This is a genomic window from Terrabacter sp. Ter38 (assembly GCF_024519435.1).
Lineage (GTDB): Bacteria > Actinomycetota > Actinomycetes > Actinomycetales > Dermatophilaceae > Terrabacter.
This window is the reverse complement of sequence record NZ_JALJRZ010000007.1, coordinates 173,015-258,878: the sequence shown is the minus strand read 5'-3', so window position 1 is coordinate 258,878 and position 85,864 is coordinate 173,015. Positions and strand designations below refer to the sequence as shown.

79 protein-coding genes (1 of these 79 only partly in view) are annotated in these 85,864 nt (G+C 70.4%); 35 read left to right on the top strand and 44 right to left on the bottom strand.

Going from position 1 to position 85,864, the window contains the following annotated elements:
* Positions 1–270 precede the first annotated feature (270 nt).
* Positions 271–2,883: an adenylate/guanylate cyclase domain-containing protein gene (locus NR112_RS15940; protein WP_256795284.1), complete on the top strand. Its 2,613-nt coding sequence runs from the start codon at positions 271–273 to the stop codon at positions 2,881–2,883.
* Positions 2,884–2,905: 22 nt separating this feature from the next.
* Positions 2,906–3,247, top strand: coding sequence for a hypothetical protein (locus NR112_RS15935; RefSeq protein ID WP_256795283.1), 342 nt, complete (start codon positions 2,906–2,908; stop codon positions 3,245–3,247).
* A gap of 168 nt (positions 3,248–3,415) precedes the next feature.
* On the opposite strand, the gene NR112_RS15930 is transcribed toward NR112_RS15935, so the two are convergent.
* The 5 genes from NR112_RS15930 to NR112_RS15910 all read right to left on the bottom strand — a co-directional run bounded on the left by NR112_RS15930 (position 3,416) and on the right by NR112_RS15910 (position 8,368).
* Positions 3,416–4,942 carry a PepSY domain-containing protein gene (locus tag NR112_RS15930; protein ID WP_256795282.1) on the bottom strand — a complete coding sequence of 509 codons (1,527 nt, stop codon included), beginning with the start codon at positions 4,940–4,942 and terminating at the stop codon, positions 3,416–3,418.
* A 165-nt stretch (positions 4,943–5,107) separates the two neighbouring features.
* Positions 5,108–5,863: a hypothetical protein gene (locus NR112_RS15925; RefSeq protein ID WP_256795281.1), complete on the bottom strand. Its 756-nt coding sequence runs from the start codon at positions 5,861–5,863 to the stop codon at positions 5,108–5,110.
* Between the two features lie 110 nt (positions 5,864–5,973).
* Positions 5,974–7,326, bottom strand: a complete 1,353-nt coding sequence (locus tag NR112_RS15920; protein ID WP_256795280.1) for a hypothetical protein — start codon at positions 7,324–7,326, stop codon at positions 5,974–5,976.
* A gap of 4 nt (positions 7,327–7,330) precedes the next feature.
* Positions 7,331–7,600: a hypothetical protein gene (locus NR112_RS15915; protein WP_256795279.1), complete on the bottom strand. Its 270-nt coding sequence runs from the start codon at positions 7,598–7,600 to the stop codon at positions 7,331–7,333.
* 291 nt (positions 7,601–7,891) lie between these two features.
* Positions 7,892–8,368 (bottom strand): hypothetical protein, encoded by a 477-nt coding sequence (locus NR112_RS15910; protein WP_256795278.1) that lies wholly within the window; start codon positions 8,366–8,368, stop codon positions 7,892–7,894.
* A 375-nt stretch (positions 8,369–8,743) separates the two neighbouring features.
* On the opposite strand from NR112_RS15910, the gene NR112_RS15905 reads away from it, so the two are divergent.
* The 3 genes from NR112_RS15905 (at position 8,744) to NR112_RS15895 (ending at position 13,226) form a co-directional block, all read left to right on the top strand.
* Positions 8,744–9,253, top strand: a complete 510-nt coding sequence (locus NR112_RS15905) for a DinB family protein (protein WP_256795277.1) — start codon at positions 8,744–8,746, stop codon at positions 9,251–9,253.
* A 193-nt stretch (positions 9,254–9,446) separates the two neighbouring features.
* Positions 9,447–9,845, top strand: coding sequence for a glyoxalase/bleomycin resistance/extradiol dioxygenase family protein (locus tag NR112_RS15900; protein WP_256795276.1), 399 nt, complete (start codon positions 9,447–9,449; stop codon positions 9,843–9,845).
* A 303-nt stretch (positions 9,846–10,148) separates the two neighbouring features.
* The gene (locus NR112_RS15895) at positions 10,149–13,226 is read left to right on the top strand and encodes a hypothetical protein (RefSeq protein WP_256795275.1); all 3,078 of its coding nucleotides are present in this window, start codon (positions 10,149–10,151) and stop codon (positions 13,224–13,226) included.
* 1,002 nt (positions 13,227–14,228) lie between these two features.
* On the opposite strand, the gene NR112_RS15890 is transcribed toward NR112_RS15895, so the two are convergent.
* Positions 14,229–15,488 (bottom strand): IS256 family transposase, encoded by a 1,260-nt coding sequence (locus NR112_RS15890; RefSeq protein WP_256795274.1) that lies wholly within the window; start codon positions 15,486–15,488, stop codon positions 14,229–14,231.
* A gap of 253 nt (positions 15,489–15,741) precedes the next feature.
* On the opposite strand from NR112_RS15890, the gene NR112_RS15885 reads away from it, so the two are divergent.
* On the top strand, positions 15,742–16,431 hold the full coding sequence (locus NR112_RS15885) for a phosphatase PAP2 family protein (protein ID WP_256795273.1): 690 nt from the start codon (positions 15,742–15,744) through the stop codon (positions 16,429–16,431).
* A 91-nt stretch (positions 16,432–16,522) separates the two neighbouring features.
* Here the strand turns inward: NR112_RS15885 and pepN are convergent, their stop codons facing one another.
* From pepN to NR112_RS15850, 7 genes are all read right to left on the bottom strand, one after another.
* Positions 16,523–18,994 carry an aminopeptidase N gene (gene pepN, locus NR112_RS15880; protein WP_256795272.1) on the bottom strand — a complete coding sequence of 824 codons (2,472 nt, stop codon included), beginning with the start codon at positions 18,992–18,994 and terminating at the stop codon, positions 16,523–16,525.
* Positions 18,995–19,483: 489 nt separating this feature from the next.
* Positions 19,484–20,458, bottom strand: a complete 975-nt coding sequence (locus NR112_RS15875; RefSeq protein WP_256795271.1) for an aldo/keto reductase — start codon at positions 20,456–20,458, stop codon at positions 19,484–19,486.
* Positions 20,459–20,623: 165 nt separating this feature from the next.
* Positions 20,624–21,301 (bottom strand): alpha/beta hydrolase-fold protein, encoded by a 678-nt coding sequence (locus NR112_RS15870; RefSeq protein ID WP_256795270.1) that lies wholly within the window; start codon positions 21,299–21,301, stop codon positions 20,624–20,626.
* A gap of 329 nt (positions 21,302–21,630) precedes the next feature.
* On the bottom strand, positions 21,631–21,987 hold the full coding sequence (locus NR112_RS15865) for a YciI family protein (protein WP_256795269.1): 357 nt from the start codon (positions 21,985–21,987) through the stop codon (positions 21,631–21,633).
* Positions 21,988–22,634: 647 nt separating this feature from the next.
* The gene (locus NR112_RS15860) at positions 22,635–22,898 is read right to left on the bottom strand and encodes a hypothetical protein (RefSeq protein WP_256795268.1); all 264 of its coding nucleotides are present in this window, start codon (positions 22,896–22,898) and stop codon (positions 22,635–22,637) included.
* Between the two features lie 42 nt (positions 22,899–22,940).
* A complete protein-coding gene (locus tag NR112_RS15855; protein ID WP_256795267.1) occupies positions 22,941–23,858 on the bottom strand; it encodes a formylglycine-generating enzyme family protein in 918 nt (305 codons plus the stop codon).
* Positions 23,859–23,904: 46 nt separating this feature from the next.
* On the bottom strand, positions 23,905–26,271 hold the full coding sequence (locus tag NR112_RS15850) for an arylsulfatase (RefSeq protein WP_256795266.1): 2,367 nt from the start codon (positions 26,269–26,271) through the stop codon (positions 23,905–23,907).
* Positions 26,272–26,818: 547 nt separating this feature from the next.
* Between NR112_RS15850 and NR112_RS15845 the strand changes: the two genes are divergently transcribed.
* Positions 26,819–27,274 (top strand): DUF6325 family protein, encoded by a 456-nt coding sequence (locus NR112_RS15845; protein ID WP_256795265.1) that lies wholly within the window; start codon positions 26,819–26,821, stop codon positions 27,272–27,274.
* Between the two features lie 703 nt (positions 27,275–27,977).
* Here NR112_RS15845 and NR112_RS15840 read toward each other — a convergent pair.
* On the bottom strand, positions 27,978–28,310 hold the full coding sequence (locus NR112_RS15840; RefSeq protein ID WP_256795264.1) for a tautomerase family protein: 333 nt from the start codon (positions 28,308–28,310) through the stop codon (positions 27,978–27,980).
* Positions 28,311–28,509: 199 nt separating this feature from the next.
* Between NR112_RS15840 and pyrE the strand changes: the two genes are divergently transcribed.
* Positions 28,510–29,043 (top strand): orotate phosphoribosyltransferase, encoded by a 534-nt coding sequence (gene pyrE, locus NR112_RS15835; protein ID WP_256795263.1) that lies wholly within the window; start codon positions 28,510–28,512, stop codon positions 29,041–29,043.
* Between the two features lie 648 nt (positions 29,044–29,691).
* On the opposite strand, the gene NR112_RS15830 is transcribed toward pyrE, so the two are convergent.
* Both NR112_RS15830 and NR112_RS15825 read right to left on the bottom strand, forming a co-directional pair.
* Positions 29,692–30,618 (bottom strand): serine/threonine-protein kinase, encoded by a 927-nt coding sequence (locus NR112_RS15830; RefSeq protein WP_256795262.1) that lies wholly within the window; start codon positions 30,616–30,618, stop codon positions 29,692–29,694.
* On the bottom strand, positions 30,615–30,779 hold the full coding sequence (locus tag NR112_RS15825) for a hypothetical protein (RefSeq protein WP_256795261.1): 165 nt from the start codon (positions 30,777–30,779) through the stop codon (positions 30,615–30,617). Before NR112_RS15825 ends, NR112_RS15830 begins: the two co-directional genes overlap by 4 nt.
* A gap of 110 nt (positions 30,780–30,889) precedes the next feature.
* On the opposite strand from NR112_RS15825, the gene NR112_RS15820 reads away from it, so the two are divergent.
* A complete protein-coding gene (locus NR112_RS15820) occupies positions 30,890–31,138 on the top strand; it encodes a hypothetical protein (RefSeq protein WP_256795260.1) in 249 nt (82 codons plus the stop codon).
* Between the two features lie 119 nt (positions 31,139–31,257).
* Here NR112_RS15820 and NR112_RS15815 read toward each other — a convergent pair whose 3' ends face one another.
* Positions 31,258–32,343, bottom strand: a complete 1,086-nt coding sequence (locus tag NR112_RS15815; RefSeq protein WP_256795259.1) for an alpha/beta fold hydrolase — start codon at positions 32,341–32,343, stop codon at positions 31,258–31,260.
* A gap of 230 nt (positions 32,344–32,573) precedes the next feature.
* On the opposite strand from NR112_RS15815, the gene NR112_RS15810 reads away from it, so the two are divergent.
* The 5 genes from NR112_RS15810 to NR112_RS15790 all read left to right on the top strand — a co-directional run bounded on the left by NR112_RS15810 (position 32,574) and on the right by NR112_RS15790 (position 36,690).
* Positions 32,574–33,377, top strand: a complete 804-nt coding sequence (locus NR112_RS15810; RefSeq protein WP_256795258.1) for a maleylpyruvate isomerase family mycothiol-dependent enzyme — start codon at positions 32,574–32,576, stop codon at positions 33,375–33,377.
* A gap of 687 nt (positions 33,378–34,064) precedes the next feature.
* Positions 34,065–34,586: a GAF and ANTAR domain-containing protein gene (locus tag NR112_RS15805; RefSeq protein WP_256795257.1), complete on the top strand. Its 522-nt coding sequence runs from the start codon at positions 34,065–34,067 to the stop codon at positions 34,584–34,586.
* A 266-nt stretch (positions 34,587–34,852) separates the two neighbouring features.
* Positions 34,853–35,653, top strand: coding sequence for an SURF1 family protein (locus tag NR112_RS15800; protein WP_256795256.1), 801 nt, complete (start codon positions 34,853–34,855; stop codon positions 35,651–35,653).
* Between the two features lie 82 nt (positions 35,654–35,735).
* Positions 35,736–36,101: a VOC family protein gene (locus NR112_RS15795; RefSeq protein ID WP_256795255.1), complete on the top strand. Its 366-nt coding sequence runs from the start codon at positions 35,736–35,738 to the stop codon at positions 36,099–36,101.
* Between the two features lie 19 nt (positions 36,102–36,120).
* Positions 36,121–36,690: a hypothetical protein gene (locus NR112_RS15790; RefSeq protein WP_256795254.1), complete on the top strand. Its 570-nt coding sequence runs from the start codon at positions 36,121–36,123 to the stop codon at positions 36,688–36,690.
* Between the two features lie 14 nt (positions 36,691–36,704).
* Here NR112_RS15790 and NR112_RS15785 read toward each other — a convergent pair whose 3' ends face one another.
* The 7 genes from NR112_RS15785 to NR112_RS15755 form a co-directional block, all read right to left on the bottom strand.
* A complete protein-coding gene (locus tag NR112_RS15785) occupies positions 36,705–38,627 on the bottom strand; it encodes an ABC transporter ATP-binding protein (protein ID WP_256795297.1) in 1,923 nt (640 codons plus the stop codon).
* A gap of 96 nt (positions 38,628–38,723) precedes the next feature.
* The gene (locus NR112_RS15780; RefSeq protein ID WP_256795253.1) at positions 38,724–39,497 is read right to left on the bottom strand and encodes an enoyl-CoA hydratase/isomerase family protein; all 774 of its coding nucleotides are present in this window, start codon (positions 39,495–39,497) and stop codon (positions 38,724–38,726) included.
* A 40-nt stretch (positions 39,498–39,537) separates the two neighbouring features.
* Positions 39,538–39,750 carry a hypothetical protein gene (locus NR112_RS15775; protein WP_256795252.1) on the bottom strand — a complete coding sequence of 71 codons (213 nt, stop codon included), beginning with the start codon at positions 39,748–39,750 and terminating at the stop codon, positions 39,538–39,540.
* An 89-nt stretch (positions 39,751–39,839) separates the two neighbouring features.
* Positions 39,840–40,553: a hypothetical protein gene (locus NR112_RS15770; RefSeq protein WP_256795251.1), complete on the bottom strand. Its 714-nt coding sequence runs from the start codon at positions 40,551–40,553 to the stop codon at positions 39,840–39,842.
* Between the two features lie 45 nt (positions 40,554–40,598).
* Positions 40,599–42,197, bottom strand: coding sequence for an ABC-F family ATP-binding cassette domain-containing protein (locus tag NR112_RS15765; protein WP_256795250.1), 1,599 nt, complete (start codon positions 42,195–42,197; stop codon positions 40,599–40,601).
* A gap of 346 nt (positions 42,198–42,543) precedes the next feature.
* Positions 42,544–43,650, bottom strand: coding sequence for a MerR family transcriptional regulator (locus tag NR112_RS15760; RefSeq protein WP_256795249.1), 1,107 nt, complete (start codon positions 43,648–43,650; stop codon positions 42,544–42,546).
* 42 nt (positions 43,651–43,692) lie between these two features.
* Positions 43,693–45,180: an MFS transporter gene (locus tag NR112_RS15755; protein ID WP_256795248.1), complete on the bottom strand. Its 1,488-nt coding sequence runs from the start codon at positions 45,178–45,180 to the stop codon at positions 43,693–43,695.
* A 57-nt stretch (positions 45,181–45,237) separates the two neighbouring features.
* Between NR112_RS15755 and NR112_RS15750 the strand changes: the two genes are divergently transcribed.
* The 4 genes from NR112_RS15750 (at position 45,238) to NR112_RS15735 (ending at position 50,753) form a co-directional block, all read left to right on the top strand.
* The gene (locus NR112_RS15750; RefSeq protein ID WP_256795247.1) at positions 45,238–45,753 is read left to right on the top strand and encodes a helix-turn-helix domain-containing protein; all 516 of its coding nucleotides are present in this window, start codon (positions 45,238–45,240) and stop codon (positions 45,751–45,753) included.
* Between the two features lie 45 nt (positions 45,754–45,798).
* Positions 45,799–48,492 (top strand): glucosidase, encoded by a 2,694-nt coding sequence (locus NR112_RS15745; protein ID WP_256795246.1) that lies wholly within the window; start codon positions 45,799–45,801, stop codon positions 48,490–48,492.
* 119 nt (positions 48,493–48,611) lie between these two features.
* Positions 48,612–49,730 (top strand): peptidoglycan bridge formation glycyltransferase FemA/FemB family protein, encoded by a 1,119-nt coding sequence (locus tag NR112_RS15740; RefSeq protein ID WP_256795245.1) that lies wholly within the window; start codon positions 48,612–48,614, stop codon positions 49,728–49,730.
* Between the two features lie 6 nt (positions 49,731–49,736).
* Entirely contained in the window at positions 49,737–50,753 is a 1,017-nt protein-coding gene (locus NR112_RS15735) for an alanine racemase (protein ID WP_256795244.1), read from the top strand.
* 63 nt (positions 50,754–50,816) lie between these two features.
* Here the strand turns inward: NR112_RS15735 and map are convergent, their stop codons facing one another.
* A complete protein-coding gene (gene map / locus NR112_RS15730; RefSeq protein WP_256795243.1) occupies positions 50,817–51,599 on the bottom strand; it encodes a type I methionyl aminopeptidase in 783 nt (260 codons plus the stop codon).
* A 75-nt stretch (positions 51,600–51,674) separates the two neighbouring features.
* Between map and NR112_RS15725 the strand changes: the two genes are divergently transcribed.
* Together NR112_RS15725 and NR112_RS15720 are read left to right on the top strand one after the other, a co-directional pair.
* Positions 51,675–51,977: a helix-turn-helix domain-containing protein gene (locus NR112_RS15725; RefSeq protein WP_256795242.1), complete on the top strand. Its 303-nt coding sequence runs from the start codon at positions 51,675–51,677 to the stop codon at positions 51,975–51,977.
* 34 nt (positions 51,978–52,011) lie between these two features.
* Positions 52,012–52,365: a VOC family protein gene (locus NR112_RS15720; RefSeq protein ID WP_256795241.1), complete on the top strand. Its 354-nt coding sequence runs from the start codon at positions 52,012–52,014 to the stop codon at positions 52,363–52,365.
* Positions 52,366–52,384: 19 nt separating this feature from the next.
* Here the strand turns inward: NR112_RS15720 and NR112_RS15715 are convergent, their stop codons facing one another.
* Positions 52,385–53,143: a DinB family protein gene (locus tag NR112_RS15715; protein WP_256795240.1), complete on the bottom strand. Its 759-nt coding sequence runs from the start codon at positions 53,141–53,143 to the stop codon at positions 52,385–52,387.
* A 149-nt stretch (positions 53,144–53,292) separates the two neighbouring features.
* Between NR112_RS15715 and NR112_RS15710 the strand changes: the two genes are divergently transcribed.
* Positions 53,293–54,276 carry a YafY family protein gene (locus tag NR112_RS15710; protein WP_256795239.1) on the top strand — a complete coding sequence of 328 codons (984 nt, stop codon included), beginning with the start codon at positions 53,293–53,295 and terminating at the stop codon, positions 54,274–54,276.
* Between the two features lie 130 nt (positions 54,277–54,406).
* Positions 54,407–55,363, top strand: coding sequence for a neutral zinc metallopeptidase (locus NR112_RS15705; RefSeq protein ID WP_256795238.1), 957 nt, complete (start codon positions 54,407–54,409; stop codon positions 55,361–55,363).
* Here the strand turns inward: NR112_RS15705 and NR112_RS15700 are convergent.
* The 10 genes from NR112_RS15700 to NR112_RS15655 are packed head-to-tail and all read right to left on the bottom strand — an operon-like array spanning position 55,356 to position 64,082.
* Positions 55,356–55,982, bottom strand: coding sequence for an acVLRF1 family peptidyl-tRNA hydrolase (locus tag NR112_RS15700; protein WP_256795237.1), 627 nt, complete (start codon positions 55,980–55,982; stop codon positions 55,356–55,358). The two genes, NR112_RS15705 and NR112_RS15700, sit on opposite strands and share 8 nt — an antisense overlap.
* Before the next feature lie 19 nt (positions 55,983–56,001).
* Entirely contained in the window at positions 56,002–56,328 is a 327-nt protein-coding gene (locus tag NR112_RS15695; RefSeq protein WP_020144129.1) for a metal-sulfur cluster assembly factor, read from the bottom strand.
* Positions 56,325–56,807 (bottom strand): Fe-S cluster assembly sulfur transfer protein SufU, encoded by a 483-nt coding sequence (gene sufU / locus NR112_RS15690; RefSeq protein WP_256795236.1) that lies wholly within the window; start codon positions 56,805–56,807, stop codon positions 56,325–56,327. Before sufU ends, NR112_RS15695 begins: the two co-directional genes overlap by 4 nt.
* Positions 56,807–58,111: an aminotransferase class V-fold PLP-dependent enzyme gene (locus NR112_RS15685; RefSeq protein WP_256795235.1), complete on the bottom strand. Its 1,305-nt coding sequence runs from the start codon at positions 58,109–58,111 to the stop codon at positions 56,807–56,809. The genes sufU and NR112_RS15685 overlap by 1 nt, the downstream gene beginning before the upstream one ends.
* A 5-nt stretch (positions 58,112–58,116) precedes the next feature.
* Positions 58,117–58,893 (bottom strand): Fe-S cluster assembly ATPase SufC, encoded by a 777-nt coding sequence (gene sufC / locus NR112_RS15680; protein WP_256795234.1) that lies wholly within the window; start codon positions 58,891–58,893, stop codon positions 58,117–58,119.
* Between the two features lie 3 nt (positions 58,894–58,896).
* Entirely contained in the window at positions 58,897–60,180 is a 1,284-nt protein-coding gene (sufD, locus tag NR112_RS15675) for a Fe-S cluster assembly protein SufD (RefSeq protein WP_256795296.1), read from the bottom strand.
* A gap of 8 nt (positions 60,181–60,188) precedes the next feature.
* Positions 60,189–61,610 (bottom strand): Fe-S cluster assembly protein SufB, encoded by a 1,422-nt coding sequence (gene sufB / locus NR112_RS15670; protein ID WP_020144124.1) that lies wholly within the window; start codon positions 61,608–61,610, stop codon positions 60,189–60,191.
* On the bottom strand, positions 61,607–62,431 hold the full coding sequence (locus NR112_RS15665) for a helix-turn-helix transcriptional regulator (protein WP_374512580.1): 825 nt from the start codon (positions 62,429–62,431) through the stop codon (positions 61,607–61,609). The genes sufB and NR112_RS15665 overlap by 4 nt, the downstream gene beginning before the upstream one ends.
* A 44-nt stretch (positions 62,432–62,475) precedes the next feature.
* On the bottom strand, positions 62,476–63,420 hold the full coding sequence (locus NR112_RS15660) for a phosphatidylcholine/phosphatidylserine synthase (RefSeq protein WP_256795233.1): 945 nt from the start codon (positions 63,418–63,420) through the stop codon (positions 62,476–62,478).
* Positions 63,417–64,082 carry a phosphatidylserine decarboxylase gene (locus tag NR112_RS15655; RefSeq protein ID WP_256795232.1) on the bottom strand — a complete coding sequence of 222 codons (666 nt, stop codon included), beginning with the start codon at positions 64,080–64,082 and terminating at the stop codon, positions 63,417–63,419. Before NR112_RS15655 ends, NR112_RS15660 begins: the two co-directional genes overlap by 4 nt.
* A 139-nt stretch (positions 64,083–64,221) precedes the next feature.
* Between NR112_RS15655 and NR112_RS15650 the strand changes: the two genes are divergently transcribed.
* The 7 genes from NR112_RS15650 to NR112_RS15620 all read left to right on the top strand — a co-directional run bounded on the left by NR112_RS15650 (position 64,222) and on the right by NR112_RS15620 (position 70,187).
* The gene (locus NR112_RS15650) at positions 64,222–64,932 is read left to right on the top strand and encodes an ABC transporter ATP-binding protein (RefSeq protein ID WP_256795231.1); all 711 of its coding nucleotides are present in this window, start codon (positions 64,222–64,224) and stop codon (positions 64,930–64,932) included.
* Positions 64,929–65,708, top strand: a complete 780-nt coding sequence (locus NR112_RS15645; protein WP_256795230.1) for an ABC transporter permease — start codon at positions 64,929–64,931, stop codon at positions 65,706–65,708. Before NR112_RS15650 ends, NR112_RS15645 begins: the two co-directional genes overlap by 4 nt.
* 77 nt (positions 65,709–65,785) lie before the next feature.
* Positions 65,786–66,268, top strand: coding sequence for a DUF2231 domain-containing protein (locus NR112_RS15640; RefSeq protein ID WP_256795229.1), 483 nt, complete (start codon positions 65,786–65,788; stop codon positions 66,266–66,268).
* 143 nt (positions 66,269–66,411) lie between these two features.
* Positions 66,412–67,341: a COX15/CtaA family protein gene (locus NR112_RS15635; RefSeq protein WP_256795294.1), complete on the top strand. Its 930-nt coding sequence runs from the start codon at positions 66,412–66,414 to the stop codon at positions 67,339–67,341.
* A gap of 75 nt (positions 67,342–67,416) precedes the next feature.
* The gene (locus NR112_RS22995; protein WP_256795228.1) at positions 67,417–68,127 is read left to right on the top strand and encodes a response regulator transcription factor; all 711 of its coding nucleotides are present in this window, start codon (positions 67,417–67,419) and stop codon (positions 68,125–68,127) included.
* On the top strand, positions 68,124–69,164 hold the full coding sequence (locus NR112_RS15625) for a HAMP domain-containing sensor histidine kinase (protein WP_256795227.1): 1,041 nt from the start codon (positions 68,124–68,126) through the stop codon (positions 69,162–69,164). The genes NR112_RS22995 and NR112_RS15625 overlap by 4 nt, the downstream gene beginning before the upstream one ends.
* A gap of 9 nt (positions 69,165–69,173) precedes the next feature.
* On the top strand, positions 69,174–70,187 hold the full coding sequence (locus NR112_RS15620) for an NUDIX hydrolase (RefSeq protein ID WP_256795226.1): 1,014 nt from the start codon (positions 69,174–69,176) through the stop codon (positions 70,185–70,187).
* 40 nt (positions 70,188–70,227) lie between these two features.
* Here NR112_RS15620 and NR112_RS15615 read toward each other — a convergent pair whose 3' ends face one another.
* Positions 70,228–71,202, bottom strand: coding sequence for a heme o synthase (locus NR112_RS15615; RefSeq protein ID WP_374512575.1), 975 nt, complete (start codon positions 71,200–71,202; stop codon positions 70,228–70,230).
* A 189-nt stretch (positions 71,203–71,391) separates the two neighbouring features.
* Here NR112_RS15615 and tkt point away from each other — a divergent pair, with 189 nt between their 5' ends.
* From tkt to pgl, 6 genes are read left to right on the top strand one after another with little or no spacing between them, the layout of a single operon-like run.
* The gene (gene tkt / locus NR112_RS15610) at positions 71,392–73,755 is read left to right on the top strand and encodes a transketolase (protein ID WP_256795225.1); all 2,364 of its coding nucleotides are present in this window, start codon (positions 71,392–71,394) and stop codon (positions 73,753–73,755) included.
* A gap of 5 nt (positions 73,756–73,760) precedes the next feature.
* Positions 73,761–74,873: a transaldolase gene (gene tal / locus NR112_RS15605; protein WP_256795224.1), complete on the top strand. Its 1,113-nt coding sequence runs from the start codon at positions 73,761–73,763 to the stop codon at positions 74,871–74,873.
* Complete coding sequence (locus NR112_RS15600; RefSeq protein ID WP_256795223.1) at positions 74,870–76,510, top strand: glucose-6-phosphate isomerase; 1,641 nt, start codon at positions 74,870–74,872, stop codon at positions 76,508–76,510. The genes tal and NR112_RS15600 overlap by 4 nt, the downstream gene beginning before the upstream one ends.
* Positions 76,507–78,048, top strand: a complete 1,542-nt coding sequence (gene zwf, locus NR112_RS15595) for a glucose-6-phosphate dehydrogenase (protein ID WP_256795222.1) — start codon at positions 76,507–76,509, stop codon at positions 78,046–78,048. Before NR112_RS15600 ends, zwf begins: the two co-directional genes overlap by 4 nt.
* Complete coding sequence (gene opcA, locus NR112_RS15590) at positions 78,045–79,484, top strand: glucose-6-phosphate dehydrogenase assembly protein OpcA (protein WP_256795221.1); 1,440 nt, start codon at positions 78,045–78,047, stop codon at positions 79,482–79,484. Before zwf ends, opcA begins: the two co-directional genes overlap by 4 nt.
* Entirely contained in the window at positions 79,481–80,215 is a 735-nt protein-coding gene (pgl, locus tag NR112_RS15585) for a 6-phosphogluconolactonase (protein ID WP_256795220.1), read from the top strand. Before opcA ends, pgl begins: the two co-directional genes overlap by 4 nt.
* Positions 80,216–80,323: 108 nt before the next feature.
* Here pgl and NR112_RS15580 read toward each other — a convergent pair whose 3' ends face one another.
* The 7 genes from NR112_RS15580 to yvcK form a co-directional block, all read right to left on the bottom strand.
* Entirely contained in the window at positions 80,324–80,674 is a 351-nt protein-coding gene (locus tag NR112_RS15580; protein ID WP_081633871.1) for an RNA polymerase-binding protein RbpA, read from the bottom strand.
* Between the two features lie 12 nt (positions 80,675–80,686).
* A complete protein-coding gene (gene secG / locus NR112_RS15575; protein ID WP_020144105.1) occupies positions 80,687–80,932 on the bottom strand; it encodes a preprotein translocase subunit SecG in 246 nt (81 codons plus the stop codon).
* Positions 80,933–81,079: 147 nt separating this feature from the next.
* Entirely contained in the window at positions 81,080–81,892 is an 813-nt protein-coding gene (tpiA, locus tag NR112_RS15570; protein WP_256795219.1) for a triose-phosphate isomerase, read from the bottom strand.
* Positions 81,892–83,100 (bottom strand): phosphoglycerate kinase, encoded by a 1,209-nt coding sequence (pgk, locus tag NR112_RS15565; protein WP_256795218.1) that lies wholly within the window; start codon positions 83,098–83,100, stop codon positions 81,892–81,894. Before pgk ends, tpiA begins: the two co-directional genes overlap by 1 nt.
* A gap of 106 nt (positions 83,101–83,206) precedes the next feature.
* The gene (gene gap / locus NR112_RS15560) at positions 83,207–84,211 is read right to left on the bottom strand and encodes a type I glyceraldehyde-3-phosphate dehydrogenase (RefSeq protein ID WP_256795217.1); all 1,005 of its coding nucleotides are present in this window, start codon (positions 84,209–84,211) and stop codon (positions 83,207–83,209) included.
* A gap of 201 nt (positions 84,212–84,412) precedes the next feature.
* Complete coding sequence (whiA, locus tag NR112_RS15555; protein WP_028785583.1) at positions 84,413–85,393, bottom strand: DNA-binding protein WhiA; 981 nt, start codon at positions 85,391–85,393, stop codon at positions 84,413–84,415.
* 78 nt (positions 85,394–85,471) lie between these two features.
* On the bottom strand, positions 85,472–85,864 hold the final stretch of the coding sequence (gene yvcK / locus NR112_RS15550) for a uridine diphosphate-N-acetylglucosamine-binding protein YvcK (RefSeq protein ID WP_256795216.1). 594 nt of this gene lie beyond the right edge of the window; the window shows 393 of its 987 coding nt (coding positions 595–987); its start codon lies off the right edge, out of view — the gene reads right to left on this strand; its stop codon occupies positions 85,472–85,474.

Sequence of the window (85,864 nt, the reverse complement as noted above, 5' to 3'; positions counted from 1 at the left end):
CATGTGGACGAGCATACTCCGTTGCATCCCAAGATGGGATTCACGCTCATGCCGCCGAGCGGTCGTGGCTCGGACCCGCCACGCATCACCGATGCGGCCATCCTTGACCGTGACCGAGGAGCGGATGGGTGGGCTCCGCGTTGGCTCCTGCCACCTCGACGTATGGGAGGTCGGCTGCCATCGACCACCAACCCGTCGAAGGAGGGTCTATGTCGACCGACCGGTTCATTGGCGCTTCAATGGGTCATGAGGACGATCCCTTCGGGGACGGTGACGCTGCTGTTCTCGGACATCGAAGGCTCGACCGTGCTGTTGGGCCGACTGGGTCCCGCCTATGCCGACGCCTTAGGCGCGCACCGTCGCATCCTGCGCTCGGCGTGGGCCGTGCACCGGGGAACCGAGCTGGGCACCGAGGGAGACAGCTTCTTCGTCGCGTTCGAGGCGGCCGCTGACGCGGTGTCAGCCGCTGTCCGGGCTCAACGCGAACTGACGAGGTTCTCGTGGCCGGAGGGTGAGCGGGTCCGGGTTCGGATGGGCATTCACACCGGGGCGCCGACGGCATACGACGGCGGCTACGTCGGGATGGACGTGCACCGGTGCGCACGGATGGCCGGGGCCGCCCACGGGGGCCAGATCGTCATCTCGGATGCCACGGCCGAACACCTCGGCAGCCGGTTGGCCCACGATGTCAGGCTGCTCGACCTCGGGTTGCACCAGCTGAAGGACCTGCCCGAGCTGGAACGCCTGCACCAGGTGGTCGTGGACGGCTTGCCAGCCCAGTTCCCGCCGTTGAAGTCCCTTGGTGCGGTCTCTCGTCTACCCAGTTCTGCGATGCCGTTGGTCGGGCGTGAGGACGACCTGGCGCAGTTGGCGGCCCTGATGGGGCTCGACGCTGCTCGGTTGGTGACCTTGACCGGTACCGGGGGGTCGGGCAAGACCCGACTCGCCCTTGAGCTGGCCCGTCGGTGCGTCGACGACTTCCCCGACGGGGTCCATTTCATCCCGTTGGCGGAGGCCCGTAGCGCTGAGCAGATGTGGGACTCCATCGCCGAGGGCTTGGGAACCGCGCCGGGCCGCGCGGCGGTGCTCGGACGCCTGGGTACCCTTCGGCTCCTCATGGTGCTCGATAACCTCGAGCAGCTGGATGAAGCGGACGTGGTGGTCGCCCAGCTTCTCCGCGGCGCTCGAAGGGTGACGCTGGTGGTGACCTCACGCCAGCCGCTGCACCTTGCTGAGGAGCATGAGTACCCCGTGTCGCCGCTCGCCCTTCCGCGGGACGACACTCTGGCCGCGGCGCAGGCTTCGCCGGCGGTGCAGTTGTTCGTCCAGCAGGGCCGGCACGTGCGGCCTGACTTCGAGCTCCGTGCGGACAACGCCGCCGACGTGATGACGCTGTGCCGCGAACTGGACGGACTGCCGCTGGCAATCGAGATCGCCAGTGCGCGAGTCAAGGTGCTCACGCCGCGCGCGCTCGTGGCCCGACTGAACACTCGACTGGACATGTCTACGAAGAAGCACGACGTCACTGTCCGACAACGCACCATGCGCAACACCATCGCCTGGTCCTACAACCTGCTACCACCCGGGCCCCAGACAGCGTTCGTACGTCTCGGGGTCTTCGACTCCGGGGCCGACCTGCTCGCCGTCGCCGCCGTCCTGGACGACGGATCCCACCCAGCAGGCGCCGACCCGCTCGAGGTGATCACCCTCCTGGTCGATGCCAGCCTCCCCGCCATCACCGAGAACCACGACGGCGAACCGCGCGTCGAGCTGCTCGAGACCGTCCGCGCCTTCGCCCTGGACCGGCTCGCCTCCACCGGCGCCCTCGACAGGGTCCGTGCACAGCACGCACGGCACTACCTGCGCGTGGTCGAGACGGTCGGGCCCGAGCTCCGCGGAGACCGGTTCTGGCAGGCCCGCGAGCAGCTCGACGCAGAACAGGGCAACGTCCGCACCGCGCTGCGCTGGTGCCTCGAAACCGACGGCGAAGCCGGCACCGACATCCTGGTGGACCGCTTCGAGCTGGCCGTGAGGTTGTGTTCGGGTCTGTGTGACTACTGGACCGATGGCTCGAAGTACGTCGAGGCCCGCGGGTGGCTCGAAGCGGTGATCGCCCGCGCGGGAACCTCGAGCACCATTGAGCTGGCTCGGTGCCTTTCCTTCCTCGCCGGCGCCCTGGCACCCATCGGCGAGGCGGTGCAGGCTAGGCGGCGCGGCCTAGAGGCCGTCTCGATGCTCCGTGACCTCGGCGACACGGGGTATGAGCTGTCCGAGGCACTACGGGTCTCTGCCGTTGCGACACACTACGTCGGCGACCCGGGTGCGGCCCGTCTCCTGTTGGAGGAGGCCCTCGAGGTCGGCCGGGGTTCGACCGACGGCGGGCCCTACCATCGCAGTCTGGACAACCTCGCCAACCTCGAAAGCACTGAGGGCAACTACCACCGGTCTCTTGAACTGCACGACGAGGCAATCGCACTCGCTCAGGCCGCCGACCATTTCGAAGCCGCCCGCGTCTGGCAGCACAACAGGTCCGTTGTGCTCAGACTGGTCGGCCGAGTCGATGAGGCACGCGACGAGATGCTCGGGCTGATCCCGGCGGCGCTCCGACACCCGAGCACGTGGAACCTCATCACCATGGCCGAGGACTTCGGCGCGATCCTCGCTGACCTGGGGCAGCATCACGACGCAGTACGGCTGCTGGGTGCGGTCGACGCTCTGCGCGAGCGCAGCGGATACCCGCGATCTCGTCTACAGGAGGGCGAGATCCATGACGCCTATGCAGCATCCGAGGCGTTTCTGTCGCCACGGGACTGGCACGACACGTACCAATCGGGTCGCGACTCGAGCGTGAACGTCCTTCTTGCGGCACAAGTCACCGACTGAGTGGCCGGACACCCTTCGTGCCGTGCTCCAAGCGCCCGATATCGCCGTAGACAGCAACGTACAAGTCGCGGTGCCCTCGCCCGCGCTCCAGCATGATGAGCACGTGGACTTCTCCCATGCCCCGGTCGCGGCGAAGGCGTATGTCACCTGGGTCGGTGACGGCGAGCGATGGAGCGCTCACGTCGAACGCAGCGAAGACGACCCAACCGGTGAGTCCAGCGAGCACGACACTGCTGCCGACGCTGTAGCCAGGGCACGCGAACGCTCGGACTGGGTGCTGGTCGTCACTGAGCCGCTGCTTTGGGCTGGGGCACAAGAGAAGTGGCCATCCGAGGTCCACCAGATCTGGCGACAGGGAACCTGATGACGAGGGTCGGCAGGCAATCGCGAAGAGATGTAGCCGGGCTGGCCGGCGCACTCTCATGCCGCCCTGCGAGCGATCGTGCCGAGGTGCGCGCGTGCTGAGGTGCGCGCGTGCTGAGTTGCCGACGGATCGCGGACTGGTCGATCCTGCGCCAGCGGGGACCCTGATCTACGTGGACTGGCCGGCGCCTGTGGAGCCGGTGATCGTGGTGAGGCGTTGGCTGCGGCGGATGACGAGGTGGTCGACGAGAAGGACCAGCAGCAGGGATGCGCCGAAGACCGGAAGGATGATCCCCAAGGCGATGATCACGGCGGCCAGTAGCGGGTTGGCCTTGATCGGCATGCGGCCCCGTGGCGCCCCGATCTGGCTGGCTCCGCGGGGACGCCGACGCCACCACATGAGCGGGCCGGTGATGCAGGAGCTGATGATGCCCAGACAGAACGTGGTCGTCAACCACATGTTGAGGGTGCTGAAGCGTCGGCCCTCGTGGACCGCGATCCCTTGGGAGACGACCTTGGCGAGCAGCGAGTACTGGTCATAGCCGTAGGTCGAGACGACCTGGCCGCCGAACTGGTCGACGTGGATGGTCTTCTCGCGTGCGGGGTCGTTGAACGCGTAGCCGATCACCGAGTACACGCCGGCTTCGTCGGCTGGCAGTGCGATGGTGAAGGGGTGGGAAAGGCCTGCACGGTCAGCAAGTTCGACCGCGGTGTCGACGTTGGCGGTGCTCTGCTGGTCAGCGTTCGCGGCGGGTGGGGTCGAGGAGGGCACGCCGCTCTTCTCCTGCGCCCATGGGATGGCGTGGTGGCTGTGAGGTAGCGACTCATCCAGGGTCGAGGTGGGGTTCGACAGGGCGCCCGGGTCCTCGCCCCAGAGCGAGGTGCCGTTGGTCGTGGCGAGCTTCTGGACCTGCTCGCCCCAGATTCCGGTCCACGGGAGGCCTGACACGACGAGCAGGAGTATGCCGCCGCCGATGACCGCGCCGACGCGGGCGTGGGTGGTGCGCAGCTTTGCGTGCGGTGTTCCGGTGGTGCGCTGCCGACGTCGGGCCCGAAGGCCCTTGAAGTAGAGGTAGTAGCCGGTGATCGCCATGACGATGGCCCAGCACGCGCCGAGCTCCATGATGGTGTCGCCGACGCGGCCGGCCATCAGGTCGGCGTGGACCCGCACGGCGGTGCCGCTGATCGTGCTGTCCGGGTCCAGGGCGCCGAGCACCTTGACGTTATAGGGATCCACGAACACGTCGAGACTCTGCCCGGTGGCGGTCTCGAGGGAGAACCGCGTCGAGGTGTCGGGGCTGTCGGGTTCGGTCATCGAGACGATGGTGGCGTCGGGGTAGGCGGTGGTGACCTGTTCGAGCTGCGTCTCGTAGGGCTGGATGAGCTGTCCCTGCGTGTGGTCGACTCGCATCAGATCGGAGTGCACGAACGGCTCGATCTGGAACCGGAACAGGTAGATGAGCCCGGTGGTTGCGAGCACGAACATGACCGGCACGACGACTGCAGCGGCATAGAAGTGCCATCGCCAGAACGCGCGGAACAGCCCACTCGTGGGTCTGCCACCCGGCCGCTCCGAACGCGCCTGCTTCGGGGAGCGTGGGGGTGTTGTCGCGGCGGTGGGGTCGGGTTCGGCGAGTGCGGTGGGGGTGTGGGGTTCGCTGAGTGGGGGTCGGGATGGGTCGTCGACAACAGACATGACTGAACTCCTGGGATGAGGAAGCTGAAGGTGTGGCGACGCCGTGGCGACCGGTGTGGTCGACGTGGGCGCTGTACCGCCGTGGCAGCGCGATTTGCGCAAGGAGAGCCGAGTGGCGCATGGCGTCGCACTCGGTCGAGGCCGCAGCGGGTGCGGCGGAGTCGGCTATCTCAGGAGGGTGAGGGGCGGGCCCCGGCGGGCCGGGCAGACGCCGGCCCAGACATCTCGCGCCAGGCGCGGGGAGGGCATGGCCATGACGGTCCGGGCCGACGTTGCGGCGCGAACGGCGGATGCTCCTCCGAAGACAGCCACGCCCCGCGTCAGGTGCCGCCGTAGGTAGGCGAGGGGGCCGGTCAGCACAAGGTCAAGGAGCCTTCGAGTGACCTGCCACGAGCGCTCGGTGGAGGTGAACGCCCACGCCAACAGCGTTGCGACACCCAGATGAGCCAGCAGCATGCCGACCGACGGCACCAGGGCGGCCAGACTCGAGTCCATGCCAGGCGAGCTGACGTCGCCCATGCCGCCACCGGCCGTGACGCCTGCGCCCGGGCCGGACACGAAGCCCGCTGCCTTCTCGGACGCCCCACGCGAGGCATGCCGGACCTGATGGTGGCCCTGGCTGGCGCCGAGCTGCCGCAGCGGAGCCGCGGGGGCAGTGCGTGTCCATGAGGCCACGACGTTGGCGGCGTGAGTGATGACCTGCAGCCCGGCGAGCACGACCGCAGCGGATGGCACGGTCTTGGCACGGTGCGCGACCGGTAACGCCAGCAGGGTCAGAAGGACGACGGTCAGGACCAGTGAAGGTCCGGTTGGGGTGTGTCCGCCCGCCGCCGCATGGGCCATGGTCGAGCTCATGGCAGCCGTGCCCGACAGCACCAGTGCACGCGCCGGGCGCGCGATCGGCTGCGGGTCCCGGCTCATGACCGCCAAGGGTAGCGGTGCCCGGATGGGCGCCCGGGCGCACATGGGCGCCGCGACCCGGCTGGTGGGGCCCCTGGCGCCGGTCGCGGTGGCGGTGGCGCCGGTCGACGTCAGCTGGAGAACAGGAGCAGCAGCCCACCGCAGGTGTAGAGCACCATCAGGGCGAGCATGGGCAGCTGACCGAGCAGCGCACCGCGACGGTCGAAGCGCGAGACGGCTCGCTCGTGAGCGTGGACGATGCCCACCACGTGGCCCAGCACGATCGCAGCAGCCTGCAGCGTGGCCACCAGGGTGGGCGCGATGAGGGCACTTCCGGGCGTCAGGTGTCGGGTGCCGAGGTAGTCGCCGCCCGTGCCGAGTGGGTCGGTCAGCAGCGTGAGGGTGTACTGCCCGGCGTAGACGCCTAGGGACCAGTAGTGCGCGACGGCATACCCGGCGGCGATCGGCACCAGCGACGGCGCGAACACGGCCGCCATGCCTCGTGCGTCGGTGCCGGACAGCACCGCACCGGCCCAACCCGCCAGCGAGACGGTGGCGATCACGAACGCGATCATGGCGACCAGGCCGGCGGTCTGGGTCAGCACCGGCACCGGTGATGCCTGGGAGAAACCGAACCAGGCCGGGTTGGCCGAGAACCCGTCATAGGCGGTGCTGCCCAGCATGACGGCGACGGCACCCAGAAGGCCGGGTCGAACCGGGATCTGCTCGAGACCGGCCAGCGGGCTGCGCAGCACCCAGCGCCGGTCGGGTCGGTGTCCCAGCAGGCTCAGCGCCCCGTAGAGCCGCGACAGCACCTCGAACGGGTCGGCCCACTGGAACCAGGTCCGCCCGAACAGGAACGCCCCAAGCAGGTCCATGACGATGAAGAGCGCCACGGCCGAGCCGAGCACCGCCTGTGAGGTGCGGTCCGGGGCGACGAGCTCGAGCCACGTGAACGCGAACAGCCCGAGCGCCGCGGGCCAGTACCCCAGCCGGTAGCGCAGGATGGCGGTGTCCGGGTCCACCCGGGCCAGACGGCATACGCCCAGGTGGATCCAGCGGATCGGGTTCAGCACGACCCACACCGGCCCGAACACGAGCGACATGGCCAGGACCCCGACCCACAGCCAGACGAACACCAGGTACGGGGCCGGGTTGGTGGCATCGTCCGCACCGAAGGCCAACGCGGCCACCGTCACCGCGAACAGCAGCAGCGACACCGCGGCGGCGCCCGCCCGGACGACCCGCGAGTTCAGGAACGCGGCCACGAACCGGGGCAGGAGCACGCCGTGGTGGTCCCGCACGCGGGGCTCACGCCAGAACACGACCAGGGCGATGAACGAGAGGACCAGCACGACCGCGGCCCCGACGAGCAGGTACGTGAACGGAAGCGGCAGGTCCTTGCGGCTGCCCACCCCGTGCGCCGGGATGAGGGCCGGCGTGCCCGTCAACAGTGGATGAGCCGAGATGGCCAGACCCGTCACGGCGTCAGCTGACCGCGATCTGCAGCAGCGTCAGGGCCGGGTGGTGCATCTCGACCTCGTACACGCCAGGAACGTCGCCCTTGAGCTGCAGGGTGACGGGGACGCCGGCCTTGATCTCCTTCTCGACCTCGAACCCGTGCGCGTGCACCTCGTCATCGTGGTCGCTGGTCACCGTGACGTTGATCGTCTCGCCCACCTTCAAAGGGATCGTCGCCGGCGCCGGCGTGATCGTGCTGCCCATGACCACGACAGCGACCGTCCGACCCGACGCCATCGTGCTCGTCGTAGCGCCCGCCATGGTTGAGCTGGTGGCCGTCATCGAGCTCGGGGCCGTTGTCGCCGCCCCGGCCGATGGGGAGGCCGTCGAGCATGAGCCGAGCGCGAAGGCGACAGCCACAGACGTGATGGCGGCCAACGAGGAACTCGACGGACGGCTGATCGGCATGTTGGCGCCTTTCCAGAAGTGTGGGCTGGGCCGCGCGGGCGCACGACAACAAGAAGGTAGACGGAGAGTTCGAGAGAACGTTGCGAACGCGCGAAGACGCCACCCTTCCGCCGGGCCGGCTCAGACATCGGCCGTCTTTGAGCGCCTCCGGAGCTCGACCACGACGAAGACGATGAGCACCCCGAAAGCCACGACCACGGCCCACACCAGGATCATCCCGATGCGGCTCCTGGCCGTGGTGGGCCGCTCGATGTTGTTGGGCAGCGCCGCGACGAAGGCCATGTTTGACACCTCTCCGGTGTCGCTGAGCGTGAAGTGGACGGTGCGCACGCCGCGTGTGTACGTCACCGCGTCGACCTCGAGGTCCCACTCCCCCGCCTCCAGCGGGACGTCGGTGACGTACTGCCCCGCGTTCCCGCGCGATCCGAGCGTGAGCTGGGTTGTCTCTCCCGAGGAGCCGTCCCGGAGGACGCCCAGTACGTCCTCGTCGATGACCGGGTCGCCATCGTCATATCGAACGTCGGCCTGCACCCTCACCCCACCAGAGACCGAGGCGACTGCCAGGTCGATCAGCGAGTTCTTGTTGTGAGCGGGCACCAGCGAAGGGCCTGCTTCGGCGCCACCACCGCTCGCCATGCCCAGTCCCGACAAGGCAACCGTCAGCAGGGCCACAGCGGACACCCTGGCAGCCGCCGAGCGCACCACGGAAGGACGACGACCATGTCCCGAGTGGGATGTCGTGCCCTGGAGGACCTTCATGGCTCTCCTTCGCGATCGAACGATTCGCCTGCGGTGGCTGTCTAGTCCGACGGTAAGGAACACCGGCGCCTCACGGCGCGGAATGCCCCAACCGGGCTCGCGTTTGTCATCTTCCAGTCATAGTTGACGTCCACCATCAGCGTGAGCCGTTTACCGCGCATGCCGCGCTGAGGGCGGCTACGCCGTCGACTCAACGGCGGTCATACTCGGCGGGTGAGCACGCCCTTCCCGGAACCGACCCAACCTGCGCCGTCGTCCGCCGAGGTGCTCGTTCGCTATCTCGACTACTTCCGCGACCAAGTCGTACACCGGGTCGAAGGCCTGTCCGAGGAGGACCTGCGAACGAGCAGACTCCCGTCTGCGTGGACACCGGTAGAGCTCTTGAAGCACCTGACGCGTGTCGAGCAGCGATGGCTCGTGTGGGGATTCGAAGGTGCCACGGTTGCCGAGCCGTGGGCGGACAGCCGCAATGGGCACTGGTTCGTGGACGACACCGAGCCTCTCACCGACCTACTCGTGGCCTTCCGCGAGCAGTCCGGACGCAGCAACGCCATCATTCGGGCCCACGCTCTGACCGATGTCGGAAGGCCCGGCCCTCGGTGGGATGGTCAGCCACCGGCAACACTCGAAAGGGTGCTGCTCCACCTCGTACAGGAGTACGCCAGACATGTCGGCCATCTCGACATCGTGGCCGAGCTTGCGGGCGGCCCCACTGGCGAATGACCGTCTAGGCCGGGCGCGCCGAGGCGCCCAGCGCTCGTCCCGATCCTCAGGGCTGATAACGGGTGGCTCGACCCCCAGGTTGAAGCGCTGCCGCCTAGGCGCTGGGTGGCTGGGACGTGGCCCAGGTGGTCCGCAGGTACGCACGCATCTGCCGCCGAGTGCGCGTTGTACGGGCCTGCTGGAGACTACAGCGATGACGACCATCCAACCTGAGTTGTGGGTAGACGCCGGCGCCTCTGCTGTCAGCTTCTACGAGAACGCCTTCGGAGCCAGGCGGCTTCACATGACGGGCGACGGGGAAGACATCGTTGCTCAATTGGCGATCGGCGAAGCCGTCTTCTGGGTAGCCACCGCCGGGGCGAGTTCCGAGCGACTGGTGCCTCGGAACGTCGGCGGTTCAACAGGTCGAATCCTGCTTGTCGTCGACGATCCCGCGGCCGTGCACGGGAGGGCGGTCGCGGCCGGCGCGACTGAGAAGTCGCCCGTCGATCAGGAGCACGGGTGGCTCGTTGGCCGGGTTGTCGATCCATGCGGTCATGAATGGGAGATCGGTAAACCACTTGTCGAGTGGCCTCCCACGAACACGGGGTGACGCTTCCGTCCATCGCGCGCACATGCCGCGCTGAGGACGGCTACGCTCGTCCGACTTTGCCGCGACCAGGCGCTAGACGACGAGCAGGGTCAGACGCCCGACTAGGGACATTTAGCCCCTTGCAGAAGATGTTCACGGGTTTCTGAGGAGCGCCTGGTTGGCCAGCAGAGCCGGGCCAAGGTTGGGATCCCGGTACAGATGGGCGAGGACGCTCGGGGGCGTGTTCACATCACGGGAATCAACACTGCCTGCAGCGACAACCCGGCCGCCGAGCGCCCTGAGTTCCTGGTTTAGGTTGCACCCATGAAATCGGGTGTGCGGCGCTGGGTTGCCGTGGGTGTCACGGTCCTGGTGCTGCTGCTGACCGGCCTCGCGGTCGGCACCGGACTGTCGAGCACGCTCGGCATCAGGAGCCAGGCCAAGACCGTGCCGGTCGAGACGCCGCGCGTGGCAGCCCCAGCCGCCTCCGTTGCCCCTCCTAGGCTGACCCGTGTCGTCGCGCCGTCCGACAGGCGAACTCAAGCGGCCGTCGCGGAGCTGCGCGACGCCCTGGCTGACGCTGATGCCCTCACGGGCACGGCGACTCTCACCGTGCTGACGACGGGCGCCGAGGACAGTGGCGCCGGCGGCCTCGAAGTACCCCCCGGCGCCAAGAGCGAGACCGACGACTCGTACCGGCTCGACGGATCGGCAAGCGCCTTGGTCGTCCGAGCCGCAACCCCGGCGGGCGCGGCCAGAGGTGTCTACGACCTCGCACTCGCCGTGCGGGACGGTCGACCCCTGACTGAGCACCTCGGTAGGCAGGTGCGCTCCCGCCTCGCCTTCCGGATGGCCGATCTCGGAGCGGTCGGCGTCAGGCCCGACCCCAGCGCGTGGTCTCGCGGCGACGACTACTCGCACAACTCCAAGGCGTTCACCGACGCCATCCTGCCTGGCGCCCCATTCGTCGACCAGGCAGCCCTCCGTTCCGTCGAGTCCGACGCCGACACCTACTTCCGGCACCTGATCGCGGAGGGGTACACAGCCGTCGCGGTGCCCGGGCTGCTCGAGTACCTCACCTTCTCCGACGTCGGCGACAGCCACGCCGTGTATGCCGCAGGCGACGAGCACGTGGCGCGCGCGCTCGCGATGCGCAAGTCCTTCGGTCCCATCTGGCAGCACGCCCACGAGCTCGGCCTCAAGGTCCTCTTCCGGACCGACATGCTCACGTTGAGCACCCCACTGCAGTCCTACCTCGAGCGGCGGTTCGGGTCGTTGACGACCGAGCGCGACGACTTCTGGCAGGTGTATGCCGCCGGGATGGACGAGCTGTACCGCACCATGCCGTACATCGGTGGCGTCGTCATCCGCATCGGCGAGGCCGGCCGCGTCTATGACCTGCCGGGGTGGGACTACTACTCGCAGCTCGGCGTCACGACGGTCCCGGCGGTGCGATCGATGCTGCGCACGTTCGTTGCCCAGGCTGAGCGCGCCGACCGCGAGGTCGTCTTCCGGACATGGAGCGTCGGGGTCGGAGCCGTCGGCGCTATGCACACCGACCGTGCGTCCTACCACGCGGTGCTCGACGGGATCGACTCGGATCATCTCATCGTGTCGACGAAGTACACGCTCGGCGACTTCTACAGCCACCTGCCCTTCAACGACACTCTCGAGATCGGCAGCCAGCGCCGAATCATCGAGCTGCAGAGCCGACGTGAGTTCGAAGGCTTCGGCGCGCTGCCGAACGATCTCGGCGACCTCTACCAGCAAGCGATCAAGCGGTTCCTCGCGGCGAACCCGCGCGTCGAGGGGATCTGGACCTGGACCCAGGACGGGGGACCGTGGCGCGCCGGCCCGATGACCCTCGAACTCAAGACGGGATTCTGGCAGCTCTACGAGCTGAACACTGCCTTGGCCGTACGCCTCGCACGCGACCCGGACACGGATCCGGCAGCAGTCACCGCTGACTGGGCGCGACGGTGGTTCTCAGGCGATGCGGCCGTCGTCTCTGCCGTGACGACGGCAATGGCGGACTCGCGCCGGGCGATCACCGAGGGACTGTACGTCGGCCCGTTCGCCCAGCAACGAGTGTTCGCGCTCGGACTGGAGCCCCCACCGATGATGTGGATCTTCGAGTGGGACATCCTCACGGGCGACAGTGGGGTCCTAGACCTCGTGTATGCCGTCAGCCGGGACCATCTCGACGAGGCGATCGCTGGTGGCGAGCGCGCGGTCAGCGCGGCGCTGCGTATGCAGGACGCGGTGGACCACGCCCCCACGAGCGGCTGGCGCGACCCGGCCCTGCGCTCTCAGCTCCGACGGACGCTCGACTTCGAGGTCGACCTGCTGACCACGCTTGCGGCCTACCGCACCATGGTGCTGCGCCACGCTCAGTGGCTCGACACCGGCTCCGCCGACGCACAGGACCAGTGGTCGACGGCACGAGCACGCTTCGAGACGGCCGCGACCGACAACGAGCGCAAGTGGGCAGGCGACCTCGACCTGCCGGCATACAACTTCGAAGCGGCTCGCCTGGGGATGGAGCACGCCGACCGGGACCCTGCGATGGCCGGGCTGGCCAGGGTGCTGCTCGCGCTGGTGGTCGGCTGGCTGGCCATCGGCGCACTCGGGAGAGGTCGGATCTCCAGGCCCGCCGCACGGGCGCTGTGGGTGGCGGGCACGCGACCCTGGCGCGCCGGGGAGCTCACCGAGGGGCTGCGCCGGACCGACCGCCTCCTGGTTCTCGGTGTTCCGGTGGCGGCGCTGGCTGTGAGCCGACTCGTCCAGACCTCGCTGCTCGCGCCGGCCCACGTCGCCCTGATCGCCGTGGGCTGGCTGTCCCTCGCCGGGGTCCTCGCCCTCGTTCTCCGCGGCCGTGACCCCTGGCCCGTGATCGCCGCAGTGGGCGGCTCGGTGCTCCTTCGCGTCGTCCTGCTCTCCGCGGTATTGGCTCCCCGCGGGCCCGGCGGCTACTGGTTCGCCTTCTGGACGGACCCCGCGGCACGAACGGCATACGTCGTCGTGGCGTTCGCGCTGTTCGGGTGGGTGCTCGTCGCCGCCGCGTGGTCGCTGCGCCCGCAGCTCGGGCGTGCCCGCGCCGTGTCGACAGCTCTGGCCGTGGTTGGCGTCGCCCTCGTTGCCGCTGGTGTGCCCGTGGGCCTGATCGGCACCGAGCGAGCGTTGACGCTGTGGAACGACCAGCTCGCCCTCCTGCCGTGGGGCCTGTCGCGGATCCTCGGGATCACGGTCTACCTCGGCGTCCCCACCGACCTGCCGTGGTATGCCGTGGGGCTGGGTGTGATCATCCTGCTCGTCGCGGGGTCCGCAGCCTGGGGCGCCGCGCGGCGCCGGAGACGCGGGGTGCAGCCAGCCCCGGCCACCACGGGCGGCGCCGGGCTGTGACCTGCTGCCCCATGTCTCAACACCCAGAGGGCACCCGAGGGATCCGAACGCCGACTACGCAAGGTCCCCATCTGAGGAGACCCCAATTCGCGCCCCCGACCCGCCGGCCGCGCTTGAGGAGCCGAACCGGGTGACCATCAGTGGCCCGTTCGTGCACCTGACGCGTCTCTCGCAATGCATCGTCTCTGGGGTTTGAACGTCCGCTGTTGCCGCGGTAAACGCGATCAGATACACGGGTTCGCGCTCCGCACGCAGTCGCCAGCGGTGCTCGTCGCCCCACCCGACGTCCCCGTGGAGATAGACGACCTGGCCCTCTTCGCTGCCCCATACGACGACCCAGGTGGGCCTGCCGTGGCAGCCGACAAGCTCTGGCGGGTGAGCGGAGCGCAGCCGCGTTAGGGCCTCGGTGGACAGCCACTCGGGCTGGCAACCTGTCCAGCCGCCACAGCCGCAAGCCTCGTGGGCGACGAGCGCACCACCGTCAACCAAGCTCCTGCGCGACCGTACTCCGCCCGGGTTCGTGTGGACGCGGTGATGGCGATGGCCGAGATCGCCAACTGGGAGTAGGCGGGCTAGACCGTGTGGGTTCGCGACGACTCCGGTTCCACCCCCGCTCACTCCCGCGATCAGGGGTCTGCGGCCACCCGTTTAACGTCCTACTTGGGCACAGGGCACCGCGAATCTGACGCGGGGCTGGTGGTGTTGATCGCTGAGCCTCGGCGGTAGCTACGGCAAATGGCAGTACGCGTTTGACCTCGACCTGTCGGTCCGGAACGCGAGGATAGAAGTACAGCCGAAGCCGAAGATCCGTGCCGGACACCTCGAAAGCCGACAGCCACGACGACACCCACTGATGCGATGAGCCTGTTGTGACCCGTCCGAGCATGCCGCAGTGGGTGCGTCTGACCGCCGCCTGCGGGATGCCGGGCGTGCCTGCGCGACGCACACCCAGGTCAAGTCCGTATCGGTGGTGTACGACGGTGATCCGTCGGGGTCGTTCGGTTAGGCGGTGATCGCCGCGGCGATCAGGTCGTTGGTCACCTCCTCACGATCGTCGTCGGTGGTGCGGTCGGTCAGGACGGCTCGGGCGTTCCTCAGCGCTTCCAGGCCGAGGTAGCGGCGCTGCTCGGCCCACTCGTCGTGCTGCTCCGCCAGGACGGCCCCGACGAGGCGGATGATCGCCTCCCGGTTGGGGAAGATGCCGACGACGTCGGTGCGGCGGCGGATCTCACGGTTGAGGCGCTCGTTCGGGTTGTTGGACCAGATCTGGCGCCAGATCTCCTTCGGGAACACGGTGAAGGCGAGGATGTCGGCGCGGGCGAGCTCGAGGTGCTCGGCCACGGCGGGGAGCTTCTCGTACAGGCCCTCGAGGACCCGGTCGAACTGGGCGTTCACGGCCTCGGAGTCGGGCTGGTCGTACACCGAGTGAAGTAGCGCCTTGACCCACCCCCACTGCGACTTCGGCGTCACGGCCATCAGGTTCGCGGCGTAGTGGGTGCGGCAGCGTTGCCAGGACGCGTTCGGCAGGGTTGCCCCTATGGCCTCGACGAGGCCGGCGTGCGCGTCGCTCGTGACGAGCGCGACGTCGGTGAGTCCGCGGGCCGTCAGGTCCCGGAAGAACCCGAGCCAGCCAGCGCTCGATTCTGTTGTGGCCGTGTGGATCCCGAGGACCTCACGGTAGCCGTCGGAGTTGACGCCGGTCGCGACCATCACCGCCACCTTCACGACCCGGCCGGCCTCGCGGACCTTCATCGTCAGCGCGTCGGCCGCGACGAACGTGTACGGCCCCTCGTTCAGGGGTCGGGTGCGGAACGCGGCGACCTGCTCGTCGAGGTCCTTGGCCATCACCGACACCTGCGACTTGGACAGGCCGGTGATCCCGAGCGTCTTGACGAGCTTGTCCATCCGCCGGGTGCTGACGCCCAGCAGGTAGCAGGTCGCCACGACCGTCGTCAGCGCCGCCTCCGCACGGCGGTGCCGCTCGAGCAGCCAGTCCGGGAAGAAGGTCCCCTCACGCAGCTTCGGCACCGCGACATCCAAGGTGCCGGCGCGGGTGTCGAGGTCACGGTGCCGGTAGCCGTTGCGCGTGTTGACCCGGTCGGGGCTGCGGACCCCGTACTCGGCGCCGCACACGCTGTCGGCCTGCGCGGACAGCAACGCGTTGACGAACGTGCCGAGCAGCTCACGCATCAGATCAGGGCTCGCCTGGGACAGCTGTTCGTGCAGGAAAAGGGCAGGGTCGATACTGGTGTTCGCGGTCATCGCGATGCTCCATTCGAGGGTTCTGTGAGAGGTTCACTCGAAGGATCACGCGGTGACCGCACCTGCATGTGCAGGGACACGCTCACCGGTGTCGTCGTACACCAACGCTATGGACTCAACTCACACCCAGACCGGTCCATGCCGCCAGCGCGCCAGGTCTCCGACCATACTGACGGCCACATCCGCCCTGTCGGAATGGCTGGCAACTCGTGCAGCGGACGACGAGGGGACGTCTGTAGGTTGGGCCGACATCGTGAAGAACCGCGAGGAGGCCACGATGAATGTCACCGGCGCCCACCAGGTAAGGACCGTGCCCTCGCCGGCCAGGTCCGGCGTGCTGGCGACGTTGGCTGCACTGGTGATCGCTGCGACGTGGTGGTTGGCGCTGCAGCCGGGAGCAGCCGATGCGCAGACCAGCTTCGTCTCATGGATCAACGACCCACCCCCACCCCTCGGGACCGTGCTGGCCGTCACCAACCCGCTGTTCCGCCCCGTGCCCCTGGCAGTGGTCGGGCTCACCCTCGGCGGCTGGGTCATGGCCACAACCCGAGGCGCTCGATGGGAGGTGCTGCGGGCGATCGTCATCAGCGTCGCGATCTCCGAGGTGATCACCCAGACGCTCAAGCGCTTGGCCCACCAATCCCGACCGACCGCGTCGATCGTCGGGCTGGACGTGCACGGTTACCCCAAGGACCCCTACGGCGACGCCTACCCCTCCGCCCACACGAGTGTCGCCGTCGGCCTCGTCGCGGCGCTGTGGCCCTGGCTGACATGGCCGCAACGGATTGTCGGCGTGATCCTCGCTAGCCTGGTGGCGCTGAACCGGCTCTACATTGGCGCGCACTGGCCCGTCGACGTGATCGGGGGCGCCGCGATCGGGCTGCTCTCCGGATGCGGATGCTGGTTCGTGGCCTCGAGATGGCCCATCGCGGTGGCCGCCTGACAGCGCTCGTCATCCGAGCAGGTTCACGGGACGGACTACGCAGCGGTCGTGCGCCCTCGCGAGCCGAGGCGAGGCGGCTGCAGGGTCGTGGTCACGAGGGCCGGAGGTGGCGGGCTCGGAGCATTCGCCTCACCACGTCTGCCCGGGCTTTGACGGTTCTGCGGACCACGGGTGCGGCGGTCTCGGCGGCCGTCTCGATGCGCCGGATGTCGTCCGGCTCGATGGCGAAGGTGGGGAACAGTCGGCTGGTGATGGTGGGGATGTCCAGGCTCGTGAGGTGCAGCTCGGGAAGGAGATCCAGGTAGCGCTGTGTGTACGGCTGGAGGAGGTGGTCCTGTCCCGGCCTCCAGAAGGAGTTCGCGACCTGGACAAACGACCCGATGGGCACGGTGCGGCTGACCGCCAGCGCCTGCCACACCGCCTCCTTTGCGGCGGGGTGTGGCGTCACGGCCGTAACGGCGAGCGCGCTCACCCAGGCGTCGGGGTCGGGGTCGCGGTCTCGCAGCGCTTGGACCTCGGCGTCCGTCGCGCCTCCCAGCTCCGCCGTGCGGGCCAGCACGCGCCACCGGAGGGCCACGTCGTCGGGCGCCTGCTCGAGCAGCCACGCCAGCTGGTCGAGGTCGGCTGCGGTGCGCGCGTGCGCACGCAGCGCGACCCGGCGACGGTCCGGGTCCCCGGCCAGCCGGCGGCAGGTTGCGGCCACCAGGTCGGTGAGAGTCGCCCGCGCGGAGTCCGGGCACCACAGCTCAGCCATATCCGCTGCCAGGGTGAGGTACGGCTCGATGAGCGAGTGCGAGGTCTCGACGGCGAGGACCGCTGTCACGGCGTGCACGACCTCGGCCGCCGATGCATCGCCGGCGACGAGCTGGTTCCACAGGGTGGTCACCGCGACGGCGCGTGACATCGGGTCGGGCAGGTCGGCAGCGAGCCCGACGAGCGCCTCTTGCGCGGCAGGGTCCAGACGTACGGTGGCGAAGGTGAGGTCTTCGTCGTTGACGAGACACAGGTCGGCATCGGTCGGCAGGTCCACAGGGGTGCGACCACCGCGGACCTCGACCCGGACCAGGGCCGTGCGCTCCAGCGCTTCGTCGTGTCGACGGTAGGCGCCGACCGCGAGGACGTGCCGCCGGGGTGGACGGCCGGGTCCCGACGCGCGGAGCTCGGTCAGGTCGCCGTGCCGCTCAACAAAGAGATCATCGGTGCCCGCCGCGTCGAGCCACTCCCTCTGCCACCCTCGAAGGTCGCGTCCGCTACTGGTCGCCATCGCGTCCATGAGGTCTTCGAGCGTGCTGTTGCCCCAGGCATGCTTGGCGAGGTAGGCCGCCAAGCCCGCGCGAAAGGCCGGCTCACCCACGTAGGTCATTAGCTGGTGCAGGGCCGAGGCACCCTTGGCGTAGGTGATGGCGTCGAACCCGGACGCGGCGGCCGCCACGTCCGGGGCCGGTTGACGAATCGGGTGGGATGACGGTCCTTGGTCCGCCAGGTACGCCTTGACCTTCTCCACGACCAGGTGCACCGCTCTGGCGTCGGTGTGCCTCGTCGCCTCCACCGCGGCCCAGTTGCTGGCGAACTCGGCGAAGGCTTCGCTGAGCCACAGGTCGTCCCACCACCGCATCGTGACGATGTTGCCGAACCACAGGTGGGCGATCTCGTGGAGCAGGTACCTCGACAGAAGATCCGACTCGGCCCGGGTCGGCGGCGTCCGCCGCAGAAAACTGTCCGACCAGGTGATGCATCCGTAGTTCTCCATGGCTCCCCCGAACTCCGGCATGAAGGCCTGGTCGAGCTTGCGCTGCGGGAACTCCATACCGAAGGCCGAGGCGAAGAAGCCGAGTCCCTGCCTGGTGAGGGTGAAGATCTCCTCGGCGTCCCGCTCGAGGACGTCGGCGAGCGAGCGGCGGGCCAGAATGCCCAGGTCATGACCGTCCGCGTCGCGGCGGACCTGGTGGAAGGGTCCCGCGTTGACCACCGTGTTGAACGTCGACAACGGCGGGGTATCCGGGAACGTCCAGCGACGCGCGTCTGCAACGTCCTCGACAGCCGGGTCGCCACTGTTGCTCAGCACCATCCAGCTGCGGGGGGCGGTGACGGTGAAGCCGTGCGGGGCCTTCAGGTCCGGTTGGTCAAAGCACGCGAACACATGGTGGGCCTCGTCGGGCTCGAAGGACAGCCACACGTACACCTCCCCGTCGGTTGGGTCGACCGCCCGATGCACCCCACGACCCTCGGTCGTATTCGCCTGGACCGACGACACCCGCAGCGTGTTGTGCTCGGCCAGGTCAGGCAGAACGATCCGACCCCTCACCGGCGGTGCCAGGGCAACGCCATTCAGGCTCGCCTCCAGGACGGTCGCGGCACAGTCGACGAACGTCTCCGCCCCCGGCTCCCGGCACCCGAAGGTGACCTGCGAGACGCACGCCACCTCGGCCCCCGCCAGCAATCCCGTTAGGTCGACCGTCATGTCATACCGGCCGACCATGACCAGACCCGCTCGCTCGTGCCCCTCGACCTGGGTAAGGCTCCGGACGTCCACAGTGCCGTCCGCCGCCTCGTCCTGCGTCATGTCGCCCTCCCCAACATTGTCTTCAGGAGCCCCTCCCCTCATGGTGCACGAGCCACCCGCCGGACGCCCCTTCAGAGTCTGCGGGTCCTCGCCGATGAGTGTGGGGGTGGAGGTCGCCCGAAGGGGTCTGCCTGCCACTCAAATCGGTTGCGGCCTCGATGAATCCGCTCGCTGGCAGGCGGTGATGACGACGTTCGGGCGGGCATCGACGGGCTGGGCCAGCGCGCCTGGCACGACTGACGTTCGCCCGGTCTGACCAAGTCGCGGGGCCAACTCACGATCAGCCACAACCGGACCGGTCCCGATGGCCAAAGCTGGCCCGTGAGTGATGCGACTGGCGAGGCGGCCCTCGCGACCCTCGCCGGACACTATCCAAGCGGTCCTGGAAGTGCGTCTATCCGGCACCTGCCGGGCGCATGCGTCTCGCCCACATGCCGATGGGCGGGCTCAGGAGACCTGCTGGTCAGCAGGTCCGTTCCGGCGGTCACTTCAGCTGGTGGTGTCGATGCTCAGAGCGGTCAGGGCGTCGAGCTGGGCATCCTCGAGGACAACGTCCGCGGCCGAGGCATTGGCCGTGATCTCATCGACTGTCTCGGCACCGACGATGGCGGAGGCGACCGCCTGGCGGGACAGAAGCCACGCGAGGGAAATCTGGTGGGGCCGCAGACCCCACTCCTCGCTGCACCTCTCGATGGCCCGTCCCACGTCCAGCTCTGCATCGCTGAACCCCGGACCCGAGAACCGCATGTCCCCTTGGACCTCGCGCTCCAGAACGCCCATCCCTGCGAGCAGGCCACCGTGCAGGGGAGCGTACGGGACCAGGGAAAGACCGAACTCGACACACGCCGGAGCCAACTCACGCTCGGCAGCGCGGTCGATGAGGTTGTACTTCACCTGGACACAAACGGGAGCGTGCAAGCGGCGGTCATCGGCGATCCACAACGCTTGAGTGACCTGCCACGCCGGATAGTTGGACAGCGCCACGTACCGCAGTTTGCCCTGCCGTACCAGGTCGTCATACGTCGACAGGGTCTGCTCCAGAGCCGTGTCGGCATCCGGGGCATGCGCGTAGTACAGGTCGATGTAGTCCGTTCCCAGCCTGGCCAGGCTGTCCTCGACCTGCTGGATGATGTGCCGGCGTGACAGCCCACGGTCGTTCACGCCCGGCCCCACCACTTCGCGCGACTTCGTCGCCACCACCACCTCGTCACGCCGACCGGCGAGTGCTCGCCCGAGGATGACCTCGGCCGGTTGCCGTTCGGACGCGGGCGGCGCGCCCGCCCGGTCGAAGGTGGGCATGTGCCCGTAGACGTTCGCGGTGTCGAAGAAGTTGATGCCCAGGTCCAGCGCGGCATGGACCACCCGCTCGGCATCGCGCTCATTCGGCGCCACCCCGAAGGTCGCGGTCCCTAAGCAGATCCTGGAGACGTTGACGCCTGTAGGCCCCAGCGACGTGTACTCCATCAGCCACCTGATCTCAGCTGTCGAGCCCGCGGCGCGCACGGGCACCTCCGCGGCCTAGGCGCTGACAAACCTACTCACGCAGCCCGGCGCCACCGGGCTGTGAGCTGCGCAAGAACCATGACCTGAGCCGGGCGTCCTCTCCTGCCGCGATCAGCGCAGTCGTACTTATGCGCGGGCACCGCCCCACCGTCCGAACGCCCATGCCACCATGAGTGGCAGCTCACGGCGCCAGAAGGCGTCGCCATGCGATCCGACGCGCTCGGTCATGAGGACGTCCGCGCCTGCTTCGCGGAACGCTGTTGCCCAGCGGGAGGCATTCTCGTGGAAGAACGGCTCCAGGGTTCCGGCAACGAAGTACGCCCTCGGCAGCGAGCTCGGCATCGTCGCCGGTGGTTGGAAGCCCGCTCCCGGAGAGGTACAGAAGACCGCACCGTAGATGTCTGGATGCCGAAGTCCCAGGGCGAGCGCCAGCTCGCCACTCGCGGAGACCCCATACACCGCGGTGCGCGCAGCGGGCATCGCCAGCCCGAAGCGCGACTGGACCCATGCGCGGACGTCCTTGACGAAGAACGCCTCATGCGCAGCGAACCGCTCCGGGTCGAAACCGGGTGAGTACTCGTGCAGGCGCAGCGCCTCATCAGCCGAGCGGTGAACTCCGACGATCAACGTGGGAGGTACATCGGCCGCCTCGAGGTCTGTCCCCCACCGTGCGAGAAGCTGACCGTCGCCGGCGAACACCACCGCCTCGATGGGATGCGGCGGGACGTACGCGGTGACCTGGCGACCGCAGTCATAGTCGAACCCCTCGCTGACGAACTCGCCAACAGTGGATGGCAACGTCACCACCGCCTCCCGTCAACGGTCATGATCCACCGCGGCACCGAACTCGTCGAGGGGTGTACCCACTGCCCGCCGAGGAAGAGATATGCCGCGCTGGGTCGAACGCCGAGGATTGCCGCGCTGCACGTCCGCTCCCGCTGATGGCGGGCTGGCGGACTACTGCTGCAGCTTCGCCAGATTGCCGGGCCTGAGCATCCATAGGACAGTCCCAACGCGGTGAGCCCGACCCAACCAGCCGGAGGCAGCGAGTTCCGCAGGATGATGCGGCGGCGTAGGCAGAGTCAATGCATCTAGCTCCCTGTTCGGCAACGGGGCAACTGTTCGGAGCGACATCAGAACTCGGTGACCGGACGGATCTCGACGACGGGGTGGACTTTGACGAGCACCGCTGCCGCCTCGACGAGGGCGTCGTAGTCGTCGCACGTGACGAGGAAGAAGCCGGTGAGCTGCTCGGATCCAGGCCGCCACGGGCCGGCCGAGACGACCGTTCGAGAGTCCGAGCCGCGACTGAGGGTGCGTGCATACCTGCTGTCCTGCAGCCCAGCTCCTCCGGTGACGGCGCCGCCATGAGCTGCGAGCAACTGCCCGAACTCGTAGTCGGTGTCGAACGTGACTTGGCGCTCTGCGTCAGTGGCAGCCCCCCACTCGAGCTCGTCGTCGGCGGGGAACATGACGGCGTACTGCGACATGGCTATCCTTCTGTTCGGCCGATGTTGATGCCGTCAACAATCGCGCACGTCATGAACCAATGGGGACTTGGGAGGCGCTTGCCTTCTGGCTTCCACCTGACGTCCGACGATGCCGCCGATCGGTCGTGCCGAACAGCGGACGTCGTCACAATGTGGTGACGAGGCTCGGGACGCCCGATCTGTCGCCACGCTGACTCTTACGTTCAAGCCATGACCCCGTCAGCTCAGCATGTCAGGAGCGCAGCCGTCGTCCTCGTCGCGGCGGCGCTCTGCGGGTGCGTGCAGCCGGTCCGGATCGCACCCACGGCAGCAGTGTTGACGACCGTAGCGGTGCCTGGCTGCCCGCCGGTGGTCATCAAGCCGGCGCAGAGCGCGCTGATCGACTTCACTGACTTTGTGGTGCACGACGGGGTCACGTACAGCTCCCGGCCCGAGCGGCCCCAGACCTCGACACCGAAGCAGCTCGGTCCAGAGCTCTTTCGGGTCTCGTGCACGTTCTCCAAGCTCAACGAGATGACTCAGTCAAAGTTGCCGGACGCGACCGAGCACTCGGCCGGGTACATTCCAGCCCAGTCACCAGTATTCGAGATGACAGGGTGGCCGGCGGCCTGTCGACTCTTGGCGCAGCATGACGGGGCTTGGTACGTCTACGTCGCCACGATCGAGACCGGAGATACATCGATGTACAACGAGTGCGGGCTGGAGCGAAGCCGGCCGACGGCCGAGGCGGCACCCTGAGCACGACCAAGTCTGGCGGCACCCTCGACCCTCACGTCGACAAGGGTTCGCCCGACGACACCGCCGCCGGCGAGGAAGATGATGGGTGCGGTCACGAAGGTCTTGCTGAATCGCACCGACTGGCTGACGAGCACGACGACCAGCAGGGCGAAGACGCTCAAGGCTCCGGTCATGTGGCCTTTCTGGTGCTCCTCGATCAACGACATGCAGGGTGCCTACGGACGAGCGACGCACCTGAACCCGACGTGACCGGTGGTGCTGCGCACCCCGTGGCCCTGGCGGGCCGCAGGGCGATAGCGGTGGCAGTAGGACGGCGCGCAGAGGTGGGATCCGCCCTTCGTGACGCGTCGGTCTGCCTCGGAGAGCCTCACCGGGGTCTCAGGGGCACAGCACGAGTGGTGCTCGTGCTCCGGCGTCTCCATGTTGGCGGCGGACGAGGGATCGCTCGGTGTCCCCGGCCGGTCGGTCCACGGGCTATTCGTCCACTCCCAGACGTTGCCGGCGACGTCGTAGAGGCCGAACCCGTTGGGCGGGAAGCTCCGGACGGGCGACGTGCCGAGGAACCCGTGCGGGTGCAGGTTCTCGAACGGGAACCGTCCCACCCAGGTGTTCGCCATGAACAGCCCGTCGGGACAGAACTCCTCACCCCACGGATAGGTCGCGCCGTCGATGCCGCCCCGGGCGGCATGTTCCCACTCGGCTTCCGTCGGCAGCAGCTTGCCGGCCCAGTTGGCGTACGCTGTCGCGTCCTCCCAGCCGACGTGGACGACAGGGTGGTCCGGCCTATCGTCGATGCCGCTGCCCGGACCTGTCGGGTGACGCCAGTCCGCGTCGGGCTGCCAGCGCCACCAACGGGTCCAGTCGTCGAGCGGCACCGGCCCACGCGTCGGGGTGAACACCTGCGAGCCCGGCACGAGGAGCTCGGGGTCGGCCCCGGGGAAGTCGTCCGGCGTGGGCGCACGCTCGGGCACGGTCACGTGTCCCGTCTCGGCCACGAACCGCGCGAACTGGTCGTTCGTCACGGGGTGCTCGTCCACCCACAGGTCGCCGACGGTGACGCGGGTGACGGGCCCTTCCTCCGGGTAGAACCGCTCGCTGCCCATGGCGAAGGTGCCTCCGGGTACGTAAGCCATCCCGGCGCGGGTGACGGCGGTCGGCGACACGTTGCTGAGGCCGCTACTACTGCCTGGCCATGGCGATACGGAGGCGTTCCTCCGGGTCGATCATATGGTCGTGGTCGTCGTCCCCGAGGTCGATCTGCACCCAGTGGATCTTCCCGGTGAAGCGGCTCGTCGCTGGCGTGTAGTCGGGGGTGACCGTGGTTCCGGTCTCATGGCCGATGTCGGTGGTCTCGTCGGCGGAGAAGATCATCGCCTGTGTGGCTCCGACCCGGCCGCGGCCCACCGCGGACCCGTCGTAGTACAGGGTCACCGCCCCACCCCTGGCCAGTCCACCTCCGTCGTAGGCGAACTCCATTCGCACCTGGTGCGTCCCCGCGGGGATCGGCGTCTCGGCCTCGACCGCGAACTCCTGGATGCCGAGGAGGTTGTAGACGAACTTCGCCTTGGCGTCCTTGACGTAGACGGCCCAACCGCCGAATCGGCCGCCCTGCGCGATGATCACGCCATTGGCGCCGCCGTCGGAGACGTCTACCTCGGCGGTGACGGTGAAGGACTTGTTCTTGATGCTCACCACACTGTTTTCCGAGAGCCGGCCCATCCCGGGGTAGAACAGCTGGGACGTGCCGCGGATCAAGGTGGGGCGGCCGGCCATGCCCGGGTCGAGTCGCTCCGAGGTGCGGTCATCCATCGGCAGCACGTTGTACTTGGCGGCTTCGATCAGCCACAGCCGTTGCAGCTTGGCGAGCATCTCGGGGTGCTCGGCGGCCAGGTTGCGCGCCTGGCTGAAGTCGGTCCCGCCGTCGTAGAGCTCCCAGACATCGTCGTCGAAGGCGGGCAGGTCCCCGCCCACCATCACCCAGGGGGTGCGGTGTTTGGTGACCGCGCTCCACCCGCGGTGGTAGATGCCCCGGTTGGCGAACATCTCGAAGTACTGGAGGTCGTGGCGCTCCGGAGCCTCGGCATCATTGAAGGTGTAGAGCATGCTGGTGCCCTCGATGGGCGACTGTTGCACGCCGTTGACCATGGTCGGTTCGGGCAGGCCGGCAGCCTCGAGGATCGTCGGCGCCAGGTCGATCAGGTGGGTGAACTGCGAGCGCAGTCCGCCGCGCTGCTCGATCCCCTTGGGCCAGTGGACGATCGTGCCGTTGCGGGTGCCGCCCCAGTGGGAAGCGACCTGCTTGGTCCACTGCAAGGGGGTGTTCATCGCCCAGGCCCAGCCGACCGAGTAGTGGTTGTACGAGGTGGGAGTACCGAGCTCGTCCATCTTGCTCACCATGAACTCGGGAGTCTCCAGGGCGGCCATGCCGTTGAAGTTGGCCATCTCGTTGAAGGCGCCGTTCATGGTGCCCTCGGCCGACGCGCCGTTGTCACCGATGATGTAGTAGATGAGCGTGTCGTCGAGCAAACCCAGGTCGTCGATCGCGTCGATCAGCCGGCCCACGTGGTGGTCGGTGTGCTCGAGGAAGCCGGCATAGACTTCCATCTGGCGAGCGAGCACCGGCTTGAGCTGCTCGGGCATGTCGTCCCAGGCGGTGATCTCGTCGTGCCTGGGGGTGAGATCGGCATCGGCGGGGATCACGCCGAGCTCCTTCTGCCGGGCGAAGGTGTTCTCGCGCAAGGTATCCCAGCCGTCGTCGAACCGACCGGCATACCGCTCCGCCCATTCCGTCGGTACGTGGTGCGGTGCGTGCGTCGCGCCCGGCGCGAAGTAGATGAAGAAGGGACGGTCGGGCATCAGGGCCTGCTGCTGTCGCACCCAGCTGCACGCCCGGTCCGCGAGGTCCTCGGTGAGGTGGTAGCCCTCCTCGGCAGTGGCCGGCGGCTCGACGGGGGTCGTGCCGTCGTAGAGGGCCGGGTCCCACTGGTTGTTCTCTCCACCGATGAACCCGTAGAACGTCTCGAATCCCCCGCCCCCCGAGGGCCACGCGTCAAACGGACCCATCGGGGAGGACTGCCAGACAGGGACTTCGTGGCACTTGCCGAACTGTGCAGTGGAGTACCCGTTGAGCTTCAGGGTCATCGCCAACGGGGCCTTGGTGTTGGGCCGGACCGAGCTGTTGCCGGGCGCCGACGTGGCCGTCTCGGTGATGCTCCCCATCCCGACCGAGTGGTGGTTACGCCCGGTCAGCAACGCGGCCCGTGAAGGGGCACAGAGGGCCGTCGTGTGGAACCGGTTGTAGCGCAGGCCGCCGGCAACCAGCCGTTCCGCGACGGGGGTGCTGCAGGGACCGCCGAAAGCGCTCGAGGCCCCGAAGCCCACGTCGTCGAGCAGGATCACCAGGACGTTGGGGGCCCCTTCCGGAGGAAGCAGCGGCTCTATCGGCGGGAAGACGGTGTCCGGGTCCTTGGCGTCGTAGGTGGTCAGACCGGGCGCCGCCCGATCGGGTATCGGCAACATCGTTCGCGCGTGACGGTCATTGCTCATCGGAACCCTCCCAGTGCGAGCTCGTCGGCCGGAAGAGCACCACGAGACGCGACGACGCTAGGCCGGAACGACGTCGACCGGCATCAACCTCACGGAATGATCCGAGGCCGACCGACTCCGCAGGTCGATGGGGAACCATTGCCCGCCCGTTCCGGACGGCGGTAGTGTGACGGACCATGGGTGGGCGGGGTGTCGTCCCCGGTTCCATCGGGCGGATCAGGCCAACGCACCTGCACGACCGACCTTTTCTCTCCGGTTCATCACCGTTGTGGTGTCTGCCTGAAGACGCGGGAGGCGAGATGGTCACGCATGCTGCTCACGAGCAGAGCAGGCTCTCGTCCGGGCCCCGCGGTAGTCGCCGACCCACCCACGGGTCCAAGGCCCAGGCGACAGACCAGGTCATCCCGGTGACCCGCCATTCCGGCGCTGCCACACCGGCCGACCACGGCCGGCCGATGACAGCGGCACCCACCTGCAGGAGCGACGGGTCGCGACAGCGCCCCTGACCATCGGGCGCGGTTCGGCCCGCCAACCAGAAGGAACTGCGATGACTGTGACATCGCTGGACGAGCTAGGCCCCGTCGACTATGTGGTCGTCGAGTTCCCAGCAGGAGCAAGCAACTTCACCGGCGAGATGGCCAAAGAGCTGATCGCTCTGGTCGATGCCGGGACGATCCGGGTGATCGACATCCTGATCCTGACCAAGGATGCGGATGGATCCGTCGAGGCCAACGAGCTCGCCGACGTCGGGGACCTCGGGGAGCTCCAGAAGCTCGAGACAGAGCTGGCAGAGCTCCTGGCGGCCGACGACGTGGAGAATCTCGCGGCCGCCATGGACCCGGGAAGCACGGCCGGCGTCCTGATCTGGGAGAACTTGTGGGCCGCGCCGTTCGCATCCGCCGCACGGCGGTCGGGCGGACAGCTCATCGCAGACGGTCGAATCCCCATCCAGGCCATCATCGCCTCGATCGAGGCCGACGACAACGCGAGCGAAGGAGAGTGACATGCCCCTACGAGCAGCTCGGATAGGACGGGCCGGCGTCATCGGCCACCCCGTGGCCAAGACCGCTGTCGTCGCCAAGGCAGTCTCACCAGGCCCGTCGCCGGTAGCCAAGACCGCAGTGGTCGCGGCTGCCGTCACCCCTGGCCGACGCCGGCGACGCATCTAGGGCGTGTCTCTCAGTTCGCGGAGCACGGTGACGAACGCGCGGAGGACGACTCCGCGCCGCACGCCCGACGGGCGCAAGCTACGAAGCCCTGGAGCCTCGCGCGACGGAAGTGGTCAAATGCCTGAAAGCTCCGACCGGCCTGTCGCTTCGTTGCCAAGAGCTAACCTCGGAAACGAACTGACTTCGTGCTGGCGGCGACGACGCCTTGGTGGGCCAACAGGTGGCCGGCCTGCACGATTCGCTGCCGTCCTTGGCCCGATCGCGCCGCGACGGTCCCACTTCATGTGACCCCCCACCCCTAATCTCGCGGCCCGCAGATCGCCCGGCGAGAAACGGCCGCAACTGCCGCGAGGCGATTCGTCGACGACGTGTACAGAGGAGCGAACTCGGCCACGCCTCGGCGCGTCAACGTGCCATCCCCGGCCTCGTAGGTCTCCCGGACGAAACCTAGCCAAGACCCCGGTCGGGCGCAGCCTCCCGAGACGTCCGGATCTGCCGCTCGTCGGACCTTCGTCGGGGCACGCCGCGCCCTGCGCATCAGACGTTGATCTTGAAGCCGAGGTCGTGGTCACTCGCCGCGATGCCGCCCGACCCCCAGTTCTCGGGCGCGCTCTCACGCAGGAGGATCGACACGTGTTCTCGAGGGATGTCGTGCTCGGCGAGTCGGTCCACGATTTGTCGGTAGAGCTCGCGCTTGGCCGAGATCGAACGGCCGGAGAAGCAATCGACCGTGACGCGCACGTACGTGTTGGCTACGCCGTCGTGGAGCCCATTGACCATGGCATGCGGCTCGAACTCGGTCAGCCGGATGAAGCGGTCCTCCTCGGGGATCTTGAACGCCGCGACGAGGGCGCCGTGGACGGCGTTCATCAAGTCGACCTGTTCGTCAGGCTCACAGCCGCGGTGGTTCTCTTCGGCGCGACCGTCGGCTTGTGAGCACTCGTTGTGGCCATGACGTCGACAGCCCTCCCTGCCTGATTTCACAATGGACTCCAACGTCCGCAAGTGCCGCTCCGTGTGCGTTCGTTGAAGGCGTTGCTTCTTCTGGTCCAGTGGCACGATGTGGCTCGTGCCCACCGACATTCGTGAACTCACTGTCCTCATCGACTCGACGTGTCGTATCCGAGGGGAGTTCACGCTTCGCAGTGGACGCATCACGAACGAGTATTTCGACAAGTACCGTTTCGAGGGAGACCCTCGCCTGCTGCGGCGGGTGGCCGAGCACATGGTGCCCCTGTTGCCGTCGGATACGCAGGTGTTAGGAGGGCTCGAGCTCGGAGGTGTCCCGATCGCAACAATGGTCAGCGCCCTAACTGGGCTGCCCGCCATCTTCGTGCGTAAGGAGGCCAAGACGTACGGCACCTGCCGACTGGCCGAGGGCGGCGATTTCGCCGACCGTACGGTCACGCTCGTTGAGGACATCATCACCACGGGCGGTGCCGCGCGGAACGCAGCGGTAGCGCTCCGCGAGCTGGGCGCGACCGTGCATAGCGTGGTGTGCGCCATCGACCGGTCCGAGCCGGGCGCCAACACGTTGCACGAGCTGGGCCTGGGAACCGTGTCGGTCATGACCAAGGCGGATCTGGACGAAGTCCAGCGCTGAGCAGCACAGCCGGATGAACGCCACCCCCAGCATCGGCAGCGCCCTTGGGCAGACGACGAGGGACACAGCGGCGACTGCACGAGCCCGAGGTCAGACTCCTCCGCAGCGCCGCGGTCTCGAATCCGGCGAAGAACGCGAGGTGGCGCCTCGCGGTGACCAGTCCGGTCCTCGGGGCTCCGCGGAAGGTGCCGCATGGCGGCTGGAGGACGAGCTGGCACGGGTCGGCATGGAAGCCACGACCCTCGCTCGTGCGCTGGAAACCTGTCGCGACATCGGGGTCGCCATCGGGATTGTCATGGCCATGACAAAGTGACGCGCGAGACCGCGTTCGAGATGCTCCGCCTCGTCAGTTCTCACCAGAACCGCAAACTACATGCGGTCGCCTGCGACGTCGTCGCTACCGGGGAGCTGCCCGTGCGCTAGCCGGCATGAGGGTGCGATGCCCGGCTCCGAGTCCTCCCGACGAACCCCCGCACGGGTCCAGTCGTATGCCCCAGCCGCCCCGGCGTCGTTCCCGGCGGAGGGCCGGGCATGTCGCGTTCGATGATGTCGGTCTCGCCGCAGAGCGTGCAGGTGCGTGTGCGTCGGACGTTCGGTCCGAGCCGCTGTCGAGATCACCCGTGCCGGGTGAGCCTCTCGAGCGGCCATTCAGGTCCGTTCGGTCGCGAGCGTGTCCGGCGTGGGGCCTTCCGCGTCGGCTCTCTGGGCGGCTGTGTTGTCTTGGGACCAGTCAAGTCCCAAGCCGAGGCCCAGGCTCTCGTTGTCGCCGAGTCCGAGCCGCAGGGCGACCGCGGTGGCATGGGGCGGCCGGTGTAGTGGGTCCTTGATGAGGCAGTCTTCGATCACGTGGGCGAGGTCCTCAGGCACGTCCGCGGGCAGTGGCGGCGGGGGCTCCTGGACGTGGCTGAGCGCGGTGGCGATGGGCGTGCCCCGGTCGAAGGGGCGTTTGCCCGAGAGCATCTCGTGGGCGACGACGCCGAGGGCGTAGAGGTCACTGACTCCTGTCGCGGCGTGTCCGAGTGCTTGCTCGGGGCTCATGTAGTTGGGCGTGCCGAGCAGCTCGCCGTGCCGTGTGTGGCCCGACGCGTCGAGGGCCCGTGCGATGCCGAAGTCGGTCAGCTTCACGAGGCCGTCCTCGCGCACCATGATGTTGGCGGGCTTGACGTCGCGGTGGACCACGCGGGCCTGGTGGGCGACAGCCAGCGCGAGGGCTGCCTGACCCATGATGGAGCGGACTTCTTCATGGGGCAATTGGCCTCGTTCGCGCAGGATCGCGGACAGTGGCTGCCCGTCGACCAGCTCCATCACCAGGTAGGCCAGTCCGTCGTCCTCGCCGTAGTCGAAGAGGGCCGCGATGTTGGTGTGCATCAGCCGGGCGGAGTGCACGGCTTCGTCCTGGAACCGCAGGGCGAACTGTTTCTCGTGGTCGCTGTCGGGGCGCATCACCTTGACCGCGACGTCACGATGGAGCACCTGGTCGTGTCCAGCCCAGACATCCGCCATCCCCCCGGAGGCCAGGTGACCGGTGAGGGCGTACCTGCCGCCCAGGACAAAGCCCGCGTGGAGCCGGTTCATGGCGTGTCCACCGCCCCTGTCGCACCTGCCAGGTGCGGCGCGGTCGACGCTTCTTTGGAGCCTCGGCGTTCGCTCACCACGGTGAACCGGGCGGTCGGCGGGACATGGGGGGCGGCCGGCGTGCTGCGGTTCATCTGGTTGGTCCTGTCGGTGGTGGCCACGAACGATGGCCTTTCACCGTTGGTGCTGGCGGAATCCTATCAGGGTTGTATGTGTCCTCTAACTGCCTGCTTTGGGGATTCGCTCTGGCGCTTGTGCTAGCGTCCGTTGGATGGCGCGCCCGTATGGAGACCCGGTAGAGATCGTGACTGCACCCATCCCTGCGCAGTCCCCGTTCATCCCTGCTGATTCGAAGATCGTCGTCGGGGCGGTCGCACCGGCGTCGCCGGATCCGATCCCGCTCGTGCTGCTGCCGGGGTTCGAGTACCGGCTCCGCGAGTGGAGGCACCCGGACACCCACGAGGTCCACTGGCTGTTCGAGCGGAGAAAGGCCACCCAGCAGGGCGAAGCCGACGACTAGCCGCCTTTTGTGGGCCGTGACGATGCCGTTCGACTCGAGCAGAGTGAGGGAGCCAGCCGGGGTGGGGTATCGCTCGCTCATGCCGCGCTGAGCACGGCACGTCCGGTCGGCTGGCCCCTTCAGGTGTTCAGCGCGGCGGCCACCGTTGACAGCACCAGGTCGAGGCGTCCCAACCAGATGATGGTGTCGGCGCCGGCCGCGGTGACGAGGTGGCGGTCGAAGGACAGACCGGCCAGCCGGCTCTGCCCAGCCTGCCACGCCGCGGTGAACTTGACGGCGTCAACGGCCCAGGGCAGCCGTGGGGGCACGTCGGCGACGAGAACCCAGAGCGGCGCGTCGAGGCTGCTGATGCGGTCGTAGGCGGCCCACGATGTCGGGTCGAGGCTCTCGCGGTTGGTCAGGGGGACGTCGAAGCGGCGCACAGCCCGGAGGAGCCCGGTCAGCTCGGGGTCCCCCGGGTCCGGCGGCGGCAACAGGGAGGGCAGGACCGCCTGCCAGCCGGGCGGGATGGTGTCGAGCATCACCAGGGCCCGCGCGTCGCGCTGGTGGTGCGCGGCCCAGGTGACAGCGATCGGGCCGCCGAGGTCCGACGCGACGACCACGACCGGACGGGGTAGCCGAAGGGCCGAGATGACCCCGTCGAGATCGTCCGCGAGGTCTTCGAACGTCTGGCTCGGAGGCGGTGCGTCGCTGCGCCCGGTCCCGAGGCGGTCGTACATGCAGGTGCGGGCGGTGGCGCCGAGACGGGTGGGCACGTCCGCCCACTCGTCCATTGTGGCGTCGTAACCGTTGACGAGCAGCACTGATCGTCCTCGCCCGGTGCATTGCGCCTTGAAGTGGCGACCGTCGACGACGAGGTCCTGCTCGGCCTCCAGCGTCGCCGGGCTCGAGTGGAGTGCCGGCGTGGCCGGTGCCCCGGGCGAGGACGCCGGGTCCGTTGTCGTGCACCCGAGCAACACGACCAGCATGCTCAGCGCCGCCGCCGCGACGGCTCGAGGACGGGACCACCGCATCGCGCGGATGGCTCTTCCTCTTTCGAGCAGCGTCCGTTCCATGCCTGCCGGAACACCACCGGCTCGCCTGGCAAACGCGCCGGGCAGCGCTGAACCGCTCACCTCGGGGCAGACGCCGGACGCGACGTCTCGCCCGGACCGAACCTGCTTCGCGCGGGCCCTGCGACCGGTGTAGTCGGTGGAGGTGTTCATGGTGGCCTCCTTCAATGTCTCTGCGGCGTCGGCTGTTCCCTCAACGATGGCCGTGACACGGCCCGGTGTCTGTGCGCGCGACGACACTCCCTCTCCGGATGCGCTGCGGCGAACACCGACGGCAGACGGGCCCCGAACAGCCGACCATCCGCGTGAGCCTCTTGCTGCACATCCGCGTTGAGGACGACTACCCTCACCCAACAACGACAGCGGCCTGAGGGAGCAGAGTCATGATGGTGGAGTTGACCGCGGCACGCGAACGGCAAGCCATCCTTGAACACACCCAGCGTCTGGCGGAGTCGGCCGTTGCGTCCGGACCCGCCGCGGGGGTGCCCACCGCCCAGGGGTGGACAACCACCGACCTGGTCGCGCACGTGGGCCAGACCCAGCACTGGGTCGCGGAGATCATCGAGCGGCGCATCACGGACCCGACGCAGTTGCCAACGGAATTCGCCGAGGTGCCCACGGACTCCGAGCAATGGCAGGCGTGGCTGTCGGCGTCCGCGCGGCGCGTCGCGAGCGCGTGCTCTGAGGACGCGCTGGACGCGCCGGTGTTCAACCCCGCAGGTGACGAACGGTCCGGGGCCCGGTTCTGGCTGGTCAGCGTCCTGAACGAGGCGGTGGTTCACGGCGTTGACGCGGCCACGACGGCGGGACGACCCATCGACATCGAGGCCGACATCGCGAGCGTGCTCATCAGCAACCACTTCGCGATGCTCACCTCCCCTACGTGGGAGCGGCAGCGACCGGAGTCCGCTCACGCCATCCGTGGCACCGGGCAGACCTTGCAGTGGGTGGCCACCGACATCGATGACGACGCCGGCGCGTGGTTCATCGAACGGCGGCCGGACGGGGCCAAGTGGCAGCTGAGAACCGAGAGGGCCGATGTCACAGTGAGTGGCACGGCACGTTCGCTGCTCCTGGTCCTGACCCGACGACTGTCCCTCGTGGACCGCGCGGCTCACGTGAGAGTTGCGGGTGACACCGGCCTCGCACAGCACTGGCTCGACAACACTGCCCACGTGAGCGGCTGACGCTAGCGAGGCCAGAACGGCAGGGCCTCGGGCGAACATCCACACATGCCGCGGACCCGGTGTTCCCTGCCCAAGCGAGGCGAATGGTGTGGCGGGGCGTGACAGTTCTCCGGATGTGCTCGTTTGCAGGTTGGGCAGACCGTGGAAGTCGAAGGCCAGCCAGTCAGGCCCTCAACACACGGTCACGTGGAACTCGGGTGACCGGGCGATCCCGGGCGCGATCCGCGGCAGTGGGCAAGGCGGCGTGCCAGTTGGTCCGTACGGCCTCCACTGGCCGGGCGTCAGAGATCGCGTTCGGCCAGAGCACTGCCACCAACGTCGTGGATCACCACACCACACGCTTGAGCGACGCCGCTGTAAACTCTTCTCGGGCGTGACCGGCACGGAGCGAGCAGGGCTCGCGTAAGGGCTTCGCGACCATGGGTGAGAGGCCGGCCGCGACTGGGAGGCCACATGACAGACACAAGCCACAAGCCGGTGACCGGTGCGTCAGAGGCCACCTTTGAGGTGTCGGGTTCCCCCGCAGGCATGACAGAACCCCGTTTCGGGTCACCGGTTGAGGTCCCACCGGAGGCTTCGGAGCAGACAGCGACGCTTCAGGCGTTGTTGGCGGGGGTGAGGGCCGCGGATCCACGCTTCCGGCACGTCAGTGTCGTGCATCCGCGAACCTGGGCCGACGCGCCGGCCGTGGCCACGACGCCGGTGGCGCGAGCGATGGCTGAGGCGCAGCTGGCGACGAACGACGGCGCCATCGCGGAAGCCATTCGAACTGGACTCCCTGTGATCGTGACCGGCGCCGACCGCGCCACGCGCTTCCCGAACGTCCACCACGTGTCCCGTCGCCTCGGCGTTGACCTGCAACTGGCAGTGCCTCTCAGGCACCGGACACGGGTCGTGGGGGCTCTCAGCGTGTACACGGTCGGTGAGGGCGACCTCGACCTGTCGATGCTCGAGCTGGCGGAGGCCGTCGCAACGCAGGCGGCCGCCTTGCTCGAACTCGCGCGAGAGATGGCCGACCTCCGGGCCGCCATGGTCACCCGGCAGCGGATCGGCCAGGCGTGCGGCATTCTCATGAGCCGCTTTGTGCTCACGGACGAACAGGCCTTCCTGGCCCTCACCCGGGCATCACAGAACCGCAACCTCAAACTCCGCGAGCTCGCGCGAGAGGTCATCGCGACCGGCACGCTGTCTGAGCTCGAAGAGTCGTGACCTCCTGACCCCTGGGCACTTCGGTGCTCGCGCACCGGCCTCGAACCTGGGCCGGCAGCCCTCACGGGGAGCAGGCTAGGTCGCTCCTACCCTACGGATTGGGGACGGCCGGCGTCTGGACGGGGACGGCCGACGCCCCTCGACCACTTCAGCCTGGGCGAGGGCTCGAAGGCGGTCGCGCGAGCCCTGGGCTGCGAGGTGACGTAACCGCAGGTCAGAGCCGGGCCGGTACCCGGGGCCGCCACGAGGCCGGGTACCGTCGATCCGTGCTTCGACTCTGGCTGACGCGGCGGTGGCTGCTGTGGACCCTCGCCGCGGTCCTCTTCGGGGTCGCCTGCTTCTACCTCGGCCAGTGGCAGTGGCACCGCCATGTCGAGCAGCGGACCAAGGTCGAGGCCATCGCCCACAACTACGGCGCCGCGCCGGTCGCCTTCGCTCCCGCCATGGTCGCGGCGCCGATCCCCGCGGAGCGGCAGTGGACCCGGGTCATGCTGACGGGTACGTATGCCACCGGCGCAGACCTGCTCGTCCGCAACCGGACGCTCGACGCGACGGTGGGTTTCGAGGTGCTGACGCCGATGCGGACGGGCGATCTGACGCTCCTCGTCGACCGGGGCTGGGTGCCCAACGCGAACGACGCCGAGACCAGCCCGCCCGTCGACCCGCCGCCATCCGGCCCGGTGCAGATCACCGGATGGCTACGCACCGGGGAGGTGAGTCTCGGCCGCGACCTGCCTCGGCCGCAGATGGCGAGCATCAACATCGCCGACGCGCGGACGCAGGTGCCGTCGCTGAGCCCGGTGGACGCGTACGTCGTCCTCGGCGCACAGGTGCCGACCGCGGCCGCGGGCGATCACCCGCTGCGTCTGCTGCCCCGCCCCGAGGAGGACCTGGGGCCCCACCAGGCGTATGCCTACCAGTGGTGGCTCTTCATGTCCGGCGGGCTCGTCTTCATCTTCTTCGCCATCCGGCGGGAGGCGGCCACCCGGCGTGCCGTGACGGCCGGACCCGACGCGGTCCCCGTCAAGCCGAAGAAGGTGCGCATCTGGGACGAGGAGGATGCCTGAGGACGAGCCCTCCGCCGCGCGGAGCCTCCCGGATGAGAAGGTCGACGTCAGATCCCGCCGTCACCCTTCAGAGGAGCCCCGCATGGACATGCGCCTGGAACTCGTCCCCCTCCCGACCACCGACGTCGACGCCAGTCTGGCGTTCTACGCCCAGGGCATGGGCTTCGTCCTCGACCACGACGTCGAACCTGGGAACGGCATGCGGGTCGTGCAGCTGACGCCCCCGGGGTCGAGCTGCTCGATCGTCATCGGCGTCGGGATGAGCGCGCCCGACGCGCCCCGCGTGCAGAACCTGCACCTCGTCGTCGATGACATCGACGAGGCGCGGGAGATGCTGACCGGCAACGGGGTCGACGTCTCAGAGGTCCAGGACATGGGTGGCGTCAAGTACGCACACCTCAGCGACCCGGACGGCAACACGTGGGCGCTCCAGCAACTCTCGCGATGAGCGGGCCCGCGGCACGACGATGACGACCGGCGACTCCGCGCCCGACCATCTCCGGCTGCTCGCCCGACCGACCGTCGCCGAGCGGCGGGCCCAGCTGCCCGGCGACGCCCTCGTGTCCGCCGACGTGGTCATGGACCGGGCCTTCACCGTGTCGGGCGCGCCCGAGCGGGTCTGGCCGTGGCTCGTCCAGCTCGGCAGGCGACGCGCCGGCTGGTACCTCCCGCGGACCGTCGAACGCGCCGTCCCGCGGTCACGCCGGGCCCTGCGTCACCTCGACCCGGCCCTGCAGGGGCTCGCGGTCGGGGACGTCATCCCCGACTGGGGCGGTGCTGACGCGACCTTCACGGTCGTCGAGCTCGAACCGGCCGCGCACCTGCTCTTCGCCTCCACCCGAGGCCGCACCGACCTGACGTGGTGCCTCCGGCTGCAGCGGGCCGACGGCCACCGGACGCGGGTCCACCTGCGTCTCCGACTCGGACCGGTGCGTCACCGCGGGCTGGCCCGAAGCCTCGGAGGTCTCGTGGACCTCGTCACCGTGGCCGGCCTCGCCGTCGGGCTCGAGGAACGGCTGGAACACGACCGCGCCTGAGCCGACGGCCGTGCTCAGACGTGGTCGAGCGCGTCGCGCTCCAGCCCCGTGAGCTCACGGTCGGCTCGCCCGGGCCGCTCGACGGTCTGGTCGTCGAACTGCGTCGCGTGGAGGTCGGCATACAGGCCACCCGCCGCGAGCAGCTCGGAGTGACGGCCGGTCTCGATGACACGGCCGTGGTCCAGCACGACGATGAGGTCCGCCTGGCGGATCGTCGACAGGCGGTGCGCGATGACGATCGAGGTGCGCCCCTCGAGGGCCGCGTCGAGCGCGCGCTGCACCGCGACCTCCGACTCGGAGTCGAGATGCGCCGTCGCCTCGTCGAGCACGACGACGTCGGGAGCCTTGAGAAGCAGCCGCGCGATCGCGAGCCGTTGCTTCTCGCCGCCGCTGAGCCGGTGGCCGCGGTCGCCGACGACGGTGTCGAGGCCTTCGGGGAGCTCGGCGACGAGGTCGCTGATCTGCGCGGCCCGCAGGGCGGCGTGGATCTCGTCGTCGGTGGCGTCGGGCCGCGCGTAGAGCAGGTTGGCCCGGATCGTGTCGTGGAAGAGGTGGGCCTCCTGGGTCACGACGCCCACGCGGTCGCGCAGCGAGGTCATCGTGACGTCGCGCAGGTCGACGCCACCGATGCGCACCGCGCCCTCGCTCGGGTCGTAGAGCCGTGACACGAGCGAGGTCAGCGTCGTCTTGCCGGCACCCGAGGGTCCGACGAGCGCGACGAGGTGACCGGAGGGAGCCGCGACGGTGACGTCGTGGAGCACGACGCCGCTGCCGCGCCTGTCACCGGACGCCACGGACTCGAGCGAGGCGAGCGATACCTCGTCGGCGGACGGGTAGCGGAACGCGACGTGGTCGAGCTCGACCCCGAGGGGTCCGCTGGGCAGGTCGACGGCACCGGGCCGCTCCTTGACGAGCGGCTCGAGGTCGAGCACCTCGAAGACGCGCTCGAAGGAGATGAGCGCCGTCATGATGTCGACCCGCACGTTGGACAGGGAGGTAAGCGGGCCGTAGAGGCGGGCGAGCAGCGCGGCCAGGGCCAGCAGCGTGCCGACGGAGAGCGTGCCGTTGACGGCCATGACGCCACCGAAGCCGTAGATCATCGCGGTCGCCAGCGCCGCGACGAGGGTGAGGGCGGCCATGAAGATCGTGCGGTTGAGCGCGATCTGGATGCCGATGTCTCGCACCCGGCCGGCGCGCTCGGCGTACTCGGCCCCCTCACGGGCGGGATTGCCGAAGAGCTTGACGAGCAGAGCACCGGCGACGTTGAAGCGCTCGGTCATCCGCGTGCCCATGTCGGCGTTGAGCGTCATCTGGCGGTGCGCAAGGCTCGCGAGCCGCTGGCCCATGAGCTTGGCCGGGATGAGGAAGAGCGGCACGAGCAGCAGCGAGCCCAACGTCAGCTGCCACGACAGGGCGAGCATCGCCGCGATGACGAGCACCACCGACACGATGTTGGAGACGACGTTGGACAGCACGGACGTGAACGCCTGCTGCGCGCCGACGACGTCGTTGTTGAGCCGGGAGACCAGGGAGCCTGTCTGAGCGCGGGTGAAGAAGGCGATCGGCTGGCGCAGCACGTGTGCGAAGACCTGGGTGCGGAGGTCGTTGATCAGACCCTCACCGATGCGCGAGGAGTACCACCGCGAGATGACCGTCAGCACGGCGTCCGCGATGGCGATCACCGCGACGATAAGCGAGAGCCGGACGACGACGGACGAGTCCTTGGGGATGACTCCGTCGTCGACGAGGCTCTTGATCAGGAGCGGCACCGTGACGACGAGCACCGAGTCGACGACGACGACCGCGAGGAAGGCGATGATCGCCCGACGGTACGGCGCGGCATACGTCAGAACGCGGCGGCGGGTGCCCGGCGACAGGCTCCGCTCGGCCACCGACGAGTCGCGCGACATCGATCGCATCGCCATCCACGGCTGCATGCCCACGGCACAGACCTCCTTCAGTCCCTTGATCCAACCCCGAGGGACCGACAGCGATTCCCTCGGGCCCCGGATCGACCGGAGACGCGGCGCGGCTCAGGCGCCGAATCCGCCGAGCATCCCCTGGAGCAGCCCGGTCTGGGCCTCCCGCTCCCGGGCGAGCTGCGCGTCGCGGTCTCCGTCCATCGCGCCCCGCAACAGCGGCTTGAGCGCCCGGAGTGCGGGTGCCGGCGCGGCGAGCAGCGCCTCGACGAGGGAACCGGTCACCTCCTCGAGGTCCGCCGCCGGCGCGAGGGTGCCGACGAGTCCGATGCTGTGCGCCTCGGGCGCCGAGATCTTGCGCCCCGTCGCACAGATCTCGAGGGCCCGGGCGTAGCCGACGAGGTGGACGAGCGGGCCGGTGCCCCCGAGGTCTGGCACGAGACCGAGGCTCGTCTCGCGCATGGCGAACCACGCGTCGAGCGCCGCGACACGCAGATCGGCTGCGAGCGCGAGCTGGAAACCGGCGCCGATCGCGTAGCCGTGCACCTGGGCCACGACGACGGCCGGGCACTCCGACCACGAGGTGAAGCCCTGCTGGTAGGCCGCGATCCCGCGCTGGACGGCCTCCGGACCTCCCGCGGCGAGCTGGGCGACGCTCTCCTCCCCGGGCACGCCCTCCGGGGTGAACATGGCGGTGTCGATGCCGGCGGAGAAGGCGTCACCGGCCCCGCGGAGGACGACGACGCGTACGTCCTCGGGGACCGACCGCGCCTCGTCGGCGAGAGCCGCCCACAGCGACGGGGTCTGCGCGTTGCGCTTCTCCGGGTGGTCGAGCGTGAGGGTGCGGACAGGTCCGTCGGTCTCGACGACGAGGTGCGGATGCGTCATGGACGCAGGCTACCCGCGGGTCATGGCGATGCCATCGGCCTCAGGCCGCGACCGCCGGAACGACCGCCCGGCCGGCCGGTGCAGGCCGCACGACGCGCAGGACACCCCATCCGGTCACCGACGCAGGTTGGACCAGCTCGACCCGGAGGACGCGCGCACAGTCCAGGCACGACCACGCGGAGGTGGGGTCCGGGAACGGCGTCAGGTCCTCGCCCGAGCAGTACGGGCAGGTGAGGTGGTGGTCGGTGGGCATGGCACTCAGTGTCCTGATCGACCCACCCAGATACAATAACCATCCATTATGTGAGCCAAACTATTTGCTTATGTGTACCCGGAGCGGGCTCACTGCCCCAGGGCGCCCACGGCTCGCGCCACGACGAGCAACGCTGTGAGGAGGGCGGCCGTCGCCTCGAGACCCATGAGGGCCTTGGCCCGGGCCGACAGCGGCATCGTGTCGGTGGGGCTGAAGGCGCTCGAGTTCGTGAGCGACACGTAGAGGTAGTCGATGAACTCCGGCCGCCAGTTGCTGCGCTCGCTCGACGTCGCGGCGACCTCGGTGATCGTGTCCTGGTTCTCGTCCTGTGAGAAGCGCCAGTCGGCGGGCGGCATGCGGTCGCGCGCGACGGTGTGTCGCGCGACCGGGCCGCCGCGGTCGAGCTCCCAGAAGAGCAGCCCGAAGCCGATGACGTTGGTGAGCCACACCTGCATGCCGGCGAGGAGCAGCGGCATGCCGCCGGGCTTCGACTCCGTGAGGGTCTGGACGAGCATCGCGAGCGCGACGAGGTTCGTGGCGATGACCACGCATGCGAGGACCATCGACATGCCGCGCGACCACCGAGTCTGGCGGACGAGGCGGCGCGGGTTCGTCACGATGAGCGCCCCCAGCAGCGCGAGCTCGACGACCGGGATGGCCAGGCGGGGGCCGACGAGCAGGTTCTCCGGCAGCACGGCATACGCGAGCGCCGCCACGACGACGGCGAGCGCGGGCCACAGGCGGTTCTCCCCCGCGCTCGAGCGCGTCTCACGGCGCCGTCGTCGCCTCGAGCTCGATGTCATGGCGCCAACGTAGCCAGTGGCGCCGCACGATGGGTGCCGACAGGCTCAGGCGAGCGAGATGAGGTCGAGGTAGTCCGGTCCCCAGAGGTCCTCGACGCCGTCGGGCAGCAGCAGGATGCGCTCGGGCTCGAGCGCCTCGACGGCCCCTTCGTCGTGGGTCACGAGCACGACGGCACCCTCGAAGGTCGACAGGGCCCCGAGGATCTCGGCCCGCGAGGCCGGGTCGAGGTTGTTCGTCGGCTCGTCGAGGAGCAGCACGTTGGCCGCCGAGACGACGAGGAGTGCGAGCGACAGACGTGTCTTCTCGCCGCCCGACAGCACGCCCGCGGGCTTGTGGACGTCGTCGCCGGAGAAGAGGAAGGAGCCCAGCACCTTGCGCACCTCGGTCTCGCCGAGCTCCGGCGCGGCCGACTTCATGTTCTCGAGGACCGTGCGACCGACGTCGAGGTTCTCGTGCTCCTGGGCGTAGTAGCCGAGCCGCAGCCCGTGACCGGGCTCGACCTCGCCGGTGTCGGGGGTGTCGACGCCGGCGAGCATGCGCAGCAGCGTCGTCTTGCCAGCACCGTTGAGACCGAGCACCACGACCTTGCTCCCGCGGTCGATGGCGAGGTCGACGTCGGTGAAGACCTCGAGCGAGCCGTACGAGCGGGAGAGCCCGGACGCGCGCAGGGGCGTCTTGCCGCAGGCGGCCGGCTTGGGGAAGCGGAGCTTGGCCACCTTGTCCTGGACCCGCTCACCCTCGACGCCGGCGAGGAGTCGCTCGGCGCGCTTGGCCATGTTCTGGGCCGCTGTCGCCTTGGTCGCCTTGGCGCGCATCTTGTCGGCCTGCGCCATGAGCGCACCGGCCTTCTTCTGGGCGTTCTGCAGCTCGCGGCGGCGGCGCTTCTCATCCGTCTCGCGCGCCTGGAGGTAGGTCTTCCAGTTGACGTTGTAGACGTCGAGGGCCGAGCGGTTCGCGTCGAGGTGGTAGACCTTGTTGACGACGGCATCGAGCATCTCGGCGTCGTGGCTGATGATGATGAGCCCGCCCTTGTAGGCGCGGAGGTACTCCCTCAGCCAGATGATCGAGTCGGCGTCGAGGTGGTTGGTCGGCTCGTCGAGGAGCAGGGTCTCGTTGCCGGAGAAGAGGATCCGCGACAGCTCGACGCGGCGACGCTGGCCACCCGAGAGGGTGCCGAGCGGTTGGCCGAGGATGCGCTCCTCGAGGTTGAGGGCGCTGGCGATCGAGGCGGCCTCGGACTCGGCGGCATACCCGCCCTGGGCCTCGAACTCCACCTCGAGCCGGGTGTAGGCGCGCATCGCCTTGTCGCGGACCTTCTCGTCGTCGCTGCCCATCCGCGCCTCGGCCTCTGAGCGCTGGCGCACGATGGCGTCCAACCCGCGGGCGGAGAGGATGCGGTCGCGGGCGAGCATCTCGAGGTCGCCGGTGCGGGGGTCCTGCGGCAGGTAGCCGACGGCGCCCGTGCGGGTCACCGTGCCGGCGGCCGGCTGGCCCTCCCCCGCGAGCACCTTGGTCAGGGTCGTCTTGCCGGCACCGTTGCGTCCGACGAGGCCGATGCGGTCGCCCGCGTCGATCCTGAAGCTGGCGTCCTCGACGAGCAGGCGCGCCCCGGCGCGCAGCTCGATCCCGGTGGCGACGATCACGGCATTCCTCCTATCGGTGCCGCACTACGTCAGCGGCCGGACAACCCCACCAGTCTAGGAGCCGCGAAGGGGTGCTCTCGACGCGATATCCGCAGGGCGGCCTCGTGGCAGGCCACGCACCCGCACACGCGGGAGGCGTGCATCGTGCCCACGTTCCGCCGGGTGCCCGGCTCCCACAGAGGTTCGGGTATGCCGCCGGGCGAGGTCGACGTCGGCAGCAGCATCGGCGCGGGGTCGGGGTCAGCCGTCCCGGCTCGGCAGCACCGGCAGGGCGTGTAGCCGCCGTTGCCGCCCTCGTGCCAGGCGCTCTGGTGGCCGCACCCGAGGCACAGGTGGACGAGCACGCTCACGGGCGCGGGCCGTCCTTCGCCACGGGCATGAGGACGGAGAAACCGGCCCCGTCACCGCGGATCGCCAGGGGGCGGTGCGCACCGTCGAGCACGAGCGTCGGCCGGGGGCCGGCGACGGCGAGCGCCTCGTGGAGGAACTCGGGATCGACGAGGACGTCGGCACCTGCGTCGTCCCCGACGGACACGTGGACCGAGCCGTCACGCACGACGAGGCCGACCGTCCGGGCCTCCACCGGCAGGCGCGCCTGGAGGCCGTCGGCGGCGACGGCGACCCGACCCGGGTCGGTGGCCACGATGCTGCGGTAGTCGGGGAAGGAGCCGGGGACCACGGGGGTCGCGACCAGCGCACCGTCGACGAGCGCGCCCACCCTCCCCGGCCGTAGCTCGAGCTCGACCTCGGAGTCCGCGCCGACGGCGGCGCACGCCTTGGTGACGCGCTCGGCCCATCCGACCGGGACGACGGCCGCCACCGGCTCGTCCGGCGACGCCGCCGGCGGGCCGGCGACGGGCGCCCACCCGACGGCGAGGCGGTAGCGGTCGGTCGCGACGCACCGCACCTCGCCGCCGCACACCTCGAGGAGGATCCCCGTGAGCACGCGCAGGTCCACTCCGTCGGGGGCACCCGCGACCGGCTCCCCCGGCGCCACGGCGAACCGCACCGAGGCCAGCGCCGCTGCGAGGTGTCCTGCGCGAACCGCGACCCGACACGCCTGCACCCCCGCGAGGTCGCGCTCGGCGAGGAGGGCCAGGGTGCGCACGATCTCGTTCCGGGCGTCCGCCAGACCGTCGACGAGACGCTGCTCGTGGGCGGTGACGACGTCAGCGGCAGCGCCGGACGCCCCGCGCGCGTCCTCGTCGAGCACGAGCGCGACCTCGGCGAGAGGCATGCCGACCCGGCGCAGCGACGCGAGGAGACGGGCAGCGCGGACCTGCGCGACGGCATACCTCCGATAGCCCGTCAGGGCGTCGACATCGGCCGGCACGAGCACGCCTTCACGGTCGTAGAAGCGCAGGGCGCTCGCGGTGAGGCCGCTCCGACGAGCGACCTCACCGATCGTCAGGAGGCGGTCGTCGTCGGCAGCGGGCTCGAGGTCGGCGGGCATGACGAGAAGACTGGTCCCTCGACCGGGTCGAAGGTCAAGCGGTCAGTCGCTCGGGTCGCCGACGGCGTACCTGACGGCCGCGGCGGCCCGTCGTCGATCCGTCACCGTCGTGGCCCACACGACGACGGCCCCGACGAGCGAGATACCGGCGGTCACCCCAGCGGCGACGTTCCAACCGGCCACGAGTCCGGCCGCTCCGGAACCGGACCCCGCGTGCGCCGCGACGACGACAGCGACCACGGTGACCCCGATGGACGAGCCGAGGTAGCGGGCCGTGTTGTTCGCGCCGCTACCCATCCCGCCCCGGCCCGCCGGCACGCTCGCGACGGCCTCACGCCCGAGGGCGGCGTTGAGGACACCGCTGCCCACACCCGCGACGAGCAGGCCGGGCAGGAACCGGGCCCAGGAGGACCCGGGCGTGATCCCCGACAGTGCGATCTGACCTGCTGCGACGACGACGAGCCCACCCGCCAGCTGCGCTCTGCCGGACCACCGCGCCGGTAGCCGCCGGGCCACCAGGGCGAACACGACGCTCGTACCGGACCAGGCGAGGAAGAGGACGGCGGAGGTCGTCGCGGGCAGACCGAGCGCCAGGGCGAGGAAGCCGGGGAGGAAGGAGAGCAGGCCGATCGCGCCCGCGCCTGTCGCGAGCGCAGCCGCACTCGCGGCGACGAACCGGCCGTCCCGGAAGAGGGACGGGTCGACCATCGGGAAGGACGTGCGCCACTCGGCGAACACGAACGCGGCAGATGAGACCGCACCCACACCGAGCAGGACGAGGACCTCCGGCCGACCCCACCCGCTCCGACCCTCGACGAGTGCGGCGAGGAAGCCCGAGGTCGCAACGGCGAGAAGCGTCGCGCCGAGCGCGTCGAGCGGTCGACGTTCGTGCGACCGGACCTCGTCCAGCCCGCGTCGTGCGACCGCGGCCAGCACGAGCGACGCCACGGCGAGGACGACGTACGTGTCGCGCCACGACGCCCAGCGGTCGAAGGCGCTCGCGACGAGCGGGCCCAGGGCGATGCCGCCTCCGACACTCGCACCCCACACCCCGCTCGCGGCCGCCCGGGCCGGGCCGGGCTCGAACCAGTGAGCGACGAGGCCGAGGCTCGCCGCGATGACCGCCGCAGCGCCGATGCCCTCCCCGACCCGGGCAAGGACGAACACGAGCGTGCCTCCGGCGAGGGCGGCCGCGAGACTCGACGCGGCGAGGACGACCAGCCCCCCGACGAGGACGCGACGACGACCGCGGTCGTCGGCCAGGGTGCCTGCCGTCAGCAGAGCCGCCCCGAGCCCGATGCCCATCGAGCTGAGGATCCACGTGCGCCCGGCGACGTCCGATCCGAGCGCCGCGGTCACGGAGCCGACCGTGGCCAGCGGGGCCGTGAAGGCGACGAGGGCCAGTGCCGTGCCGACCGCGGCCACGGCGAGCGCCCGGCGGGCCTGGTCGCCGGCTCGGGGCGCGATGGCCGGGGGCGCGGTCGTCCCGCGCGTCGTCGTCCGGGGTGCTGCCTGCCGGGTGCGGCTCATGACGTCCTCCGTGGATCCGATTGGTCTGTTGAACAGACCAAGACGTACATTCATTCCATGGCACTCGGGACGGACTACAGCGGACAGGACTGCTCGCTCGCCAAGGCTCTCGAGGTCGTCGGCGAGCGGTGGTCGCTGCTGCTCGTGCGCGACGCCTTCCTCGGGGTCACCCGGTTCACCGACTTCCGTCGCCGCCTCGGCATCTCCAAGGCGGTCCTGACCCGACGGCTCGGGTCGCTCGTCGAGGCCGGCGTCCTCGAGCGCCGGCCGCAGGGCGGTCACGACGCGTACGTCCTCACCCCCTCCGGCGAGGCGCTCTGGCCCGCCGTCCACGCGCTCATGCGGTGGGGGGACGCCACGACCTCCCCTCGCGGGTCGAGGCGGCTCTTCCGTCACCTGCCTTGCGACGCCGACGTCGACGTGTCCGGGCGCTGCCCCGTGTGCGGAGCGACACCCCCGGCGGCCGAGCTCGAGACCCGGCCGGGACCCGGAGCCGGCGCGGACCCGCCCACCAACCCGCTGTCCGCAAGGCTCCGGGAGCCCCACCGGCTGTTGGCGCCGCTGCGTGAGTGAGGGGGCGTAACGCGGGAGACACATCGATGCAGCACGATGTCCCCCATGAACGTCCCCCTGCCCCCGGGTGAACCGCTCAGTGCGGAGCACGCGCGGCTCATCGACTCCCCCGGACACGACGCCCCGTGGCGCCTCTGGGGTCCCTACCTCTCCGGCCGGCAGTGGGGCACGGTCCGCGAGGACTACTCGGCCGAGGGCAACGCCTGGTCGGAGTTCCCCTTCGACCAGGCCGTGTCACGCGCCTACCGCTGGGGCGAGGACGGGCTCGGCGGCATCAGCGACCGCTTCGGCTTCCTCAACGTCTCCGTGGCCCTGTGGAACGGCAAGGACCCGATCCTCAAGGAGCGTCTCTTCGGGCTGACGAACGAGGAGGGCAACCACGGGGAGGACGCCAAGGAGTACTGGTGGGCCCTCGACGGCACTCCGACGCACTCGTGGATGCAGTGGCTCTACCGCTACCCGCAGGCCGAGTTCCCCTACGAGCAGCTGCGGCGTGAGAACCGCGAGCGCACCCGCGACGAGCGGGAGTTCGAGCTCGGCGACACGGGCATCCTCGACGACAACGAGTTCTTCGACGTCACGATGACGTACGCCAAGGCCGCCCCCGACGACATGTGCATCCGGATCACGGCGACCAACCACGGACCGACCGCCGCTCCCCTCCACGTGCTGCCGACCATCTGGCTGCGCAACACCTGGTCCTGGGGTGTCGACGACCGCGTCACCGAGCTGCGCGAGATCCGCCGGAACGGACGCCCGACGCGTGGCTACCGCGCCGCCGAGGTGACGCACGGCTTCCTCGGCCGCTACGTCCTCGCCGCGTCCGGCTCGCCGACGACGCTCTTCTGCGACAACGAGACGAACGCCCACCAGGTCTTCGGCGACGACCCGCTCGCCAACCAGTCGCGCTACCCGAAGGACTCGATCAACGAGCGGGTCGTCCACGGCCGCACCCAGGCCGTCAACCCCGGCGGCTACGGCAGCAAGTGCTCGTTCTGGTACCGCTTCGACGCCGTCGGGCCGGGTGAGACCGTCACGGTCGACCTGCGCCTCGCGACCGGCGACCCCGGGCTCGAGTGGTTCGGCGAGCCCTTCGAGGAGGTGCTGGGCTCACGGTCGGCCGAGGCCGACGAGTTCTACGGCCACGTCATCGACGCCTCCCTCGACGAGGCCGACCGCCACGTCGCGCGCCGGGCGTACGCCGGCCTGCTGTGGGGCAAGCAGCTCTACCGCTACGACGTGCGCCAGTGGGTCGACGGCGACCCCGTCGGCCCGGCGGTCGCCGAGTCGCGCAGGAAGGGCCGCAACGAGCACTGGAAGCACCTCGCGCTCGCCGACGTCATCTCGATGCCCGACGAGTGGGAGTACCCGTGGTTCGCCGCGTGGGACCTTGCGTTCCACACGATCCCGCTCGCCCACGTCGACCCCGAGTTCGCCAAGGAGCAGCTGCTCCTCATGTGTCGCGAGTGGGCCATGCACCCCAACGGCCAGCTCCCGGCGTACGAGTGGGCGTTCGGTGACGTCAACCCGCCAGTCCACGCGTGGGCGGCGTGGCACGTCTACCGCATCGACGGCTACCGCGACCGCGAGTTCCTCGTCCGCGTCTTCACCAAGCTGCTGCTCAACTTCGCGTGGTGGGTCAACCGCAAGGACGCCAACGGCTCCAACCTCTTCGAGGGCGGCTTCCTCGGGATGGACAACATCGGCCTCTTCAACCGCTCCGCCCCCCTGCCGCCGGGCTTCCGCCTCGAGCAGTCCGACGCGACGAGCTGGATGGCCTTCTACTGCCAGCAGATGCTCAAGATCTCGCTCGAGCTCGCGCGCACCGACAAGGCGTGGGACGACGTCGCGACGAAGTTCCTCGAGCACTTCCTCTCGATCGCCCAGGCGATGCGGCACTTCGGGTCGAGCGACAAGTCGCTGTGGCACGAGGAGGACGGCTTCTACTACGACGTCCTCGTGCAGCCCGACGGGCGCGCGCCGCACATGCGGGTGCGCTCGATGGTCGGCCTGCTGCCGATCCTCGGCGCGACGGAGATCCCCTCGTGGGTCGTCGACGAGTGCCCCGACGTGACGAGCCGCTTCCAGTGGCTCCAGCAGCGCCGGCCCGAGCTCGTCAAGCCGATGCTCGCCCGCGAGGACGGCAAGATGCTCCTCACCCTCGTGCCGCCGAAGCGCCTGCGCCGCATCCTCGAGCGGATGTTCGACTCGGAGGAGTTCTTGTCCCCCTACGGGATCCGGTCGCTGTCGGCCGCGACGCGCCAGGCCGTGACGGCGACGCTCGGCAACGAGACCGTCTCGATCGAGTACGAGCCAGGCGAGTCGCGCACGGGCATGTTCGGCGGCAACTCCAACTGGCGCGGGCCCGTGTGGTTCCCCACGAACGTCCTGCTCGCCGACAAGCTGCGCACCTACGGCCGCTACTTCGGCGACGACTTCCGGATCGAGATCCCGACCGGCTCGGGCGACTGGCGCACGCTCGACGAGGCTGCCGACGTCATCGACGGCGGCCTGACGGCGCTCTTTCGCCCCGTTGACGGTCGACGCCCCTCCGACGGCAAGCGCATCGAGTCCTCGCCGGACCCGCTGTGGTCAGCGCACCCGACGTTCTCGGAGTACTTCGACGGCGACACCGGCGAGGGCCTCGGCGCGACGCACCAGACCGGGTGGACGGCCCTCGTCGCGCACCTGCTCAACCCGCGCCTGCCCCCCGACCCGCGCACCATGGGCTGGGCCTGAGCGAGACGGCACACGCCCTCGGTCGGCCCCGCCGTGCCGGGCGCGGCGCAGATGGCGTATGCCGTCCGGCGGGCGAGGCGTGTCGGGGGACCCGTCGCGCTCGGGTAGCGTGAGCCAGCGTGAACGCGCCCATCTCCGTTCGTGACATCTCCGCAGCCGAGCACCGTGCCTGGCTGCGGTCCCAGCCCTCGGCGAGCTTCCTCCAGACGCCGGCCTGGGCCGACGTCAAGAAGGAGTGGCGCGCCGAGTCGGTCGGCTGGTTCGAGGGCGAAGAGATGGTCGGCGCCGCGCTCGTGCTGCACCGTTCACTGCCGCGCCTCAAGCGGTCGCTGGCCTACGTGCCCGAGGGTCCCTGCATCGACTGGGCCTCACCGCGGCTCGTCGAGCTGCTCCGCGCGCTCCGAGACCACCTCAGGGCCAAGGGCGCCTTCGCGCTGCGGCTCGGGCCGCCCGTGGCGACGCACCGCTGGCGCACGGCCACGATCAAGGCCGCCATCGGCGACCCGGCCGTCCGCCGCTACGACGACGCGACGCCCGACGTCGTCGAGCCGGTGGGCACGGCGGTCGTCGCCGAGCTGCAGCGGTTGGGCTTCCGCCACCTCAGCCCCGACGACGGCTTCGCCGCCGGTCAGCCGGAGTACGTCTTCCAGGTGCCGCTCGCGGGCCGCACCGAGGCCGACGTCCTCGCCGGCATGAACCAGCTGTGGCGTCGCAACATCAAGAAGACAGCGAAGAACGGCGTCACGGTCCGGGTCGGCGACGCCGCCGACCTGCCGGCCTTCCATCGCACGTACGTCGAGACCGCCGAGCGCGACCGCTTCACGCCGCGTGGCCTCGCCTACTTCGAGCAGATGTACGCAGCGCTGTCGGCCGAGGACCCCGACCGGATCCGCGTCTACCTCGCCGAGCACGACGGCGACGTCCTCGCGTCGACGATCTTCATCCGGGTCGGCGAGCACGCCTGGTACTCCTACGGCGCGTCGACCTCGGCCAAGCGCGAGCTGCAGGGCTCGACGGCCATCCAGTGGCGGATGATGCAGGACTCGATCGCAGCCGGCGCCGAGGTCTACGACCTGCGCGGCATCACCAACACGGTCGACGAGTCGAACCCGCACATCGGGCTCATCCGCTTCAAGGTCGGCACCGGCGGCGAGGCGGTGCGGCTGGCCGGCGAGTGGGATCTTCCACTGAACCGCTTGCTCTACAAGGCATTCGACCTCTACATGAAGCGGCGGTGATCGGTCGTGACCTTGTTCCTCCACGTCGACGGTGAGCGCTGGCGCGCCGGCCACGACCGTTTCGTCGCCGAGCACCCCGGCCTGGTTCCCGTCGTCAAGGGCAACGGATACGGCTTCGGCCGCGACCTGCTCTGCGGCGAGGCCGCCCGCCTGGGAGTACCCATGGTCGCGATCGGCACCTACGCCGAGCTGCCCTCTGCGCTGGGCGCGTTCGGCGGTGACGTGCTCGTCATGGAGCCCTACCGCGCGGCCGTCCACGCCGACCTGGCCGACCTCGCGAACCGGCGCGTCGTGCACACCGTGACAACCGAGCCCGACCTCGCGAGCCTTCGCGCGGTGCTGGCGGACGCGCGGGTCGTGGTCGAGGGGCTCACGTCGATGAACCGCTACGGGACACCCGTCGTGGACGTCGCCGGTCTGGCGGGCGTCGCCGACGCGGTCGGGGTCACGCTGCACCTCCCGCTCGGCACGGGGCACGTCGAGGAGATCTCCCGTTTCATCGCCGCCGTCCCGGGCGTGCGGACGTGGTTCGTCTCGCACGTCTCACCCGCCGAGCTCGTCACTCTCGCAGCGCGGTTCCCGGACCACGAGTTCCGGCCGCGCATCGGCACCGACCTCTGGTACGCCGACCAGGGCTCCTACGAGGTGCGCGCGCACGTGCTCGACGTGCGACCCGTCACCAAGGGAACGCGGGTCGGTTATCGACAGCGAGCGGTCGCCGCGGGCCACCTCGTGGTCGTCAGCGGCGGCACGTCGCACGGCGTCGCCATGGAGAGCCCCTCCTCGGCCGCCACCGCCCGGTCGCGTGCCATCGCCGTCACGGAGGGCGTGCTCGAGGCGGCGCACCGGGTGCGTTCGCCCTTCACGGTGTCGGGCGTCATGCCGCGTTTCGCCGAGCCGCCGCACATGCAGTGCAGTCTCCTCGTGCTGCCGTCCGGCGTCGCTCCCCCACGGATCGGCGACGTCGTCCCGGTCCGGATGCGCCTGACGACGACCACCCCGGACTCCGTCGTCGTCTCCTGACACTGCACGGCGACGGCCGGGCCGGACGTCCCGCGGACGCCGCCGCGTCGGTGCGCGTCGGAGCTAGGGCCGCGACGCCGTCGGCAGGGTGAGGATCTCGGCGCCGTCGTCCGTGATCGCGATCGTGTGCTCGCTGTGGGCCGTGCGACTGCCGGTGGCGCTCCGGAGCGTCCACCCGTCGGCATCGGTCACGAGCTCGGCGGTGCCGGCCATGACCCAGGGCTCGAGGGCGAGCAGCAGCCCGGGGCGCAGCGTGTAGCCGCGGCCCGGCCGTCCGGTGTTGGCCACGTGCGGGTCCTGGTGCATCGTCGACCCGACGCCGTGGCCCCCGAACTGGGTGTTGATCGGGTAGCCCGCGTCGGAGAGGACCGAGCCGATGGCATGCGAGAGGTCCCCGACCCGGGCGCCCGGCCCGGCCGCGGCGATGCCGGCGGCGAGCGCACGCTCGGTGGTCTCGATCATCGCGACGCTCTCCGGAGGTCTGGCCTCGCCCACGACGACGCTGATCGCGGAGTCGGCGACGACGCCGCCCAGGTTCACGGCGAGGTCGAGCGACAGCAGGTCGCCGTCGGCGAGCGCCCGGTCGTGGGGCAGCCCGTGGAGCACGGCGTCGTTGACCGAGGTGCAGATGTAGTGGCCGAACGGGCCCCGTCCGAAGGACGGTGCGTAGTCGACGTAGCAGGACGTGGCTCCCGCCTCGAGGATCATGGCCTTCGCCCAGCCGTCGATGTCCAGGAGGTTGGTGCCCACGGCAGCGCGGCCCTTCAGGGTCTGCAGGACGTCGGCGACGAGAGCTCCCGCGGCCCTCGCGCGGGGCAGCTCGGAGGGGCTGAGGATCTCGATCATGCGGCGCCTTTCGATGCGGCTGCGGTGCGACCAATAACTATCCCGGCCATGTTATCCCGGTCTAGGATCGTGGTCATGGTCAGGTTGCCGCTCACACCCGCGGAGGTCGAGCGCGGACAGCGCCTCGGCGCCCTGCTGCGTCGGGCCCGCGGGGATCGCACGATGCTCGAGACCGCCCTCGAGGCACGGATCTCGCCCGAGACCCTCCGCAAGATCGAGTCCGGCCGCGTGGCCACCCCCGCGTTCCCGACGATCGCAGCCATCGCGGAGGTCCTCGGGCTGTCCCTCGATGCGGTGTGGGCCGAGATCAACCCGCCCGAGGTCGGCGCGGGCCCACGGGGCTCCGGTCCCGACCGTCGGGACCGCATCGCCTCGTAGGACCTCCGACCGCCGGCCCTGCCATGCTGTCGGCATGGAACGCGTCCTCGGCATCGGCGGCTACTTCCTCAGGTCTGCGGACCCCGCGGCCCTCACCACCTGGTACCGCGAGGTCCTGGGACTGGACGTCGACGGCAACGGCCTGTGGCTGCAGGAGGCCGGGCCAACGGTGTTCGCCGCGTTCCCGGCCGACACGGACTACCTCGGCGCCCGCACCCAGCAGGTGATGCTCAACGTCCGGGTCGGCGACCTGGACGCCCTGCTCGCCCAGCTGCGCGCCGCCGGGGCGGAGGTCGACGCCGAGAGCCAGGACCTGGCCGGCGTCGGACGGTTCGGCTGGGTCACGGACCCGGAGGGCAACCGGATCGAGCTGTGGCAGCCCAGCTGACGACGGCTCAGGCCACCGGTCAGGCGCCCTCGCCGCTCTCGATGACGTCGAGGTCGCGCACGGCGTAGCGGTGGTGCTCCCACTCCTCCTCGAGGATCGTGTGCAGGCACGAGAGCACCGTCTCGGGGTAGGCGGGGTCGTGCGGGTTCGGTCGGGCCGACGCGAGCAGCGCGGGCGTGACGCCCGCGATGACGTCGCGCACCATCGCGACGCGTCCGGCCCGCACCTCGAGGACCTCGCCGTAGGACGGCGTGACGTCGGCGAAGACCGATGAGTCGAAGCCGTCGTCCTGGGTCGCAGCGTCGATCAGCCCGTAGGGGTGGTAGGGCTGCTCCTCCCCGAGGACCGCCTTGCGCAGCCACGTGTCCGTGGCCAGCACGAGGTGCCGCAACGTCTGGGCGAACGACCACTCGCCGGCGACGGACACGTCGACCGTGCCGGCCGGCATGGTGTCGACACGCGCGAGCGTGGAGGCCCAGGTGCGCTCGAGCCGGTCCCAGGCCGTCGCGAGTCCCTCCGGATCGGTGGCACGCCGGTCGGCGCGTCCCGGGAAGCGACGGTTCAGCTCGGCGTCGACGAGCGGGATCACGTCGACGCCGTTGACGAGAAGGAACGTCTCGCCGTCGAACAGCCAGGGCGCGTCGATCTCGACGCCCTCCACCTGCACACCGCGCATGACCACGCCGGAGATGTCGGCGCCGACGAAGCGCGCGCGACGCAGGTCCGTGTCGACGAACTCCGCCGCCTGCAGGTCGTCGGTCGGGCCGAAGGTTGCCATGACGTCTCCTCGTCGCACGTCGCGCGTGACGGCTCAGACTACCGATCGAGCGCGGCTCCGGTCTGGATGGGATCCCCCTCGACGGGCTCGACCGTCGCCGCCCAGCGATACCGTCGTTCCGGACGGTAGGCGTCCGGGAGGAGAGAGGTATGCGGTACGACACGAGTCCCACGGCGCGAGCGCTCCTGGCCCTCGAGGCCATCCAGGACTGTCCCGGCATCACGGCTGAGCGGCTCGGCGCCCACCTCGGCGTCTCCGAGCGCGCCGCCCGCCGCTACGTCGCGATCCTCCGCGAGGCCGACCTGCCGATCGAGTCCGTGACCGGCCCGCACGGCGGCTACCGCGTCGGCCGTGGGCTGCGTCTGCCTCCCCTGATGTTCACGGCTGCCGAGGCGCTCGGGCTCGTCATGGCGGTGCTCGAGGGCCACCGTGGCGCCGCCGACCCGACCGAGCTCGTCGGGGCCGCTCTGTCCAAGATCCTGCGCGTGCTCCCCCACCAGGTCGCCGAGCCGGTGCGGGCGGTCCGTCGAGTCACCGGGCCACCTCCGGACCCGAGCCTGCGCGTCGACCCTGCGCTGACGGCCCAGCTCGTCGAGGCGTGCACGAGGTCGCGCCGGGTGCGCCTCGACTACCGCCTCGAGGACGGCCGCGAGCGACCGATGGAGATCGACCCCTGGGCCGTCGTCCTGCGTCACGAGCGGTGGTACCTCCTTGGCTGGTCCCACACGAGCGATGCCCGACGCGCGCTGCGCGTCGACCGGGTCCGGTCGGTCTTCACGACGTCGCTGGCCTTCGACCCCCCGGACGACCTCGACGCCCTCCGGACGCTGGAGGAGCACCTCTCCCAGGGCTGGCGCCACGACGTCGACGTCCTCCTCAGAGCCGACCTCGACGAGGCCACGCGCTGGATCCCGCGCAGCCTCGGACGCCTCGAGCCCGTCGAGGGTGGGGTGCGGCTGCGGGCCACGACCGATGAGCCCGAGTGGTACGCCCGCCAGCTCGCCGTCACCCCGCTGGCCTTCGAGGTGGTCGGCTCACCCGCGCTCGTCCAGGCCACCGAGGACCTCGCCGCGCGACTCGTGAAGTCGGCGGGCGCCGCCGACGCCACCCGCGACCGCCCCGCCCATCGCTGACCCGGCCCCACCGGGTACGACACCGTCACGGCCGCTGGTCCAGCAGCCGACGTCCACAGGTCCCCGCGCGCACTAGGGTGATCTCGACCGGACCGGGGAGGCCCCCCGGTCCCGACCCGAGGAGCGGCAGATGAGCTTCAACGACAGCGCCCAGCTCGACACCTCCCAGGTGCAGAGCGGTGGCAGCGGAGGCGGCGGTGGAGGCGGAGGCTTCCCCGGCGGCATCCAGGTCGGCGGAGGCATCGGCGGCCTCATCCTGCTCGTGCTCATGCTCATCTTCGGCGGAGGCAAGATCCTCGGTGGTGGCAGTGACTCCGGCACGGGCGCCGGTGGCCTCCCGTCGCAGCAGCTCGAGAGCGGCCAGGTCGCCGCCGCGGGCCAGGTCGACCAAGCCGAGTTCTCCCAGTGCAAGACCGGCGCCGACGCCAACAAGAACGACGTCTGCCTCATCATCGCGACGGTCAACAGCGTCCAGGACTACTGGGGCAAGACGCTGCCGAAGTACCAGATGAACTACGAGCCGGTGAAGACCGTCATCTACCAGGGCCAGACCCCGTCGGGGTGCGGCACCGCCAACTCGCAGGTCGGCCCGTTCTACTGCCCGCTCGACGCCAAGGTCTACGTCGACGCGAGCTTCTTCGAGGAGCTGCAGAGCAAGTTCGGCGCCGACGGCGGCCAGCTCGCCAAGGAGTACGTCATCGCGCACGAGTACGGCCACCACGTACAGGACCAGCTCGGCATCCTCGACCGGGCGCAGCAGGACCCCCAGGGCCCCAACTCCGGCGCCGTTCGTATCGAGCTCATGGCCGACTGCCTCGCCGGGACGTGGGTCAAGCACGCGACCGAGACGACCGACGCCAACGGCACCCCACTGCTCAAGCCCATCACCGAGCAGGACATCACGTCCGCGCTCTCGGCCGCGTCAGCCGTCGGTGACGACCGCATCCAGAAGAAGATGCAGGGGCGCGTCACTCCCGAGAACTGGACGCACGGCTCGTCGGAGGCCCGTCAGAAGTGGTTCCTGCAGGGATACCAGACGGGCGACCTCAACCAGTGCAACACCTTCGGCGTCGACACCGTCAGCTGACGCCGCCCGGCGTCGCCTCGTCCAACTCGATGCGCACGGATCGGCCACGGCGCAGCGCGGTCTCGAGCACGTCGCGCTTCGGGTCGGGCAGGTCGTAGAGCTCACGCATCGGCAGCCCCGCCAGGGCCCGCAGGGCTCCGGCGTCGAGGACCTCGCGCACGAGCGTGCGGTCCCCACCGACGACCAGTCCGTGAGGTATGCCGTCCGCTCCCGTCGCCGGTGACTCGTCGTCCCCGAGGAGCACCCGTCGCGCGTGGCCGACGACGGCATCGACGAGCTCGTCGGCCTGCTTGCCGCGTCGGCGGGCGAAGCGTTGCTGCGACCAGCCGCCCGCCGCGGTGCGCGACTGCACGTGACGGGTCCCGACCTTCGAGGCGGTGAAGGTGGTGGCGGAGGCCAACCCCACGGCATACCCGCCGCGCCTGACGAGGATGACACCGAGCGGCTCGTGGACGAACGGCGTCGCCACGACGGTCGATCCGTCGGCCGCGCGCGCGGACACGACGACGCCGCCGGGAGTGGTCTCCTCGGCGGCGTCGTAGGGGCCGTGTCGCTCGGCGAATCCCGCCATCCAACGGTCGAACCGCCCGGGGTCGACCTCGATGACGCGCGTCGTCACGAGCGCGGGTGCTGCTGGCTCAGAGGTTGAAGCCGAGGGCGCGCAGCTGCTCGCGGCCGTCCTCGGTGATCTTGTCGGGACCCCACGGCGGCATCCACACCCAGTTGATGCGGTGCGTCGTGACGAGGCCCTCGAGCGCCTGCGCGGTCTGGTCCTCGATGACGTCGGTGAGGGGGCACGCGGCGGACGTCAGCGTCATGTCGATGACGGCGTGCGACTGCGCGTCGACGGTGATGCCGTAGACGAGGCCGAGGTCGACGACGTTGATGCCGAGCTCGGGGTCGACGACGTCGCGCATGGCCTCCTCGACGTCGGCCACGTTGGGCGGGGTGGTGGTCTGGGTCATGACGAAGCTCCTTGGGGGGAGGTGGAACTCGTGGAAGTGATGTCGACACCCGCTCGGGCGAGGGCATCGGTGAACGCGGTCCAGCCGAGCAGGGCGCACTTGACGCGCGCGGGGTACTTCGAGACGCCGGCGAACGCGACGCCGTCCCCGATGACGGACTCGTCGCCGGCCACCTGGCCGCGGGAGGTCAGCATGGCGCGCATCGCCTCGAAGGTCGCGAGAGCCTCCTCGACCCGATGGCCGATGACCTCCTCGGCGAGGACGGACGCGCTCGCGACGGAGATCGAGCAGCCCTGCGCCTCGTAGGAGACGTCGGTCACGACAGCCTTGGCACCGTCACCGGTGACATCGACCCGAAGGGTCACCTCGTCGCCGCACGTCGGGTTGATGTGGTGCACCTCGGCGTCGAACGGGTCGCGCAGGCCCGCGTGGTGCGGGCGCTTGGAGTGCTCGAGGATGAGCTCCTGGTAGAGGTCCATCAGCTCGCCTCCCTCTCGGTGTCGAGCCCGAACACGACGGGCACCCGGTCGAGCGCCGCGAGCAGCGTCTCGACCTCGGCGACGGTGTTGTGGACGGCGAACGACGCGCGGGTCGTGGCGGTGGCCCCGAGAGCACGGTGCAGCGGCCACGCGCAGTGGTGGCCCACGCGTACGGCCACCCCGGCGTCGTCGAGCACCTGGCCCACGTCGTGGGCATGCACGCCGTCGACGACGAACGCGACGGCACCGCCGCGTGGCGTGCCGACGGCAGGACCGACGACACGCACCCACGGGCGCTCCGCGAGACCGCGCTGGAGCAGGTCGACGAGCGCGGCCTCGTGGGCATGGATGCGCTCGACGCCGAGACCCTCGATCCACCGGACGGCGGCCGCGAGGCCGACCGCCTGGGCGGCGTTGGGCACGCCGGCCTCGAACTTCTGCGGCGCCGGTGCGTAGGTCGACCGCTCCATGGTGACGAGCTCGATCATCGAACCGCCCGTGAGGAACGGCGGCATGACCTCGAGCAGCTCGCCGCGAGCCCAGAGGACGCCGACACCCATCGGGCCGTACATCTTGTGACCGCTGAAGGCGATGAAGTCGGCTCCCAGCGTGGCCACGTCGACGGCGAGGTGCGGCACCGACTGGCACGCGTCGACGACGACGAGTGCCCCCACGGCGTGCGCGCGGGCGGCGAGGTCGGCGACCGGGTTGACCGTGCCCAGCACGTTGGACACGTGCGTGAACGCGAAGACCTTGGTGCGCTCGGTCAGCAGCTCGTCCAGCCCGGACAGGTCGAGAGCACCGTCCGCGTCCACCGGGACCCAGCGCAGGGTCGCGCCCGTGCGACGGGCGAGCTCCTGCCAGGGCACGAGGTTGGCGTGGTGCTCCATCTCGGTGACGAGGATCTCGTCACCGGCTCCGAGCACGAACCGCTCGTCCTTGGGGTCGTCGGTCGGGGCCGCGTTCGAGAAGGCGTACGCGACGAGGTTGAGCGCCTCGGTGGCGTTCTTCGTGAAGACGACCTCGTCGGCGGGCGCACCGATGAACGACGCGATGGTCGCGCGGGCGGCCTCGAAGTCGTCGGTCGCCTCCTCCGCGAGCTGGTGCGCGCCGCGGTGGACCGCGGCGTTGTGCTGCTCGTAGAAGGCGCGCTCGGCGTCGAGCACCGGCGTCGGCTTGTGCGACGTGGCTCCCGAGTCGAGGTAGACGAGCGGCCTGCCGTCGCGCACCGTGCGCGTCAGGATGGGGAAGTCGCCGCGGATCGCGGCGAGCTCCCCGTCCGTGAAGGGCAGGACGTCGGCCATTCGGCTCAGACCTCGACCGCCGCGGCCGGGGCCGCGGTGAGGTAGCGGTCGTAGCCCTCGTCCTCGAGGCGGTCGGCCAGCTCCGGGCCACCCTCCTCGACGACCTTGCCGTCGACGAAGACGTGCACGAAGTCGGGCTTGATGTAGCGCAGGATGCGCGTGTAGTGCGTGATGAGCAGGACGCCGAGGTCGCTCGAGTCCTTGGCGCGGTTGACGCCCTCGGAGACGATCTTGAGCGCGTCGACGTCGAGGCCGGAGTCGGTCTCGTCGAGGATGGCCACCTTCGGGCGCAGCAGCTCCATCTGGAGGATCTCGTGGCGCTTCTTCTCGCCACCGGAGAAGCCCTCGTTGACGTTGCGCTCGGCGAACGCGGGGTCCATGCGCAGGTTGCCCATGGCGGCCTTGACGTCCTTGACCCACGTGCGCAGCTTGGGCGCCTCGCCGTCGATCGCGGTCTTGGCGGTGCGCAGGAAGTTGCTGACCGTGACGCCGGGGACCTCGACGGGGTACTGCATCGCGAGGAAGAGTCCGGCGCGGGCGCGCTCGTCGACCTTCATGGACAGGACGTCCTCGCCGTCGAGCGTCACGGTGCCACCGGTGACGGTGTACTTCGGGTGGCCGGCGATGCTGTAGGCCAGCGTCGACTTGCCGGAGCCGTTGGGCCCCATGATCGCGTGCGTCTCCCCCGACTTCACGGTGAGGTCGACCCCGCGCAGGATCTCCTTGGGGCCGTCCTCGGTCTCGACCGAGACCGTCAGTCCCTTGATCTCGAGCGTGCTCATGGGTCAGTTCTCCTTGTTCGTGATGCTGGGCGTGTGCTGGGTGGGGGCGGCGTAGGCCGTCGACGCGAGCTCGTCCTCGATCGCGGCGGTGATCTCGTCGCGCAGGTCGGCGAGCGGGATCTCGCGGATGATGTCGGCGAAGAAGCCGCGCACGACGAGGCGCTTCGCCTCGTCCTCGTTGATGCCGCGCGACTGGAGGTAGAAGAGCTGCAGGTCGTCGAACCGCCCTGTGGCAGAGGCGTGTCCGGCACCCTCGATCTCGCCGGTCTCGATCTCGAGGTTCGGCACCGAGTCGGCGCGGGCACCGTCGGTCAGCACGAGGTTGCGGTTGAGCTCGTAGGTGTCCGTGCCCTCGGCCTCGGCGCGGATGAGCACGTCGCCGACCCAGACCGTGCGAGCGGTCTCACCCTGGAGCGCACCCTTGTAGGTGGCGCGGCTCTTGCAGTGCGGTGCGTTGTGGTCGATGTACGAGCGGTGCTCGAGGTGCTGGCCGGCGTCGGCGAAGTAGACGCCGAGCAGCGTCGCGTCGCCGCCGGGGCCGGCGTAGCGCACGTTGGCGTTGACCCGGACGACCTCGCCGCCGAGCGACACCGAGAGGTGCTTGAAGCGGGCGTCGCGGCCGACGAGGGCGTCGTGCTGGGCCAGGTGCTGGGCGTCGTCGGCCCAGCGCTGCACCGACACGACGGTGAGGTCGGAGCCGTCACCGGTGACGACCGAGACGAGCTGCGCGTAGCGTGCCGAGCCCGTGTGCTCGACGACGACGGTCGCCTTGGAGAAGCGACCGGCACGCACGACGAGGTGACCGTGCACCGGCTCACCGCCGTGGCCGACGAGCGACAGTCGGACGGGCTCGTCGAGCTCGGCCTCGGCCGGGATGTCGAGCAGCAGCGCGCCGCCCGCCGCAGCGCCGGCCACGACGGCCGCGCGGTCCTGCGGCGGCAGGATGCCGAGGCCCTGGGCCTGCTCGGCGGTGATCGTCGACGTCGTGACGCCCTCGGGGAGCGACGTGCTCCAGTCGAGGCTGCCCGTCGCGCCCTCGGCCAGCACGCCGGCGAGCTTCTTGACGGGCGTGAAGCGCCAGTCCTCCTCGCGACCCGATGGGATCGGGAAGGCGGTGACGTCGAAGGACGCCGTGCGCTCGGCGCGCGACTGGTCGGGCACGAAGGCCGCGGCGGAGTCGGTGTGGGCGGCCGCGCCGGGGGCGGCGACGGTCGTGGTCGGGGCGGCGTCGGGCACCGTGGTCTCGCTCTGCTGGGTCTCGGGGATGTCGGTGGTCGTGTCAGCCAGGAGGCTCATCAGCCGACGGCTCCTTCCATCTGCAGCTCGATGAGGCGGTTGAGCTCCAGGGCGTACTCCATGGGCAGCTCGCGCGCGATCGGCTCGATGAAGCCGCGCACGATCATCGCCATGGCCTCGTCCTCGGCCATGCCGCGCGACATGAGGTAGAAGAGCTGGTCCTCGGACACCTTCGAGACCGTGGCCTCGTGACCCATCGAGACGTCGTCCTCGCGGATGTCGACGTAAGGGTAGGTGTCGGATCGGCTGATCGTGTCGACGAGCAAGGCGTCGCACCGCACGGTCGAGGCCGAGTGCGACGCACCCTCGAGCACCTGCACGAGGCCGCGGTAGCTCGCGCGGCCGCCGCCACGGGCGACCGACTTGCTGATGATCGAGCTCTTCGTGTTGGGGGCCGCGTGGACCATCTTGGAGCCGGTGTCCTGGTGCTGGCCCTCGCCGGCGAAGGCGATGGACAGCGTCTCGCCCTTGGCGTGCTCGCCCATGAGGAAGACGGCGGGGTACTTCATCGTCACCTTGGAGCCGATGTTGCCGTCGACCCACTCCATCGTGGCACCGGCCTCACAGGTCGCGCGCTTCGTGACGAGGTTGTAGACGTTGTTGGACCAGTTCTGGATCGTCGTGTAGCGCACACGGGCGTTCTTCTTGACGATGATCTCGACGACGGCCGAGTGGAGCGAGTCCGACTTGTAGATCGGGGCGGTGCACCCCTCGACGTAGTGCACGTAGGAGCCCTCGTCGGCGATGATCAGCGTCCGCTCGAACTGGCCCATGTTCTCGGTGTTGATGCGGAAGTACGCCTGGAGCGGGATGTCGACGTGGACACCCTTGGGGACGTAGATGAACGAGCCCCCCGACCACACGGCGGTGTTGAGCGCGGCGAACTTGTTGTCGCCGGCCGGGATGACGGTCGCGAAGTGCTCGCGGAAGAGGTCCTCGTGCTCCTTCAGGGCCGTGTCGGTGTCGAGGAAGATGACGCCCTGGGCCTCGAGGTCCTCACGGATCTGGTGGTAGACGACCTCCGACTCGTACTGGGCTGCGACACCCGAGACGAGGCGCTGCTTCTCGGCCTCCGGGATGCCCAGACGGTCGTAGGTGTTCTTGATGTCCTCAGGCAGGTCGTCCCACGTGGCGGCCTGCTTCTCGGTGGACTTCACGAAGTACTTGATGTTCTGGAAGTCGATGCCGGTGAGGTCCGAGCCCCACGAGGGCATGGGCTTCTTGCCGAAGAGGCTGAGGCTCTTGAGGCGCAGCTTCGTCATCCACTCCGGCTCGCTCTTGCGGGCCGAGATGTCGCGCACGACGTCCTCGTTGAGCCCTCGACGTGCCGTGGACCCGGCCACGTCACTGTCGGCCCAGCCGTACTCGTAGGTGCCGATGCCCTTGAGGCCGGGGTTCAGCTCTTCGATGTGGGTGGTCATGAGGAACCTTCCTTGACGTGCGTGAGCGTGTCGGTGGTGCTCGAACGAGGTGGGGCAGCCTCGGGGTCAACACCCGGGGGCTGCGTGGTCTTCCGGGGGCGGGAGCCGATCCCACCGGTCGGGACGAACGTCGTGCAGACGTGGTGTCCGCCCGCGAGGGTCGCGAGGCGCTGGACGTGCACCCCGAGCAACCGGGAGAACGCGTCGGTCTCGGCCTCGCAGAAGGCCGGGAACTCGGTGGCGACGTGCTGCACCGGGCAGTGGCCCTGGCACAGCTGGACGCCGGTCAGGCCCCCGGCGCCGACGGGGCGCGCGGTCGCGGCGAAGCCGTCCTCGCTCAGCGCCTCGACAAGGGCCTCGGTGCGCGCGGCGGGGTCGTCGCCGGCGGCTGCCAGCCGAGCGGCATACCGCTCCTCGAGCGCGCCGACACGGCTGCGGGCGAAGTCACCGACGGCCGCGGGTCCCGCGTGCTCCTCGAGGTAGCGGAGCACCTCGACGGCGAGCGAGTCGTAGTCGGCCTCGAGGGCGCTGTGGCCGGCGTCGGACACGACGTAGGCGCGAGCGGGACGTCCGCGACCGCGGCGGCCACCCGTGGGCTCGTGCGGGACGACGGCGCCCTGCTCGACGAGCGCGTCGAGGTGACGACGCACGGCTGCCGGGGTCAGGTCGAGGTGACGCCCGAGCTCGGCGGCCGAGATCGGGCCGTCGGCGGAGACCATGTGGAGCACCCGGGAGCGCGTGCGCGACTCGAGCGGCGAGACGTGCTGGCCGTCCTCGCCGTTCTTCGCCTCACGCGGGGCGTGCGCTCCGATAAACACCACACCATTGTGACGTAATTGGGGCTGCGACTCCAGTTAGGTCGTCCTTACCGCCAGGCGGCGTCGTCAGCGTCGTCGTCCCCGTCGTCGTCATCGTCGTCGTCATCGAGGTCCGGCGGCATGATGACCGACGGCATCCGCGTGCGCGGGGGCGCGACGGCGTCCTCCCCGAACCAGCGCCTCCGCAGCGGGGCCGTGACCCAACCCAGCGGGCAGGTGAGCACGTAGCCGTACGCGAGCGCCATGCCCGTCGCGCCGGGGAAGAGCGCCAGCCCCAGCGCGATGACGATGCCGAGCGGGACCGTGATCCGCAGGTGGCGCGGCGAGAGGAGATCGCGGAAGGAGCGGAAGCGGAACGACGAAGCCATGAGCGCGGCCGGGACCACCCCGGCCACAACCGGCACGAGGGGTGCCCAGTCGTAGAGCGGGTCGCCGATGGCGAGCACCGTCGAGATGACGACGCCGGCCGCGCCCGGGCTCGCGAGACCGACGAAGTAGCGCTTGTCGGCCAAGGGGTCGATGGTGACGTTGAAGCGGGCCAGGCGGTAGGCCGCGCAGGCCAGCCAGAACATCGCCCCGGCCCAGGCCCAGACCGGGTAGGCCGGCAGCGCCCACGTGTAGACGAGCACCGCGGGGGCGATCCCGAACGAGATGAGGTCGGCGAGCGAGTCGAACTGCAGGCCGAACGGCGTGATGGCACCGACGGCGCGGGCCACCGCACCGTCGCAGATGTCGAGGACGATCGAGATGCCGACGAGCACCGCGGCCGCGCGGAAGTGCCCCTGGAACGACAGGAGCACCGACGAGAAGCCGCACAGCATGTTGCCGAGCGTGAAGAGGCTCGGCAGGGTCGCCCGGGCCCGGACGCGCGGGTTGAGCCGGTCGAGCGGGATGACCCGGGCGCCGGTGGCCGACACGAGGCGGATGCGCCGGCTCATCCGGTCGCGCCGGCGGGGGCGGTCGTCGGAGGCGGAGGCCGCGTCGCCGCTCACGAGGTGGCCGCCGCCGGGAAGCGGCCCAGCACGGTCTCCCCACCGATGGCGCGCTTGCCCTTGCTGACCTCGAGCTGCACCTCCGGCGGCACGAAGACGTCCATGCGCGAGCCGAACTTCATCAGCCCCATGCGCGCGCCGGTGGCGATCTCGTCGCCGGGCTCGATGCGGGTGACGATGCGGCGCGCGAGCTGGCCGACGAGCTGGCGGTAGACGATGCGGCGCGGCCGTCCCCCGACGACGCGCTCGACGATGATCTCGCTGCGCTCGTTCTTCGTCGCGCTCTCGGCGCGGTAGGCGGCGAGGAAGCGGCCCGGCGTGTGGGTGACGTCGATGACGCGGCCGCCGTAGGGCGAGCGGTTCATGTGCACGTCGAGCAGCGACAGGAAGATGCTGACCTGCTGCCACTCACCGGGCGGGGCGATGCCCGCCTGCGGCTCCCCCACGTGCATGACGATCCCGTCGGCCGGGGCCAGCACCACGTCGGGGTCGGACACGGGTAGGCGGTCCGGGGTTCGGTCGGGGTCGCGGAAGAAGAGGGTCACCCCCGCAGTGAGCAGGCCGAGGGCGGCGGTCGTGCGCGGTCGGCGGGCCAGCGCGGCGATCACCGTGGGCACGGCGGCCATCGCGGTGAAGGGCTTGGCGGCTGGGTCGATCTTCACGGGTCGGGGTCTCCGTCAGGGTCGAGTGTGGTGAGCAGGTCGAGTGGGGCAGGCGGAGCGGGGACGGCGGAGGGGTACGCCGGTGGCGACCGAGGTGCGGTGACCGGGGTCGTCGGCACCGAGCCTAGACTCATGCGCCATGACCGATGCGGTGACACTGTCCGACCTCCGCCGCACCTTCGGTCAGGTGTCTGCCCTCGACGGGCTGACGTGGACGGCCCCCGCCGGCCGCATCACCGCGGTCCTGGGCCCCAACGGCGCGGGCAAGACGACCGCCATCGAGTGCGCCGTCGGTCTCGGGCGACCCGACGGCGGCACGGTGCGGGTGCTCGGCCGCGACCCGTGGCAGGCGGACGCCGACCACCGGGCCCGCGTCGGCGTCATGCTCCAGGCCGGTGGCCTGCCCAACGGCACGAAGCCGCTGCGCCTGCTCCACCACCTCTCCCGCCTCTACGCCGACCCGCTCGACGTCGACACCGTGGCGCGACGGCTCGGCGTCACGGACTTCGCCTCGACGACGGTGCGCCGCCTCTCGGGTGGCCAGAAGCAGCGCCTCGCCCTCGCGGCGTCGCTGCTCGGACGCCCCGAGGTGCTCTTCCTCGACGAGCCGGCGGCCGGCCTCGACCCGCACGGACGGCTCGACGTGTGGGAGCTCGTGGCCGAGCAGCGCGACGCCGGGACGACCGTCGTCGTGACGACCCATTCGTTCGAGGAGGCCGAGCGTCTCGCGGACCACCTCGTCATCATGAACGCGGGACGCACCGTCGCCGAGGGGACGCCGGCCTCGGTGACCGGAGGCCGCTCCCTCGAGGCCGTCTACTTCAGCCTGACCCGCAAGGGAGCCGCGTGAGCACCTCAGCCAGCCCGACGACGCCGACCGCCGCTCGAGCGGCTGCTCCTCGCCGCCGGGTGCTCGCCCAGGCCCGCTTCGAGGTGGGCAGCCTGCTGCGCAACGGCGAGCAGCTGCTCGTCTCGCTCGTCCTGCCGGCCCTGGCCCTCGTCGGCCTCAGCGTCACCACCTCGCCGTCGCTCGGCCCGGGCACGCGCATCGACGTGGCCACACCGGGCGTCATCGCCCTCTGCGTCATCTCGGCCGCGTTCACCTCCCAGGCGATCTCGACCGGCTTCGACCGTCGCTACGCCGTCCTGCGCTACCTCGGCGTCACCCCGCTCGGGCGGGGTGGGCTCGTCGCGGCGAAGGTGGCGGCCACGCTGACCGTCGAGGCGATCCAGATCGGCGTCATCGCCGGGCTCGGCCTCGCGCTCGGGTGGCGACCGGAGGTGGCCGGGATCGCGTATGCCGTCCTCTTCGTCGTCCTCGGCACGTGGGCCTTCGTGGCCCTGGCGCTCCTGCTCGCGGGGACCCTGCGTGCGGAGGCGGTGCTCGCGATCGCCAACCTCGTGTGGGTGCTGCTCCTCGCGGTGGGGGGTGTCGTCGTCCCGCGGAGCGAGCTGCCGGCAGGGGTGTCGCACGTCGTCGCGCTCCTGCCGTCGGCAGGCCTGGCCGACGGGCTCCGATCGGCCCTGGTGGACGGACAGCTGAACCTTCTCGCGCTCGGGGTCGTCCTCGCGTGGGGACTGATCGCCACGGTCCTGGCGGCGCGTCTGTTCCGCTTCGACGACTGAGCGGACGAGACTGGACGCGGCACGGCCGCACGACGAAGCCGCACCACCCCCACGACCCCCACCGGCCTGGAGGCGACGTGTTCGACTACATCTTCGGTCTCCCGATGCACGCTCTCGTGATCCACGCGGTCGTCGTGCTCGTCCCCCTCTCGGCGCTGTGCGCGATCGCCTACGTCGTGCGCCCCGGGTGGCGGCGGCTGCTGCGTTGGCCGACCGCTGCGGGGGCGATCATCTCGGGCGCCTCGGCGTACGTCGCGGCGGAGAGCGGCGAGGCGCTGCAGCGACGCGTGGTGCGGGTGCGTGCGAGCACGACGGACCTCGAGCTGCTGAGCAACCACACCGAGTGGGGCGACCGCGCCAAGCTCATCTGCCTGCTCTTCATGGTCCTCACGCTCGTGGCCCTGTGGTTCGTCCGACCGCCGGAGGAGGAGTCACCGCAGGGGCATGCGTTCGACGTCCTCATCGGCACCTTCGTCGTGCTCTCGGCCGTGGCCGCGATCGTCGCCGTCGTGCTGGCCGGTCACGCGGGATCCCTCGTGGTCTGGAACGACCTGGCCTGACCCGGCACGCAGGCACCCGTCCCGGTCGCGAGGGACAGCCCGTCCTCACGGTGCCGACGACCCGGGGCGATGCCGGGTGACCCGGCTCGGCGGCATACCCTTGCGGGGTGTCCTCCACGCCTCCCGTGACCGATGACGCCCCCGTGACAGGCGCGAGCCGTCTCGCCCGGGCCACCGGCCGGCTCCCCGCCGTCCGGCCCACCTGGGTGCGGCCCCTGCTGCTCGCCAACCTCGTCGGCGAGGTCGGCATCGTCGTCACCGGCGGCATCGTGCGCCTCACGGGCAGCGGTCTCGGGTGCAGCACGTGGCCGGAGTGCCAACCCGGCTCGTTCACCCCCGTCCGGACGCCCGAGAGCGAGTTCCACGATCTCGTCGAGTTCGGCAACCGCACGTTGACGAGCGTCGTCACGGTGCTCGCCCTCGCCTCGCTCTGGGCCGTGCTGACGCACTGGCCGGAGCGCCGGCGGCTCCACCGGGTCGCCATCGGCGTCCTGGCCGGCATCCCCGCGCAGGCCGTGCTCGGCGGCATCACCGTCCTCACGGGCCTCAACCCGTGGACCGTCATGTCGCACTTCCTGCTCTCGATGGTCCTCGTGTCCTTGTCGACGATGCTCGTGCGTGGCGCCCGCGACGACGTCTCCGGCCCGGGTGAGCTCGTCGTGCACCCGCTCGCGCGGACGCTCGCCCTCGGCACGAGCGCCGTCGGCGCGGTCGTGCTGCTCCTCGGCACGATCGTCACCGGCTCGGGGCCGCACTCGGGCGACGCCGACCGGCCCGCTCGCACGGGCTTCGACCCGCGGTTCGTCTCGTGGATGCACGCCGACGCCGTCATGCTCTTCTGCGGTCTCGTCATCGCGACCCTCGTGGCCGTTCGCATCACGGCGACCACCGACGAGGCCCGCCGCGCCTGGACCATGGTGCTCGTCGTCACCCTCGCGCAGGGACTCATCGGCTACGTCCAGTACTTCACGAAGCTGCCCGAGCTGCTGGTGCTGCTCCACATGCTCGGGGCCAGCCTGCTCGTCGTCGCCCTGACCTTCGGCGTCCTCGCGACGAGGCGCCATCCGGTCTGACGACAGTCCGGGACGTCACCGGACCGCAAGGACTTTCGCCGTCGCCAAGGGCCCGTCGCTGCCTAGGCTGGGGACGTGCCCACCGTCCTCGTCGTCGACGACGACCCCACGCTGCGCGAGGTCGTCTCCGGCTACCTGACCCGCGCCGGGCTCGACGTCCTCGAGGCGCAGGACGGCCCTGCGGCGCTGACCGTGGCCCGCGACCGCGCCCCCGACCTCGTCGTGCTCGACCTCACCCTCCCCGGCCTCAACGGCCTCGAGGTCTTCCGCCGGCTGCGCGCCGAGCGCGGCGACCTGCCGGTCGTCATGCTGACCGCGCGGGGCGAGGAGTCCGACCGGGTCCTCGGCCTCGAGATCGGTGCGGACGACTATGTGACCAAGCCGTTCAGCAGCCGTGAGCTCGTGCTGCGCATCCAGTCGATCCTGCGCCGTGCCGCACCGCCCGCCGCACCGCCCGCTACGACGACGCTCGTCGACGACGACCTGCGCGTCGACACCCGACGCCACCAGGCCTGGCTCGCCGACGGTCTGCTCGCCCTGACCAGCCGCGAGTTCGACCTGCTCTCCCACCTCATGGCCCACCCGGGCACCGCGTTCTCCAGACGCGAGCTGATGGAGCAGGTGTGGGGCTGGGAGTACGGCGACGAGTCGACGGTCACCGTCCACGTACGCCGGCTGCGCGAGAAGGTGGAGACCGACCCGGCGCGACCCGTGCGGCTCCAGACCGTGTGGGGGGTCGGCTACCGGTGGGACGGCGCGGCCCCCGCATCGGCGGTCGGGACGTGATCGCCGAGGCAGCCCTGCTGGCCGCGCTCGCGGCGGTCGCCGTCGGGACGGTCGGGGCGCTCGTCGTCCGGGCGCTCGCGTCCCGCTCGCTCGTCGCAGCCGCGGTGCTGGCACCCGTCGTCGTCATCCTCAGCGTCGCCCTCGGCGTGGTCGTCACGGCGCACGCGATGTTCATCAACGAGCACGACCAGGCCGTGGTCCTCGTCGTGACGGCGACCTCCCTGCCCATCGCGGCGGTCTTCGGCTGGCTCATCGCCCGGCGCGTGCAGGAGCTGATGCGCGCCTCCGCCGAGGAGGCCGCCGAGCGCGACCGCGACCGACAGGTCGAGGAGAGCCGCCGCGAGCTCGTCGCCTGGGTGTCGCACGACCTGCGCACCCCGCTCGCCGGCATCCGCGCGATGGCCGAGGCGATCGAGGACGGCCACGCCCCCGCCGACGGCAGCTATCCCGCACGCATCCGGTCCGAGGCCGACCGCATGTCCGACATGGTCGGGGGGCTCCTCGCGCTGTCGCGACTGCAGTCCGGCACCCTGCGACTCGACCGCGCACCCGTGGACCTCGGCGACCTCGTGTCCGACGCCCTCGCGTCTGCACGCGTCCTCGCGGATCGCCGGGGGGTGCACGTGGGCGGGTCAGCCCCGGCCGAGTCCGTCACGGCCTCGGCCGATGCCGGTGAGGTCTCGCGCGCCCTCGCCAACCTCGTCACGAACGCGCTGACCCACACGGACCCCGGCGGCCAGGTCGACATCTCCCTCACCGCCGACCACGACGTCGCTCGCGTCAGCGTCGCGGACGGCTGCGGCGGCATACCTCCCGACGAGCTCGACCGGCTCTTCGACCCGGGCTGGCGCGGAACGAGTGCGCGCACGCCGGCTGCGGGCGTGGGCGCCGGCCTCGGCCTCGCCGTCGCGCGCGGGATCGCCCGGGCCCACGGGGGCGACGTGACCGTGGCCAACTCCGGCCCCGGCTGCCGGTTCGAGCTGGCGCTGCCCCTCGCCGGACCCCTCGGCGAGCCCGTGCCCGGCGGTCATCCCTAGGCTGGGGAGGTGATCGACCAGCCGACGCTCCGTGAGGGCGAGCTCGTGCTGCGGCCGTGGACGACCGACGACAGCGACGAGACCCGTCCCCTCCACGACCGCGAGATCGCCCGGTGGTTCGACTTTCCCGCCGTCGAACCACCGGCCGCCGAGCACCGGACCTGGATCGAGCGCACCCACGCCGAGTGGTCCGACCGGTCCAAGGTCACCTACCTCGTGCAGTGGCGCGGCCGCCCCGCCGGCACGGTCGACGTGCGCGTGCAGGACCCCGGTGTCGGCGTCCTGTCCTGGGCGGTGTTCGCTCCCTATCGCGGACAGGGTCTCGCGTGGCGGGCCGTGCGCCTCCTCGTCGAATGGGCCTTCGAGGCGCTCGACCTCGAACGCGTCGAGGCGCACGTCAACCCGGACAACAAGGCCTCCGTGCGCACCGCTCTGCGAGCCGGTCTCCGCCGGGAGGGACGGCTGCGCGGGAACGCGACCCTGGCCGGCGTGCGCCAGGACACGCTCGTGCTCGGTCGGCGACGCGACGACGCGCATCCGGACACCCGCGAGGGCTTCACGGCGATGCTCGACTCGACCCTGCCGACGAAGCGCGCCATCGCCCAGGGCGTCCTGCGCTCCGGCACGGGGCACCTGCTGCTGTGCGAGCTGGTCTACAAGCGCGAGTGGGACCTCCCCGGCGGCGTCGTCGACCGGCACGAGTCCCCCGCCGCGTGCGTCGTCCGCGAGGTCCGCGAGGAGCTCGACCTCACCGTCACCGCCGGGCCGCTGCTCGCGGTCAACTGGCTCCCCGCCCTGCACGGATGGGGCGACGCGACGGTCTTCGTCTTCGACCTCGGCACCGTCGACGCCGACGTCGTCGAGCGGGCACACCTGCAGCAGCGCGAGATCCTCGGCGTCCACTGGGTCGGCTCCGGGGACTGGACCGGGCGGGTCGCCGCCTACAACGAGCGGCTGCTCGATGCGCTGGTCGCGCACGACGGCGGCACGCTCTACCTCGAGGACGGCACGCCGACCCGCTGACCGCACCACACGGCCTACCCCCTCAGTGCGCGGTCCCCGGTCAGGAGAAGAACGGCAGCGGCAGGTGCCAGATGGGGTCGAGCGCGACTCCCACGAAGAGGACCGTGAGGTACGTGATCGAGAAGTGGAAGAGGCGCATCGGCTTGAGGACGTCCTCGGCCGCACCGGCCTTCGCCCTGGCGAGGAGGCGGTGCGCCTCGGTGAGGAAGAGCGCCCCGGCGACCACGGCGGCAGAGGTGTAGACCCAGCCGACGTGCTGGACCGGCACGAGCGCCAGTGACGTGAGCACCATGGCCCACGAGTAGGCGACGATCTGGCGCGCGACGACGACGAAGCGCTCGACGACCGGCAGCATCGGCACGTGCGCCGTGGCGTAGTCGTCCTTGTAGCGCAGCGACAGCGGCCAGTAGTGCGGCGGCGTCCAGAAGAAGATGACCATGAAGAGGATGAACGCCGACCAGCTGAGCGAGTCGGTGACGGCCGACCAGCCGATGAGCACGGGCATGCAGCCGGCCGCGCCGCCCCAGACGATGTTCTGGGCCGTGCGGCGCTTGAGCAGCATCGTGTAGCCGAAGACGTAGAAGAGCAGCGCCCCGAGGGCGAGCCAGGCGCTCAGCCAGTTGACGAGTTGGCCCAGCCAGACGGTCGACGCGACGGCCAGCGCCACCCCGAACACGAGAGCGCTCCGTGGGCTGACCGTGCCGGTGACGAGCGGCCGACGACTCGTGCGGTGCATGACGGCGTCGATGTCGCGGTCGATGTAGCAGTTGAGGGTGTTGGCCGCACCGGCGGACAGCGTGCCACCGACGACGGTGACGACGACGAGCCACAGGTCGGGCACGCCCTGTTCCGCCAGGAACATCACGGGGATCGTCGTGATGAGGAGCAGCTCGATGATCCGCGGCTTCATCAGCGAGACGTACTGCCCGAGGAGGAACTTCAGCCCACTGCCGTCGGGACCGTGAAGCGCCGAGAGGTCGGCGCGGGGGTCCACCGTTGTCACTGAGATCCTCACCGCTGGTACGTCGCTCCGACCCGCTGGGTACGTGAGCATTGCGTCGCAAGTCTAGACCGTCGCCGCCGACGGCCGGCACCGCACCACAGGTGGCCGTTCCGACCGCCGGGCGAGGTGTCGTCGCTCAACAGCGCGGGCACTAGGCTCGTGGCCGTACGTGATCAACCCTTGTTGAAGGAGACCCGTTCCGTGCCCACTGCTGCGTCCAGCACCGCCACGAAGGCGAAGAAGCCCACCCGATCCGGCACCACGCGGACCGCGAAGACGAAGGGCCTGCTGGCACAGCGCGACCCGGGTCTGCCGCTGCCCGTGGCGAAGAAGGCCGGCTGGAGCGATCTCGACGTCCGCGCGGTCGACACCACGCGACTGCTCGCCGCCGACGCCGTGCAGAAGGTCGGCAACGGCCACCCCGGCACGGCCATGTCGCTCGCGCCGCTCGCGTACCTGCTCTACCAGAACGTCATGACGCACGACCCGTCCGACCCGGCCTGGCTCGGGCGCGACCGGTTCGTGCTCTCCTGCGGGCACTCGAGCCTCACGCAGTACATCCAGCTCTACCTCAGCGGCTACGGCCTCTCGCTCGACGACCTCAAGTCGCTACGCACGTGGGGCTCGCTCACGCCGGGCCACCCCGAGGTCCACCACACCCCCGGTGTCGAGATCACGACCGGCCCGCTCGGGTCGGGCCTCGCCTCGGCCGTCGGCATGGCCATGGCGCAGCGTCGCCAGCGCGGCCTCTTCGACCCGGACGCGAAGCCGGGCACGAGCCCCTTCGACCACCACGTCTACGTCATCGCCTCCGACGGCGACATGCAGGAGGGCGTCTCCCACGAGGCCTGCGCCCTCGCGGGCCACCAGGAGCTCGGCAACCTCACCGTCGTCTACGACGCCAACCAGATCTCCATCGAGGACGACACCGACATCGCGTTCAGCGAGGACGTCGCGGCGCGCTTCGAGGCCTACGGCTGGCACGTCGCCCGCGTCGACTGGCGCAAGGACGCCGACGGCGCGACCTACGTCGAGGACGTCGACGCGCTGCTTGCCGCGATCCGCTCCGGCGACCGGGTGACGGACAAGCCGACCCTCGTCGTGCTGCACACGATCATCGCGTGGCCCGCGCCCACGAAGCAGAACACCGGCAAGTCCCACGGCTCGGCCCTCGGAGACGAGGAGATCAGCGCGACGAAGGAGCTGCTCGGCTTCGACCCGAAGAAGACCTTCGTCGTCGAACCCGCCGTCCTCAAGCACGCCCGCGACGTCGTCAAGCGTGGCAAGGCTGCCCACCGCGAGTGGGACAAGGCGTACAAGGCGTGGCGCAAGGCCAGTCCCGACCGAGCGGCCCTGCTCGACCGCATCCTCGCGGGTCAGGCCCCAGCCGGCCTCGCCAAGGCGATGCCGACCTTCCCCGCCGACGAGAAGGGCGTCGCGACGCGCGCCGCCTCCGGCAAGGTCCTCACGGCCATCGCCGATGTCATGCCCGAGCTCTGGGGCGGCTCCGCCGACCTCGCCGAGTCCAACAACACGACGATGGAGGGCCAGCCGTCCTTCATCCCCACCTCGAAGCAGACGTCGACGTGGAAGGGCGGCCCGTTCGGCCGCACGCTGCACTTCGGCATCCGCGAGAACGGCATGGGCATGATCCTCAACGGGATCGCGCTCGAGGGCCTGACCCGTCCCTACGGCGGCACCTTCCTCGTCTTCTCCGACTACATGCGCCCCGCCGTGCGCCTCGCCGCGATCCAGCAGGCGCCCGTCACGTACGTCTGGACGCACGACTCCATCGGCCTCGGCGAGGACGGCCCGACGCACCAGCCGATCGAGCACCTCGCGGCCCTGCGCGCGATCCCCGGCCTCGACGTCGTCCGCCCCGCGGACGCCAACGAGACCGCCGCCGCGTGGGCCCAGATCCTGACGAACGGCGACGGCCCCGCTGCCCTCTGCCTGACGCGGCAGCCGGTCCCCACCTGGGACCGCACGACGTACGGCAAGGTCAGCGGTGTCGCCAAGGGCGCCTACGTCCTCGTCGAGGAGTCGCGTGCCGGTGACCCTGACGTCGTCATCGTCGCGACGGGCTCCGAGGTGCAGCTCGCGGTCCAGGCCGCCGAGCGCCTCGAGAAGTCCCGCATCGCCACGCGCGTCGTCTCGATGCCCTGCCGGGAATGGTTCGAGAAGCAGACCCGTTCCTACCAGGACAAGGTTCTGCCGCCGGCAGTCCGGGCCCGCGTCAGCGTCGAGGCGGGGATCTCGATGGGCTGGCACGACGTCGTCGGCGACGCCGGCCGCATCGTCAGCATCGAGCACTTCGGCGCCTCCGCCGACCAGGCCACGCTGTTCCGTGAGTTCGGCATCACCGCCGACGCCGTCGTCAAGGCCGCGAAGGACTCCATCAAGGCGGCCAAGGGCGCCGCGACGAAGGCCCCGGGGGTCACCGAGACCAACCCGGCCCGCGCCGCCCAGAGCGCGTCCACCGACGTCATGGGTGACGAGGCGCAGACCGGCAGCGGCAAGGCCGCCCACGCGGCCGCCGCATCCGCTACGAGCAAGGGGAAGTGACCAGCATGACCAACCCGAACACCCAGGCCCTCTCAGAAGCAGGCGTCTCCATCTGGCTCGACGACCTGTCCCGCGAGCTCATCGAGACCGGCAAGATCTCCGAGCTCATCGAGGGGCGCAACGTCGTCGGCCTGACGTCGAACCCGTCGATCTTCCAGGCCGCCCTGTCCAAGGGAGAGCGCTACAACGACGACCTCGCCGCGCTGACGAAGGACGGCAAGGACGTCGAGGGCGTCGTCTTCGAGCTGACGACCTCCGACGTGCGCCGCGCGTGCGACCTCTTCCTCCCGCTCTACGAGTCGACGAAGGGGGTCGACGGCCGCGTCTCCATTGAGGTCGACCCGCGCCTGGCTCACGACACCGACAAGACCGTCGAGCAGGCCAAGCAGCTGTATGCCGCCGTCGACCGCCCGAACGTCCTCATCAAGATCCCCGCGACGAAGGCAGGCCTCCCGGCGATCACGGCCACCATCGCCGAGGGCATCAGCGTCAACGTGACGCTGATCTTCTCCCTCGAGCGCTACCGCGCCGTCATGAACGCCTACCTCGAGGGCCTCGAGAAGGCGCACGCCAACGGGCACGACCTGTCGACGATCCACTCGGTCGCCTCGTTCTTCGTCTCCCGCGTGGACACCGAGATCGACAAGCGGCTCGACGCCATCGGCACCGAGCAGGCCCGCGCCCTCAAGGGCAAGGCCGGTCTCGCCAACGCGCGGCTCGCGTACCAGGCCTTCGAGGAGGTCTTCTCGACGCCGCGCTGGGGCTCGCTCGCCGAGGCCGGCGCCAACGTGCAGCGTCCGCTCTGGGCGTCCACCGGCGTCAAGGACCCGGCCTACCCCGACACGATGTACGTCGACGAGCTCGTCGCCGCCGACGTCGTCAACACCATGCCCGGCAAGACGCTCGAGGCGACGGCCGACCACGGCGACATCCACGGCGACACGGTGACCGGAGGCTACGAGCTGGCCAGCAACGTCCTCGACGACCTGGAGGGCGTCGGTGTCTCGTACAACGAGGTCGTCGACCTGCTCGAGACCGAGGGTGTCGACAAGTTCGAGAAGGCGTGGGGCGAGCTGTTGGACGGCGTCACCGCGGAGATGGAGAAGGTGACGGCATGAGCTCGCTGTCCGTCAGCGCATCAGGAGCAGCGGCGGACGCGATCGGGAGGCACGTGCCGAGCCTCGTCGGTGACTCCGTCGCGAGCCGCCTCTTCGCCCAGGACGCCACCCTGTGGGGTCCTGACGCCGAGCCCGAGTCGCGGATCCGCCTGTCCTGGGTAGGCCTCCCGCGGTCGTCGCGCCCCCTCGTCGGTGAGATCGCGGCGCTGCGCGACTCCTTCGCCGAGCAGGGCCTGACCCATGTCGTCCTCTGCGGCATGGGCGGCTCCTCGCTCGCACCCGAGGTCATCTGTGCCACGGCCGGCAAGCCGCTCGTCGTGCTCGACTCGTCCGACCCCGACTACGTCCGGCGCGCCCTCGGCGACGACCTCGACCACACCGTCGTCGTCGTCTCGAGCAAGTCCGGTTCCACCGTCGAGACCGACTCCCAGCGTCGTGCCTACGAGCAGTCGTTCACCGAGGCCGGCATCGACCCCGCGTCGCGCATCGTCATCGTCACCGACCCGGGCAGCCCGCTCGACGAGGAGTCCCGCGCCAAGGGCTACCGCGTCGTCAACGCCGACCCCGACGTCGGTGGCCGATACTCGGCGCTGACCGCCTTCGGCCTCGTGCCGAGCGGGCTCGCCGGCGTCGACGTCGAGGCCCTGCTCGACGAGGCCGAGTCCGTCGCCGACGTGCTGGCCGCCGACGACGACGCCAACCCCGGCCTGCGCCTCGGCGCCGCCATGGGTGGCACCGACCCCCTGCGTGACAAGCTCGTCCTCGTCGACGACGGCTCCGGCATCGTCGGGTTCGCCGACTGGGCCGAGCAGCTCATCGCCGAGTCCACCGGCAAGAACGGCACCGGCGTCCTGCCGGTCGTCGCCGGGGGCGACGAGGACCCCGAGGTGGCCTGGCCCGCGGCCGACGTCACCGTGGCGCGTCTCGTGGACGCCGACAGCGACTCGGCCCCGTCGGGCGACGTCGCGTCGGAGGTACGCGTGGGCGGCGCCCTGGGTGCCCAGCTGCTCCTGTGGGAGGTGGCCACCGCCGTCGCCGGGCGCCTGCTCGGCATCAACCCCTTCGACCAGCCCGACGTCGAGAGCGCCAAGAAGGCCGCCCGTGCCCTGCTCGACCAGGGGACGGGTGCGAGCACGGACCCCGCCGCGACGGACGGCGCTATCGAGATCCGCACGCTCGGTGGGTCAGGCGACTGGCTCGGCGAGGCGCAGACCGTGCCCGCGGCCCTCGACGCGCTCTTCGCGCAGCTCGACCCGGAACACGGCTACGTCGCCGTCATGGCCTACCTCGACCGGCTGGCCGACGCCGACCTCGCCGAGTGCCGTGTCCCGCTCGCCCGTCGCACCGAGCGTCCGACGACGTTCGGCTGGGGCCCACGCTTCCTGCACTCGACCGGCCAGTTCCACAAGGGCGGCCCGGCGGTCGGCGTCTACCTCCAGATCACGACGGCACCCAAGGAGGACCTCGCGATCCCCGGACGCGAGTTCACCTTCGGTGACTTCATCGCCTCACAGGCAGGCGGCGACGCCGCGGTCCTGGCCGACCACGGCCGCCCCGTCCTCCAGCTGCACCTCACCGACCACGACGCAGGTCTCGCGCAGCTGCGCGAGGCGCTGCTGGCAGGAGGACGCGCATGAGTCCTGCGCGCATCTCGCACGGGCACAACCCGCTGCGCACCGCCGAGGACAAGCGCCTCCCCCGCATCGCCGGACCGTGCGGCCTCGTCCTCTTCGGCGTGACCGGTGACCTGGCGCGCAAGAAGCTCATGCCGGCGATCTACGACCTCGCCAACCGCGGGCTTCTGCCGCCGGGCTTCTCGCTCGTCGGCTTCGCCCGCCGTGACTGGGCGGCCCAGGACTTCGGCCAGGTCGTCCACGACGCCGTCAAGCAGCACGCCCGCACCCCTTTCAGCGAGGACGTGTGGCGCAACCTCTCCGAGGGCTTCCGTTTCGTGCCCGGCACGTTCGACGACCCTGCGGCGTTCGACCTGCTCGCCAAGACCGTCGACGAGCTCGACCAGGACCGCGGCACCGGCGGCAACCACGCCTTCTACCTCTCGATCCCCCCGGGGTTCTTCGCGACCGTGTGCGAGCAGCTCGAGCGGTGCGGCCTGACGAAGGCCGAGGGCGACAGCTGGCGACGGGTCATCATCGAGAAGCCCTTCGGCCACGACCTCAAGAGCGCCCAGGAGCTCAACGAGATCGTCGAGGGCGTCTTCCCGCCGGACTCCGTCTTCCGCATCGACCACTACCTCGGCAAGGAGACGGTCCAGAACCTGCTGGCCCTCCGCTTCGCCAACCAGCTCTTCGAGCCGGTGTGGAACGCCAACTACGTCGACCACGTGCAGATCACGATGGCCGAGGACATCGGCATCGCGGGCCGCGCGGGCTACTACGACGGCATCGGTGCGGCGCGCGACGTCATCCAGAACCACCTGCTCCAGCTCCTCGCGCTCACCGCGATGGAGGAGCCGGTCTCCTTCGACGCCAAGGACCTTCGCGCCGAGAAGGAGAAGGTGCTCTCGGCCGTCCGCCTCCCCGCGGACCTCGACAAGGGCGCCGCCCGCGGGCAGTACGCCGGTGGCTGGCAGGGCGCCGAGGAGGTCGTCGGCTACCTCGAGGAGGACGGCGTCGACCCGAAGTCGGTGACCGAGACCTTCGCCGCGGTGACCCTCGAGGTCGACACCCGCCGCTGGGCGGGTGTCCCCTTCTACCTGCGCACCGGCAAGCGCCTCGGCAAGCGCGTCACCGAGATCGCGGTCGTCTTCAAGCGCGCGCCGCACCTGCCCTTCGAGCACACCGCGACGGAGGAGCTCGGCCAGAACGCCATCGTCATCCGCGTGCAGCCCGATGAGGGCGTCACCATCCGCTTCGGCTCCAAGGTGCCGGGCGCGCAGATGGAGGTCCGCGACGTCACGATGGACTTCGGCTACGGCTCGTCGTTCACCGAGGCCTCGCCCGAGGCGTACGAACGCCTCATCCTCGACGTGCTCCTCGGCGACCCGCCACTCTTCCCGCGGCACGAGGAGGTCGAGTCGTCCTGGCGGATCCTCGACCCGCTCATGAAGCACTGGGCCAAGTCCGGCAAGCCCCAGCAGTACCCCGCGGGGACGTGGGGTCCACCCTCGGCCGACCAGATGCTCGAACGCGACGGACGTACGTGGAGGATGCCGTGATCCGCGACCTGACCGACACCACGACCACCGGGATCAGCAAGACGCTGGTGCGCCTGCGCAACGAGGTCGGAGCGATGGCCCTCGGCCGCGTGCTGACGCTCGTCGTGGTCGTCGAGGACACCGACGCCGGCAACGCCATCGAGATCGCCAACCAGGCGAGCCGCCAGCACCCCTGCCGCATCATCGTCGTCATCGCCGGCGACCGTCGCGGCAAGAACCGCCTCGACGCACAGATCCGCCTCGGCGGTGACGCCGGCGCGAGCGAGATCGTCGTGCTCCGCCTCTACGGCGCGCTGGCCAACCACGGCCCGAGCGTCGTCGTCCCGCTCCTGCTGCCCGACTCCCCCATCGTGGCCTGGTGGCCCGGTGAGGCACCGCCGGACGTCGCCAAGGATCCCATCGGCGCGATGGCCCAGCGACGGATCACCGACGCGGCCGAGCACCGCAACCCGCGGCTCATGCTCAAGAAGCGCGCGGCGAACTACGCGCCGGGCGACACCGACCTCGCGTGGACCCGCCTGACCCGCTGGCGCGGTCTGCTCGCCGCCGCGCTCGACCAGCCGCCCTACGAGCCGATCACCGGCGCCGTCGTCAGCGGCGCGCCCGACTCCCCGTCGAGCGACCTGCTCGCCGGCTGGCTCTCGCGGCGGCTCCGCGTGCCCGTGCACCGGGTCTCGACCCCGCGGGGCTCGGGCATCAGCTCGGTCCGCCTCGAGCGCAAGAGCGGCCCCATCGACCTCGTGCGTCCCGGCGACGTCGTCGCGACGCTCTCGCAGACCGGTCAGCCTGACCGCCGGATCAGCCTGCCCCGGCGCGAGCTGCCGGAGTGCCTGGCCGACGAGCTGCGTCGCCTCGACCCGGACGACGCCTACGAGGACGCGCTGCTGCACGGCCTCGGGGCGCTCCAGCCGGTGCGTCTCACCGCAGCCGCGGCGGCCAAGGCGGGCAAGGCTCCGGACCCCGCCGAGTCGCGTCGCCTCGCGGCCCGCCTCGGCCGTGACGAGTCGGCGCAGGAGGCCAGCGCGATGATCACGGCTCCCCCGGCGCCCGAGCACGCCGAGACCGCCGACGTGCACGCGGCCACGGTCCGCAAGCTCGCCGGCAAGCGGACGCCCCGCGAGAAGCAGGCAGCGAAGAACCGGAAGAAGGCGTCCGGGACCGAGTCGTCGACCACGACCGCGGCCGGGACGGCGTCCCCGACGGAGCGAGCCACCGCCACGCGAGCCACCGCCACGCGAGCCACCGCCACGCGGGCGACGACGAAGGCGGCCGCGACGTCGGCCACCCGGAGCGCCGCGACGAAGGGTGCGTCGAAGACGGGCGCGGCCCAGAGCACGACGAAGGCCGCGTCGCGGACGACGGCGGGCACCCGCAAGGCGACGGCTCGCAAGGCCACCACGGCCACGAAGGCGGCGAGCGGGACGGCGACCCCGTGACCGCCGAGCCGCGCGTCGTCGTCCACCCGGACAAGCAGTCCCTGGCCGACGCCGCCGCGGCCCGGTTCGTCACCGCTGTGATCGACGCCCAGACTCGCAATCCCGAGGCCCAGGTGGCTCTCACCGGCGGGTCCATGGGATCGGCGATCATCGCCTCCGTCCTGGCGACGCCGGGCCGCTCGGCCGTCGACTGGTCACGGGTACGCGTGTGGTGGGGCGACGAGCGCTACCTGCCGGCGGGTGACCTCGACCGCAACGACACCCAGAACGACGAGGCGGGTCTCAGCGCGCTGGGACTCGACCCGGCGAAGGTGCACCGGGTGGCCGGTCCCGACGCCTCGGAGAGCGCCGATGCCAGCGCCGTGGCCTACGCCCGAACGATCCGCGAGCACGGCCAGAAGGCGTGGGACGTCGTGCTCTTCGGCGTCGGCCCGGACGGTCACGTCGCCTCGCTCTTCCCGCACCACCCGGCCCAGCGGGTGACCGACGCGATCGCGGTCGCCGTGCACGACTCGCCGAAGCCGCCACCGGACCGGGTGAGCCTCACCTTCGAGTGCTTCGAGCGCTCCCACGAGGTGTGGTTCCTCGTGTCCGGAGCCGACAAGGCCGAGGCGGTCAAGGCGGCGCTCGTCCCGGGTGCGGACCGCTGGGACGTCCCCGCGGCCGGACCCGCGGGCACGGACGCGACCCTGTGGCTCGTCGATGCCGACGCAGCCTCGGCCCTCGACTGACCGACGCGGCAGGCCGCGCGGCACCGGACGGCATACGACACGACGCAGGGCCCGGGAGATCCTCCCGGGCCCTGCGTGGGTCAGGTCACCCGCGGGTGACCTGCGAGGTCACTGGATGAGGCCGCGCTCGCGCAGCGTGCTGAGGGCCTCGTCGAGGATCGCGGCGCCGTCGGCGTCGCTGCGACGCTCCTTCACGTAGGCGAGGTGCGTCTTGTAGGGCTCGACCTTCGGCGGGGCCGGAGGGTTGTCCTTGTCCTGGCCGGCCGGGAACCCGCAGCGCGGGCAGTCCCACGTCTCGGGCAGCACCATGCCGGGCTCCTCGGCGAAGCTCGGACGCGTCTCGTGCCCGTTGGAGCACCAGTAGGAGATGTGGACGCGAGGGGCGGCGTCGCCGCGCTCCGCCTCGCCCATCGGGCCGGCGCCGACCCGGCTTCCACGAATGGCGTTACCGCTGGCCATCTGTTCCTTCTCTCAGCTCGCGAAACGGGCCAGGAGGCCCAGACCGATGATCGCCGTCGCCCACACGAGCGCCACGGCCACCGTGAAGCGGTCGAGGTTGCGCTCGGCGACCGATGAGCCACCGAGCGACGTGGACATGCCCCCGCCGAACATGTCGGACAGGCCGCCACCCTTGCCCTTGTGCAGCAGGATGAAGAGGGTCAGGACCATGCTGGACAGCACCAGCAGGACCTGAAGCACGATGCGAACCGCATCCACGTGGTCACTCCAAATCGTCGGGATCTCGGGGGTCGTCGGGCCGGACGGCCACTCCCCCGCGTGTTCCGGGGCTCGGGCAAGGATACCTGCCCGAGGGCCCATCGGCCGAACGGCCCCGTGGGGATCCGTCCGGCCGACGGGAACGTATCAGGACGTGCCGACGTGGTCGCGGTAGCGACAGATCGACGCGAACTCGGTCGGGTCGATCGACGCACCGCCGACGAGGGCGCCGTCGACGTCCTCCTGGGCCATGATCGCGGCGACGTTGCCCGACTTGACGCTGCCGCCGTAGAGGACGCGGACGCCGTCGGCGACGTCGCCGCTGTACAGCTCGGCGAGCAGCGTGCGGATGGCCGCGCAGACCTCCTGCGCGTCGTCCGGGGTGGCGACCTCGCCCGTGCCGATGGCCCAGATCGGCTCGTAGGCGATGACGACCGACGCAGCCTGCTCCTTGGTCACCCCGTCGAGGTTCTCGCGCAGCTGGGCGACGACGTGCTCGACCTGGCGGCCCTCCTTGCGCACGTCGAGAGCCTCGCCGCAGCAGAGGATCGGCGTCAGGCCGTGGGCATAGGCCGCCTTGACCTTGGCGTTGACGACGGCGTCGGTCTCGCCGTGGCCCTCGCGCCGCTCGCTGTGCCCGACGGCGACGTACGTGCAGCCGAGCTTGGCGAGGAAGGCGCCCGAGATGTCACCGGTGTAGGCACCCGAGGTGTGCGGCGACAGGTCCTGCGCGCCGTACCTGAGGTCGAGCTTGTCGCCCTCGATGAGCGTCTGGACCGAGCGCAGGTCGGTGAAGGGCGGCAGCACGGCGATCTCGACGGCCGCGTGGTCGTGCTTCGCGTCGCGCAGCGTCCAGTCGAGCTTCTGCACGAGGTGCGTCGCCTGGAGGTGGTCGAGGTTCATCTTCCAGTTGCCGGCCATGAGCGGGACCCGCCCGACCGGCTTGGTGTCCTTGGCCATCAGGCGTCGCCCTCCTCGAGCACCGTGAGTCCGGGCAGCTCCTTGCCCTCGAGGTACTCGAGACTGGCACCGCCGCCGGTCGAGATGTGGCCGAAGTCGGAGTCGGCGAAGCCGAGCTGACGCACGGCTGCCGCGGAGTCGCCGCCGCCGACGACCGTCAGGGCGCCGCCCTTCGTGATGTCGACGAGGGCCTGCGCCAGCACCTTGGTGCCGGCGGCGTAGGGCTCCATCTCGAACGCGCCCATCGGGCCGTTCCAGAAGACGGTTCGGCAGTCGGCGAGCTTCTCGCCGAACAGACGGCTCGACTCGGGTCCGATGTCGAGTCCCATGCGATCGGCCGGGATGGCGTCGGCTGCGACGACCTCGTGCTGGGCGTCGGCGCTGAACGCGTCGGCGGCGACGACGTCGACGGGGAGCACGATCTCCACGCCCTCCTTCTCGGCCCGTTCGAGGTAGCCCTTGACCGTGTCGACCTGGTCGGCCTCGAGCAGGCTCGTGCCGACCTCGTGGCCCTGCGCGGCGAGGAAGGTGAAGACCATGCCGCCACCGATGAGGAGACGGTCCGCCGTGCCGAGGAGGTTTCCGATGACACCGAGCTTGTCGGACACCTTCGCGCCCCCGAGGACGACGGCATACGGCCGCTCGGGATCCTTCGTCAGGCGGCGCAGGACGTCGACCTCGGTGGAGACGAGGTCGCCCGTGGCGTGCGGCAACAGCCGCGCGACGTCGTAGACGGACGCCTGCTTGCGGTGCACGACGCCGAAGCCGTCGGAGACGAAGACGTCTGCGAGAGAGGCGAGCTCGCCCGCGAAGGCGGCACGCTCATCGTCGGTCTTGCCGGTCTCTCCGGCGTTGAAGCGGAGGTTCTCGAGGAGCAGCACCTGTCCGTTCTCGAGCGCTGCGGCCTTGGCCTTGGCGTCGTCACCGACGGTGTCGTCGGCGAAGACGACGTCGGTGCCGAGCACCTCGCTGAGTCGCTTCGCCACCGGCGCGAGGGAGTACTTGGCCTCGGGGGCGCCCTTGGGACGTCCGAGGTGGGCGCAGACGATGACGCGGGCCCCGGCGTCGGCCAGGCCCTTGATCGTCGGGGCCGAGGCGCGGATGCGGCCGTCATCGGAGATCGTCGAGCCGTCGAGCGGCACGTTGAGGTCGGACCGGACGAGGACGCGCTTGCCGCGCAGGTCCCCGAGGTCGCTGGTGGTCTTCACGCGGGATGCCTCTTCGTCAGTTGGGGAGTGGGGCGGGCACGGGTGACAAGGGTGCGGCCACCGCCCGGGGTGCTCGGGAGAGCACCGAGGACGGTGGCCGAGTGGCTCAGAGCGACGAGCCGACGAGCGCGACGAGGTCGACGAGGCGGTTGGAGTAGCCCCACTCGTTGTCGTACCAGCCGACGACCTTGACCTGGTTGCCGATGACCTTGGTGAGGCCGGCGTCGAAGATGCACGAGGCGGGGTCGGTCTCGATGTCCTTGGAGACGATCTCGTCCTCGGTGTAGACGAGGTAGCCCTTCATCGGGCCCTCGGCGGCCGCCTTGACGGCGGCGTTGACCTCTTCGACGGTCGTCTCGCGGCCGGCCTCGAAGGTCAGGTCGGTGGCCGAGCCGGTCGGCACCGGCACGCGCAGGGCGTAGCCGTCGAGCTTGCCCTTGAGCTCGGGAAGCACGAGGGCGACGGCCTTGGCGGCGCCGGTCGTGGTCGGGACGATGTTGAGGGCGGCGGCGCGGGCCCGACGGAGGTCCTTGTGCGGGGCGTCCTGGAGGTTCTGGTCCTGCGTGTAGGCGTGGATGGTCGTCATGAGTCCCTTGACGATGCCGAACTCGTCGTTGAGGGCCTTGGCCATCGGCGCGAGGCAGTTCGTCGTGCACGAGGCGTTGGAGATCACCGTGTGCGCGGCGGGGTCGTAGAGCTCGTCGTTGACGCCCATCACGATCGTGATGTCCTCGTTCTTGGCCGGGGCCGAGATGATGACCTTCTTGGCGCCACCGTCGATGTGGGCCTTGGCCTTCTGGGCGTCGGTGAAGAAGCCGGTGGACTCGACGATGATGTCGGCGCCGACCCCGGCCCAGTCGATGTTGGCGGGGTCGCGCTCCTCGAAGACACGGATGGCCTTGCCGTCGACGATGATCGACGTGTCGTCGTAGGTGACCTCACCGGGAAAACGGCCCAGGATCGAGTCGTACTTGAGCAGGTGGGCGAGGGTCTTGTTGTCCATGAGGTCGTTGGTGGCCACGACCTCGATGTCGGCTCCGGACGCCACGATGGCGCGGAAGAAGTTGCGGCCGATGCGGCCAAAGCCGTTGATACCAACGCGAACGGTCACTGCTGTGCACCTCTTCGGTGAGACTGTGTGTCGGACGAAATGCCAGACCTTGGGCCGCCCCGTTGCGACCTCGATCACACCACACCCTAGTGCGTCGCCTGCGACGCCGACGGGGCAGTCTCAGGGCTTGGTGAGCACGCGCTCAGCACGCGCCGCCCTCTGGGGCGCGGGCACGCGACGACGGCGTCGGACGCCCTCGGTTCAGCTCTCCAGCATGTCGGCCGTGAGGTTGGCGTCGGTGCCGGCGACCCCGAGCTCCTCGGCCCGCTTGTCGGCCATGGCGAGCAGGCGACGGATGCGACCGGCCACGGCGTCCTTGGTCATCGGCGGCTTGGCCAGCTGGCCGAGCTCCTCGAGGCTGGCCTGCTTGTGCTCGAGGCGGAGCACACCGGCCTCACGCAGGTGGTCGGGGATCTCCTCGCCGAGCAGCTCCATGGCGCGCTCGACGCGGGCCCCGGCGGCGACGGCGGCCCGCGCGGAGCGGCGCAGGTTGGCGTCGTCGAAATTGGCCAGGCGGTTGGCCGTGGCCCGCACCTCGCGGCGCATCCGCCGCTCCTCCCACGCCATGACGGCGTCGTGGGCCCCGAGACGCGTCAGCATCGCGCCGATGGCGTCACCGTCGCGGATCACGACCCGGTCGACGCCGCGGACCTCGCGGGCCTTGGCCTGGATGCCGAGGCGACGTGCGGCGCCGACGAGGGCCAGCGCGGCCTCGGGACCGGGGCACGTCACCTCGAGCGCCGACGAGCGCCCGGGCTCGGTGAGCGAGCCGTGCGCGAGGAAGGCGCCGCGCCAGGCCGCCTCGGAGTCGCACGTCGCGGCGCTGACCACCTTGGGCGGCAGGCCGCGGACGGGACGGCCACGCGTGTCGATGAGCCCGGTCTGTCGGGCGAGCGTGGCGCCCTCCTCGACGACCCGGACGACGTAGCGGGAGCCACGACGCAGACCGCCGGCGGCGAGGACGAGCACGTCGCTCTTGTGCCCGTAGACCTCGGCGATGTTGCGGCGCAGGCGCCGTGCGGCGTTCGCGGTGTCGAGCTCGGCCTCGACGACGATCTGTCCCCCGATGATGTGCAGCCCGCCGGCAAAGCGGAGCATCGTCGAGACCTCGGCCTTGCGACAGCAGGGTTTGGTCACCTCGAGGCGTGAGAGCTCGTCCTTCACCTTTGCTGTCATGGCCATGGGCGACATCCTGCCACCCTGATCAAGCACCCTCGCGCGGGAGCCCCGGCCCGCTCTGCGGACGGCGGCGCCACGAGATCAGGAGATGACGTCGCGTAGCGCTGCCGCGAGGCGCAGCGGGTCGTGGACCCCGAGCTCGCCGCGGGCCGCCACCGGCGCGACGACGAGCTCGGCCCCGAGCTCGGCGGCTGCCGCCCGCAGGGAGGCACCGTCGGGGACGACGCTCGGGTCGGCGAGCACGACGTCGAGCCGGAGGTCGGGAGCGTTGGCGGCGAAGGACGCGAGGTGGTCCTCGGCCCGGAAGTCGCGGGTCTCGCCCTTGTGCACCTCGAGGTTGAGGTTGAGCAGCCGCTTGGCCGGCGTCGAGACGAGCGCGTCGACGAGATCGGGCACCAGCAGGTGCGGCATGACGGACGTGAACCACGACCCGGGTCCGAGCATGACCCAGTCGGCGTCGCGGACGGCGGAGAG

Excerpts from the sequence above, each read along its gene's own strand:
- NR112_RS15720 (WP_256795241.1), top strand. The coding sequence starts at position 52,012 with ATGGAACGCGTCCTCGGCATCGGCGGCTACTTCCTCAGGTCTGCGGAC.
- NR112_RS15810 (WP_256795258.1), top strand. The coding sequence starts at position 32,574 with ATGATGGTGGAGTTGACCGCGGCACGCGAACGGCAAGCCATCCTTGAA.
- NR112_RS15710 (WP_256795239.1), top strand. The coding sequence starts at position 53,293 with ATGCGGTACGACACGAGTCCCACGGCGCGAGCGCTCCTGGCCCTCGAG.
- NR112_RS15755 (WP_256795248.1), bottom strand. The coding sequence starts at position 45,180 with ATGAGCCGCACCCGGCAGGCAGCACCCCGGACGACGACGCGCGGGACG.
- whiA (WP_028785583.1), bottom strand. The coding sequence starts at position 85,393 with ATGGCCATGACAGCAAAGGTGAAGGACGAGCTCTCACGCCTCGAGGTG.
- NR112_RS15770 (WP_256795251.1), bottom strand. The coding sequence starts at position 40,553 with ATGACATCGAGCTCGAGGCGACGACGGCGCCGTGAGACGCGCTCGAGC.
- NR112_RS15705 (WP_256795238.1), top strand. The coding sequence starts at position 54,407 with ATGAGCTTCAACGACAGCGCCCAGCTCGACACCTCCCAGGTGCAGAGC.
- NR112_RS15925 (WP_256795281.1), bottom strand. The coding sequence starts at position 5,863 with ATGAGCCGGGACCCGCAGCCGATCGCGCGCCCGGCGCGTGCACTGGTG.
- NR112_RS15820 (WP_256795260.1), top strand. The coding sequence starts at position 30,890 with ATGGCGCGCCCGTATGGAGACCCGGTAGAGATCGTGACTGCACCCATC.
- NR112_RS15600 (WP_256795223.1), top strand. The coding sequence starts at position 74,870 with ATGAGCTCGCTGTCCGTCAGCGCATCAGGAGCAGCGGCGGACGCGATC.
- NR112_RS15855 (WP_256795267.1), bottom strand. The coding sequence starts at position 23,858 with ATGGCTTACGTACCCGGAGGCACCTTCGCCATGGGCAGCGAGCGGTTC.
- pepN (WP_256795272.1), bottom strand. The coding sequence starts at position 18,994 with ATGACGCAGGACGAGGCGGCGGACGGCACTGTGGACGTCCGGAGCCTT.
- NR112_RS15890 (WP_256795274.1), bottom strand. The coding sequence starts at position 15,488 with ATGACCGCGAACACCAGTATCGACCCTGCCCTTTTCCTGCACGAACAG.
- NR112_RS15775 (WP_256795252.1), bottom strand. The coding sequence starts at position 39,750 with ATGCCCACCGACCACCACCTCACCTGCCCGTACTGCTCGGGCGAGGAC.
- tpiA (WP_256795219.1), bottom strand. The coding sequence starts at position 81,892 with ATGGCCAAGGACACCAAGCCGGTCGGGCGGGTCCCGCTCATGGCCGGC.
- NR112_RS15830 (WP_256795262.1), bottom strand. The coding sequence starts at position 30,618 with ATGAACCGGCTCCACGCGGGCTTTGTCCTGGGCGGCAGGTACGCCCTC.
- NR112_RS15860 (WP_256795268.1), bottom strand. The coding sequence starts at position 22,898 with ATGACCGGAGCCTTGAGCGTCTTCGCCCTGCTGGTCGTCGTGCTCGTC.
- NR112_RS15795 (WP_256795255.1), top strand. The coding sequence starts at position 35,736 with ATGGACATGCGCCTGGAACTCGTCCCCCTCCCGACCACCGACGTCGAC.
- sufU (WP_256795236.1), bottom strand. The coding sequence starts at position 56,807 with ATGGACCTCTACCAGGAGCTCATCCTCGAGCACTCCAAGCGCCCGCAC.
- NR112_RS15695 (WP_020144129.1), bottom strand. The coding sequence starts at position 56,328 with ATGACCCAGACCACCACCCCGCCCAACGTGGCCGACGTCGAGGAGGCC.
- NR112_RS15815 (WP_256795259.1), bottom strand. The coding sequence starts at position 32,343 with ATGAACACCTCCACCGACTACACCGGTCGCAGGGCCCGCGCGAAGCAG.
- NR112_RS15790 (WP_256795254.1), top strand. The coding sequence starts at position 36,121 with ATGACGACCGGCGACTCCGCGCCCGACCATCTCCGGCTGCTCGCCCGA.
- NR112_RS15900 (WP_256795276.1), top strand. The coding sequence starts at position 9,447 with ATGACGACCATCCAACCTGAGTTGTGGGTAGACGCCGGCGCCTCTGCT.
- tal (WP_256795224.1), top strand. The coding sequence starts at position 73,761 with ATGACCAACCCGAACACCCAGGCCCTCTCAGAAGCAGGCGTCTCCATC.
- NR112_RS15760 (WP_256795249.1), bottom strand. The coding sequence starts at position 43,650 with ATGCCCGCCGACCTCGAGCCCGCTGCCGACGACGACCGCCTCCTGACG.
- NR112_RS15785 (WP_256795297.1), bottom strand. The coding sequence starts at position 38,627 with ATGCAGCCGTGGATGGCGATGCGATCGATGTCGCGCGACTCGTCGGTG.
- NR112_RS15780 (WP_256795253.1), bottom strand. The coding sequence starts at position 39,497 with ATGACGCATCCGCACCTCGTCGTCGAGACCGACGGACCTGTCCGCACC.
- NR112_RS15725 (WP_256795242.1), top strand. The coding sequence starts at position 51,675 with ATGGTCAGGTTGCCGCTCACACCCGCGGAGGTCGAGCGCGGACAGCGC.
- NR112_RS15895 (WP_256795275.1), top strand. The coding sequence starts at position 10,149 with ATGAAATCGGGTGTGCGGCGCTGGGTTGCCGTGGGTGTCACGGTCCTG.
- NR112_RS15850 (WP_256795266.1), bottom strand. The coding sequence starts at position 26,271 with ATGAGCAATGACCGTCACGCGCGAACGATGTTGCCGATACCCGATCGG.
- NR112_RS15845 (WP_256795265.1), top strand. The coding sequence starts at position 26,819 with ATGACTGTGACATCGCTGGACGAGCTAGGCCCCGTCGACTATGTGGTC.
- NR112_RS15650 (WP_256795231.1), top strand. The coding sequence starts at position 64,222 with ATGACCGATGCGGTGACACTGTCCGACCTCCGCCGCACCTTCGGTCAG.
- NR112_RS15685 (WP_256795235.1), bottom strand. The coding sequence starts at position 58,111 with ATGGCCGACGTCCTGCCCTTCACGGACGGGGAGCTCGCCGCGATCCGC.
- NR112_RS15915 (WP_256795279.1), bottom strand. The coding sequence starts at position 7,600 with ATGGCGTCGGGTCGGACGGTCGCTGTCGTGGTCATGGGCAGCACGATC.
- map (WP_256795243.1), bottom strand. The coding sequence starts at position 51,599 with ATGATCGAGATCCTCAGCCCCTCCGAGCTGCCCCGCGCGAGGGCCGCG.
- NR112_RS15715 (WP_256795240.1), bottom strand. The coding sequence starts at position 53,143 with ATGGCAACCTTCGGCCCGACCGACGACCTGCAGGCGGCGGAGTTCGTC.
- NR112_RS15840 (WP_256795264.1), bottom strand. The coding sequence starts at position 28,310 with ATGAACGCCGTCCACGGCGCCCTCGTCGCGGCGTTCAAGATCCCCGAG.
- NR112_RS15875 (WP_256795271.1), bottom strand. The coding sequence starts at position 20,458 with ATGGAGTACACGTCGCTGGGGCCTACAGGCGTCAACGTCTCCAGGATC.
- NR112_RS15865 (WP_256795269.1), bottom strand. The coding sequence starts at position 21,987 with ATGTCGCAGTACGCCGTCATGTTCCCCGCCGACGACGAGCTCGAGTGG.
- NR112_RS15745 (WP_256795246.1), top strand. The coding sequence starts at position 45,799 with ATGAACGTCCCCCTGCCCCCGGGTGAACCGCTCAGTGCGGAGCACGCG.
- NR112_RS15580 (WP_081633871.1), bottom strand. The coding sequence starts at position 80,674 with ATGGCCAGCGGTAACGCCATTCGTGGAAGCCGGGTCGGCGCCGGCCCG.
- sufC (WP_256795234.1), bottom strand. The coding sequence starts at position 58,893 with ATGAGCACGCTCGAGATCAAGGGACTGACGGTCTCGGTCGAGACCGAG.
- zwf (WP_256795222.1), top strand. The coding sequence starts at position 76,507 with ATGAGTCCTGCGCGCATCTCGCACGGGCACAACCCGCTGCGCACCGCC.
- sufB (WP_020144124.1), bottom strand. The coding sequence starts at position 61,610 with ATGACCACCCACATCGAAGAGCTGAACCCCGGCCTCAAGGGCATCGGC.
- NR112_RS15750 (WP_256795247.1), top strand. The coding sequence starts at position 45,238 with ATGGCACTCGGGACGGACTACAGCGGACAGGACTGCTCGCTCGCCAAG.
- NR112_RS15930 (WP_256795282.1), bottom strand. The coding sequence starts at position 4,942 with ATGTCTGTTGTCGACGACCCATCCCGACCCCCACTCAGCGAACCCCAC.